The 112,653-nt window shown below is 68.8% G+C and carries 105 protein-coding genes and 1 pseudogene; 58 read left to right on the top strand and 48 right to left on the bottom strand.

The window, feature by feature from the left end:
• The first annotated feature begins 368 nt into the window (after positions 1–368).
• From ACGFNP_RS19555 to ACGFNP_RS19540, 4 genes are all read left to right on the top strand, one after another.
• Positions 369–1,124 (top strand): maleylpyruvate isomerase N-terminal domain-containing protein, encoded by a 756-nt coding sequence (locus tag ACGFNP_RS19555; protein WP_393320261.1) that lies wholly within the window; start codon positions 369–371, stop codon positions 1,122–1,124.
• A gap of 36 nt (positions 1,125–1,160) precedes the next feature.
• Entirely contained in the window at positions 1,161–1,757 is a 597-nt protein-coding gene (locus ACGFNP_RS19550; protein WP_393320258.1) for an ArsR/SmtB family transcription factor, read from the top strand.
• Between the two features lie 251 nt (positions 1,758–2,008).
• Entirely contained in the window at positions 2,009–2,881 is an 873-nt protein-coding gene (gene sigJ / locus ACGFNP_RS19545) for an RNA polymerase sigma factor SigJ (RefSeq protein ID WP_393320255.1), read from the top strand.
• A gap of 66 nt (positions 2,882–2,947) precedes the next feature.
• Positions 2,948–4,111, top strand: coding sequence for an NAD(P)/FAD-dependent oxidoreductase (locus ACGFNP_RS19540; protein WP_393320252.1), 1,164 nt, complete (start codon positions 2,948–2,950; stop codon positions 4,109–4,111).
• 242 nt (positions 4,112–4,353) lie between these two features.
• Here ACGFNP_RS19540 and recQ read toward each other — a convergent pair whose 3' ends face one another.
• Positions 4,354–6,153 carry a DNA helicase RecQ gene (gene recQ, locus ACGFNP_RS19535; RefSeq protein WP_393320249.1) on the bottom strand — a complete coding sequence of 600 codons (1,800 nt, stop codon included), beginning with the start codon at positions 6,151–6,153 and terminating at the stop codon, positions 4,354–4,356.
• Positions 6,154–6,157: 4 nt separating this feature from the next.
• On the bottom strand, positions 6,158–7,351 hold the full coding sequence (locus ACGFNP_RS19530) for an MFS transporter (RefSeq protein ID WP_393320246.1): 1,194 nt from the start codon (positions 7,349–7,351) through the stop codon (positions 6,158–6,160).
• A 42-nt stretch (positions 7,352–7,393) separates the two neighbouring features.
• Between ACGFNP_RS19530 and ACGFNP_RS19525 the strand changes: the two genes are divergently transcribed.
• From ACGFNP_RS19525 to ACGFNP_RS19515, 3 genes are all read left to right on the top strand, one after another.
• On the top strand, positions 7,394–8,155 hold the full coding sequence (locus tag ACGFNP_RS19525) for an SDR family NAD(P)-dependent oxidoreductase (protein ID WP_393320243.1): 762 nt from the start codon (positions 7,394–7,396) through the stop codon (positions 8,153–8,155).
• 28 nt (positions 8,156–8,183) lie between these two features.
• Entirely contained in the window at positions 8,184–8,429 is a 246-nt protein-coding gene (locus tag ACGFNP_RS19520; RefSeq protein ID WP_225290234.1) for a type B 50S ribosomal protein L31, read from the top strand.
• A gap of 85 nt (positions 8,430–8,514) precedes the next feature.
• Positions 8,515–8,748 carry a DUF3040 domain-containing protein gene (locus ACGFNP_RS19515; protein ID WP_393320239.1) on the top strand — a complete coding sequence of 78 codons (234 nt, stop codon included), beginning with the start codon at positions 8,515–8,517 and terminating at the stop codon, positions 8,746–8,748.
• Between the two features lie 38 nt (positions 8,749–8,786).
• On the opposite strand, the gene ACGFNP_RS19510 is transcribed toward ACGFNP_RS19515, so the two are convergent.
• Both ACGFNP_RS19510 and ACGFNP_RS19505 read right to left on the bottom strand, forming a co-directional pair.
• A complete protein-coding gene (locus ACGFNP_RS19510) occupies positions 8,787–9,491 on the bottom strand; it encodes a maleylpyruvate isomerase family mycothiol-dependent enzyme (RefSeq protein ID WP_393320236.1) in 705 nt (234 codons plus the stop codon).
• A gap of 134 nt (positions 9,492–9,625) precedes the next feature.
• A complete protein-coding gene (locus tag ACGFNP_RS19505) occupies positions 9,626–10,363 on the bottom strand; it encodes a hypothetical protein (protein WP_358316794.1) in 738 nt (245 codons plus the stop codon).
• A gap of 192 nt (positions 10,364–10,555) precedes the next feature.
• Between ACGFNP_RS19505 and ACGFNP_RS19500 the strand changes: the two genes are divergently transcribed.
• On the top strand, positions 10,556–11,428 hold the full coding sequence (locus ACGFNP_RS19500) for a sugar kinase (RefSeq protein ID WP_358316797.1): 873 nt from the start codon (positions 10,556–10,558) through the stop codon (positions 11,426–11,428).
• Here ACGFNP_RS19500 and ACGFNP_RS19495 read toward each other — a convergent pair.
• On the bottom strand, positions 11,425–14,688 hold the full coding sequence (locus ACGFNP_RS19495) for a discoidin domain-containing protein (protein WP_393320232.1): 3,264 nt from the start codon (positions 14,686–14,688) through the stop codon (positions 11,425–11,427). The two genes, ACGFNP_RS19500 and ACGFNP_RS19495, sit on opposite strands and share 4 nt — an antisense overlap.
• A gap of 238 nt (positions 14,689–14,926) precedes the next feature.
• On the opposite strand from ACGFNP_RS19495, the gene ACGFNP_RS19490 reads away from it, so the two are divergent.
• The 9 genes from ACGFNP_RS19490 to ACGFNP_RS19450 all read left to right on the top strand — a co-directional run bounded on the left by ACGFNP_RS19490 (position 14,927) and on the right by ACGFNP_RS19450 (position 23,980).
• Entirely contained in the window at positions 14,927–15,913 is a 987-nt protein-coding gene (locus ACGFNP_RS19490) for a LacI family DNA-binding transcriptional regulator (protein WP_358316803.1), read from the top strand.
• A gap of 143 nt (positions 15,914–16,056) precedes the next feature.
• Positions 16,057–17,406: an ABC transporter substrate-binding protein gene (locus ACGFNP_RS19485; protein ID WP_393320229.1), complete on the top strand. Its 1,350-nt coding sequence runs from the start codon at positions 16,057–16,059 to the stop codon at positions 17,404–17,406.
• Positions 17,407–17,411: 5 nt separating this feature from the next.
• Positions 17,412–18,278, top strand: a complete 867-nt coding sequence (locus ACGFNP_RS19480; protein WP_358316809.1) for a sugar ABC transporter permease — start codon at positions 17,412–17,414, stop codon at positions 18,276–18,278.
• Positions 18,275–19,204 (top strand): carbohydrate ABC transporter permease, encoded by a 930-nt coding sequence (locus ACGFNP_RS19475; protein ID WP_393320226.1) that lies wholly within the window; start codon positions 18,275–18,277, stop codon positions 19,202–19,204. Before ACGFNP_RS19480 ends, ACGFNP_RS19475 begins: the two co-directional genes overlap by 4 nt.
• Before the next feature lie 3 nt (positions 19,205–19,207).
• A complete protein-coding gene (locus ACGFNP_RS19470; RefSeq protein ID WP_393320223.1) occupies positions 19,208–20,722 on the top strand; it encodes a glycoside hydrolase family 13 protein in 1,515 nt (504 codons plus the stop codon).
• A complete protein-coding gene (locus ACGFNP_RS19465) occupies positions 20,719–21,246 on the top strand; it encodes a carboxymuconolactone decarboxylase family protein (RefSeq protein ID WP_393320220.1) in 528 nt (175 codons plus the stop codon). Before ACGFNP_RS19470 ends, ACGFNP_RS19465 begins: the two co-directional genes overlap by 4 nt.
• Positions 21,247–21,364: 118 nt before the next feature.
• Positions 21,365–21,709 carry a hypothetical protein gene (locus tag ACGFNP_RS19460; protein ID WP_393320217.1) on the top strand — a complete coding sequence of 115 codons (345 nt, stop codon included), beginning with the start codon at positions 21,365–21,367 and terminating at the stop codon, positions 21,707–21,709.
• 108 nt (positions 21,710–21,817) lie between these two features.
• On the top strand, positions 21,818–22,987 hold the full coding sequence (locus ACGFNP_RS19455) for a right-handed parallel beta-helix repeat-containing protein (RefSeq protein ID WP_393320214.1): 1,170 nt from the start codon (positions 21,818–21,820) through the stop codon (positions 22,985–22,987).
• Positions 22,988–23,203: 216 nt separating this feature from the next.
• On the top strand, positions 23,204–23,980 hold the full coding sequence (locus ACGFNP_RS19450) for a hypothetical protein (protein WP_393320211.1): 777 nt from the start codon (positions 23,204–23,206) through the stop codon (positions 23,978–23,980).
• A 16-nt stretch (positions 23,981–23,996) separates the two neighbouring features.
• Here the strand turns inward: ACGFNP_RS19450 and ACGFNP_RS19445 are convergent, their stop codons facing one another.
• Positions 23,997–24,821 carry an SDR family oxidoreductase gene (locus ACGFNP_RS19445; RefSeq protein ID WP_393320208.1) on the bottom strand — a complete coding sequence of 275 codons (825 nt, stop codon included), beginning with the start codon at positions 24,819–24,821 and terminating at the stop codon, positions 23,997–23,999.
• Positions 24,818–25,711 (bottom strand): RNA polymerase sigma factor SigJ, encoded by an 894-nt coding sequence (sigJ, locus tag ACGFNP_RS19440; RefSeq protein ID WP_358316833.1) that lies wholly within the window; start codon positions 25,709–25,711, stop codon positions 24,818–24,820. Before sigJ (ACGFNP_RS19440) ends, ACGFNP_RS19445 begins: the two co-directional genes overlap by 4 nt.
• Before the next feature lie 175 nt (positions 25,712–25,886).
• Here sigJ (ACGFNP_RS19440) and ACGFNP_RS19435 point away from each other — a divergent pair, with 175 nt between their 5' ends.
• The gene (locus ACGFNP_RS19435; RefSeq protein WP_393320205.1) at positions 25,887–26,486 is read left to right on the top strand and encodes a dihydrofolate reductase family protein; all 600 of its coding nucleotides are present in this window, start codon (positions 25,887–25,889) and stop codon (positions 26,484–26,486) included.
• A gap of 104 nt (positions 26,487–26,590) precedes the next feature.
• Positions 26,591–27,757, top strand: coding sequence for an erythromycin esterase family protein (locus ACGFNP_RS19430; RefSeq protein ID WP_393320202.1), 1,167 nt, complete (start codon positions 26,591–26,593; stop codon positions 27,755–27,757).
• Between the two features lie 181 nt (positions 27,758–27,938).
• Here the strand turns inward: ACGFNP_RS19430 and ACGFNP_RS19425 are convergent, their stop codons facing one another.
• The 7 genes from ACGFNP_RS19425 to ACGFNP_RS19395 all read right to left on the bottom strand — a co-directional run bounded on the left by ACGFNP_RS19425 (position 27,939) and on the right by ACGFNP_RS19395 (position 35,651).
• Positions 27,939–28,580 carry an RloB family protein gene (locus ACGFNP_RS19425; RefSeq protein ID WP_358316841.1) on the bottom strand — a complete coding sequence of 214 codons (642 nt, stop codon included), beginning with the start codon at positions 28,578–28,580 and terminating at the stop codon, positions 27,939–27,941.
• A 41-nt stretch (positions 28,581–28,621) separates the two neighbouring features.
• Positions 28,622–29,860 carry an ATP/GTP-binding protein gene (locus ACGFNP_RS19420; RefSeq protein WP_393320200.1) on the bottom strand — a complete coding sequence of 413 codons (1,239 nt, stop codon included), beginning with the start codon at positions 29,858–29,860 and terminating at the stop codon, positions 28,622–28,624.
• Positions 29,861–30,177: 317 nt separating this feature from the next.
• Positions 30,178–31,173 (bottom strand): LacI family DNA-binding transcriptional regulator, encoded by a 996-nt coding sequence (locus ACGFNP_RS19415; RefSeq protein WP_358316847.1) that lies wholly within the window; start codon positions 31,171–31,173, stop codon positions 30,178–30,180.
• A gap of 65 nt (positions 31,174–31,238) precedes the next feature.
• Entirely contained in the window at positions 31,239–32,609 is a 1,371-nt protein-coding gene (locus ACGFNP_RS19410; RefSeq protein ID WP_393320197.1) for a GH1 family beta-glucosidase, read from the bottom strand.
• The gene (locus ACGFNP_RS19405) at positions 32,606–33,409 is read right to left on the bottom strand and encodes a carbohydrate ABC transporter permease (protein WP_219526893.1); all 804 of its coding nucleotides are present in this window, start codon (positions 33,407–33,409) and stop codon (positions 32,606–32,608) included. The genes ACGFNP_RS19410 and ACGFNP_RS19405 overlap by 4 nt, the downstream gene beginning before the upstream one ends.
• Positions 33,406–34,362 (bottom strand): sugar ABC transporter permease, encoded by a 957-nt coding sequence (locus ACGFNP_RS19400; protein ID WP_358316853.1) that lies wholly within the window; start codon positions 34,360–34,362, stop codon positions 33,406–33,408. Before ACGFNP_RS19400 ends, ACGFNP_RS19405 begins: the two co-directional genes overlap by 4 nt.
• Entirely contained in the window at positions 34,359–35,651 is a 1,293-nt protein-coding gene (locus ACGFNP_RS19395; RefSeq protein ID WP_393320193.1) for an extracellular solute-binding protein, read from the bottom strand. Before ACGFNP_RS19395 ends, ACGFNP_RS19400 begins: the two co-directional genes overlap by 4 nt.
• Before the next feature lie 331 nt (positions 35,652–35,982).
• Between ACGFNP_RS19395 and ACGFNP_RS19390 the strand changes: the two genes are divergently transcribed.
• On the top strand, positions 35,983–37,062 hold the full coding sequence (locus ACGFNP_RS19390; protein ID WP_393320190.1) for a HesA/MoeB/ThiF family protein: 1,080 nt from the start codon (positions 35,983–35,985) through the stop codon (positions 37,060–37,062).
• Positions 37,059–38,246 (top strand): hypothetical protein, encoded by a 1,188-nt coding sequence (locus ACGFNP_RS19385; RefSeq protein WP_358316862.1) that lies wholly within the window; start codon positions 37,059–37,061, stop codon positions 38,244–38,246. Before ACGFNP_RS19390 ends, ACGFNP_RS19385 begins: the two co-directional genes overlap by 4 nt.
• Before the next feature lie 78 nt (positions 38,247–38,324).
• Here the strand turns inward: ACGFNP_RS19385 and ACGFNP_RS19380 are convergent, their stop codons facing one another.
• Both ACGFNP_RS19380 and ACGFNP_RS19375 read right to left on the bottom strand, forming a co-directional pair.
• Positions 38,325–39,215, bottom strand: a complete 891-nt coding sequence (locus tag ACGFNP_RS19380; protein WP_358316865.1) for a serine/threonine-protein kinase — start codon at positions 39,213–39,215, stop codon at positions 38,325–38,327.
• A gap of 42 nt (positions 39,216–39,257) precedes the next feature.
• Positions 39,258–41,006: an N-6 DNA methylase gene (locus tag ACGFNP_RS19375; protein WP_358316867.1), complete on the bottom strand. Its 1,749-nt coding sequence runs from the start codon at positions 41,004–41,006 to the stop codon at positions 39,258–39,260.
• Positions 41,007–41,082: 76 nt separating this feature from the next.
• On the opposite strand from ACGFNP_RS19375, the gene ACGFNP_RS19370 reads away from it, so the two are divergent.
• Positions 41,083–41,853 carry a protein phosphatase 2C domain-containing protein gene (locus tag ACGFNP_RS19370; protein WP_358316870.1) on the top strand — a complete coding sequence of 257 codons (771 nt, stop codon included), beginning with the start codon at positions 41,083–41,085 and terminating at the stop codon, positions 41,851–41,853.
• A gap of 189 nt (positions 41,854–42,042) precedes the next feature.
• Positions 42,043–43,074 (top strand): CHAP domain-containing protein, encoded by a 1,032-nt coding sequence (locus ACGFNP_RS19365; protein WP_358316873.1) that lies wholly within the window; start codon positions 42,043–42,045, stop codon positions 43,072–43,074.
• Positions 43,075–43,134: 60 nt separating this feature from the next.
• Here ACGFNP_RS19365 and ACGFNP_RS19360 read toward each other — a convergent pair whose 3' ends face one another.
• Positions 43,135–44,175, bottom strand: a complete 1,041-nt coding sequence (locus ACGFNP_RS19360) for a glucose 1-dehydrogenase (RefSeq protein WP_358316876.1) — start codon at positions 44,173–44,175, stop codon at positions 43,135–43,137.
• 91 nt (positions 44,176–44,266) lie between these two features.
• On the opposite strand from ACGFNP_RS19360, the gene icmF reads away from it, so the two are divergent.
• Positions 44,267–47,551: a fused isobutyryl-CoA mutase/GTPase IcmF gene (icmF, locus tag ACGFNP_RS19355; RefSeq protein ID WP_393320183.1), complete on the top strand. Its 3,285-nt coding sequence runs from the start codon at positions 44,267–44,269 to the stop codon at positions 47,549–47,551.
• Positions 47,552–47,553: 2 nt separating this feature from the next.
• On the opposite strand, the gene ACGFNP_RS19350 is transcribed toward icmF, so the two are convergent.
• The gene (locus ACGFNP_RS19350; protein ID WP_358316881.1) at positions 47,554–47,865 is read right to left on the bottom strand and encodes a hypothetical protein; all 312 of its coding nucleotides are present in this window, start codon (positions 47,863–47,865) and stop codon (positions 47,554–47,556) included.
• 144 nt (positions 47,866–48,009) lie between these two features.
• Between ACGFNP_RS19350 and tpx the strand changes: the two genes are divergently transcribed.
• Positions 48,010–48,510 carry a thiol peroxidase gene (gene tpx / locus ACGFNP_RS19345; RefSeq protein WP_358316884.1) on the top strand — a complete coding sequence of 167 codons (501 nt, stop codon included), beginning with the start codon at positions 48,010–48,012 and terminating at the stop codon, positions 48,508–48,510.
• A gap of 25 nt (positions 48,511–48,535) precedes the next feature.
• Here tpx and ACGFNP_RS19340 read toward each other — a convergent pair whose 3' ends face one another.
• The gene (locus tag ACGFNP_RS19340; RefSeq protein ID WP_358316887.1) at positions 48,536–49,339 is read right to left on the bottom strand and encodes an SAM-dependent methyltransferase; all 804 of its coding nucleotides are present in this window, start codon (positions 49,337–49,339) and stop codon (positions 48,536–48,538) included.
• A gap of 143 nt (positions 49,340–49,482) precedes the next feature.
• Between ACGFNP_RS19340 and ACGFNP_RS19335 the strand changes: the two genes are divergently transcribed.
• Both ACGFNP_RS19335 and ACGFNP_RS19330 read left to right on the top strand, forming a co-directional pair.
• The gene (locus ACGFNP_RS19335; protein ID WP_393320180.1) at positions 49,483–50,232 is read left to right on the top strand and encodes a helical backbone metal receptor; all 750 of its coding nucleotides are present in this window, start codon (positions 49,483–49,485) and stop codon (positions 50,230–50,232) included.
• 80 nt (positions 50,233–50,312) lie between these two features.
• Complete coding sequence (locus ACGFNP_RS19330; protein ID WP_358316893.1) at positions 50,313–51,278, top strand: NADP-dependent oxidoreductase; 966 nt, start codon at positions 50,313–50,315, stop codon at positions 51,276–51,278.
• Between the two features lie 4 nt (positions 51,279–51,282).
• Here the strand turns inward: ACGFNP_RS19330 and ACGFNP_RS19325 are convergent, their stop codons facing one another.
• From ACGFNP_RS19325 to ACGFNP_RS19310, 4 genes are read right to left on the bottom strand one after another with little or no spacing between them, the layout of a single operon-like run.
• A complete protein-coding gene (locus ACGFNP_RS19325) occupies positions 51,283–52,443 on the bottom strand; it encodes an ROK family transcriptional regulator (RefSeq protein ID WP_358316895.1) in 1,161 nt (386 codons plus the stop codon).
• 2 nt (positions 52,444–52,445) lie between these two features.
• The gene (locus ACGFNP_RS19320; RefSeq protein ID WP_308126769.1) at positions 52,446–53,291 is read right to left on the bottom strand and encodes a carbohydrate ABC transporter permease; all 846 of its coding nucleotides are present in this window, start codon (positions 53,289–53,291) and stop codon (positions 52,446–52,448) included.
• Positions 53,278–54,198, bottom strand: a complete 921-nt coding sequence (locus tag ACGFNP_RS19315; RefSeq protein ID WP_358316899.1) for a sugar ABC transporter permease — start codon at positions 54,196–54,198, stop codon at positions 53,278–53,280. The genes ACGFNP_RS19320 and ACGFNP_RS19315 overlap by 14 nt, the downstream gene beginning before the upstream one ends.
• Positions 54,195–55,568, bottom strand: a complete 1,374-nt coding sequence (locus tag ACGFNP_RS19310; protein ID WP_358316902.1) for an extracellular solute-binding protein — start codon at positions 55,566–55,568, stop codon at positions 54,195–54,197. The genes ACGFNP_RS19315 and ACGFNP_RS19310 overlap by 4 nt, the downstream gene beginning before the upstream one ends.
• 327 nt (positions 55,569–55,895) lie before the next feature.
• Here ACGFNP_RS19310 and ACGFNP_RS19305 point away from each other — a divergent pair, with 327 nt between their 5' ends.
• From ACGFNP_RS19305 to ACGFNP_RS19295, 3 genes and pseudogenes are all read left to right on the top strand, one after another.
• Positions 55,896–56,960 carry a zinc-binding dehydrogenase gene (locus ACGFNP_RS19305; RefSeq protein ID WP_358316905.1) on the top strand — a complete coding sequence of 355 codons (1,065 nt, stop codon included), beginning with the start codon at positions 55,896–55,898 and terminating at the stop codon, positions 56,958–56,960.
• Positions 56,957–57,742: a sugar phosphate isomerase/epimerase family protein gene (locus ACGFNP_RS19300; protein WP_358316908.1), complete on the top strand. Its 786-nt coding sequence runs from the start codon at positions 56,957–56,959 to the stop codon at positions 57,740–57,742. The genes ACGFNP_RS19305 and ACGFNP_RS19300 overlap by 4 nt, the downstream gene beginning before the upstream one ends.
• A pseudogene (locus tag ACGFNP_RS19295) lies at positions 57,673–58,917 on the top strand (hypothetical protein); the annotation flags it as partial. The gene ACGFNP_RS19300 and the pseudogene ACGFNP_RS19295, both read left to right, overlap by 70 nt.
• 9 nt (positions 58,918–58,926) lie before the next feature.
• Here ACGFNP_RS19295 and ACGFNP_RS19290 read toward each other — a convergent pair.
• Both ACGFNP_RS19290 and ACGFNP_RS19285 read right to left on the bottom strand, forming a co-directional pair.
• Positions 58,927–60,030 (bottom strand): zinc-binding alcohol dehydrogenase, encoded by a 1,104-nt coding sequence (locus ACGFNP_RS19290; protein ID WP_393320173.1) that lies wholly within the window; start codon positions 60,028–60,030, stop codon positions 58,927–58,929.
• On the bottom strand, positions 60,023–61,087 hold the full coding sequence (locus ACGFNP_RS19285; RefSeq protein WP_393320170.1) for a Gfo/Idh/MocA family protein: 1,065 nt from the start codon (positions 61,085–61,087) through the stop codon (positions 60,023–60,025). The genes ACGFNP_RS19290 and ACGFNP_RS19285 overlap by 8 nt, the downstream gene beginning before the upstream one ends.
• Between ACGFNP_RS19285 and ACGFNP_RS19280 the strand changes: the two genes are divergently transcribed.
• Positions 61,086–62,057 (top strand): glucosyl-3-phosphoglycerate synthase, encoded by a 972-nt coding sequence (locus ACGFNP_RS19280; protein ID WP_393320168.1) that lies wholly within the window; start codon positions 61,086–61,088, stop codon positions 62,055–62,057. The genes ACGFNP_RS19285 and ACGFNP_RS19280 overlap by 2 nt on opposite strands.
• Entirely contained in the window at positions 62,054–63,184 is a 1,131-nt protein-coding gene (locus ACGFNP_RS19275) for a glycosyltransferase (protein WP_358316920.1), read from the top strand. The genes ACGFNP_RS19280 and ACGFNP_RS19275 overlap by 4 nt, the downstream gene beginning before the upstream one ends.
• Here ACGFNP_RS19275 and ACGFNP_RS19270 read toward each other — a convergent pair.
• Positions 63,156–63,950 (bottom strand): universal stress protein, encoded by a 795-nt coding sequence (locus ACGFNP_RS19270; protein WP_358316923.1) that lies wholly within the window; start codon positions 63,948–63,950, stop codon positions 63,156–63,158. The genes ACGFNP_RS19275 and ACGFNP_RS19270 overlap by 29 nt on opposite strands.
• Before the next feature lie 140 nt (positions 63,951–64,090).
• On the opposite strand from ACGFNP_RS19270, the gene ACGFNP_RS19265 reads away from it, so the two are divergent.
• Complete coding sequence (locus ACGFNP_RS19265; protein ID WP_358316925.1) at positions 64,091–64,651, top strand: phosphatase PAP2 family protein; 561 nt, start codon at positions 64,091–64,093, stop codon at positions 64,649–64,651.
• Here the strand turns inward: ACGFNP_RS19265 and pip are convergent.
• The gene (gene pip / locus ACGFNP_RS19260) at positions 64,596–65,567 is read right to left on the bottom strand and encodes a prolyl aminopeptidase (protein ID WP_358316928.1); all 972 of its coding nucleotides are present in this window, start codon (positions 65,565–65,567) and stop codon (positions 64,596–64,598) included. The genes ACGFNP_RS19265 and pip overlap by 56 nt on opposite strands.
• A 54-nt stretch (positions 65,568–65,621) precedes the next feature.
• Between pip and ACGFNP_RS19255 the strand changes: the two genes are divergently transcribed.
• A complete protein-coding gene (locus tag ACGFNP_RS19255) occupies positions 65,622–66,533 on the top strand; it encodes a threonine/serine dehydratase (protein WP_393320163.1) in 912 nt (303 codons plus the stop codon).
• 4 nt (positions 66,534–66,537) lie between these two features.
• Here ACGFNP_RS19255 and ACGFNP_RS19250 read toward each other — a convergent pair whose 3' ends face one another.
• From ACGFNP_RS19250 to ACGFNP_RS19230, 5 genes are all read right to left on the bottom strand, one after another.
• The gene (locus ACGFNP_RS19250) at positions 66,538–67,113 is read right to left on the bottom strand and encodes a hypothetical protein (protein ID WP_358316934.1); all 576 of its coding nucleotides are present in this window, start codon (positions 67,111–67,113) and stop codon (positions 66,538–66,540) included.
• Between the two features lie 80 nt (positions 67,114–67,193).
• Positions 67,194–67,613: a large conductance mechanosensitive channel protein MscL gene (gene mscL / locus ACGFNP_RS19245; protein ID WP_358316937.1), complete on the bottom strand. Its 420-nt coding sequence runs from the start codon at positions 67,611–67,613 to the stop codon at positions 67,194–67,196.
• Between the two features lie 43 nt (positions 67,614–67,656).
• Complete coding sequence (locus ACGFNP_RS19240; protein ID WP_219526865.1) at positions 67,657–67,854, bottom strand: DUF397 domain-containing protein; 198 nt, start codon at positions 67,852–67,854, stop codon at positions 67,657–67,659.
• 139 nt (positions 67,855–67,993) lie between these two features.
• Positions 67,994–68,182, bottom strand: a complete 189-nt coding sequence (locus ACGFNP_RS19235) for a DUF397 domain-containing protein (protein ID WP_358316943.1) — start codon at positions 68,180–68,182, stop codon at positions 67,994–67,996.
• Positions 68,183–69,062: 880 nt separating this feature from the next.
• On the bottom strand, positions 69,063–69,911 hold the full coding sequence (locus tag ACGFNP_RS19230; RefSeq protein ID WP_358316946.1) for a helix-turn-helix transcriptional regulator: 849 nt from the start codon (positions 69,909–69,911) through the stop codon (positions 69,063–69,065).
• A 449-nt stretch (positions 69,912–70,360) separates the two neighbouring features.
• Here ACGFNP_RS19230 and ACGFNP_RS19225 point away from each other — a divergent pair, with 449 nt between their 5' ends.
• The 5 genes from ACGFNP_RS19225 (at position 70,361) to treZ (ending at position 77,326) form a co-directional block, all read left to right on the top strand.
• Complete coding sequence (locus ACGFNP_RS19225) at positions 70,361–70,639, top strand: hypothetical protein (RefSeq protein WP_393320158.1); 279 nt, start codon at positions 70,361–70,363, stop codon at positions 70,637–70,639.
• The gene (locus tag ACGFNP_RS19220) at positions 70,636–71,187 is read left to right on the top strand and encodes a hypothetical protein (protein WP_358316952.1); all 552 of its coding nucleotides are present in this window, start codon (positions 70,636–70,638) and stop codon (positions 71,185–71,187) included. The genes ACGFNP_RS19225 and ACGFNP_RS19220 overlap by 4 nt, the downstream gene beginning before the upstream one ends.
• A 173-nt stretch (positions 71,188–71,360) precedes the next feature.
• On the top strand, positions 71,361–73,454 hold the full coding sequence (gene glgX / locus ACGFNP_RS19215; RefSeq protein WP_358316955.1) for a glycogen debranching protein GlgX: 2,094 nt from the start codon (positions 71,361–71,363) through the stop codon (positions 73,452–73,454).
• Positions 73,447–75,624, top strand: coding sequence for a malto-oligosyltrehalose synthase (gene treY / locus ACGFNP_RS19210; protein ID WP_393320153.1), 2,178 nt, complete (start codon positions 73,447–73,449; stop codon positions 75,622–75,624). The genes glgX and treY overlap by 8 nt, the downstream gene beginning before the upstream one ends.
• Positions 75,614–77,326, top strand: a complete 1,713-nt coding sequence (gene treZ / locus ACGFNP_RS19205) for a malto-oligosyltrehalose trehalohydrolase (protein ID WP_358316961.1) — start codon at positions 75,614–75,616, stop codon at positions 77,324–77,326. Before treY ends, treZ begins: the two co-directional genes overlap by 11 nt.
• A 353-nt stretch (positions 77,327–77,679) precedes the next feature.
• Here the strand turns inward: treZ and ACGFNP_RS19200 are convergent, their stop codons facing one another.
• A complete protein-coding gene (locus ACGFNP_RS19200) occupies positions 77,680–77,829 on the bottom strand; it encodes a hypothetical protein (protein ID WP_393320150.1) in 150 nt (49 codons plus the stop codon).
• Between the two features lie 394 nt (positions 77,830–78,223).
• Here ACGFNP_RS19200 and ACGFNP_RS19195 point away from each other — a divergent pair, with 394 nt between their 5' ends.
• A complete protein-coding gene (locus ACGFNP_RS19195) occupies positions 78,224–78,838 on the top strand; it encodes a hypothetical protein (RefSeq protein ID WP_393320147.1) in 615 nt (204 codons plus the stop codon).
• 138 nt (positions 78,839–78,976) lie between these two features.
• Here the strand turns inward: ACGFNP_RS19195 and ACGFNP_RS19190 are convergent, their stop codons facing one another.
• The gene (locus ACGFNP_RS19190) at positions 78,977–80,302 is read right to left on the bottom strand and encodes an RNA-guided endonuclease InsQ/TnpB family protein (RefSeq protein ID WP_393320144.1); all 1,326 of its coding nucleotides are present in this window, start codon (positions 80,300–80,302) and stop codon (positions 78,977–78,979) included.
• A 67-nt stretch (positions 80,303–80,369) separates the two neighbouring features.
• Here ACGFNP_RS19190 and tnpA point away from each other — a divergent pair, with 67 nt between their 5' ends.
• Entirely contained in the window at positions 80,370–80,786 is a 417-nt protein-coding gene (gene tnpA / locus ACGFNP_RS19185; protein ID WP_393320141.1) for an IS200/IS605 family transposase, read from the top strand.
• 203 nt (positions 80,787–80,989) lie between these two features.
• Here the strand turns inward: tnpA and ACGFNP_RS19180 are convergent, their stop codons facing one another.
• Positions 80,990–82,126, bottom strand: coding sequence for a winged helix-turn-helix transcriptional regulator (locus tag ACGFNP_RS19180; protein ID WP_393320138.1), 1,137 nt, complete (start codon positions 82,124–82,126; stop codon positions 80,990–80,992).
• A 62-nt stretch (positions 82,127–82,188) separates the two neighbouring features.
• On the opposite strand from ACGFNP_RS19180, the gene ACGFNP_RS19175 reads away from it, so the two are divergent.
• The 4 genes from ACGFNP_RS19175 to ACGFNP_RS19160 are packed head-to-tail and all read left to right on the top strand — an operon-like array spanning position 82,189 to position 85,047.
• Complete coding sequence (locus tag ACGFNP_RS19175; RefSeq protein WP_358316979.1) at positions 82,189–82,986, top strand: ABC transporter permease; 798 nt, start codon at positions 82,189–82,191, stop codon at positions 82,984–82,986.
• Positions 82,986–83,915, top strand: coding sequence for an ABC transporter ATP-binding protein (locus tag ACGFNP_RS19170; RefSeq protein ID WP_393320135.1), 930 nt, complete (start codon positions 82,986–82,988; stop codon positions 83,913–83,915). Before ACGFNP_RS19175 ends, ACGFNP_RS19170 begins: the two co-directional genes overlap by 1 nt.
• Positions 83,912–84,229, top strand: a complete 318-nt coding sequence (locus ACGFNP_RS19165) for a hypothetical protein (protein WP_393320132.1) — start codon at positions 83,912–83,914, stop codon at positions 84,227–84,229. The genes ACGFNP_RS19170 and ACGFNP_RS19165 overlap by 4 nt, the downstream gene beginning before the upstream one ends.
• Complete coding sequence (locus tag ACGFNP_RS19160) at positions 84,226–85,047, top strand: ABC transporter permease (RefSeq protein WP_358316988.1); 822 nt, start codon at positions 84,226–84,228, stop codon at positions 85,045–85,047. The genes ACGFNP_RS19165 and ACGFNP_RS19160 overlap by 4 nt, the downstream gene beginning before the upstream one ends.
• 104 nt (positions 85,048–85,151) lie before the next feature.
• Here the strand turns inward: ACGFNP_RS19160 and ACGFNP_RS19155 are convergent, their stop codons facing one another.
• Complete coding sequence (locus tag ACGFNP_RS19155; RefSeq protein WP_393320129.1) at positions 85,152–86,747, bottom strand: FAD-dependent monooxygenase; 1,596 nt, start codon at positions 86,745–86,747, stop codon at positions 85,152–85,154.
• Between the two features lie 243 nt (positions 86,748–86,990).
• On the opposite strand from ACGFNP_RS19155, the gene ACGFNP_RS19150 reads away from it, so the two are divergent.
• Together ACGFNP_RS19150 and ACGFNP_RS19145 are read left to right on the top strand one after the other, a co-directional pair.
• The gene (locus ACGFNP_RS19150; protein WP_358316994.1) at positions 86,991–87,563 is read left to right on the top strand and encodes an RNA polymerase sigma factor; all 573 of its coding nucleotides are present in this window, start codon (positions 86,991–86,993) and stop codon (positions 87,561–87,563) included.
• Positions 87,556–88,404 (top strand): CU044_5270 family protein, encoded by an 849-nt coding sequence (locus tag ACGFNP_RS19145; protein WP_358316999.1) that lies wholly within the window; start codon positions 87,556–87,558, stop codon positions 88,402–88,404. The genes ACGFNP_RS19150 and ACGFNP_RS19145 overlap by 8 nt, the downstream gene beginning before the upstream one ends.
• 98 nt (positions 88,405–88,502) lie before the next feature.
• Here ACGFNP_RS19145 and ACGFNP_RS19140 read toward each other — a convergent pair whose 3' ends face one another.
• The 8 genes from ACGFNP_RS19140 to ACGFNP_RS19105 all read right to left on the bottom strand — a co-directional run bounded on the left by ACGFNP_RS19140 (position 88,503) and on the right by ACGFNP_RS19105 (position 96,278).
• On the bottom strand, positions 88,503–88,793 hold the full coding sequence (locus tag ACGFNP_RS19140; protein ID WP_358317002.1) for an MTH1187 family thiamine-binding protein: 291 nt from the start codon (positions 88,791–88,793) through the stop codon (positions 88,503–88,505).
• Between the two features lie 89 nt (positions 88,794–88,882).
• Positions 88,883–89,206, bottom strand: a complete 324-nt coding sequence (locus tag ACGFNP_RS19135) for a hypothetical protein (protein ID WP_214639065.1) — start codon at positions 89,204–89,206, stop codon at positions 88,883–88,885.
• Positions 89,207–89,216: 10 nt separating this feature from the next.
• Entirely contained in the window at positions 89,217–89,894 is a 678-nt protein-coding gene (locus ACGFNP_RS19130) for a uracil-DNA glycosylase (RefSeq protein WP_358317004.1), read from the bottom strand.
• Positions 89,895–89,963: 69 nt separating this feature from the next.
• Positions 89,964–91,310, bottom strand: a complete 1,347-nt coding sequence (locus ACGFNP_RS19125) for a M1 family metallopeptidase (protein ID WP_393320124.1) — start codon at positions 91,308–91,310, stop codon at positions 89,964–89,966.
• A 102-nt stretch (positions 91,311–91,412) separates the two neighbouring features.
• Complete coding sequence (locus tag ACGFNP_RS19120; RefSeq protein WP_358317008.1) at positions 91,413–92,312, bottom strand: carbohydrate ABC transporter permease; 900 nt, start codon at positions 92,310–92,312, stop codon at positions 91,413–91,415.
• Positions 92,309–93,688, bottom strand: coding sequence for an ABC transporter permease subunit (locus ACGFNP_RS19115; protein ID WP_358317010.1), 1,380 nt, complete (start codon positions 93,686–93,688; stop codon positions 92,309–92,311). Before ACGFNP_RS19115 ends, ACGFNP_RS19120 begins: the two co-directional genes overlap by 4 nt.
• A 12-nt stretch (positions 93,689–93,700) precedes the next feature.
• Positions 93,701–95,023 carry an ABC transporter substrate-binding protein gene (locus ACGFNP_RS19110; RefSeq protein WP_393320119.1) on the bottom strand — a complete coding sequence of 441 codons (1,323 nt, stop codon included), beginning with the start codon at positions 95,021–95,023 and terminating at the stop codon, positions 93,701–93,703.
• Positions 95,024–95,030: 7 nt separating this feature from the next.
• Positions 95,031–96,278 (bottom strand): ABC transporter substrate-binding protein, encoded by a 1,248-nt coding sequence (locus ACGFNP_RS19105; protein ID WP_358317014.1) that lies wholly within the window; start codon positions 96,276–96,278, stop codon positions 95,031–95,033.
• 128 nt (positions 96,279–96,406) lie between these two features.
• On the opposite strand from ACGFNP_RS19105, the gene ACGFNP_RS19100 reads away from it, so the two are divergent.
• Genes ACGFNP_RS19100 through ACGFNP_RS19090 form a run of 3 tightly spaced genes read left to right on the top strand, consistent with a single transcriptional unit; the run spans position 96,407 to position 99,899 of the window.
• A complete protein-coding gene (locus tag ACGFNP_RS19100) occupies positions 96,407–96,913 on the top strand; it encodes a PadR family transcriptional regulator (RefSeq protein WP_358317016.1) in 507 nt (168 codons plus the stop codon).
• On the top strand, positions 96,910–97,635 hold the full coding sequence (locus tag ACGFNP_RS19095; RefSeq protein ID WP_358317018.1) for an ABC transporter ATP-binding protein: 726 nt from the start codon (positions 96,910–96,912) through the stop codon (positions 97,633–97,635). Before ACGFNP_RS19100 ends, ACGFNP_RS19095 begins: the two co-directional genes overlap by 4 nt.
• On the top strand, positions 97,632–99,899 hold the full coding sequence (locus ACGFNP_RS19090; protein ID WP_393320114.1) for an FtsX-like permease family protein: 2,268 nt from the start codon (positions 97,632–97,634) through the stop codon (positions 99,897–99,899). Before ACGFNP_RS19095 ends, ACGFNP_RS19090 begins: the two co-directional genes overlap by 4 nt.
• Here ACGFNP_RS19090 and treS read toward each other — a convergent pair.
• Both treS and ACGFNP_RS19080 read right to left on the bottom strand, forming a co-directional pair.
• Positions 99,891–101,591, bottom strand: a complete 1,701-nt coding sequence (gene treS / locus ACGFNP_RS19085) for a maltose alpha-D-glucosyltransferase (RefSeq protein WP_358317022.1) — start codon at positions 101,589–101,591, stop codon at positions 99,891–99,893. The genes ACGFNP_RS19090 and treS overlap by 9 nt on opposite strands.
• Positions 101,592–101,851: 260 nt before the next feature.
• Entirely contained in the window at positions 101,852–103,486 is a 1,635-nt protein-coding gene (locus ACGFNP_RS19080; RefSeq protein ID WP_393320111.1) for an asparagine synthetase B family protein, read from the bottom strand.
• A gap of 70 nt (positions 103,487–103,556) precedes the next feature.
• On the opposite strand from ACGFNP_RS19080, the gene ACGFNP_RS19075 reads away from it, so the two are divergent.
• From ACGFNP_RS19075 to ACGFNP_RS19050, 6 genes are all read left to right on the top strand, one after another.
• Positions 103,557–105,404, top strand: a complete 1,848-nt coding sequence (locus tag ACGFNP_RS19075; RefSeq protein WP_358317025.1) for a hypothetical protein — start codon at positions 103,557–103,559, stop codon at positions 105,402–105,404.
• 12 nt (positions 105,405–105,416) lie between these two features.
• Positions 105,417–106,022 (top strand): anticodon-binding protein, encoded by a 606-nt coding sequence (locus tag ACGFNP_RS19070; RefSeq protein ID WP_393320108.1) that lies wholly within the window; start codon positions 105,417–105,419, stop codon positions 106,020–106,022.
• Between the two features lie 121 nt (positions 106,023–106,143).
• Positions 106,144–107,526, top strand: coding sequence for a diaminopimelate decarboxylase (lysA, locus tag ACGFNP_RS19065; RefSeq protein ID WP_393320105.1), 1,383 nt, complete (start codon positions 106,144–106,146; stop codon positions 107,524–107,526).
• Positions 107,523–108,812, top strand: a complete 1,290-nt coding sequence (locus ACGFNP_RS19060) for a homoserine dehydrogenase (RefSeq protein ID WP_358317030.1) — start codon at positions 107,523–107,525, stop codon at positions 108,810–108,812. Before lysA ends, ACGFNP_RS19060 begins: the two co-directional genes overlap by 4 nt.
• Positions 108,813–109,457: 645 nt before the next feature.
• Positions 109,458–109,691 (top strand): ATP synthase F0 subunit C, encoded by a 234-nt coding sequence (gene atpE, locus ACGFNP_RS19055; protein WP_358317033.1) that lies wholly within the window; start codon positions 109,458–109,460, stop codon positions 109,689–109,691.
• A gap of 179 nt (positions 109,692–109,870) precedes the next feature.
• Positions 109,871–110,152: a hypothetical protein gene (locus ACGFNP_RS19050; RefSeq protein WP_393320102.1), complete on the top strand. Its 282-nt coding sequence runs from the start codon at positions 109,871–109,873 to the stop codon at positions 110,150–110,152.
• A 114-nt stretch (positions 110,153–110,266) separates the two neighbouring features.
• Here the strand turns inward: ACGFNP_RS19050 and ACGFNP_RS19045 are convergent, their stop codons facing one another.
• On the bottom strand, positions 110,267–110,665 hold the full coding sequence (locus ACGFNP_RS19045; RefSeq protein WP_393320099.1) for a plastocyanin/azurin family copper-binding protein: 399 nt from the start codon (positions 110,663–110,665) through the stop codon (positions 110,267–110,269).
• Between the two features lie 176 nt (positions 110,666–110,841).
• Here ACGFNP_RS19045 and ACGFNP_RS19040 point away from each other — a divergent pair, with 176 nt between their 5' ends.
• Both ACGFNP_RS19040 and ACGFNP_RS19035 read left to right on the top strand, forming a co-directional pair.
• Entirely contained in the window at positions 110,842–111,705 is an 864-nt protein-coding gene (locus ACGFNP_RS19040; protein WP_393320096.1) for an oxidoreductase, read from the top strand.
• 56 nt (positions 111,706–111,761) lie between these two features.
• Positions 111,762–112,112 (top strand): VOC family protein, encoded by a 351-nt coding sequence (locus tag ACGFNP_RS19035; RefSeq protein ID WP_393320093.1) that lies wholly within the window; start codon positions 111,762–111,764, stop codon positions 112,110–112,112.
• A gap of 8 nt (positions 112,113–112,120) precedes the next feature.
• Here ACGFNP_RS19035 and ACGFNP_RS19030 read toward each other — a convergent pair whose 3' ends face one another.
• Positions 112,121–112,546, bottom strand: coding sequence for an ATP-binding protein (locus ACGFNP_RS19030; RefSeq protein ID WP_393320090.1), 426 nt, complete (start codon positions 112,544–112,546; stop codon positions 112,121–112,123).
• Positions 112,547–112,653: the final 107 nt, after the last annotated feature.

The following is a 112,653-nucleotide window of genomic DNA, read 5'->3' as shown; positions in this document are numbered from 1 at the left end:
CGACCGCCTCTCCGCCACGCCCGGCCTTGTACCTCCCCCGCAACGGCGCACCCACCGCCTGACGCAGGTTCCGGGGGCACTCGACCCTGCCCGAAATCAGGCCGCCACGGCGCGGCAGTAGTCCCATCGAAAGGACAGACACCTTCATGCGTCATGCCATCGAACCGCGAAACGCGCCCACACCGTACGGCAGCACCGCCCCGGCTCCGCCGCTGCTTCCGAGGCGTCCGCATCTGTCGCGTCCGCCACGACGCGCCCGCCGCCTGGGCATCCCCCGCTCCCGCCCACGAGCCCGCGGCGGGTCCGGGTCGCGGTACCGGTGACTTTCCACCCGCCGCCTTGTCTGCACAGCGAGAGAGGGAGGCAAAATGCGAAAGTCCCCACCCACGACCAACGCCGACACCACCGCTGATCCCTGGATGGGCGGGGTCGCTCTGCTGGGGCAGGCCATCGACTACGCGCTGGGCTGCCTGAGCCTGGTCACGCCCGGCGACCTGGACCGTCCCACCCCATGCGACGGCTGGGACCTGCGGGCATTGCTGGCACACGCGAACGACTCGTTCACGGCACTGGCGGAAGCCGCAGCCTTCGGCCACGTCGCCCTCGTCCCGCCGATCAGCGACAGCCACAACAAGCCCAACACCACCAACGCCACCACCCATGGCCCGCCGGTGCCAGGCGGCCCGGCTTCGGGAGGTCCGGCCTCGGGAGGTCCGGCGTTGGGAGGTCCGGCCGCGGTAGGTCCGGTGGTGGTCGGCGGCGAGGTCGATCCTGTGGTCGCGTTGCGGGACCGCGCCACCAGCCTGCTCCACGCCTGGGCGAACGCCCGGGCAGCCATCGTCTCCATCGGCGGCTGCCCGTTGACGGCCGCGACCGTGTGCGGCGTCGGTGCCGTCGAGGTGACCGTGCACGCCTGGGACGTGGCCCGATCCTGCGGTCACCCCAGCCCCATCCCGGCGCCCATGGCGACAGAGCTCCTGCCACTGGCCCGCCTCTTCGCCACCGACGCCGACCGCCCGGCCCGGTTCGCCTTACCGTTGGACGCCGCCCCCCAAGCCCTCGCGCAGGACCGGTTGCTCGCCTACCTGGGCCGCGACCCACACTGGACTGACAACAGCAGATAGCTTGACAGCATTAATTGTCGGTGTCAGCGTGGAGCCATGTACGAAGTCGCGGTGATTGAGGACCCGGCCGCCGCCGAGGTGTCGCTGGATCCGGTACGCGCCCGGCTGCTGGCCGAGCTCGCCGAGCCGGGCTCGGCCACGATGCTGGCCGCCAAGGTCGGTCTGGCCAGGCAGAAGGTCAACTACCACCTCAGAGCCCTGGAACGCCACGGCCTCGTGGAGCTCGTCGAAGAGCGGCGCAAGGGCAACTGCACCGAACGCGTCATGCAGGCATCGGCCGCCTCCTACGTCATCTCGCCGACAGCCCTGTCGGCGGTCGAACCCGACCCGTCCCGAGCCCCCGACCAGCTCTCGGCCCGCTGGCTGCTGGCCGTGGCCGCTCGCCTGGTGCGTGACGTGGGCGCCCTCATCACCGCCGCCGCGAAGGCCAGGAAGCGGGTCGCCACGTTCGCGATCGACGGCGAGGTCCGCTTCGCTTCGGCCGCCGACCGGGCGGCCTTCGCCGAAGAGCTGTCCGGAATGGTGGCTTCGCTGGTCAGCAAGTATCACGACGAGCAGGCCGACGACGGACGACCCCACCGGCTGATCATCGCTATCCACCCTTCCGTGGGGAAACAGCCCACAGATAGGTGATCTGGTGCGCGACAAGCAGCCCAGTATGTCCACCGCTGCCGTCCTGCGATCCAGTGGTTCGGGCTGAGCCGGGAGACTCCTCTGCTGCCCTGGTGCCGGTCGGAGCAGTTCGTAGGCGTCGAGGCGTGGCTACCACCCCGAGGGCGTCTACACCGAAGGGCGATTCTCAAGGCTCCTCGGTCGGTGCGGTCAGAGACCGGTTGCCTGGAATCGGAGGTCGATCACTGACCCGAGAGGGGAGGAGACCGAGGGTGGAGCTGGCCGGCAGGTTGGCGGAGGCCGACTGGGAGTCGCATCGCCCCGCGGTCTTCGGGGCGGCCTACCGGATTCTGGGCACCGTCGCCGAGGCTGAGGACGTGACGCAGGAGGTCTGGTTGCGCGCCGCCGCCGCCGACCTGTCCGAGGTGCGGAATCTGCGGGCCTGGCTGGTGACTCTGGCCGCCCGGACGTCCTACAACGTGCTGAAGTCGGCGCGCGTCCGGCGCGAGTCCTATGTCGGCCCCTGGCTGCCCGAACCGCTGCTGACCGGGCCCGACGCCGCCACCCCGGTGCTCATGGGCGAGTCGGTGAGCACCGCGATGCTGGTGGTCATGGAGCGGCTCACCCCCGCCGAACGCGTCGCGCTGGTGCTGCACGACGTCTTCGACTTCTCGTTCGGCCGGATCGCCGAGGTGCTCGGCGGCACCCCCGCCGCCAGCCGCAAGCTCGCCTCCCGCGCGCGGGCCCGGGTCGCCGAGGTCGAGGAGCGGCCCCGGGCGTCCAGGGCCGAGGCCGAACGCGTGCTCAAGGCATTCAAAGCGGCGGCCGACGCGGGGAACATCGCCGCGCTCGTCGAGTTGCTGCACCCCGAGGCCGTCTACGTCGCCGACGGCGGCGGCAAGGTGACCGCCGCGCGCAGGCCGGTCCAGGGCGCCGAGACGATCGCCCTGCTGGCGGTCAGGCAGATCGAGATCAGGCGCCCCGACGCGTTCCAGATCATCGAGGTGAACGGGCACCCGGCCCTGGCGACCTACCGCGGCGGCGAGCTGGTCTGGCTCGACACCATGGAGATCGCCGACGGGCGGATCACGGCGTTCAGGAGACTGGCCAATCCCGAAAAGCTCACCCACATCGGTCACATCTGAGCCGGCCATCTTGACTCCCTGCCGAACCCCCCGATCCCCCGGGGGCGAGGCTGAGAGGACGACACGATGGCACACGTTGTGATCATCGGAGGCGGTTTCGCGGGTGTGTGGAGCGCGGCGGGAGCGGCGCTGGCACGCGGAGAGGCGGACCTGCGCATCACCCTCATCGCGCCCAACGAGTACCTGGTACTGCGGCCACGCCTGTACGAGCCGGAGCCGGACCTGGCCAAGGTGGAGCTCAGCAGGATCCTTGAGCCGATCGGCGTCGAGCACCTGCGGGCCTGGGTGAGCACGATCGACACCGACCGCCGCGTGGTGGTGGCCGACGGCGAGGAGGTCGGCTATGACCGCCTGGTGCTGGCGGCGGGCAGCAAGCTCGTCCGGCCCCAGGGCCTGCCCGGCGCTGAACGGCTCTTCGACATCGACACCCTGGACGGGGCCCGGCGGCTCACCGATCTTCTGCGCGACCGGGAGGGCTACTCCGCCGTGGTCGTCGGCGCCGGGTTCACCGGCCTGGAGGCCGCGACAGCCCTGGCCGCCCGGGGCCGGGTGCTGCTGGTGGACCGGTCGGAGATGGTCGGACGGCAACTCGGCCCGGGCCCGCGCGAGGAGATCGAGGCGGCGCTGGACGAGCTGGGCGTCGAACGCCGCCTCGGGACAACGGTGACAGAGGTCGGCGACGGATACGCCGTCCTCTCCGACGGCACCAGGGCCGAAGCGGACGCGGTGGTCTGGTCCGTGGGGATCAGGGCCAGCGACCTCACCCGGCAGCTCTCCGACGAGCTCGACCACCTCGGCCGGGTGCCGGTGGACCAGCGGCTGCGCGCCCTTCCCGAGGCGTTCGTCGCTGGGGACACGGCTGCGGCGGCCTTCGACGCCGAGCACACGGTCATGCAGGCCTGCCAGCACGCCACCCCGCTCGGCAAGGTCGCCGGCTACAACGCGGCGGCCGACCTGCTTGACCTGCCGCTGCGCGACTTCACCCCCGGCCCGTACGTCACCTGCCTGGACCTGGGCGGCGCCGGTGGGCTCTTCACCCGAGGCTGGGACCGCAGGGTGATGGCCTCGGGCGCCGACGGCGCGGCCATCAAGAAGCGGATCAACCAGCAGATCCACCCGCCGGTCGACGACGCCGCGAAGATCCTCGCCGCCGCCGACCGCGTCTACATCGACCTCCCCTTCTTCCCCCGCGACGAGGAGACGGCCGCCCCCGCCGCGAGCACCCTATAGCGCTCAAAGTCATAGATCTGGTTGTTAATCGGGGCGCTGGCGACGGGTGATCCGCCCGAGATGCGGGTACGGATAGCGGCGCATGAGTGCGAGGGCGGCCCCGTACCCCGGGCCGTACCAGACGATGCGTGCATGTGCGGCCCTGTCGGCGCGGTGGTGAACCCCAACGCCGAGCCCAGGGCGAGCAACGTGGTGGCGACGGCCGATCTTCGTGCGGCCGTCGCCCCCACTAACACCCCACCTCAGGACGCGAGCGTCTCCAGGACCTGGTCGCCGTACTTGGCCAGTTTGTTCTCGCCCACCCCGCTGACCGTCCCGAGCTCGGCCAGCGTGGACGGCGACAGCGTCGCGATCTCCCGCAGCGTCGCATCGTGGAAGATCACGTAAGCGGGGACCCCCTGCTCCTTGGCCGTAGCCGCCCGCCACGCCCGCAGCCGTTCGAAGACGGGCTCGGCCGCCGTCGGCAGCTCCACCACGGGACGGTCCTTGGCGGCGGTCTTCGCCCGGGCGACCCGCGGGGCGTCGCGGCGCAGGCGTACCTCGCGCTGCCCCCGCAGCACGTCGGCGCTGGCGTCGGTGAGGACCAGCGCGCCGTAGTCGGACTCGACGGCCAGCAGCCCCTGGGCCAGCAACTGGCGCACCACCCCGTGCCATTCGGTGTTGCCGAGGTCGGCGCCCACCCCGAACACGCTCAGCGAGTCGTGGCCGTGCTGCAGCACCTTGGCCGTCTTCTTGCCGAGCAGGATGTCGGCGATCTGCCCGACGCCGAACTTCTGCCCCCGCTCGCGGCGCAGCCGCAGCACCGTGGACAGGACCTTCTGGGCCGGGACCGTGCCGTCCCACGACTCGGGCGGCGCCTGGCAGGTGTCGCAGTTGCCGCACGGCTTGGAGTCCTGCTGCCCGAAGTAGTCGAGCAGCATCACCCGGCGGCACTCGACCGTCTCGCACAGCGCCAGCATCGCGTCGAGGTGGAGCACCTGGCGGCGGCGGTGGGCGTCGTCGCCCTCCATGGCCAGGCGCCGGTGCTGGACCACGTCGTGCAGGCCGTAGGCCATCCAGGCGGTCGCGGGCAGCCCGTCGCGCCCGGCTCGGCCGGTCTCCTGGTAGTAGCCCTCGACGGACTTCGGCAGGTCGAGGTGGGCGACGAAGCGTACGTCGGGTTTGTCGATGCCCATGCCGAACGCGATCGTCGCCACCACGATCAGCCCGTCCTCGCGCAGGAAGCGCGCCTGGTGCGCGGCGCGGGTGCGGTTGTCGAGGCCCGCGTGGTAGGGCACGGCGGCGATGCCGTTGTCGACGAGGAAGGCCGCGATCTTCTCGACCGAGGAGCGCGACAGGCAGTAGACGATGCCCGCCTCGCCCGGGTGCTCCGCGCGCAGGAAGTCGAGGAGCTGGCGCTTCGGCTCGTTCTTGGTGGTGATGCGGTAGTGGATGTTGGGCCGGTCGAAGCTGGCCACGAAGTGCCGGGCCTTCTCCAGCCGCAGCCGGGAGGCGATCTCGGCATGGGTGGCCGGGGTGGCGGTCGCGGTCAGCGCGATGCGCGGCACCTCCGGCCAGCGCTCGTGCAGCTCGGACAGCGCCAGGTAGTCGGGGCGGAAGTCGTGCCCCCACTGCGACACGCAGTGCGCCTCGTCGATGGCGAACAGCGAGATCTCGCCCTTGGCCAGCAGCCGCAGCGTTGTCTCGACCCGCAGCCGCTCCGGCGCGAGGTAGAGCAGGTCGAGCTCGCCCGCCAGGAAGGCGGCCTCGACCCGTTGTCGTTCGTCGAAGTCCTGGGTGGAGTTGAGGAACCCCGCGCGCACGCCGAGCGCGGTCAGCGCGTCGACCTGGTCCTGCATCAGCGCGATCAGCGGCGAGACGACCACCCCGACGCCCGGACGGACCAGCGCGGGGATCTGGTAGCACAGAGACTTGCCGCCGCCGGTCGGCATGAGCACCAGCGCGTCGCCGCCCTCGACGACGTGATCGATGATCTCCTGCTGCCCGGCCCGGAACGAGTCGTAGCCGAACACGCGGTGGAGAGCCTCGGTGGGGGTATCCATGCGGCTACCTTACGTGTTCGCCGGAGGTCGCTCGCTCTGTTCGCCCACGGCGATCGTAGGCCACCAGGGACAGGGCGCCGAGCCCGCAGGCCGCCGCCACCGCGATCATCACCGAGGGGTATCCGGCCAGCTGCGCCACACCGGCCGCGAGCAGGGGCGCGACGGCCTTGGCCACGGTGATCGGCAGGGCCAGTGCCCCGCTCAGCGTCGCGTAGGCGGCGGTGCCGTACCGGTCCGCGAGCAGCGCGGGACGGGCGATGGTGCTCACCCCGAACCCCAGCCCGAACAGCACCACGGCGCAGATCGCGCCCGCCACGCTCCGCCCGGCCACCGGCAGCAGCAGCGCGGCCGCGCCCTGCAGCGCGAACACGGCCGCGGTGATCAGCGCCACCGGCCACCGCCCCTGCAGGCCGGTGGTCACCAGCCGGCCGGTCACCGACAGCACGCCGAGCAGCCCCGCCACGGTCGCCGCGAAGATGGGGGAGTGGCCGAGCGTGATCAGGTACGTCACGAGCAGCACGCCCATGACCGCCACGGCGCCCGTCTGCGTCAGGAACGCCGCCGCCAGCAGCCAGAACGGCCGTTCCCGCAACGCCGCCCCGACGACACTCCGGTCCGTTTCCGCGGAGAAGGGACGGCTCCGCACGGCCAGGAAGTGCAGGGGAACGGCCGTCACGGCGTATCCGGCGGCCAGGATGACCAGCGCCTGCCGCCACCCGTACCGATCGACGAGGAAGCCCGTCAGGGGCAGGAAGATGCTGGAGGCGAAGCCGGCGACGACGGTCACGGCGAGCAGGGCCCGCGCCCGCCGCGCCGCGTCGAACCGGGCGACGATGACCGCGAACGCGGCCTCGTACAGCACCATCGCGGAGGCGACGCCGAGCACCGCGCACACCAGGTAGAGCTGGACCAAAGTGTGCACCTGCGACCAGGCGAGCACGGCCGCCGCGCCGAGCGCCGAGCCCACCGTCATCAGGCCGCGCCCGCCATGCCGGTCGAGCCAGCGGCCGATGGGCGGCGCCACGACCGCCGAGACGAGTACGGCCAGCGTTATCGCACCGGTGAGTTCGGCGACCCCCGCGTGCATATCGCGGGCCATCGGGGTGATGAAGACGGAGAAAGCGTAGTAAAGGATGCCGTATCCGGCGGTCTGCGTGATCGCCAGTGCACCGATCAGGCGAGCAGGCGAGGCGATCACGAATGGTTTCGTTCCCCTTCATCCCACTATGGACACTGTGACATGACTCCCACCTACGTCGTCACCGGTGGAGGCAGGGGTATCGGCCGGGCCGTGGTGGAGCGGCTCCTCAAGGACGGGGGCACCGTCGTCGCCGTCGAACGCGACGCCGCGGCGCTGGACTGGGCGGGCCCCCGGGTCGTCCCGGTCGTCGGCGACGCGGCGGACGAGAGCGTCACCGAGCACGCCGCCGACCTCGCGCAGGCCGAGGGCGGGCTGTCCGGCTGGGTGAACAACGCCGCCGTCTTCAGGGACGCGTCCGTGCACACCGCCACGACCGCCGAGATCCGCGCCCTGATCGCCGCCAACCTGGATCTCGCCGTCGTCGGCTGCGCCACCGCCGTACGGCGTTTCTTCAAGGCCGGTACGCCCGGCGCCATCGTCAACATCACCTCTCACCAGGCGCGCAGGGCGGTGCCCGGCAGCCTGCCGTACTCCACCGCGAAGGCCGCCATCGAGGGCCTGACCAGGGCATTGGCCGTCGAATACGGCAGGCGCGGCATCCGGGTCAACGCGGTCGCCCCTGGCTCGGTGGCGACGGAGCGGTACGCCGAGTTCCTGGCCGCCCAGCCGGCCGAGGTGGCGGCGGGAATCGAGGCGGAGATGGCCAGGTTGCACCCTCTCGGCAGGGTCGCGGGAGCGGACGAGGTGGCCGCCGCGGTGGTCTATCTCCTCTCGGACGGCGCCGCCTTCGTCACGGGCGCGACCGTCCCCGTGGACGGCGGCCGGGCGGCACTCGGACTCGACCCCGAATCCAGGGAATGAAAACCATTGTCGTACGGTTGCAGGGGGCATGAGAAAGAACCTGCACCCCTCGTACCAGCCCGTCGTCTTCCGCGACCCGAGCGTCGGGTTCGCCTTCCTCACCCGCTCGACCCTGACGAGTGACAGGACCGTCGAGTGGGCGGACGGCCACACCTACCCGGTCGTCGACGTCGACGTCTCCTCGGCGAGTCACCCCTTCTACACCGGCCGCGGGCGGGTCCTCGACACCGCCGGTCGCGTGGAGCGCTTCAAGCAGCGCTACGGCAAGGTCTGATCGCCACTTCCGCCCGGTGGAAGCGGTATGTGCCGGTTACTTCCGGGTACATGGCTTTCACCGGCGCGGAGTGATGGTGGTCACAATGAGTCTATCTGGAAGGGAACGCCGCATCCTCGGGGAAATCGAGCAGGCACTTGAGCTGGAGGACCCCGACCTGGCGCGGCGTGTAGCCGCAATCAACAAGATCGAGACAGGATCCGACGCGGGATACTACCGCGAGCGGATGCAGTCGTGGGCCACGGCGCACATCTGGCTGATCGTCCTGCTCGGCGTGGTCGTCGTGCTGTTGCTCCTGCTGGCGGTCATCACCGCCTGAGCTGACCGAGCCGCCTGAGCTGACCGAGCCGCCTGAGCTCAGGCCAGGCACCTCAGAGCCGAGGCGACCCGCGGGTCGACATCGTCGTCGGGCGTCAGACGCCCCACCGTCGCCTCGACGAACACCGGGAACGACAGCGTCGTGGTCAACCCGGCCGTGTTCACCCGGATCTGCTCGGCCGTCTGCTCCACCTGGACCTGGGCCCCCTGCTCCGACAGGGCGAACCGGCCCACCGCCACCCGCCAGAGCGTCCGGGCGTCGGCCTCCTCCTTCGGCACCGGGGCGCCGACGTCGTCGGCGTGCGTGGCGTACTCGGAGTCGTAGTGGAAGGCCTGCATCCCCACCGGGTACGGGCCGGCCATGGTGTCGAGCGACGCGTCCCGCCCGAGCTCCCGCATGCGGCGCCGGGTGTCGGCGTTCTCGGTCCGCCACTCCTGGAGCACCTGCTCCACGGGCATGTTCCGGCGCTGGCGTACACACCACTCGTTGAAGTCGTGGAAGCCCTCGACTCCTTCCCTGGCGAGGCGGGCCAGCAGGTCCTGCACGTTGCCGTCGAGACAGGCGTGGTTGTAGAGCTCCTCGCCCGCCAGATGGCCCAGGACGTCGCGGACCGACCACCCCTCGCAGCGCGACGGCCGCGCCCATCCGGCGTCGTCCAGCCCGGCGAAGAAACGGTCAAGCCGGGCCGCCTCGGCATCGAAGACGTCGAACGGATCGAACTCTTTTAGCAGGTCCTCAGCCATACTTCGACGCTACCCCTCGGCTCGCGTCTTGCGCGGACGGCGCGGCGAAGGGCTGTCGGGCTCAGGACAAAACAGCGGCCCGGCCCCCCGTACGGGGACCGGGCCGCTGCCTCAGATGTGACTAGCGGTTGTGACTAGCGGTACCAGCGCGGGACGACCCGCACGTAGTCGTTGCCGCTCGTCGCGGCCTCGAGCTCGTCGTCACCCGCGTACACGGCCTTGAACAGGCCGCTCTTGTACGCACGGGTGTCGGCCTCGAACCGGCCGTTCCAGCCGGTACGGTCGGAGGCGACCCACTTCCAGCCGCTGGAGCCGTTGGCCTTGTAGAAGATGCTGACCCGCTCGCCGCGGACGCCCTTCCAGCGGTCGTCGTCGTTGACCTGGAGACGACCGGAGAACTCGATGATCCTGCCCTTGCGGACCTTCGACGGGTCGGCGCTGAAGCGCGAGATGCGCGTCTGCGCCTTGCCCTTCTGGATCTCTACGGCGAAGAACGCGGTGTCGGTGTCGACGACCTTGCCGTCCTTGTCGTAGGCCTGGGCGGTGGCCTTCCACTTGCCGTCCTGGTCGTTCTCGTTGAACGGGACGGAGAAGCGCCAGCTCTCGACCTTGTTGACGTCCTTGGCCCGCAGGGTGCGGTAGCGCGGGTCGACCGGCTCCACACTGAGCTGGACCTTCTCGACGTCCGAGCTGGCGTCGACCTTGAAGAAGGCCTCCGTCTCGCTACCGGCCTTGACCACGACCGGGTTCGGTGAGATGTCCCTGATGTCGACGGTCGGAGCCTTCGTCGTGGCCGACGCGGCACCGGCGCCTGAAATCAGGAGCGTCCCGCCCACAAGGGCTGAGACGATTCCTACAGCGATGTTCTTCATGAGGGTGCTGATTCCTCTCATTCCCCGTTTTCGCTGAGGCCGGCTCGGGATCGCCAACCTCCTCTACTACTTTGATGCACAAGATGGGGACAATGTTCGTTAAAGTTACAGAAAATATTTGATCACGGGCCTGACCAGGACCGTTACCGAAAAATCCGATTTGTGATCCCATGACCGGCTACAGTCTGCGGCATGACCGACGTCTACACGCTCGGCGAGGCGCTGGGGGTCGTGTCCAGTGGCCGGGTACGTCATGAGACCGAAGCCCGGTTGGACGTCACCGGCCCGGAGTTCAACCTCGCCATCGCCCTGTCCCGGCTCGGACACCGGGCTGCCTACCTGGGCAAGGTCGGCAACGACGAGCTGGGCGCCAGGGTCCTCACCGTGCTGAAGGGCGAGGGCGTCGACGCGGCCGACGTCCGGGTCATCGAGGGCGCGCACACCGGGCTGCTGCTCAGGGAGTCCCGCGTGGGCCGCGAGCAGCGCCTCACGCACTACCGCAGCGGATCGGCCGGTACGAGCCTGACGCCGGGCAACGTGCCCATCGACCGGATCGGGTCCTCGAAGATGCTGCACGTCACCGGCCTGACGGCGGGGCTCGGCCGGAACGCCCTGGAGGCGGTCCGCACGGCGGTGAGCGCGGCCAAGACCGCCGAGCTGGTCATCTCCTTCGCCGTCGAGTACGTACCCGAGCTCTGGCCGTCGGTGCGCGAGGCCGAGGAGGTGCTGGGCGAGCTGGCCTGCGCCTCCCACCTGCTCTTTCTCAGCCAGGACGAGCTCGACCTGGTCAAGCCCGCGCTCACGCCCGAGCGCGAGGTCGTGGTGAACCGCGGCGTCAAGGGTGCGAGCGTGCGGGCGGACCGCATGCGGTACGACGCGCCCGCCCTGCAGGTGCCGATCGTCGACACCGCAGGGTCGGGCGACGCGTTCGTGGCCGGTTACATCAGCGCCGCCCTGGACGGGCTGACCCCGCCGGAGCGCCTGCACCGCGGGACGCTGTTGAGCGCCGCCGCGGTGACCAGCGCGAGCGACTGGCAGGGCCTGCCCACCAGGGCGGATATCTAGGGATTTACCGTGATCGTAAAGGTCGACGTCGTGTTCTTGATGTTCTGGGCGTTGTTGCTGAACCTCAGGTTGTTGAACGTGACGGAGCCGACGGCCGGGCCCTGATTGTCCTCCGGCAGCTCGTTGGCCCAGAGGCCGAAGCCGGACTTGGCGTCGAGGGCGTCACCGCTCTTCTGGGCGCCGCTGATCGACACGTTCGTGAAGATCGTGTCCTTGATCGGGTTCTGCGGCTGCTGGCCCACGTAGTTCGTCTGGAACATGATGCCGTGGTAGGTCGGATCGACGATGTCCAGGTTGCTGACCCTGATCCCCTGGAACACCTTGGAAGCGGAGAACAACCACATCGCCGGGAAGGTCTGCTGGCCCCAGAAGTGACCGCCGGTCCTGACCAGCGAGATGTTCTCGAAGCTCGTGGGCGGACTGGCCCCGAAGCCGAGCATCGGGATGCCGAAGTCCAGCGAGCTGATCGTGACGCCCGAGTAGACCAGCGTGTCGGCGACGTAGATGTTCCGGAAGGTGTTGGCGTACCCGCCGTAGACCGCGACGCCCGCGGCCCGCCAGGTGAGCAGCGACGTCAGGTTCTCGAAGACGTTGTCCCGCTGCTCGCCGTTGTTGATGTCGATGGCGGAGAACAGGGCGAAGCTGTCGTCGCCGGTCGAGCGGGCCTCGATGTTCGTGACCAGGTTGCCGGTGCTGCCGTTGGTCATGTTGATGCCGTCCGCGAACGTGTCGCGGATGCGCGAGTTCTTGATCGTCATGTTGTCGGTGTTGGAGCCCCAGAGCAGGCACATCTGGTGCTCTACCCAGAGGTTGTCGATCACCATGTTCGCCACGCCGGCCAGGTCGAACACCTTGCCGGGGCCGTCGTTACGCGAGGTGTAGTTGCCGAAGGAGGCGAAGTTCGCGAACGTCGAGCCGTTGGCCGTGGCGTCCGCGCGGAAGCCGGTGTCGGTGTTCTCCTGGCCCGACGGTGAGATGAACCTGGTGAACCATGGCCCTGCCCCGATGACCTTGACCGCCTTGCCGTACACCTGGAACTTACTGGCGGTCTGGTAGTCGCCCGCGGGCAGGTAGACGCCGACGAGCGTGCTGTCCTGGCGCGCCTTGTCGAGCGCGTTCTGCACGTCCTGATGGGTGAAACCGGCTGGTACGGCATAGTGCGCCGGGTCCGGGTTGGGGATCTGCGCCACCTGCTCCAGGTCCACGAAGTCGATCGTGTACGTCGAGCCGTTGGCCGCGTCCTTCTGCAGCTTGATCTTGTGGCCCGCCTGGACCGTGGTGCCGAGCAGCAGGTTGGCCTCGTCGTAGATGTGCCTCGGGGTCCCGGAGCCGGGGGAGTTGCCGGGGCCCGCCTCGGCGCCGTAGAGCCAGGCGTAGCGGGAGGTCAGGTCGATCGCCTTGAGGAAGGTGCCGTCGACGTAGACGTTCAGCGTCGAGCTGTTCCCGCCGCCGCCCGCCGCGTCCGGCATGGAGAACCTGGTGACCAGCGTGTTGGTGGACGCCCTGGTGGTGAACTCGACGTACGAGCCGTTCGTGCCCAGCGTCACCGCCCGGCGTCCGGACGCCTCGCCGGCGAGGTCGCCGACGGTCCGGTTCGGGCCGATCCGGGTGGCGCCGCCGCCGATGGCCGCGTCCTCCGCCTCATAGGTGTCGTACGGCATGTGCGCGCCGCGCCCCACGAACAACTGGTGCGTGCTGGTGTTGTTGGCCCGCTTGACCGGCAGTTCGTTGGCGTCGTCGGCCAGCACCACCTTGACCGTGTACCTGCCGTTGGCGGCGGTCCAGGTGCCGAGCCCGGCCGGTCCGGCGGTGGCGCCGGGGGCGATCGCGCCGCTGGTGGCGCCGGTCAGCGTCTTGACGACCGTGCCGGACTCGTCGGCGATGGTCAGGGTGATGCCGTGGGAGCCGCCGCTGGAGGCGATGGTGCCCTGGTTCTTGATCCCCACCGAGAACGTCACGGTGTCGCCCTGGGCGGGATTGCCCGGCGTCCAGGCCACGGGCGCGGCGATCAGGTCGGCGGTGTCGACGGGCTTCACGGTCAGCGACGCGGTGGCCGTGTTGTTGCCCTCGTTCAGCTCGGTGACCTTGTCGTCCTCGTCGACCTTGGCGCTCACCTGGTAGGTGCCCGCGTCACGCGTGCCTATGCCGCTCGACACGGTGGCCGAGGCCCCGGCGGCCAGCGCGCCCACGTTGGCGCTGCCCGCCTTGACGGTGCCCAGGTAGAAGTTGACGGAGGTCGCGGCGGAGGGCGCGGTGCCGGAGTTCTTCACGGTGGCCGACAGCGTGACCGCGTCGGTCTCGATCGGAGCCGCCGGCGACGCGGTCAGCCCGCTGACCGTGAGGTCGGGATTGGCCGACGGGGTGCCGAAGATCTGGAACTCGGCGACCTGCCCCCCGGGCGCCCCCGAGTTGGCGGTGAACTTGAGCTGCACGTCCGCGACCCTGGCCGTCACCGGGATCGTCACCGAGTTCCCGGTGGCCGGGTTGAAGGTGTAGACGGCCTGCGTCACCAGGTTGGACAGGCCGGTGGCGCTCTGCTCGCGGCCGAGCACCTGGATGGTCTGCGTACGCGTGGCCCAGGCGGGGTCGGGGTTGAGCTTGAGCACGATGGAGGTCAGGTCGGCGTTCGCGCCGAGCTGCACGGTCAGCGTGCCGGGGTAGGCGGCGCCTTCCCAGTACGTCCGGACGTTGCCGTCGTTGGCGTTCGCCGCCACGTAGGTGTGGGTGTGCGATGACTCGGTGATCGGTTTGCCGGTCGCCAGGTTCGTCCCGTCACCTGGATTTCCGGGGTCCGCCTGGCCGTACACCTCGAACTCGGAGAGCTGGCCGGCCGGCCAGGCGCTGTTCGCGGTGATCTGGAGCCGGACATAGCGCGTGCCGGACGCGCTGACGGCGATCGTCGCCGTGGGGTTGAAGGTGTAGGTGGCGGCGTCCTTGATCGTGCTGAAGCTCGTCCCGTTCGCGCTGCCCAGTACGGTCAGCGTCTGCGTACGGCTGGGCCAGCCGCTGGGGAGCTTGAGCGTGAGCTGGTTCACGGTGGCGGTCGAGCCGAGGTCCACCTGTACCCACTGCGGGAAGGCGTTGTTGGCCGACTCCCAGTAGGTCGCCTGGTTGCCGTCGGTGACGTTGGGCGCGGGGTAGACGTCGGTGTAGCTGCTGGCGGTGGCGGTCTTGCCCGCGGCGAGATTGGTGTCGGCCGCCCACGCGGGGGTGGCCAGGAATCCGATGACTAACGCAAGGGCGGCTAGGACAGCTCTCATGGGGGGTGGCCCTTCGAGGAAGACGTTGGGCGAACCATAAGATGCCGAGCAGATGTCAGCAATATTTCGACGAGATTTCGCAAACAATTGACTGACAAGTGACGGCTCACGAGCGTCTCCCTGGCTGGTCAGACGGGTCAAGTGCGCTGAATATCCGCGAGAACCACCCGCAAGGGGGCGACGTCGGATCCCTGTAAGCGGTTGCAAGTATTTGCGCTGTCGGCCTTATAGTTTGCGCATGACACGACGACTCGCAGAGGTGGCCAAGAAGGTCGGAGTGAGCGAGGCGACCGTGAGCCGCGTGCTCAACGGCAAGCCCGGGGTGTCGGAGGCGACCCGCGAGGCCGTGCTCACCGCGCTCGACGTCCTCGGCTACGAGCGCCCCACCCAGCTCCGCGGCGACCGGGCCCGGCTGGTCGGCCTGGTGCTGCCCGAGCTGCAGAACCCGATCTTCCCCGCGTTCGCCGAGGTGGTCGGTGGCGCGCTCGCCCAGCAGGGCTTCACCTCGGTGCTCTGCACCAGGACGGTCGGCGGCGTCTCCGAGGCCGACTACGTCGATCTGCTGCTCCAGCAGCAGGTCAGCGGCGTGGTCTTCGCCGGGGGCCACTACGCGCAGGCCGACGCCTCGCACGCCCACTACGCGCTGCTGCACGAGCGCAAGCTGCCCACGGTCCTGGTCAACGCGGCCGTCGCCCACCTCGACTTCCCGCAGGTGTCGTGCGACGACATCGTGGCCGCCGAGATGGCCCTGGCCCACCTGCGGGCGCTCGGTCACGAGCAGGTGGGCATGGTGCTCGGCCCCAAGGACCACATGCCGTCGCGGCGCAAGCTGGAGTCGTTCCTGGCCGGTGGTGGCGACCCCGGGCTGGTCGAGCACACGATGTTCTCGCTGGAAGGCGGGCACGCGGCCGCCGCGCGGCTGGTCAAGCGGGGGGTGAGCGGCGTCATCTGCGCCAGCGACCTGCTCGCGCTCGGCACGGTCAGGGCGGCCCGGCGCGCGGGGCTGTCCGTGCCGGCCGACGTGTCGGTCATCGGCTTCGACGACTCGGCGCTGATGAACTGCACCGAGCCGCCGCTGACCACGGTCCGCCAGCCGATAGACGCGATGGGCCGGGCGGCCGTGGACCTGCTGGTCGCCCAGATCGACAAGGCCGTGGTCCCCGCCGACGAGCTGCTGTTCGAGCCGGAACTGGTCGTACGCGCTTCTACGGCGAGGAAGACGTAGGCGCAAACTCCGCAGCCTGCAGTGGGTCGCTGAACGCGACCCACTGTGACGTAGTCGTTATCTTGCAATCCGCCGTCGTAATATTGCGGACATCGGTCGGCGAACCTATGGTGTGGGCACCTCGCATTTAGAAGGGTCAGCCCATGCAGAGATCCACAGGACTGTTAGTCGTCACTGTTCTCGGCCTGTCCGCCACGGCCTGTGGTTCGGGCGAGCCCGCCAAGTCCACGGCGGGCGGAGCCGCCCCGGTGTCGATCACGGTGGCCTGCCAGCCGGCGAAGTCCGCGCCCAAGGAGCGGCAGGCTTGGGACGACGACGTGGCCACGTTCATGAAGGCGCACCCCGGCGTGACGGTGAAGAGCACGGACCAGCAGCCGTGCTACGACCCCAAGACGTTCGGCCCCAAGCTGGCGGGTGGCCAGATGGAGACCGTCTTCGTGGTGCCCGTGACCAACTACAACGACGTGATCGGCCAGGGCCAGGCGCTCGACATCACCCCGTACACCAGCGAGATCAAGAACTGGAACGACCTGCGCTCCGACGTCAGGGAGCTGGTCACCAAGGACGGCAAGGTGTACGGCGTGCCCAACGTGCACTACGGCGTGGGCCTGGTCTACAACCGCGCGCTGTTCACCAAGGCCGGGCTCGACCCCAACACCCCGCCCAAGACGTGGGCCGAGGTCCGCGAGGCGGCCAAGAAGATCGCCGGACTCGGCGCCGGCTATGTCGGCTACGGCGAGTACTCCGGCGGCAACACCGGCGGCTGGCACTTCACCCAGGCCATCTACGGCCGCGGCGGCAGCATGGTGACCGACGACGGCAAGAAGGCCGCGTTCAACTCGCCCGAGGGCAAGGCCGTGCTGCAGAACCTGCACGACATGCGCTGGGTCGACAACAGCATGGGCAACAAGCTCCTGGTCGGCTGGGAGTCGCTGATGATGGCGATGGGCAGCGGCAAGGTCGGCATGATGCTCGGCGCTCCCGACGTCGTCACCGACGTCGTCAACAAGTTCAAGGGCAGCGTCGCCGACTACGGCATCACCGGCTTCCCCGAGGCCAAGGCGTCGCTGAGCGGCGGCGAGGCGTTCATGGTCAACCCGAAGGCCACGCCCGCCGAGGCCAAGGCGGCACTGGAGTGGATCGACTTCCGCTTCGACACCGCCGGCAAGGGCCGCTTCGACTTCGCCCGCGGCAAGACGCTCGGCAACCCCGTCGGCGTGCCCGACAACGACGTCTTCGGCGACTCGGCCACCGGCAAGGCGATCCAGCAGGACCGCACGGCGAACGCCACGCTGCCGGTCGCGAACTACCAGCCGTACGTGGACGCCGCGGCCACGGTCCCGCCGAAGGCCGAGCCGGTGCACGCCCAGGAGCTCTACGCCATCCTCGACGTGGCCATGTCGGGTGTGCTGAGCCGCCAGGACGCCAACATCGACAGCCTGCTCTCCGACGCCGAGACCAAGGCCAACTCGATGCTGGCGACCAAGGGCTGACCTGCATGCGTGTCCTCAGGCGCAATCTGACGGCCTACGGGTTCCTGTGCGCGGCGCTTGCGTGCTTCGCGGTGTTCGCGTGGTATCCGATGATCAGGGAGTTCGTCCTCAGCTTCCAGAAGACGACCCTGGTCAACCCGCCCACCTGGGTGGGGCTGGACAACTTCCTGACCGTCGTCCAGAACCCGTCGTTCGGCAAGGCGTGGCTGAACACCGTGGAGTTCACGGCGCTCGCCCTGCTCTGCGGCTACGCCGTGCCGTTCGTCATGGCACTGGTGCTCAACGAGTTGCGCCACGCCCGGGCCTACCTGCGGTTCGTGGTCTACCTGCCGGTCATGCTGCCGCCGATCGTCGCGGTGCTGCTGTTCAGGTGGTTCTTCGATCCCGGGCCCGGGCTGTTCAACCAGTTGCTCGACCTCTTCCACCTGCCCGCGCTGGCCTGGCTGGACTCCTCGTCGACCGCGCTGATCTCCCTGGTCATCGTGGCCACCTGGATGAACATGGGCAGCGCGACGCTGATCTACCTGGCCGCGCTGCAGAACATCCCGCCCGAGCTGTACGAGGCGGCCGAGCTCGACGGGGCCGGCATCTTCAAGCGGATCAGGCACGTCACCATCCCGCAGACCCGGCTGATCCTGCTGCTCATGCTGATGCTGCAGGTCGTGGCCACCATGCAGGTGTTCATCGAGCCGTACATGCTCACCGGCGGCGGCCCGGAGGACGCCACGATGACCGTCGCCTTCCAGATGTACCAGTTCGCGTTCACGCTCCAGGACTACGGCGCGGGCGGCGCGCTCGGCATGATGCTCATGATCGTGCTGCTCGCCTTCGCCGCCGTCCAACTGCGGTTGACCCGGGAGGACAAAGCATGATCTCCGTCGGTGCTCGTGCAGCTACCGGGCGAAGACGGGAGAAGCGGGCGCCCAAGCGGATCGAGGTGCAGTTCCGTACCATCGTCTCGCCGCACCAGCTCAACAGCAGGTGGGGACGGCGCATCTACTGGACCGTGCTGATCGCGGTCGTCACCGGCTCCACCCTGGTCTTCGTCTTCCCGCTCTACTGGATGATCACCGGCGCCATGAAGACGGGCGAGGAGATCGCCCAGATGCCGCCGACCCTCTTCCCGGCCCATCCCACGTTCGACGCCTTCATCGAGGCGTGGGACCTGTTCGACATCGGCGTGCTGCTGAAGAACACCGCGTTCTACGCGCTGGGCGCCTGGGTGTTCTCCATGGCCGTGGACGTCGCGGCGGCGTACGCGCTGTCGAAGCTCCGGCCGATGTTCGGGAACGTGGTGCTCGGCGCGATGCTGGCCACGCTGATGATCCCGCCGATGGTGGTGATCATCCCGCTGTACGTCACGATCGTCGACCTGCACCTGCTGAACAACGCCTGGGGGCTGTGGTTCCCCGCGGCTGCGAACGGCTTCAACATCTTCCTGCTCAAGCGCTTCTTCGACTCCATCCCACGGGAACTGGTCGAGGCGGCCCAGATCGACGGCGCCGGACCGCTGCGGGTGCTGTGGTCGGTGATCCTGCCGGTCTCCAGGCCGATCCTCGGCGTCGTCTCCATCTTCACCATCGTCACGGCCTTCAAGGACTTCCTGCTCCCGCTGCTGGTCATGACCGACAGCGAGAACATGACGGTCAGCGTGGGCCTGTCGCAGACCGCCGGCGCGGTGTCCCAGAACCAGATCATGGGTGGTCTGGTCATCTCCAGCATCCCGATGATCATCGTTTTCTTCATCTTCCAACGGCACATCATGGCGGGCCTCACCGCCGGGAGCATTAAGGGATAGCGCATGTCGCAAACGTGGTGGCGGGGGGCCGCGATCTATCAGGTCTACCTGCGCAGCTTCGCCGACGGCAACGGTGACGGCATCGGCGATCTCGCCGGGCTGCGCTCGCGCCTGCCGTACCTGAAGGATCTCGGCATCGACGCCATCTGGCTGAACCCGTGGTACCCGTCGCCGATGGCCGACGGCGGCTACGACGTGGCCGACTACCGGGGCATCGAGCCGGTGTTCGGCACGCTGGCCGAGGCGGAGCGGTTCATCGAGGAGGCGCACGAGCTCGACATCAAGGTCATCATCGACGTGGTGCCCAACCACAGCTCCACGGAGAACGCCTGGTTCCAGCAGGCGCTGACCGACCGGGGGGCCAGGGACCGGTTCTGGTTCCGCGACGAGCCGAACGACTGGCAGTCGATCTTCGGCGGGCCAGCCTGGACGCAGGTCGCCGACGGGCAGTGGTATCTGCACCTGTTCGCCCCCGAACAGCCGGACTTCAACTGGGACAACCCGGAGGTCCATCGCGAGTTCGAGGACGTGCTGCGCTTCTGGTTCGAGCGGGGCGTCGACGGGTTCCGGATCGACTCGGCGGCGCTGCTGTTCAAGTCGGAGACCTCGTACGAGGATCTCGACGAGGTGCACGGGGTCTACCGGCGCTGGCGCGAGATCGCCGACGAGTACGGCGATCGGGTGCTGATCGGCGAGGTGTGGCTGCCCGACCAGGAACGCTTCACCCGCTACCTGCGCCCCGACGAGCTGCACACCGCCTTCAACTTCGACTTCCTGTCCTGCCCTTGGGAGCCCGCCGAGCTGCGCCGGGTCATCGACCTCACGCTGACCACGCACGCGCCGGTAGGCGCCCCGCCGACCTGGGTCCTGTCCAACCACGACGTCACCCGCCCGGTGACCAGGTACGGCAGGACGGACACGACGTTCGCGCACGGCGGGCGTCTGCACGGCGTGCCCTCCGACCCGGAGCTCGGCCACCGCCGGGCCAGGGCGGCGGCCCTGCTGGCGATGGCGCTGCCCGGCAGCGTCTACGTCTACCAGGGCGAGGAGCTCGGCCTGCCGGAGGTCGAGGACCTGCCCGACGACCAGCGCCAGGACCCCATGTACCGCCGCTCCGGTGGCACCAACCGGGGCAGGGACGGCTGCCGCGTGCCGCTCCCGTGGGCGGGCGACGAGCCGCCGTTCGGCTTCGGCGGGACCCGCACCTGGTTGCCGCAGCCCGAGAGCTGGCGCAAGGTCACGGCCGAGGCCCAGGCGGCCGACCTCGGCTCGATGCTCAACCTCTACCGCACCGCGCTCGCCCATCGCCGCGACCTGCTCGGCGACGGCACGCTCACGTGGCTGGCGATGGGTCCCGACGTCCTGGCCTTCACCCGGGAGTCCGGCCTGACCTGCGTGTCCAACCTCGGCGCCGCTCCCGTACGGCTGCCGGCGGGCCGGGTACTCCTGGCCAGCGGCCCCCTGGAGGACGGCGCCCTGCCGTCCGACACGACCGTCTGGCTAACATCGCTGCAATGAAGCGCCTGCCATCCACGCCACCGGCCGATCTCGACGCCGACGCCCTGGCCCTCTACGAGAAGATCACCGCGGGCCCGCGCGGCACCTCGATGCTCGACGACGAGGGCGGGCTGGTGGGCCCGTTCAACGCCATGCTGCTCAGCCCGCCGGTGGGCGACGCGCTGCAGGAGCTCGGGGCGGCGATCCGATACCGCTCCGGGCTGAGCGCCCGGGCCAGGGAGATCGCGATCCTGGTCGTGGCCGGTCACTGGGACAGCGCCTTCGAGCTGCGGGTGCACGAGGAGATCGGGCGCGGCCTCGGGCTGACCGAGGACGAGCTCGCGGCCCTGCGTACCGGGGCTCCGCTGGAGCTGGCCGATCCGGGGGAGGACGCGGTGCTCCGCGTCACCAGGGCGCTGGTGACGCGGGCCGACCTCGACGACCCGGAGTACGCGGAGCTGGGGGAGAGCGTGGTGTTCGAGCTGACCACGCTGGTCGGCTACTACGCCACGCTCGCGCTCCAGCTACGCGTCTTCCGCGTTTAGCCAGCACTGTCCCTTCTCTTGAAGTGTCGTTCGGGAGCCCTCTCGAACGACACTCCTAGACTTCGTCGCAGGGTCTGGTCGTACGGAGAGAGAACAAGAAAGGGACAAAATGCATCGGATGGCCACAACCTGCCTGGCAGTCGCCTTCGCCGCCGTGTCCGTCGCCGCGGTTCCGGCTTCGGCTTCGGCCTCGAAGGCGCCGGACTTCAAGGCATGCTTCGACGGGACCTGCAAGATCACCATCACTACTCCGGTTAAATTCCGCGTCTCCCGCCAGTTCGGCTTCACCTGGCTGTCGATCACCCGAGTCGATTCCAGCGCGGTGAGGGTGCAGGGGACGGGACTCGGTGCCTCCTCGGCCACGACGCTCGGCGTGGGCGGCACCGGGTCGGTCAACTCCCTGTCCGTGAAGGTGTCCTCGATCACCGAGACGTCGGCGACCATCCACCTCGCACCACTCTGACGCCAGGAGCGGCCGTTCCCGCCTGGAACGCTTCGGGTTGACACCAAGTTTCGGGCAGGGACGGGGAGTCCACCGGACAGGTCGGCATCCTTCCAAGAGGCTCGGCACGTGCCTCAACCATGCCCACGCCAGATCGGGGGCGCCATCGCCCTGACACTGGCCGCCTCCGGCAGCGCGGCAGTGATCATGCCAGTGCTCCCCGCCACGGCCACCCGGGTGGACGCCACCTGCGCCAACGCCGTCGGCGACGCCAGGATCATCCAGGCCGCCATCGACTCCTCCAAGGAGGGCGGTGAGGTCGTCTTCAAAGGCCCGTGCCTGATCAACAAGACCATCACCCTGCGCGGCCGCCGGACGTACCGGGGCGATGCCAAGGCCGGGACGGTGATCAAGCAGGCCGACGGCGCGAACCTGCCCGCCATGCTGGCCTCCGAGTCCTGGGTCACCAACCAGCCGTACAGCTCAGACCCCGTACGCATCGAGCGGCTGACCCTCGACGGCAACCGCGACCACAACACCGGCACCGTGGGCCTGATGCTGCGTTCGTGGGACACCCGCGTCTATGACGTGGACATCCTCGGCGCGCCCGCCGACGGCATCCGCATCAGCAACCCGTCCAAGAACGGCACCACGCTCCGCAACACCATGGTCAACAGCGTGATCAGCGACGTCTACATCGAGCGGTCGGGTGGTTCCGGGCTCAAGGTGGTCGATCCCGGCAACGCCGTGAGCGACTGGACGTTCCAGCGCTCCTGGATCGGCTTCAGCGGTGCGAGCGCCATCGAAACGGACAACGCGGCCGGATGGACGTTCAGCGACCTGCACCTGTACGCGACGCCGAAGAACGCGATCGACGCCCACCGCTGCTTCGGCACCTCCATCCGGAACAACTACATCGAGGACTTCGGTACGAAGGCCACCGCGAAGCAGACCTATTACGGCATCCGCTGCGACCTTCAGGGCGAGGCCGGCACCACGATCTCCAACAACCGGATCCACAAGTTCGGCGCCGACACGCTGACCCAGTCCAAGAAGCCCGGCCAGCAGCCGGACATCCGCTTCGTCTACCTCGCCCTGGACGCGGTGAACTACGGCGCCGGCCACGCCACCGTGACGGGCAACACCATCCTCGGCCACGGCACCAGGCAGGAGACCGGCCTGCTGTTCAGGAGGGGCAAGGGCGACCGGATGTCCATCGTCTCGACCGGCAACCTGGTCGATGACGTCGGCACCCCACGTACGACCGGCCCCGGCGTACGGCTCACCAGCGGCTATTGACGCGTCAACGCCAGGTTGACGTGGCTTCTATCGTCAACCTATGGTTGACGAATGACGACGCGCCCGGCGTTATGCCTCGCCCTCGCAACCCTGATCCTGGTCGCCGTGGTGATCGGAGCACTGTGACCTTTCCAGGCATTTCGAAGTGGGCCTATCGCGCACCACGTCTGGATAGCGTCCTTCTCGCTTGATCATCCATGCCTATGGGGGAGCAAAATGAGAAGGACGTTGGAATATGTCGGTGCGGTGGCGCTGGCGAGCGCGCTGGCCACGGCCTCTGTCTCGTCGGCGGCCTGGGCGGAGGTGAAGCACTCGACGGTGGTGGTGAGCGCAGACCGTACCGTGTGGCTGAACCCGGGTCAGACGCTGAAGGCCGGCGACTCCGTACGCTCGACCAACGGCGCCTATGCCCTGCACCAGCAGGAGGACGGCAACCTGGTGCTGTACCGGGGGAGCACGCCGTTGTGGAGCAGCCAGACCGGCGACAGCCCCGGCGCGTTCGCCGCCATGCAGAGCGACGGCAACCTGGTCGTCTACCGGGGGAGTACGCCTCTGTGGGCCTCCAACACTGGCGACAGCCCAGGCGCCCGCCTCGCGGTGCAGGACGACGGCAACCTGGTGATCTACGACGGCAAGTCGCCGGTGTGGAACCGCCATGCCACGATCAGCGTGCTCGCCCCCGGCTACGCGCTCAAGCCCAACCAGTACGTCCGCTCCCGCAACGGCGACTACCAGCTGGTCCAGCAGGAGGACGGCAACCTGGTGCTCTACCGCGCCCGCCGGGCCCTGTGGAGTTCCAAGACCGGCGGCCACCCCGGCGCCGTCACCCAGATGCAGAAGGACGGCAACCTGGTCGTCTACCTGGGTACGACGCCGCTGTGGAACTCCAAGACCGGCAAGAACCCGGGAGCCCGGCTCGAGATGCAGGACGACGGCAACGTCGTCATCTACGACGGCCGCCGCCCGCTCTGGTCCACGGAGACGGGCTCGTAACCAGGTCCTGGACGGGTCAGTTCCGGAAGGCGTCGGCGTGGTCGGTGACCCACTCGGCGTAGGTGCGCGGGGGGCGGCCGAGGATCCGTTCCACCTCGCCGGTGATCGGGGCGGGCTTCCCGACGCTGTCCGCGAAGTAGCGCAGCATGGAGTCGAACTGCTCGCCGCGCACCCCCGGGTTCTGCGCCATCATCGCCTGCTTCGCCAGGTCCGCGCTGATCTCCTCGTACCGCAGCGACCGGCCCAGCACCGAGCCGATGATCTCCACCTGCTCGGCGAAGGTCAGCCCTTGCGGCCCGGTCAGCGCGGGCGCCTGCCCGAGCAGTTCGTCCCCGAGCAGCGCCCGCACGCCGACGGCGGCGATGTCCGCCTCGTGGATCGGCGACGTGCGGGCCTGGGCGTACGGTCCGCGAACCACGTCTCCGGCCCGGAGCTGGGGGACCCAGCGCAAGGAGTTCGCGGCGAAGGCACCGGGGCGCAGATGCGTCCATTCCGGGACGGCTGCCTCCACCGCCTCCTCCAGCGCCCGGTGGACCGCGGCGTTGCCGCCCTCCTCCGGGTCCGCCTCCTCGGCGACGACCAGGGCCGAGACGGTGACGACCCGCCGCACCCCCGCCGCCCTGGCCGCCTCCAGCAGGGCGACAGAGCCGCCTGTGCTGTTCAGCACAAGGGCGGACACGCCGTCGAAGTCGGGACGGCCGCTGTCACACGCCTCGACCCCCTCGGGGAAACGGGCGTTGTCGGGGGTACGAGTCAGCGCGCGTACCTTCACACCCTTGGCGGCCAGCTCGGCGATGAGCGGCCGGCCGATGTTGCCGGTTGCTCCGGATACCAGAATCATGCGATGCCTCTTTCCAAGTGAGAGAGTTTGTCGGGGTTGGTCACGGCATAGATGCCGCATACCTGATCACCGTCGGGAACGAGATCGAGAACGATGACCGCGAACGGCGTGTCACCGGACAGCAGCAGCGCCGACGGATCGCCGTTGACGGTCCGGAACCGGATGTTGAGATCGGAGACGGGACGCCGGGTCGCGTTGCCGACGATGACACGGGCGATCTTGTCCCGTCCGTGGACCGGCCGCAGACCGGCCGCCCGCGCCTTGCCCCCGCCATCGGCCCACATGATCACGTCCGGCGCCAGCACCCGCATGAGCGCGTCGATGTCCCCACCGGCGACGGCCGCGATGAACCGCTCGGTCACCTCCTGCCGAACCCGCGGATCGGCCTGGTAACGCGGACGCCGGGCGTGCACGTGCTCGCGGGCGCGATGAGCGAGCTGCCGGATCGCCGACGGACTGCGGTCCAGGATGCCGGCGATCTCGGTGTGGGCGTACCCGAAGACCTCGTTCAGTACGAACACCGCCCGCTCCAGCGGCGTGAGCGTCTCCAGCACCACCAGCAGCGCCATCGACAGCGATTCGGTGCGCACCGCGGGATCCACGGCGTCGGGCGGCTCGGTGATGAGCGGCTCGGGCAGCCAGGGACCGACGTAGTCCTCGCGGCGGCGGCTGATGCTCTCCTGCCGGGCCAGCGCCCGGTTGACCGCGATCCGCACCAGGTACGCGCGCGGGTTGGCGATCTCCTCACCCGCCGCGCTCCTGGGCGCCCAGGCCAGCCAGGTCTCCTGCAGGACGTCCTCGGTGTCGGCGACGCTGCCCAGCATGTTGTAGACGATCGAGAACAGCAGCTCCCGATAACCGGTGAAAACGCTCGTCGCCTGCTCGCTCATCGCGTGCCCCTCCTTCCAGGGTCACTATCTGAGAGCGGCACCGCACCCCGGAGTGTGACCTGATCCCGGCAAATGTGACCCGCATCTCACACTCACCGATGTACAGAAGGAGAAGACGGCTCCGACTCTTCCGTGAGCGGCGCGAGACGAGCGCCGGAACGTGGGAGGCAGTGAGATGAGCAAGGTCACCTGTGACATCGCGACGTCCGTCGACGGCTTCGTGGCGGGACCGAACCAGAGCCTGGAGAACCCGATCGGCGAGGGCGCGGAGGAGCGCCTGCACCGCTGGATGTTCGACGAGCCCGAGGCGCATGCGGCGATCATCGAGGACATCACCGCGGCCGGGGCCTTCATCATGGGGCGCAACATGTTCGGCCCCGGCCGGGACGCCTGGGACCTGGACTGGAACGGCTGGTGGGGCGACGAGCCGCCGTACCACGCGCCGGTCTTCGTCCTCACCCACCACCCGCGCGAGCCGCTGCCGATGAAGGGCGGCACGACCTTCACCTTCGTCACCGAGGGGATCGAGGCAGCCCTGGCCCAGGCGCACGAGGCCGCCGGCGGCCGTGACGTCGCCATCGCGGGCGGCGCGCAGACGGTGAACCAGTACCTGGCGGCGGGGCTGATCGACGAGCTGCGCCTGCACGTCGCACCGGTGATCCTGGGCAGGGGCGAGCGGCTGTTCGACGGCGTAGGTGACACCACCCTCGAACCCGTCGGCGACGTGTCAGGCACCGGCCTGGTCACGCACCTGAGGTACCGCGTGATCCGGTAGCGCGGTGACCTCATGAATACCTCGCCGATTGAAGGTCCATCGCGGTAGGAGTCGGGATTCCCGTGAAAAGTTTACACCGAATGTTCAACGATACCGTTGAAGGCATGGACATCAAGGACACGGCCTGGCCGTTCGATGGCGCGGGCATCTCGGCATTCCTCCGGTCGCTTCCCGCCAAGCCCCTCCTGCTCGGCCTGGGCGAAGCCCGGCACTTCGTGGGCGAGCTGGGCGAGTTGCGCAACGAGCTCTTCCGGCATCTGGTCGAGCACGAGGGATACCGGTCGTTCGCCATCGAGAGCGACTGCCTCATGGGCCTCCTGGTCGACGACTACATCGCGACGGGCACGGGCACGCTCGATGACATCATGGAACGCGGCTTCAGCCACAACTTCGGCACGTCACCGGCCAACCGCGAGCTCGTACGCTGGATGCGGGAGTACAACAAGGAGCACAACGAAAAGCTCCGGTTCTTCGGCTTCGACGGCCCCCTGGAGTATTGGGCGGCGAGCCCGCGTCAGGCGCTGACCGCCCTCTACGCTCTCCTCGACGGCCCGCTCCCGTGCACGATGGAGACCCTCGACACGCTGCTGGGCCCCGACGAGCGGTGGTCGAACGAGGCCACGGCCATGGATCCGTCCGTGTCGATCGGCCAGTCCGCCGAAGCGCAGCGGCTGCGAGTGATCGCCGACGACCTGGTGGCCCTGCTCGACACGCAGGCGCCACGGCTGAGCGCGGAGGACAGGGAGCGGGCGCAACTGTACGGGCGCACCGCCGTCGGCCTGCTCCGCTATCACCACTGGATGGCCGACGCGTCCCCAGAACGGTGGGCCCGGCTGTCGGCCCTGCGGGACGCGATGATGGCCGCCAACCTGCGTGCCGTCGCCGAGCGCGGTCCGGCCCTGGTTTTCGCCAGCAACCTTCACCTGCAGCGGAACAAGAGCCTCATGTCGTTCGGCGACCAGACGCTGGAGTGGTGGAGCGCGGGAGCGATCGCCGGGACGCATCTGGGCGACCAGTACGCCTTCCTGGCCTCGGCCCTCGGCACGGCCGGCGACAACACCCCACCCCCGGACACCATCGAGGGCATCCTGTCCACGCTCCCGTGGGACCACTCACTCGTCGACGCCCGCCGCCTGGCCAAGGCCATCACGAAACCCGCCCCGCGCATCTCCCACGATTTCGCCTATTTCCCGCTGGACCCGGCCCAGCTCGACCTGATCGACGGCGTCGTCTTCCTCAAGCAGGTTGTCAGGCTGAAAAAGCTGGGCTGACAGGCGCGTGCGTGTCAGGCTCTGCCTGGCACGCACGCGCATCAAGCACACCATCCGCGCTCGTCCCCTCACCGAAGGCGGCGTCCGGGATCGCCAGTCGATTGCTGTCGTGCGGGTTGGTCACCAGCCCGCACGGCTTCAGGCGGCGCTCGCGGCGCAGCACGGTTTGACATCTACCGGTTCAGCAGGCCACGATGCCGAGCTCGACCAGCAGCCTCCAGACATCCGTCGAAGGAACACGGTCAAGCACCTTGCAGTCGTCCGCATGTCCCTTCTTGGCCGTGCAGGCCAAGCTCGGACAGTTGGTGATCAGATTTTTCGCCCGGCTGACGGCGTCTTTCTCCTTCCCATCCAGTGCCTGCCGACAGGTGGCACTGAGGTGCTTTTCGAAGTCACGAAAGGCGCGGTGAGTAGCTCTCAACTGGTTCTGTACGTTCTTGGACGTATGCGCTCCCGCCGCCCCTGACCCGAAGTGAAGCAGCAACCAGAGTTCGAAGCACGGGTGAGAGAACGCGACCTTCACCCCCATCGCCTCGGCTCGCGCGTGGGACCGCTCGACGTGGCTGTGGTCGTCCCGGTCGAAGAACGCCCACACCTGCTCGCGCCCAGGATCATCCAACTCGCCGAGCTTTTCGAGCGCCCAATCCACTACTTCATGGGGCTTCAACCCCTTGCGTTTCCAGAGGACATGGATCTCGAAGGTCCGTGGATCACCGCAGAACCGCTCCTCCAGATAGCCGAGATAATCCCGCTCGGTGCTTTCCCCTTCCACCACGGCATAGATCACTTCGCGCTTTCGGCCTTCGGTCACCGTGCGCGGCACTCGTGCGGCACCTGTCGGTGGGCCCTTCTTCCTGACTCTGCTCACGTGTCCGCCTCGGCGGCCCACTGCTCGACTTCTACGGCCATGCCACCAAGGCCGATACGTGGCACCCCGCCATATCTGCCGCGCAAGTATCCGCGCTCCAGACTCTCGTCCGCACGCACGCCCACCGAGGTGAGCGGGTAGAGCTCAGACTCGCCGGTCTTTCGCTTCTCCGTGATCCACACCTGCTCCCGGTTCAGCGGACGCTCAACGTGGGCCCTGCTCAGCAACGTGGCATCGTGCCCGGTGAACACGAGTTGCGCGCCCAGAGGGTTGGCGACAGGATCCTCGAACAGCCGGACGACCTCGGCGACCAGCACCGGATGCAAGCTGGAATCGAGCTCGTCAACCAGCAGCACCGCTCCATCGTCGAGTGCTTTGAGCAGCGGTCCCAAGAGGGCGAACCAGGCGAGCGTGCCGAAGGACTCCTGGTGGAGGAAGTCGAACGGCACCGGACCGTCCTTGCCGTGATGGACGAGGGAGACCTCGGGCATTTCCTCGCCCCGGTCTTCGACCTCGACTCCGGTCACTCCCAGGTCCGCGACGGTTATCAGCCCTGTGACACGGTCGCGGAATTCGGGGTTCAGGAGCTTTGAGCGGGTGTAGACGTCGCGCTCATGTGGATCGTCACCCGGGCCGACCAGCCACAGATTGTCCTTGAACCAGTCGTGCAGCGGCATCAGTTGCTTCATCTGAAGCGATCCGGCAGCCGTGAGAAACAGCGCGTTGGGCCGCGTGTACTCGACCACTGGCTTCTTGGCGCCCTTCAGCCGGTCACTGGGAAACCGGTATTCATCCCCGTCCCGGTCGGCGTCCCGGTCGAACCAGACCTGCCGACGGCGGCTGCCTTGCGGGAAGACGTGCAACCATTCCGTTTCGACTCGCTCGTCGGACGCCTCGAATCCGTAGACGTATCTGTCCCCTCCGATGAGCACGTCGACCTCGAACAATGAGGCTTCGTTCATCGCCTCGCGATCCAGGACGAACGGTCGCCGTGGCACGCCTTTGAGACGCGCCCAGTCAGCCACCGAATCGAGAACGGCGTGGCGCATCCACCGCATGGCATCGAGCACATTCGTCTTACCGGAGGCATTGGCGCCGAAGATGGCGGCTACCGGGGAGATTCGGAGGCTGTGGACGGTGCGTGCTACGCGGTCGCCCCCATCTGGAGCCAGTAGTGACAGCTCGAACTCTCCGCGAAACGACAGCACGTTCGCTGCTCGGAACCCTGCCAGCATGCCCGAGTCTCCTAGATCGATGAGGTGTTCATCATCATTCTAAGCCGTTCTGCGTTAGAAACCCACGACAGAGGACTTAGAATCCGGCTCATGTCCTGATCGGAGCCATGAAGCCCATGGGTGATCAAGATTCCCTATGGAAATGGTTCAGGCCGGGGGCACGGGGGCCGGCAGGCCCCCGCCGGATGGCGGAGCCCCAAGGAAGACAGCCCGAGCGAAGAGCGAGGACCATGCTGGTAAATGGGGGCGTCAGCCCCGGGCAACACAGCCCGACCCCCCAAGGCGCGAAGCGCCCGATAGAGGGGAGGTCCTTGCTTTCAAGCGGATTCGCGGATGACCAGCTCGGTGGGCAGGATGATGGGCTCCGCGGAGCCGCCCGTGAAGAGGCCCAGCAGCAGTTGCACCATGGCCGCCGCCTGCTCGGCGACCGGGTGTCGCACGGTGGTCAGCGGTGGTTCGGTGTACTTGGCGGCTTCTATGTCGTCGAAGCCCACCACCGCCACGTCGTCCGGCACCCGCCGTCCGGCCAGGCGGAGTGACTGCAACGCGCCCACTGCCATCAGGTCGTTCGCCACGAAGACGGCGTCCAGCCCGGGGTCGTCGCCCAGGAGTTGGCGCATGGCCACCGCGCCGGACTCGCGGGTGAAGTCGCCTATCGCGACGATGGAGCGGCGGTCGGAGTCGCGCAGGATGTTGCGGTAGCCCGTGAGGCGGTCCTGGCCGCCGATCATGTCCTGGGGGCCGGCGATCGTGGCGATGCGGCGTCTGCCCGACTCGACCAGGTGACGGACCGCTGACTCGGCGCCGCCGACGTTGTCGTTGTCGACGTACGGGATGTCGATGGGTACGGCGGGTCTGCCGTACGAGACGACCGGGACACGCAGGCGGGACAGTGCGGTGGGGAGCGGGTCGGCGCCGTGCATGGAGATGAGCATGACGCCGTCCACGTGGCCGCCCGCGATGTAGCGCTCCACGCGCGCGTGGCTCTTGGCGGAGGAGGCCAGCATGAGGACGACCTGCTTGTCGGCCGCCTCCAGCTCGACGCTCGCCGAGCGGATGGCCGTGGCGAACATCGGGTCCTCGGAGAACACCCTGGTCGGCGGTTCGGAGACGACCAGGGCGATCGAGTCGGTGCGCTGGGTGACCAGGCTGCGCGCCGCCGGGTTGGGCAGGTAGCCCAGCTCGTCGATGGCGCGTAGCACGGCGTCACGGATGTCCGGCGCCACCGTCGGCTGTCCGTTGACGACCCGGGACGCGGTGGCGCGCGAGACCCCCGCGCGGGCGGCGACCGCCTCCAGCGTCGGCCGCCTCATGGCCGCGCCGCTTCAGGGCGGGCGGTCGCATGGTCTTGCGCCATGTGGGAGAGCACGGAAGGAATCTACAGGCCGTTCCTGCCGATCACGTCCCGATACCACAGCGCACTGTCCTTGGGCAGCCGAGCGAGCGTCTCGTAATCCACGTGCACGATCCCGAACCTGCGCCGATACCCCTCCGCCCACTCGAAGTTGTCCAGCAGCGACCACACCAGATAACCCCGCAGATCGGCCCCCGCCGCGATCGCCCGGTGCACCTCGCGCAGGTGTCCCTCCAGGTAGGCGACCCGGTCGGTGTCGTGCACCCGGCCGTCCGCCACGACGTCGTCGAAGGCCGCGCCGTTCTCGGTGACCATCAGGCTGACTCCCGGATAGTCCCCCGAGAGCCGTACCAGCAACCGGGACAGGCCGTCCGGCACGATGGGCCAGCCCATCGCGGTGGTGGGCGCGTCGGCGGTACGGAAGCGCACGTCCTCCGAGCCCGGCCACGCGGGGTCGGCAGGGGTGCCGGGGCCCGCCTCCACGACGCAGGGGTTGTAGTAGTTGATCCCGATCTGGTCGATCGGGGCGTTGATGATCTCCAGGTCGCCGTCGAGGATGTGGCCGGTGCCGCCGTTGCGCGCGGCCGCCTCCAACACCTCGGCCGGGTAGCTGCCGTGGCGGACGGGGTCGAGGAACTGCCTGGTCAGCAACGTGTGGATGCGGTGCACGGCGACCGCGTCGGCCGCGTCGGGGGTCGCCTGCGGGTCGTTGACCTGGGCGGGGGTGAGGACGGGGGCCGAGTTGACGACGAGCATGATGTTCTCGGCGCCCAGCGAGCGCAGCCGCCTGGCCGCCAGGCCGTGGCCCAGGAGCAGGTGGTGCGCCGAGCGCATGGCGTCCGCGGCCCGCCTGCGGCCGGGCGCGTGCACGCCGTTGCCGTAGCCGAGGTAGGCGGCGACCCACGGCTCGTTCAGCGTGGTCCAGTGGGCGACGCGGTCACCCAGCTTCTCGTGTACGGCCTGCGCATATTCGGCGAAATAATACGCCGTATCCCGGTTTGTCCAGCCGCCCTCATCCTCAAGCGCCTGCGGCAAATCCCAGTGATAAAGCGTGACATAAGGCGAAATGTCGGCGGCCAGCAGCGAATCCACCAGCCGGGAGTAGAACCCGAGCCCCTGAGGATTGATCTTCCCGCGACCGTCCGGCTGGATCCGCGGCCACGCGATCGAGAACCGGTAGGCCGCCAGCCCCAGCTCCCTCATCAGTGAGACGTCATCGCGATACCGATGGTAATGGTCACAGGCCACATCCCCGGTGTCGCCGTCCGCCACGTTCCCGGGGCTGTGGGAGAAGGTGTCCCAGATGGACTGGCCGCGCCCGTCCTCCTTGACCGCCCCCTCGATCTGGTAGGAGGCGGTGGCGGCCCCCCAGACGAAGTTCTCCGGGAAAATCATCCCTTAACAGCTCCTTGCATGATTCCGCCGATGATCTGCTTGCCGAACAGGGCGAAGACCAGCACCAGCGGCAGGGTTCCCACCGCCGTGCCGGCCAGCCCCAGGACGTAGTCGTTGACGTATCCGCTGGCCAGTGTCGACAGGGCGACCTGCACCGTCGGGTTGTCCGGGTTCAGGACGACCAGCGGCCAGAAGTAGTCGTTCCAGGCCGACATGAACGTCAGCATGCCGAGCACCGCCGCCGCGGGCCGCGCGACGGGCAGCACGACGTGCCAGAACAGCCCCCACGTCGTGCACCCGTCCACCCGGCCCGCCTCCAGGAGTTCGGTCGGCAGGGCCCTGGACAGGTACTGCGTCATGAAGAACACGCCGAAGGCGTTGACCAGGGCCGGCACGATCAGCGCGTAGTTCGTCCCGGTCCATTCGAGTTTCACCATGAGCAGGTAGAGCGGGATGATGCCGAGCTGCGTCGGCACCATCATGGTCGCGACCGTGACCAGCAGCATGATGTTCTTGCCCCTGAAGCGCAGCTTGGCGAAGGCGAACCCGGCCAGCGTCGAGAAGAACATCACCGCGAGAGAGATCGACCCCGCCACGATGACCGAGTTCGCCAGCGCGAGCCCGAAGGGCACGGTGTCGAAGACCCGGGCCACGTTGGCGAAGAAGTTCCCGCCGGGCAGCAGCGGCGGCGGCACCTCGGCCAGCGCCGAGTTGTGCCGGGAGGCCACGACCACGCTGTAGTAGAGCGGGAACGCGGAGAAGAAGGCCACCCCGGTCAGCGTCAGGTAACGCAGCCTCATACCAGCCCGCCCTTCACTCGCCGGGTCAGCAGGTAGTTCACGCCCGCCACGGCCACCACGGCCAGGAACATCAGCCAGGAGGCCGCCGAGGCGTAACCGAAGTCGAACTTGGTGAACCCCTGCTCGTACACGAACAGCGCCAGCGTCTGGAACTGCCGGTCGGGCCCGCCGCTGACGGCGCCGCCCCCGGCGCCGCTGCTCGCCCCGAACAGAAGCGGCTCGGCGATGATCTGCATCGCGCCGATCGTGGAGACGATGACGACGAAGATGATCGTGGGCCGGATCATCGGGATGGTGATCCGGCGGAGCTGGGTGAAGCTGGACGCCCCGTCGAGGGTGGCGGCCTCGTACAGGTCACGCGGTACGGCCTGCATCGCGGCGAGGAAGATCAGCGCGTTGTAGCCGGTCCAGCGCCACATGATCATCGTGGACAGTGCGACGTGCGAGGTCGCCGTGCCCGCCGCCCAGTCGACGCTGCCGACGCCGAACCAGGACAGCACCCAGTTGATCATCCCGAAGTCCCGGCCGAACAGCTGGCTGAAGATCACCACGACGGCCACCACGCTGGTGACGTTGGGCAGCAGCAACGAGATCCTGAACAGCGTCTGCATCCGCAGCCGCCGGTTCAGCAGGTGCGCCAGCCAGATGGCCAGCAGCAGTTGCGGCACGGTCGACAGCACCCCGATGGACAGCGTGTTGAACGTCGCGTTCCAGAAGTAGCCGTCGCCGAGCAGCGTGCCGAAGTTCTTCAGCCCGACGAACGTGTGCTCCTCGGACAGCAGCGTCCAGTCGTGCAGGCTCACCCAGGCCGTGTAGGCGAGGGGGAACAGCCCGAAAGCGCAGAACAGCAGGAAGAAGGGGGCGACGTAGGCGTACGGCGACACCCTCACGTCGAGGGTGTGCCGCACGCTTCGCCCGCGCCGCCTGGCGACGGTGAGCGGAAGGGAGCTCATTTGATCTTCTTGACGTCCTCGAGTACCTGGGCCCACGCCTGGTCGGGAGTCTGCTTGCCCTGCTCGACCCGGCCGAGCCCGTCCCCGATCACCGTGCGGACGTCGGCCTCCTTCGGGCCGAGATGCTGCGGCTTGAGCGACTTGGCGGCCTCGGAGTAGATCTTGCCGATCGGCGCGTCACCGAAGAACGGCTTGGTGAAGTTCTGGATCGACGGGTCGTCGTACAGCGCTGGGATCGACGGGAACGTGCCCTCCTCCTTGAACACCTTGGCCTGGTTGTCCTTGGAGGTGAGGAAGTCGATCAGCTCGGCCGCCTCCTTGGGGTGCTTGCTCTGCTTGGGGATCATCAGATGTGAGCCGCCGCTGTTGCCCGAACCACCGGGTACGGGAGCGATGTCCCACTTGCCGGACGCGTCCTTGGCCTGTTCCTGGATGAACCCGGTCATCCACGCCGGGCAGATGATCGTGGCGAACGATCCCTTGGCGAAGCCGGTGTTCCACGGCGGCGAGAAGGCCGCGAGCTTGGCGGTGAGCCCGTTCTGAGTGAGCTGGTTGGACAGGTCCCACGCCTTCTTCACGTCGGGGTTCGTGGCCACGATGATCTGGTCCTGGGCGTCATAGAGCCCGATCGGCGCCTGGTTCACCATGGCGCGGAAGATCTCACCGGGGGCGTCCACGAACTTGGTGCCCGACACGCCGGACGCCGCGAACTTCTTACCGGTCTCGATGTACTGCTCCCAGGTCGGCCAGAGCCCGCCCACCTCGGTACGGTCGGTCGGCAGCCCGGCCTTCTTGAACAGGTCCTTGCGGTAGCACATGGCCAGGCCGCCCACGTCGGTGCCGAGGCCCAGCACCTGCTGCCCGTCCTTGCTCAGGCCCTGCTGCCACTTCCAGTCGAGGTAGTCGCCCTGCCGCTTGTCGAGCCCGTACTGCTTGAGGTCGACGAACTTGCCGGGCTGGGCGGTGAACGTGCTGATGTAGCCCACCTCGACGGCCTCGACGTCACCCGCCCCGGCGTTCGTGGCCAGCCGCTTGACCAGGTTGTTGTGGTGATCGTTGAACTGGGTGACGTTCTCGACGATCTCGATGTTCGGGTGGGTCTTCTTGTACTCCTCGTAGAGCGGCTTGAAGCCGAAGTCGCCGAAGAGGCCGACGGTCAGCTTGACCTTCTCTCCGGGTGCGGCCGCCGTGCCGGCGGTGTTGTTCGCGCCGCCGCCGCACGCCGAGGCCAGGGCTAGGAGGGAGGCGGTGAGCAGGGGTACGGCGAGCTGCCGGAAGCGGGGGGTCATGGAGCCCTCCATGGGTTTCGGGGAGACTGAGAGAGCGCTCTCTCAACAGATTTGTGGCGATAACATGGGCCTGTCAACGAGTGTTAGATAACGATCCGAGCTACCGAGAGAGCGCGTTCACAAGAAACTCCGGCATGTGGCGGAAATGTGGCGATTTTGTGGTGGCGTCAAGGAGATTGATCACTAGAACCCCGAGAGGAGGATTCCATGAAGATCGAGGTCCGCAAGGTCGAGCCCATCAAGGCCACCATCAACGGCACTGTCTGACGGCTCTTCCCGGGTGGGGGCGCGCCGCCGCCCTCACCCACCCCCCGAACACGGAGGAGACGCGGTGCGGGTTGCACTGAAGGAATGCGCGTGGGAGCCGCTCGGCGAGGACGTGCTCGTCCTCGTCGACCCGCGCGAGGTGATCACGCTCGGCGATGAGGAAGGCCAGGTGGCGGCGCTCTTCGCGGCGCTCGACCGGGGCCCCTGCACGGTGGCCGAGCTCCGCGGCCGGCTCGCGGACACGGGAGTGGATCTCGGCGAGGCCGACGTGCGCGCCGCGATCGAGGCGCTCGACTCGCTCGGTCTGGTCGAGTGCGAGAGCGACCGCACGCTCGGCGACCCCGACCTGGACGCCAGGCACTTCTCCAACCTCGCCTTCTTCGGCGGGTTCGCCGGGCTCGACAAGCCGAGGGCGGACTTCGTCACCAAGCTCAGGCGCTCGCACGTGCTCGTGCTCGGCGTCGGCGGTGGTGGCTCCTCCCTGGTGCAGTGCCTGGCCGGGCTCGGTGTGGGCAAGCTGACGCTGGTCGACAGAGACGACGTGGAGCTCCGCAACTTCGCCAGGCAGTTCCTCTACCACCACGCCGACATCGGCAGGTCCAAGGTGGAGTGCGCGGCCGAGTGGGTGCGCGCCTACGACCCGAGCATCGAGGTGCGGGCCGTGGACCGCTGGATCTCCGGCCCCGAGGACCTGAAGGACCTGCTCGACGGCGTGGACCTGGTGGCGGGCGGCCTCGACGGCCACCCCGAGGCCCACCTGTGGGTGAACGAGGCCGCGGTACGCGCCGGAGTGCCGCTGGTGATGGGCGGGATGACCCGTTCGCAGGTCACTTACTACTCGGTCGACCCGGGCCGCAGCGCGTGCGCCCAGTGCGACTGGAGCGACCGGCCGGCACCCGACGAGCCGAGCGCGGGCGGCTTCGTGGAGCGCAACAGGGCCAAGCTGATCCAGCAGAACACGCTGATCGCCCCGATCGCCATGCAGATCGGCTCGCTGCTCGCCTACGAGGCCCTGCGCTACCTGACGGGCTTCGAGCAGCCGCAGGCCGCCGGCGCGTTCATCAAGGTAGACCTGCGCAACGGCCTGACCCCGGAACGCCAGCCCTTCACCGCAGACCCCCATTGCCGGGTGTGCGCGCGATGACCACCCAGACGGTACGGCTGCGCCGCCTCAGTCTGGTGGACGAGGGCGAGGAGGTGCTGGTCGGAGACCCGGAGGCGGGCACGTTCATCTCGATCCCCGCCGTCGGCGGCGTGGTGATCGCCGCGCTCATGAACGGCGCGACCGTCGAGGAGACGGCCAGGCGGGCCGAGGAGTACGCGGGCGAGCCCGTGGACGTGCCCGCGTTCGTGGAGACCCTGCGCGAGCTGGGCTTCCTCGACGAGGACGACGACGAGAACGGCTCCGGCGGCGAGCGGACGCCCGTCGCCACCGCGCCCATCCAGGGCCGCCGCTGGCTGGGCGGCCTGCGCCCGGAGCTGGCCAGACCGCTGTTCGGCCGCGTCGCCTGGTTCGGGTACGGCGCCGCCGCCCTGTTCAGCCTGGCCGCGCTGGTGCTCGTGCCCGCGCTCAGACCCGATCCCTCCATTGACGCCTTCGCCGTGTCCGACATCGGGCTCGGCGCGTTGCTGGTCTACCCGATCACGCTGGTGCTGGCCGCGGTGCACGAGGGCTGGCACTGGCTGGCGGCCCGCGCGCTGGACCTCCCGGCGCGGTTCGGCATCGACAGGAGGATGGCCTTCCTGGTCTTCGAGACCGATCTGTCGCTGCTCTGGTCGGTGCCCAGGAAACGACGTTACGGACCATTGCTGGCCGGGCTGGCCATCGACTCCGTGCTGCTGGCCGTGGTGCTCGGCTGGCGGTTGGTCGCGGACAACACCCTGCTGGGTGCCGTGGCGTACATCCTGGTCTTCCAGATGGCCTGGCAGTGCATGGTCTTCCTGCGCACCGACCTGTACGCGGTGCTGATCACCTGGCTGCGCTGCAAGGACCTGTGGCGGGTCAAGACGCTCCTGCTCCGCCGGGCCTTCGGCCGGCTCCGTGAGGGCGAGGCGGCGGAACTGGTCGCCGCCGACCCGCGTGACCTGCGGGCCGGGCGCTGGTTCCGGTGGCTCTGGCTGGCGGGGCTGTTCGTGGTGGCCGCCTGGCTGGCCTTCTTCGCCCTGCCCGTGCTGGTGAGCCTGCTGCGGTGGACGGCCGCCGAGGTGGCGGCCGGGCCCGCCGCCTGGCGGTTCTGGTACGCGCTGGCGTGTACGGCCCTGATGCTCGGGCCGTGGCTCGCCGTGGCCGGGCTGGCGGCCAAGAGCCGCCTCACCCGCGAGCGGTGAATGCGGTCAGGAGCCGACTCACCCGCGAGCGGTGAACGCGGTCATGAGCCACCTCACCCGCGAGCGGTGAGCCTCGGGCTAACCGCTGAGAACGCGGCCGACCATCCGGGCGTACATCCGGCCCGGGCTCGGCGACCTGGTCAGGAAGCCGGGCAGCATCGGCAGGCCGACCGCGAACGGCTCCAGCCGCTCGTACAGCGTGTCGGCGTCGGCGGGTCGGTCGCCCGGCTTCTTCTCCAGCAGCCCGGCCAGGAGCGCGCCCAGCGCCTCCGGCAGGCCCGGGATCGCGGGCGGACGCTCCTTGACCTGCTTCTCGAAGACCACGTAGTCGGTCGGCCCGGTGAACAGCTGACGGCCCGTCAGCATCTCGTGCAGCACGCAGCCCAGCGCGTAGAGATCGCTGCGCGGCTCGGCGATCCCGTGCTGGATCTGCTCGGGGGCCATGTACGCGGGCGTGCCGAGGATCTGGCCGATCCGGGTGAACGTCGTGACATCGGCGTCACGCAGCAGGGCCAGGCCGAAGTCGAGCACCTTCACGCTGCCGTCGGGGCAGAGCATCAGGTTGGTCGGCTTGAGGTCGCGATGGCAGATCGACAGGGCGTGGGCAGCCGACAGGACCGCGCACGCCTGGGCGGCGATCGCGGCGGCCCACGGCACGGGCAGCGGGCCGTGTTCGCTGACCACGTCGGCCACCGTGACGCCCTCGATGAACTGCATCACCTGGTAGAGGCGCTGCTCGTGAGTGCCGAAGTCGTAGAGCACCGGGGCGCCCGGATGCTCCAGCCTGGCCAGGATGCGCGCTTCGCGGATGAAGCGGCGCTCCAGCTCCTCATCGGGGCCGCTCGGCAGGTGGAGCAGCTTCACCGCCACCCGGCGGTCGAGGTGGCGGTCGTGGCCCGCGTAGACGGCCCCCATGCCGCCCTGGCCGAGCGGGAGGTGATCGAGCACATATCGATCACCGATGACCATTTGCCCCTCCCCGCCGCCACATTTCGGGAAAAAACTACACCGTCAAGACTGCGGGTGCAGGTGGCCGTCACTCAGGCCGTCGAGGCCGAGCCGGATGAGCGCCTGGCCGAGCGCCGAGGTCTCGCGCAATGCGTCTTCGAGCACCGCGAGCTGTCTGAAGGCTTCGCCGTAGGACTTCTGGTCCTTGAGCGGGAGGCGGGGCAGGCGGGTGCGGCGCACGTCGAAGCGGCTGGAGCCGGTGGTCGCGCGCCCGCCGGCGGCCCGCAGGTGGCCGGCCAGGAAGTCGGGGTCGAGCCGGCGCGCGTCGACCCGGTAGAGCGTCAGATGCGGGCCGAGCACGCAGCCGCCCTCGGCCATCACCCGCACGCTGGAGTAGGAGGCCACCACGTCGCCCGGCTGGACCAGGACGAGCCCCTGTTGCGCCGGAGCCCGGCCGGAGGCCGCGGCGCCGCTGGTCACGTCGTCGGCGGTGAGCATCGACACGTCGCCGCCGCCGGTCGCCATCTTGGGCGGCGCCTGCAGCGTGGTCAGCAGGCCCTCCTTGATCAGGTCGCCGACCGTGGTGACGGGCTGGTCGAGCGGCTCGTCGAGCACCTTGAGGTCGGGCGGGGTGGCCGCCGCGGCCAGAAACCGGTCGCGTGCCTCGGTGAACGCCCGCCCGAGGTCGTCGCGCCGCTGGTGCCGGGCCGGAGTCATGTCGACCTCGTCGGCCAGCAGGTCGATGATGCGTACGGTCTGGTCGGAGCGGTCGTCGAGATAGGCCCGCCACGCCGGTCCGACGACGGAGTGGTCGGCCGTGGCGTCGACGATCAGCACGTCGGACGGCGGGCGCTCGCCCGCGGCCGGGCGGCGCAGCAGCCACAGGTCGGAGCCCACCAGCGCGACCACGGCACGCAGGGCGCCGGCGCGCAGCAGGTTGGCCCGGATCCGCCGGCCCGCCTTGCGGCTGGCCGCGGCCGGAGGCATCAGCATGGCCACCATGCCGCCCGGCCTGACGTGGGTGAGGCAGTGCTGGACCCAGGCCAGCTCGGGCTCGCCGCGCGGCGGCAGGCCGTACTCCCAGCGGGGGTCGCCGGTCAGCTCCTCGTAGCCCCAGGCCCGCTCGTTGAACGGCGGGTCGCAGACGACCGCGTCGGCCTTCACCCCGGCGAAGCCGTCGTGGCGCATCGAGTCGCCGGGCACCACCTCCGCCTCGGCGCCGCGCAGGCGCAGCCGCGCGGCGGTGATGAGCGCCGAGGTCTCGCTGAGATCCTGGCCGAGCACCTTGGCGGCCCCGGAGTTGAGCAGGAGGGTGCCGACGCCGCAGGCGGGGTCGAGGATCGTCGCGCCGTCGGTGTGGACGAGCCCGACCATCAGCTCGGCCACGTCGTCACGCGTGACGGAGAGCTGCCGGGAGTGTGCCTCCAGGTAGCGCTCGCAGAGGAATTCGTAGGCGGTGAGCGGATCGTGCTGCTCGGCCAGCTCGGACAGCAATCCGGCCAGCTCGGGCTCCAGCTTGCTCTCGCCGGTGGTCAGCAGGAGGCCGGCCTGCGCCACCAACTCGCCCAGCCGCAAATCGCCGGCGGCTTTCAGGCGTTGCCACACACGATCTCCCAGTGAGACCTGGTAGGACTTCCCATAGCGCCGCAACCATGATTCGACTTGGCGCAGCGAGAACAACGGCTGATTGGCGGTGCCGCCGATGGGCAGAGGGAAGTCGTCGTGGCGGCGGCGCCAGTTGCTCACCGCGGCCCGCCCGACACCGGCGAGCCGGGCTATGTCCCCGGCGTTCACGGTCGGGTCGTGGGTCATGGAGCCCACAGTAGTTCACAAGAGTCTTCAGTGCATCTGCTTGTGAAGTCTTTCAACCAATGATTTACTGCTGGGTATGAAGCACAACATCCGCTATGCCGCCGGATCAGACGTGGGCCGCCGCAGGGAGCAGAACGAGGACTCCGGCTATGCGAGTGGCCGCTTGCTCGTGGTGGCCGACGGGATGGGCGGACACGCGGCCGGCGAGCTGGCGAGTTCGGCTGCGATCGCCGTCATGCGCGAGCTGGATGCCACGCTTCCCGAAACGGGCTCGGATCTGGAGGCCGCCCTGGAGGGCGCCGTGCACGAGGCGGCCCGCAGGCTGGTGGAGCTGGCGGACATCGACCCCGCGCGCAGGGGGATGGGGACCACGGTGACCGCCTTGCTGTGGGACGGTTACCGGTTCGCCCTTGCTCATCTCGGTGACTCCCGCGGATACCTGCTGCGCGATGGTGCTCTCTACCAGATGACCAAGGATCACACACTTGTGCAGTCCATGGTGGACGAAGGACGGATAACAGAGGATCAGGCCGCGGTGCACCCGCGCCGCTCGATGGTGCTGCGCGTGCTGGGCAGCGAGGGTCGGGCGGAGCCGGACATGGCGCTGCGCGAGGCCGAGCCGGATGATCGCTATCTCCTCTGTTCTGACGGGCTCACCACCGTGCTCGGGCCCGAGGTCCTGCACGAGGTGCTGACCACGGTGACAGACCCGGCGGCGGCCGTCCAGAGGCTGATCGACCTGGCCAACGAGGGCGGCTCGCCGGACAACGTGACCGTGATCGTCGCCGACGTGGTGGCGCCGGGCGCGGGCGACGAGCAGATCTTCCGGGTGGGTGCGGGGGCCTGAGTACGGTCCTGCGTAGTAGCCAGTCCCACCAGCCTCACCAGTCACATAACCGAAATTTCGCCTCATAGGTTGACACTTTCCTAGTGTTCGGCGCGCGAGCGCGATGTCGCTACTACAGTCCATCGTGATCTGCCGGTTTTTCTGGAGGAGTGGATCCTGGACTCGATCGCGGCAAGTCTGCTGAAAGAGGTGCGTGGGGAAGTCGGCTACCGCGAGAAGGGCGGCCAGCTCACCAAGTTCGGACAGTGGTACGCGGATCGCGTCAAGGACCCGCAATACCGGGACGCGCCATGGTGCGACATGTTCATCGCCTGGGCGGCCGACAAGGCCGGGGTCGGTGACTACGTCGGCCAGTTCGCCTGGACCCCCTCGCACGCGGCCTGGTTCATCAAGCAGGGCGCCTGGTCCCAGCAGCCCGAACCCGGAGCCCTGGTCTTCTACGACTGGGGAGGCGGCAAGAGCTACAAGGGCATCGACCACGTCGGCATCGTCGAACGGGTCGACGGCAAGAAGATCCACACGATCGAGGCCAACGTCGACCGCGTCTGGCTCAAGCGCAAGTCTCGCGACATGCACAAGGACGTCGTCGGATACGGCCTGCCGCGCGTGGTGCAGGCCAACGCCACACTGAACGACATCCGCTCCACCGAGCACCCGCTGGCCCGCCAGCCGCAGCCGGCGCCGCGGGAGTCGCCGTTGGACGTCCTGGGCTCCCCGCTGGCCCTGCTCACCGTGATGGTGCTGACCACCGTCGTGGTCTCCTTACGCCTCGCGGGCCGCCGCCGCGGCACCCACCGCCGCTTCACCTGGCCATGGAATGCCTCCGGCAAGTCCGAGCCCTCGCCCGCGAAGCTCCAACCCGGCAACACCAGGCAGCAACCCGGAAACGCGAAGCCCCAATCCGGCAACGCCAAGCCGCGCCGGGCCACCGAAAGGCTGGGCCCGGCCACCGAAGAGTCGGCGCAGTCCGCCTCTGCCAAGTCCGCCTCCGCCAAGCGGGGCTCGGCCAAGGCCGGGTCGGCGAAGGCGGCGTCGCGTTCCGCCGCCGCCAAGTCGGCGGGGCGGGCCGGTGCGAAGGACACGAGATCCGCCAGCTACGCCGAGGCGCCTCCCGAGCCGGTCCGGGTGGGTGGCCCGCCCACTCCGGCCAGGGCTCTCGTGCCCGCGCAGACCCCCCACCACTCCACCACCCGCCGCAAGCCGTACGAACCGCGTTCCTGACGGGACCACGGGAGCGCACGCGGTCCGGCCGCCACGGGGTGGCTGACCCGGGGGTGGCCGTCACAGGTCGATGACGACCTTGACGTCGCCGGTGCCCGGCTGGAACGCCTCTGACGCCCGCTCCAGCGGCAGCCGCCGGGTGATCAGCCGCTCCAGCCACCTGAGCTCCGCCGCGGCCAGCGCGTCGGCGGCGAGCCGGAAGTGGCGCTGATTGCCGTTGACCGAGCCGAAGACCACGCTGTTGGTGAGCACGAGGTCGCGGTTGATCCCTTCCACGTCCACCGGCAGCGTCGCGCCGGACGGGGAGACGCCGGTGAGGCAGACGATGCCGGCGGCGGCGGTACGGGTCATCGCGTCGATGATCAGCTGCCCGGTGCCCGTGGCCTCGATGATGACGTCGGGCCGGAGGTCGCCGACCGCGTTGAGCGCCGAGCCGCTGTGGTAGGTGCCGCCGAGCGCGGTCACCAGCTCCGGCTTGAGCCCGCCTTCGACCTGGTCGAGCACGTGCACCTCCAGCCCGCGCTGCCTGCCGAGCAGAGCCGCGAGCAGGCCGATCGGCCCGGCGCCCGTGACGAGTACCGAGCGTGGCTCGAACCTGGCGCGCGAGCCGATGCGCTCGATGTGCTCCCAAGCCTTGGCGACCACCGAAGCCGGCTCGATCAGCACGCCGACCGGCTCCAGCGCCGGATCCAGCGCCACCGCGTAGCCGGTCTCGACGGTCCAGCGCTCGCTGCCGTACCCGTCGAGCTCCTTGATGCCGCGCTCGGTGTAACGGCCGTTGCGGCACATGTCGAACTCGTCCCCGGCGCACGCCGGGCACGGCTCGGGATCAGGGCGGCGTACCACGCCGACCACGAGGTCGCCGGGGGAGAAGCCGGAGCCGGCGGGCGCCTCGATCACTCGCCCGAGCGACTCGTGGCCGAGGATCATGCGCCGGTCCGACGGCCAGCCGAAGTCGGCCGCGGCCAGCTCCCTGTCGGTCCCGCAGACACCCAGGGCCAGCCCCCGCACCAGGAGTTCGTCCCGCTTCGGCGCTGGATCGTCAACCTCCTCCACCGCGAGAGATCCCTGTTCACCCGGCTGCCACGTCAGTGCTCGCATGCCCGGATTACTACCCCGCCTGGAAACGTTGGGAATTAGTAGGACGTCCTAGTATCTTGTTGGGAGAGCCCCCACAAAGGAGTGATCTGGCGTGCACGTACCGGTGAACCCTGTCCGTTTCGTGACCGCCGCGGCGCTGTTCGACGGCCACGACGCGGCGATCAACATCATGCGGCGGATCCTCCAGTCGCAGGGGGCGGAGGTCATCCATCTCGGGCACAACCGTTCCGTGGACGAGATCGTCACCGCCGCCGTCCAGGAGGACGTCCAGGGCGTGGCGATCAGCTCCTACCAGGGCGGCCACGTGGAGTTCTTCAGCTACCTGGTGGACCTGCTGCGCGAGCGCGGCGCCGGGCACGTGAAGGTGTACGGCGGTGGCGGCGGCGTCATCGTCCAGGACGAGATCGACCTGCTGCACTCCCGTGGCGTCACTCGCATCTTCTCGCCGGAGGACGGCCAGCGGTACGGCCTGCCCGGCATGATCAACAAACTGATCGAGGAGTGCGACGTCGAGCTGGACGGCGTCCCCTCGGTCGAGGCCGTCGGCTCCGGCGACCAGACGGCCCTGGCCAGGGCGATCACCCTGATCGAGTCAGGCCGCGCCCCTGCCGCACTTCTGGACGGCCTGCGCGCCGCCGGCGACACTCGCGCTCCTGTGCTCGGCATCACCGGCACCGGCGGGTCCGGGAAGTCGTCGCTCACCGACGAGCTCGTCCACCGCCTCCGCGTGGACAACGACGACAAGCTGCGCATCGCCATCATCGCGATCGACCCGACCCGCAGGCGCGGCGGGGGAGCGCTGCTCGGCGACCGCATCCGGATGAACAGCCTCGGCCCGCAGACCTACTTCCGCTCGCTGGCCACCAGGGGCGCCGCCAACGAGGTCCCCGTCTGCCTCGACGACGTGATCACCGCCTGCCGGGCCGCCGGCTACGACCTGGTCATCGTCGAGACCCCGGGCATCGGGCAGGGCGACGCCGGGATCGTGCCGCACGTGGACGTGCCTATCTACGTCATGACCCCGGAGTTCGGCGCGGCGTCCCAGCTGGAGAAGATCGACATGCTCGACTTCGCCGAGGCCGTCGTGATCAACAAGTACGAGCGGCGCGGTGCGGAAGACGCCCTGCGCGACGTCCGCCGTCAGCTGGTCCGTAACCGTGAGGCGTTCGGGGTCGCGCCCGACGACATGCCGGTGTTCGGTACGATCGCCGCCCGCTACAACGACGCCGGAGTCACCGCGCTCTACCACCACCTCAAGGAACTCCTGGTGGACAAGGGCATGCGGACCGAGCCGGGCTTGCTGGCGCCGGTGCGCGGCCGTACGTCCCAGGTCGCTGCCGCGATCGTCCCCCCGGCGCGTGTCCGCTACCTCGCCGAGATCGCCGAGACCGTCCGCGACTACCACGCGGAGACGCTCGCCCAGGCGGAGGTGGCCCGCCGCCGCCAGCAGCTCACGGCCGTCCAGGCCCTGCTGACGGAAGGCGCGGCGGCCACAACAGGCGAGGACGCGGCGGCCGCAACGGGCGAGGGCGGGGCGGCCGGAGCGGGCGGGAGCCGGACTGACGGCAGGCTGGCCGAGCTCGCGGCCGCGGCCGAGGGGGAGCTGAGCGACGAGAGCCGCACGCTCCTGGACGGCTGGCCCGCCCTCAAGGAGCAGTACACCGCCGACGAGCTGGTCGTGAAGGTACGCGATCGGGAGATCCACACCCCCCTCTGGCGCGAGACCCTCTCGGGCAACCGCATCCCCCGCGTGGCCCTGCCCCGCTACACCGACCACGGCGAGCTGCTCAGGTTCCTGCGCAGCGAGAACCTGCCGGGCCGGTTCCCGTTCACCGCCGGGGTGTTCGCGTTCAAGCGGGACGACGAGGACCCCACCAGGATGTTCGCCGGAGAGGGCGACCCGTTCCGCACCAACAGGCGCTTCAAGCTGCTGTCCGGAGGCCAGTCCTCGACGCGGCTGTCCACCGCGTTCGACTCGGTGACGCTGTACGGGCACGACCCCGACCTGCGGCCCGACATCTACGGAAAGGTGGGCACATCCGGCGTGTCCATCGCGACGCTCGACGACATGAAGGTGCTCTACGACGGGTTCGAGCTGACCAGCCCCAGCACCTCGGTGTCGATGACGATCAACGGCCCGGCCCCGACGATCCTCGCCTTCTTCCTCAACGCCGCGATCGACCAGACCCTCGAACGGTTCGAGGCCGAGCACGGGCGCCGGCCGTACGAGGAGGAGGAGCGCGAGTTGCGCGCGCGGACCCTCGCCACGGTCAGGGGGACCGTCCAGGCCGACATCCTCAAGGAGGACCAAGGCCAGAACACCTGCATCTTCTCCACGGAGTTCTCGCTGCGGATGATGGCCGACATCCAGGAGTGGTTCATCCGCAACGGCGTCCGCAACTTCTACTCGGTGTCGATCTCCGGCTACCACATCGCCGAAGCCGGGGCCAATCCGATCAGCCAGCTCGCCTTCACCCTGGCCAACGGCTTCACCTACGTCGAGGCGTACCTGGCGAGGGGGATGCGGATCGACGACTTCGCGCCGAACCTGTCGTTCTTCTTCTCCAACGGCATGGACCCCGAGTACAGCGTGCTCGGGCGGGTGGCCCGCCGCGTCTGGGCGGTCGCGATGCGGGAGAAGTACGGCGCGGCGGAGCGGTCGCAGAAGCTCAAGTACCACGTCCAGACCTCGGGCCGGTCCCTGCACGCCCAGGAGATGGACTTCAACGACATCCGCACCACGCTGCAGGCGCTGATCGCCATCTACGACAACTGCAACAGCCTGCACACCAACGCCTTCGACGAGGCCGTGACCACGCCGTCGGCCGACTCGGTGCGCAGGGCGATGGCGATCCAGCTCATCATCAACCGCGAGTGGGGCCTGGCCCGCAACGAGAACCCGCTCCAGGGCTCGTTCATCATCGACGAGCTCACCGACCTGGTGGAGGAGGCGGTGCTGCGGGAGTTCGAGCGGCTGTCGGAGCGGGGCGGCGTGCTGGGCGCCATGGAGACCGGCTACCAGCGAGGCAGGATCCAGGACGAGTCGATGCTGTACGAGTCGCGCAAGCACGACGGCTCGCTGCCCATCATCGGCGTCAACACCTTCCGCAACCCGCGCGGCGACGAGCCCCACCAGAAGAAGGTGGAGCTCGCCAGGGGGACCGAGGACGAGAAGCGGTCCCAGCTCGACCGCCTGCACGGCTTCCACGACCGCAACCGGGCCGAGGCCCCCGCGGCGCTGGCCCGGTTGCGGGACGTCGCCATGTCGGATGGCAACGCGTTCGAGGTGTTGATGGAGGCGGCCCGCGTCTGCTCGCTCGGCCAGATCACGGAGGCGCTGTTCGAGGCCGGAGGACAGTACCGCCGCAACGTCTGAAGTCAGCAGTACTTCGCGCCGTCGAACGTGCGGACGCCCCTGGGCACCTTGCTCCAGATGGTCCCCTTCGGGGCCACGGACTGGCAGGCGCCATCGGAGCCGTGCGCCCAGACGATCTTCATGTTCATCCAGCGGCCGCACCCGTTGTAGGCGTAGCCGGTCTTGTAGACGGTGCCCTTCTTCTGCCAGAGACTCACGCAGGACGGGACCTTGCCCAGCGTGCTGGCCTGGGCGGGGGCGGCGGCCACCAGGCCGGCGGACGCGGCTCCGGCGATGGCCAGAGCGGCGAACGACTTGCGGAGGGTGATGTTCATTGTCGTGTTCCTCTCGATGTGCTCGATGTGCTCGATGAGAGGAAGGTAGGTCCGCGGGTGTTGAGGATCTGTTGAGGTTCTGTGCGGTCCCATGAGCGTCGATAGGATTGCAGGTCGGGGCACTATCGCTAACTGGAGGTATTCATGTCCGACGTCACGTTCAAGGGCAACCCGATCACCGTGGGCGGCACGTTTCTGAAGCCCGGCGACCAGGCGCCCGCGTTCCAGCTGGTGGGCGGGGACCTGAGCGACACCACGCTGGCCGGTTTCGGCTCCGCGACCAAGGTGCTCAACATCTTCCCGAGCGTCGACACAGGCGTCTGCGCCGCCTCGGTGCGCCGGTTCAACCAGGTGGCCGCCGACCACCCCGGCGTCGCGGTGCTGTGCGTCTCGGCCGACCTGCCCTTCGCGCAGAAGCGGTTCTGCGGCAGCGAGGGCCTCGACAACGTGACCATGCTGTCGCTCATGCGGGGGCGCGAGTTCCTGCGCGACTACGGCGTGGCGCAGGAGACCGGACCGCTGGCCGGCCTGGCCGCGCGCGCGGTGATCGTGCTCGACGGCGACAACCGGGTCATCTACGCCGAGCTGGTGCCCGAGATCACCCAGGAGCCCGATTACGAGAGCGCGCTGGGCGCGCTCAAGTAAGCCGTAGTCCGGACCACCCCGGGTCTCAGCTCTTCCTGCCCACCCCGCAGAGGACGAGCGAGGACTCGGGGTGCTCCGCGAAGTCGATCAGGTCGGCCTGGTCCGGGCGCCACCGCGGCAGCCAGGTCAGGCCCGGCTCGACCAGCTCCCACCCCGCCAGCAGCTCCTCGATCCGGTGGCGGGTACGCAGGGTCAGGGGAGCGCCGGCCCGGCGGTAGACCTCGGTGGCCTTGCTGACGGCGGCTGAGCGGGCGTCGCTGGTGCCGTGGGACATGACGAGATAGCTGCCCGGGGCCAGGGATTCGCGGATGGCGGTCATGATGCGCAGGGGATCGTCGGCCTCGCCGATGAAGTGCATGATCGCGACGAGCAGGACGCCCACCGGCTGATCGAAGTCCAGCGCCCCCACCACATCCGGATTTTTCATGATGTCGTGGGGATCGCGGAGATCGCCCTCCACCACAGTGGTCTGGCCGCTCCCCGCCAGCAGCGCCCGGGCATGGACCAGCACGACCGGGTCGCGGTCGACGTAGACCACCTTCGACTCGGGTGCGACCGCGCCGGCCACCTCGTGCACGCTGTCCCGCGTCGGCAGGCCCGTGCCGATGTCGAGGAACTGGGTGACGCCGCGGCCGGCGAGGAAGCGTACGGCACGACCGAGGAAGGCCCGGTTGGCGCGGGCGGCGGCCCGCACTTCTGGAGCCACCCGCAGAATCCGCTCAGCGGCCCGCCGATCAGCGGGGAAATGGTCTTTCCCGCCGAGAAAGTAGTCGTACAGCCGGGCGACGTTGGGCGTGTTCGGGTCGAAGCCCAGCGATTCTCGCTCCAACCAGCGATCCCCCGATCGATAGTTAACGATCTTTTCTCGGATTCTACGGATTTGTGACCATACTTGGGGCGATATTCCCGCACGCTGGGCGTTACTTGCCTTTAGTCCCTTTTGTCACACGGGTGGCGGTCTAAAGTGCCAGTGTGAGCCTCGACGACACCGGTGCGCCCGTCCATGTGCCCTCGAACGTGCGGCGGATCGTGTCGCTGGTGCCGTCGCTCACCGAGTCCGTGGCCGCGACCGTCCCCGAGGCGTTGGTCGGCGCGACCGACTGGTGCTCGCATCCGGCGGACCTGGACGTGGCCAGGGTGCGGGGGACCAAGAACCCCGACCTCGACGCCATCCGGCGGCTCGCCCCTGACGTGGTCCTCGCCAACGCCGAGGAGAACCGGCAGCCGGACATCGACGCGCTGCGGGACACGGGCATCGCGGTGTGGGTCACCAGGATCGAGACCGTGGACGAGGCGTTCCGATCGCTTGACCGGATGTTCCGGGACGCCTGCCGGACCGCGCGGCCCGAATGGCTCGATCGGGCGGAGTCGGTATGGGCCGAGCCGGTGGCGGTGCGCCGGACCGCGATCATCCCGATCTGGCGGCGGCCGTGGATGGTGGTGGGGCGCGACACGTTCACCGGCGACGTGCTCGGCCGGCTCGGTGTGCGCAACCTCTACGCCGGTCACGCCGAGCGGTATCCCAAGATCGCACTGGCCGAGCTGGTGGAGCGGGGCGCCGACCTGGTGGTCCTGCCCGACGAGCCCTACGCGTTCAGTGCCGGTGACGGGCCGGAGTCGTTTCCCGGCCACAGGTGCGTGCTGGTGAGCGGGCGTGATCTGACCTGGTACGGCCCCTCTCTCGTCCATGCGCGTGACCGCCTTCTCCGGGCTCTGGGTTGACAACCGGAGCACCGCTCCGCATATGCTGCGGAGCAGTGCTCCGGATCGTGCCCGCGATCCACCGGCAGAGGGGACGAATGATGATGAAGGCTGTTCGGCTGCATGAGTTCGGCGGCCCGGAGGTGCTGACGTACGAGGAGGTCCCGCCTCCCGAACCCGGGCCCGGCGAGGTGCTGATCCGCGTGCACGCGGCCGGGCTGAACCCGCCCGACTGGTACGCGCGCATCGGCTTCGCGAACATCCCGGAGGCGATGCGACCGAAGCTGCGCCTGCCGTACATCCCGGGTTCGGACGTCTCGGGCGTCGTCGTCGGCCTCGGCCCGGAGGTCACCGGGCTGGCCGAAGGCGACGCCGTGTTCGGGCTGGTCCGCTTTCCCGACGTCGACAACGGCTGCAGGGGCTACGCGGAGTACGTGACCGCGCCCGTGGCCCACCTGGCCCGCAAGCCCGCCGGGCTCGACCACGTCCACGCCGCCGCCGTGCCCATGGCGGGGCTCACCGCGTACCAGATCCTGTTCGACCACCTGCGGCTCGAACCGGACAAGACCGTGCTGGTCAACGGCGCGGCCGGCGGGGTCGGGCACTTCCTCGTGCAGCTGGCCAAGACCAAAGGCGCGTACGTCATCGGCGTCGCCTCGGGACGCCACGAGGCGTTCCTGCGCGAGCTGGGCGTCGACCGGTTCATCGACTACACCACCACCGCGGCCGAGGAGGTCGTCCGCGACGTGGACCACCTCTTCGACACGGTCGGCGGTCCCCACGGCCACCGGTTCCTCCCGATGCTCAGGCGCGGGGGCACGATCAGCCCGGTCTTTCTCGGCGAATACCACCGCGAGCGCGCCGCCGAGCTGGGCATCACGTTCGCGTCGGGACAGGTCCACTCCGACGGCGGGCAGCTGGCCGAGCTGGCCAGGCTGATCGAGGCCGGTCACGTGCGCGCCGGGATCGACAGCGTCTTCCCGCTCGCCGAGGCCGCCAAGGCCCACGAACGCGCCGAACAGGGCCATATTCAGGGCAAGATCGTCCTACGGGTCGCCGAGGATTAGGGCATCACACCGCTTTCGTGCGCGGCGGGCCCGCGAGGGCGGCGTCGACGGCGGCGGGGGACAGGACGTGCTCGATGACGAGCACGGCCGTCCCCACGATCCCCGCGCGGTCGCCCAGCGAGCTGTTCACGATCTCCAGGTTGCGGGTCGTGTACGGCAGGCTGCGGCGGTACACGCTCTCCCTGATGCCCGTCAGGTAGTGCTCCCCGGTCTCCGCCATGTCGCCCGCCAGCACCAGGACGGCGGGGTTGAGCAGGCTGACCGCGGTGGCGAGGACGACGCCGACCGTGCGGCCCGCCTCCTGGGTGAGGGCGATGGCCGTCGGATCGCCGGCCTGGACCAGGCGGACGACCTCGCGGCTGGACTCCCTGCCGAGGTTGGCGGCGAGGGCCTGGCCGCTGGCCAGCGACGCGACGCAGCCCCGGGAGCCGCAGGTGCAGACACGGTCGTCGCTCTCGTGCAGCCGGACGTGGCCGAGGTTGCCGGCGGCGTCCTCGACGCCTCGGTAGATCCGGCCGTCGAGGACGATGCCGGTGCCGATGCCCGTGGAGACCTTGAGCAGGAGCAGCGACCGGCTCCGCCGCCAGAAGGACCACCACTCGCCGTACGCCATCGCGTTGGCGTCGTTCTCGACCAGGACCGGCACGTTGAACGCCTCCCGCAGCGCCGCGCCGATCGGGTGGTCGTCCCAGCCGGGCATCAGGAAGGACCTGATCACCCGGCCGGAGTTGTGGTCCACCGAGCCCGGCAGGTCCATGCCGATGCCGCAGACCTGGGCGGACGTCCGTCCCGAGCGGTCGAGCAGGCGCTGGAAGGCCTGCCGGATCCAGGAGAGTACGTCCTCGGGGCCGCGGTCGATGCGCAGCTCGGCGTGCTCCTCGGCCATCGGCCGGGCCGCGAGGTCGGTCAGCGCCACGCGCGCGTGGCTGGCGCCCAGGTCGGCCACCAGCACCAGGCGGTTGGTCGGGTCGATGTCCAGCACCGAGGGCGGCCGCCCGCCCCCGGAGGCGCCGACACCGGACTCGTGGATGTATCCGGCCTCGATCAGCCGGTCCACCCGTTCGGTGATCGTCGATCGGGACAGGCCGGTGTACGCGATGAGCTCTTTGCGGGTACGGCAGGTTCCATTGCGGATCAGCTGGAGGATCTGCCCTGCCGTCAGCATGGTTATCCCTTCTCCGCTCCGGCCGTGAGTCCCTCGGTCAGGAGCCGCTCACCGGCGAAGAACACGATCACGATGGGCAGTGTCAGAACCACCGATCCTGCCATGAGAACCGTCGTCGGGATCTCGATACTGCCCGCGAGCTGGGAGAGTCCCAGCGAGACCGTCCAGCTCTCCCGTTTCTCGACGAGGAAGAGCAGGGCGAACAGGAACTCGTTCCAGGCGATCATGAACGCGTAGAGGCCGGTGGCCATGAGCGCGGGCTTGGACAGCGGCAGCACCACTCGCCAGATGGTCGACAGGCGGGTGCAGCCGTCGATCGCAGCCGCCTCCTCCACGCTCTGCGGCACGGTCTCGAAGTAATTGCGGAGCATGTATACCGTGACGGGCACCGTCTGTGCGATATAAACCAGGATCAATCCCAGCAAAGACCCCCGAAGTCCGAGCATCGTGAAGAGCACGAACAGCGGGATGGCCAGCACGATCGCCGGAAACAGGTACACGGCCAGGAACACGAAATGCACCTGCCGCCGCCCGAAGAACCGCAGCCTGGCCACCGCGTACGCGCCCGGGATCGAGATCAGCAGCGTGACCGCCACCGACGAGACGGCCACGATCGCGCTGTTGCGCATGAAGCTCAGGAAGCCCTGCTTGGTCAGCACGTTCGTGTAGGTGTCGATGGTGAAGCTGCGCGGCCAGATCGAACCTGGGTCGAGGATCAGCTCCTGGATGTCGCGGAACGACAGCGTCACCATGTAGAAGAACGGGAAGGCGGTGATCACGAACAGAAAGAGGATCACCAGCGGCTTCAGCACCCGGAACAGCGCGCGCTCGAACCTATCCCTGCTCACGCTCACCCCCTGCGAAGAACCTCAGATACAGGACCAGGAACACGACCAGGACGACCGCCAGCACGATCGCCTGGGCGGCCGACGCGCCGATGTCGTCGCGCGCGGTCAGGAAGTTGTAGACGCGCACGCTCACCACCTCCGTGCCGGCCCCGCCGCCGGTGAGCAGGTAGACGTCGTCGAACTTGGTGAAGGTGAACACGAACCGCAGCACCGACAGCAGCGCGATGATCCTCCAGAGCTGCGGCAGGATCACGTACCGGAAGCGCTGCGTCGGCGTGGCACCGTCGACCACGGCCGCCTCGTCCAGCTCCGCCGGCAGCGCCTGCAGCCGGGCCAGGATGAACAGGAAGGCGAACGGGAAGTACCGCCACGCCTCGAACGCGATCACGGTGAGCAGCGCCACCGGCACCTGGAGGCCGAGGAAGGTGCCCTTGGCCTGGGTGAGGAAGGCGATGGGCTCGCTCAGCCAGGAGTTCACGATGCCGTACTGGGGGTTCAGCATCGTCTCCCACAGGAAGGCCACCGCCACCACCGGCGCCACGTACGGCACCAGGATGGACGCCCTGACCAGCGTGCGGCCCTTGAAGCGGTCGCGCAGCGCCAGCGCGGCCACCAGCCCGATCACGATCGACAGCCCGGTGCCCGCCACGGTGTAGACGAGCGTGTTGACCAGAGCCGTCCAGAACCCCGGCTCGGACACGACGTAGCCGAAGTTCTCCAGCGTGTAGTGCCCGAAAACGCCCACCCGGCGGATGTTGATCAGCCGGGCGTCCTGGAACGCCAGCATGATCGCCCAGAACAGCGGCAGCACCACCACCACGAGGGTGATGACCAGCGTCGGGGAGATCAGCGCCAGTCCCGCCCTGCCCTCCTGCTCCCGAAGTGTCCCGCCACGCCGGTCCGTCACTGCCGGATCCCGCGCTTGATGGTCTCGACGTCCTTCTTGGCCTGCGCCGCCGCGGCCTGCGGGGTGAGCGAGCCGTCCACGATCTGACTCAGCGCCTTGGGCACGGGCAGCTCGCCCATCGTGGCCCCGACCAGCTTGCCCTGCCCCTGGGGGATGCCCCAGCGGGCGAACGTGTCAGGACTCTTGCGCAGCGCGTCGAGCACCTCGGCCGGGTAGACGTCCGCGAGCGGCTTCTTGGTGTCGACTCCGGCGGGCAGCTTGTTCCACTTGTCGGCGAACCCCTTCCGGGTCGGGAACTTGCCCTCCGGTGCCATCCCGATCCACCGCTCGTAGCCCTCGTTCATCATGTACGAGACGAACTGCGCGGCGGGATCCTTGGCGGCGTCGCGGGTGATGGCCCAGGAGACGATCTCCCCGTACTGGGCGGGCGTGCCGTCGGGGCCCTTCAGCGCCGTGACCACCCCGGTGTTCCTGGCCAGCCACTCGGGATCCTGCCGGCACTCGGCGCAACTGGGCAGCGCGTCGTTACGGAGCCCCGCCAGCTCGTCCAGGATGAACGACGACCAGATGGTCATCGCCGCCTTGCCGGCGAAGTAGGTGGCCCTGGTGGAGTCGACGTCCTGCTTGCCCTTGACCGAGTAGTCCTTCGCCAGCTTCGCGTAGTACGCGAAGGCGTTCACGCACTGCGGCGAGTCAAGGGTGACATTTCCGGAATTGTCGACCAGCTGGCAGCCGTTGGCGAGCGCCACGTGCTCGAAGCTCTGCGCCGTGAACGAGTCCTTCGGCGCGATGGCCAGCGTGATGCCCGCGACCCCGCCTGCGTTGGGCCCGGTGTTGAGTTTCGCCGCGGCCCTCTCCAGCGCCTCGTAGGTGTCGGGCCGCTCCAGCCCGGCCTTCTGGAACAGGTCCTTGCGGTAGAGGATCAGTTGCGCCCACGCGTCACTCGGTACGGCCAGCAGCTTCCCGCCCGACGTGTCGAGTTCCAGGGCCCGCGCCGAGAAGCCGCCCTTGCCCAGCTTGTCGACGACCTGGCCCGGTGTCTCCGTGTCGAGCAGGTCGTTGGCCTCCAGCTCCCTGATGGACGCCAGGGGCAGGGCCCCGATGACGTCGGGCAGGTTCCCCGCGGCCGCGGCGGAGGTCACGACCTGGCTGAACTGGTCCTCGGCCACGCCGACCAGCTTGACCTTGATGCCGGTCTTCCGGGTGAAGTCGGCGATGATCTGGTTCTGCACGGTCATGCGGTCCTCAAGGTTCTCCTCGGTCCAGACCGTGATCTCGTTGGCGGCCTTCCCGGCGTCGTCGCCACACGCGGCCAGCGAGGCCGCGGCCAGCAACGCGACGGAGAGGACGGCGGTTACCTTCTTCGGCATGGCACGCTCCTCCGAACGGGGATACGCCAGATACGCCGCACTTACCCTGAACCGACACGACACAACTAGCGGTGCGATACCGAGACCCGTCTGTACCCCGGTCGTGTTCGTTCACGGTCTTTTGTGGCGCGCCGATCAAGGAATGCGACCCCCGGGCGGGTTGTGTCGGTAAGATCGCTTACCGGAAGACACTTGGTAAAAACCCAAATTTCGGTAGTCGGCTCTGGCGGAAGTCGTAGACTTAAGAGTGTTCTGAGCACGACTATGGTGTGCAAACGACTACTAAATCTTAAACTTTTGTCTGATCATAAAGCGTAAGTGTGGGGAATGCGCGTCATCACCTTTGAAGAGCCAGGCCGTGTCCGCGTCGGTCTGGAGTCGCCCGCCGAGCTCGGGCCGGGTTGCGTGCGGGTCCGCACGATCTACTCGGGCGTCTCCGCCGGCACCGAACTCACCGCCTATCGCGGCACCAATCCCTATCTCACCCGGAAGTGGGACGCGGAGCAGCGGCTGTTCCTTGAGGGACAGACGCACGCCTACCCGCTGACCGGCTGGGGCTACCAGGAGGTCGGCGAGGTGGTGGAGGCGGCGCCCGATGTCGCCGACCCACCCGTCGGCCACCTCGTCTGGGGCATCTGGGGCCACCGGGCCGAGGCGGTGGTGCCCGCCGAGAAATTGGTCGGCCACGTGCTACCGCCCGGCGCCGACCCGCTGGGCGGTGTTTTCGCCCGGGTGGGCGCGATCGCGCTCAACGCCGTGCACGCCGCCGACGTGCACCTGGGCGACCAGATCGCGATCTTCGGACAGGGCGTCATCGGCCTGCTGGCCACCCGCCTCGCCGTGCTGAGCGGTGCCCGGGTCGTGGCCGCCGACGCCATTCCGGCCCGCCTCGAGCTCTCCAGGCAGTACGGCGCGGCCGAGACGTTCGACATCTCGTCCGGCTCCGTGGCCGAGTTCATCCGCAAGCGGATCGAGGGCGCCGACACCGCCATCGAGCTGAGCGGCAGCCACCTGGGCCTGCACGAGGCGATCAGGACCGTCCGCAGGGGCGGCAGGGTCGTGGCCGGCGGCTTCTACCAGGGCGACGGCATCGGGCTCCGGCTGGGTGAGGAGTTCCACCACAACCAGGTGCAGCTCGTCTCCTCCCAGATCGGCGGTGTCGCCTCCTGGCTGTCCCAGCGCTGGGACGTCGAGCGGCTGCAGCGCACGTTCATGGAGCTCGTCCACGCGGGTGAGATCGACGTGCTCAGCCTGGTCAGCCACGTCATGCCCGTCGGCGGCGCGTCCAGGGCCTTCGACCTGATCGACAAGCACCCGTCCGAGGTGCTCCAGCTCGTCTTCGAGTTCGAAGATGCACCGATCGAGGATGCACCGAAAGAGGGGTCACTGTGAAGCTCGCCGTACAGGAGCAGCTTCTGCCCGGCCGTTCCCTGCAGGAGAAGTTCGCGTTCGCGACCGACGCCGGGTTCGACGCGATCGAGCTGCGCGGGAAGGGGGACTTCCACTTCGCCAACCGGCTCACCGAGCTCAAGCGGGCACTCGCCGACGGCGTGGTCATGCCGACGGTGTGCGTGGACATGCCGCACTTCATCGGTGACTTCGACCCCGCCAAGCGCATGGACGCGATCCAGCAGCTCAGGTCGCAGCTCACGGTCATCGCCGAGCTCGGCGGCGTCGGGGTGATGACGCCCGCCTCCTGGGGCCAGTTCTCGCGCAGGCTGCCGCCGTTCGAGCCGCCGCGCAGCGCCGCCGAGGACCGTGAGGTGCTCACCGAGGCGCTGGGGATGCTCGGCGAACACGCGCAGCGCAACGGCGTGCTGATCATGCTGGAGCCGCTCAACCGCTACGAGAACCACATGGTCAACACCCTCGCCGAGGCCGTGTCGTACTGCTCGATGGACTCCATCAGGGTCGTCGGTGACACCTATCACATGAACATCGAAGAGGACGATCCCTGCCGCTCGCTGATAGAGGCGGCGCCGTACCTCGCGCACATGCAGATCAGCGAGTCGAACAGGAACGAGCCCGGCACCGGCCACCTCGACTGGGGCGCGCAACTGGCCACGCTCGACGCCCTCGGCTACGAGGGTTATCTCGCGCTCGAATGCCGCCTGCGCGGCGAGGCCGAGATCGTCCTTCCGCAGACGGCGGCCTTCATCAGGAAGTTCCTATGATCCTCCGCGACGCCGTGCGCGTGCTGGTCGCCAACTGGGACGGCAGCTACACGGTGCCCTCCCGCCGCCTCTATCCCCACCAGTGGAGCTGGGACTCCGCCTTCATCGCGATCGGCAACGCCCGCTGGTCCCCGCGCCGGGCCAGGTCGGAGTTGCTCGCCCTGTTCGGCGCCCAGTGGCGCGACGGCAGGGTGCCGCACATCGCGTTCAACCCCAAGGTGCCCGAGGGCGACTACTTCCCCGGCCCCGAGTTCTGGGAGGCACGGGCCCCGTCCGGCTGGAAGACCTCCGGCATCGTGCAGCCGCCCGTGCACGCCCTGGCCGCCTGGCAGGTGCATCTGGCCGAGCCGAACCCGGCCTTCCTGCGCCGGATCTATCCCCGGCTGGTGGCGCAGCAGCAGTACCTGCGCACCGCGCGGCGCTCGCCCGAGGGGCTGATCTCGATCGTCCATCCGTGGGAGTCGGGCATGGACAACAGCCCGGCCTGGGACGTCCCGCTGGCCGCCGTCGAGACCGGGTCCGCCGGCGTCACGCGCAGGGACCTCACCCACGTCAGCGCCGACGAGCGGCCCACCGATCTCGACTACGAGCGCTACACCGCGCTCGCCCGCGCCTACCGCGACACCGGCTACCGCAGGCCCGGCGCGTTCTGCGTCGAGGACCCGCTGTTCAACGCCGCGTACGGCGTGGCGGAGCTGACGCTGGCGAAGATCGCGAAGGTGTGTGGCGGCGACCCTGAGCCGCACCAGCGCGAGGCCGCCGCGGTCACCGCGGCCATGGTCGAGCATCTCTACGACGACGGCCTCTTCCACCCCCGCGACGTGCTCACCGGCTGCCCGATCCGCTCCAACAGCGCCGCCGGGCTGGTGCCGCTCATGCTGCCCGACCTGCCGCGCGACATCGTCAACGCGTTGATCGGCACGGCGCTCGACCGGTTCGGGCTGAAGGACGGCGTGCTGCCCAGCTTCGCGCCCGCCGCGCCGGAGTTCGACCCGGCGCGCTACTGGCGCGGGCCGAGCTGGATCAACCTGACCTGGCTGGTCTGGCAGGGCCTGCGGCACCGCCGCCCCGACCTGGCGGCCCCGCTCGCCGACGGCATGATCAGGGCGGTCACGGAGTCCGGCTTCCGCGAGTACTTCGACCCGTTCAGCCTGCAAGGCCACGGCTGCCACGACTTCAGCTGGTCAGCCGCGCTCATCCTCGACGTGGCCGCGGAGCACGGCCTGGACGGAGTGCCTCCTGCGCGCGGCGAGATCGGCCAGGAACTGGGGGGCCTCGGCGAAGCCGACGACATCGGTGATCACGTGCTCGCGTAGCCCGTCGCCCCGCTGCCTGAGCAGCGCGATCGTCTCGTACGACAGCCGCTCCCGATCCCAGGCGTGGGCCAGCCCGCGCGGCACCCGGCCGATCTGGGCGCAGCGCAGCGAGAGGCCGTTGTGGTGGAACTCCTCGCCCAGCCGCACCTCGTCGGCGCCGTCGGTGTAGAAGGCCAGGTCGATCACCGTGCCCTGCGGTCTGATCAGCCTCAGCGCCACGGCGAGGGCGCGGGGCCTGCCGCGACACTGGAAGACCACGTCGGCGCCGCGGTCGTTGGGCGCGTGCCGCCAGCGTCGCTTCAGTTCGACGGCCGGATCCTCCTCGAAGGTCAGGACCTCGGCACCGAGCGCCTCGGCGATGTCCAGCCTGGCCGGGGTCTCGTCCACGACCACGACCTCCGCCGCGCCGTACGCGAGGGCGAAGGACGCCGTCAGCAGCCCGACCACGCCCGCGCCGACGACGGCCACCCGCCGCCCGCGTACGCCGTCACCGAGCTCCCTGACGTTGGGGCCGTGCAGGTCGGTCGCTGCGTGCAGCAGCCCGTTCGCGCAGATCGGCCCCATGTGGGCGACGAAGACGCCGAGCATCGGGTCGAGGTCGCCGGGCAGCTCCACGAACCGGTCGGTCATCGGATCGGCCACGTAGCCGGTGCGGTGCCCATAGGCCATCGCGACCAGCGCGCCTTCGCGCACGGCCCTTGTACGCGTCTCCACTACCCTGCCCACCTGCATGTATCCGATGCCGCGCACCGGATAACCGATCGACGGGGTGCCCTCGGTGAACAGCCCGAGCGCCGGATCCCAGGTCGCCGACAGATAGGGGTTGCTGCCTTTGACATAGGTCAGCTCGGTGCCCGCCGAGATCCCGCTGTACGCGGTGGCCACCTGGAACCCGCCGTCGGGCACGGCTGGAAGCTTCTCCTCGACCAGCGTGATCACGCCAGGCGCCTCGATGCTCAGCACCTCACACATCGGGTGTGCTCACCGGCCTTCCTTCCGCCGCGGACCGCGCGAGGGCGAGCGCCAGCCGGTGGGTCTTCAGCGCCTCCCGGTACGGCACGCGTACATCGGCCTCCTTGCCCTGTACGGCGTCGATGAAGGTCCGGTCCACCCGCACCTTCGCCGCCCCGCCGTCCTGGACGGTGGTCTCGCCGTCCACCAGCAGCCGGTCCTCGCTCAGGTCGAGCGAGACGCCCTCGGCGTGCACCTCCAGCCCCGCCCGGTGCTTGCGCGCGAGCAGGCTGGTCGCGGCGAGCATGCCGGCGGCGCCGCCCGCGAACCGCAGCACCGCCGCCGTGGCCCGATCGACCTCTCCGTCCGTGGCGTTCTCCGCCGGCACGGCGTGCACCATCGTCACCTCGCCCACCAGAACCCTGGCCAGGTCGAGGACGTGGACGGCCTGCTCGACCAGCTGGCCGCCCGACATTTCAGGCTTCAGCCACCAGCCGACCGGGGGCACCTTGTCCAGCCAGTGGCCCAGTGCCAGTCGTACCGGACGGTTGGCCAGCACCTCGCGGGCCTGGTCGACGATGTCCAGGTAGCGCCAATGGTGGCCGACCGCAGAGGGCAGGCCCCGGCGGTCGATTTCGGTGGCGATCTTTTCCGCAGTGGACAGGTCAAGCGAAAGCGGCTTTTCTACAAAAAACGGGAGATTGCACGATAGAACATCCTGTTCCGGGTTACCGTGCGCGAAAGGAGGCACGCAGATATAGACCGCGTCCAAACCGCCGGCGTCCAGAAGATCGGTATGGCTACCGTAGGCAGGGCAGCCGTGCCGCTCGGCCAGAGCCCCGGATCTTCGGGGATCTGTGTCGGCGATTCCCACGATCGTCACGTCGGAGAAACCGGACAGCACGTCCGCGTGACGAGCAGCAACATTTCCGGCACCGATGATGCCGATCCGAGTAGTAGTGGGGAACACAGTCCGGCTTATCCCACATTTACGTGGAATGAAACAAAACATGTTCGAAGGTGCATTGACGGGGCAGATGTCGGCGACCTGACCAGAAAAGATCGGGGCTAACCGCATGGAGACAGATCTGCGCGCATTGGCCAAGGTCCAGGAGTGGTACGGGCCGCACTCGAGCGTCGCAGCCGAGTGGCCGGTCGACGCCCTCCTCTTGGCCAAGGGACGGGCCACGGTAAGCGTTATCTTGCCTGCCCGTGACGAAGAGCGGACCGTTGGCGACATCGTCGCCGTGATCCGTCGCGATCTCATCGAGCGGGCGCCGCTCGTGGACGAGATCATCGTGGTGGATTCGAACTCCACCGACACGACCGCCGCCCGCGCGGCCGCGGCCGGGGCCCGGGTGGTGGCGCAGGACGCCGTGCTCGCGCATCTGCCGCCGCTGACCGGCAAGGGCGAGGCGCTGTGGAAGGGGCTGGCCGCCTCCGGCGGGGAGCTGATCGTGTTCGTGGACGCGGACCTGCGTAATTTCAGCGCGCACTTCGTCTCCGGGCTGCTCGGACCGCTGCTCGTCGACCAGCGGATCCAGTTCGTCAAGGCCGCCTACGAGCGGCCCTTCACCGGCGCTGACGGGGTGTTGTCGCGCGGCGGGGGCGGACGGGTCACCGAGCTGGTCGCGCGGCCGCTGCTCAACATGTTCTGGCCGGAGCTGGCGGGATTCGTCCAGCCGCTCGGCGGGGAGTATGCCGCCCGCCGCGAAGCGCTGGAAAAGGTGCCGTTCGTCACCGAGTACGGGGTGGAGTTCGGGCTGCTGGTGGACCTGCTGGAGCTGGTCGGGCTGGACGCGATGGCCCAGGTGGACCTGGGCGTCCGGGTGCACGGGCACCAGGCCATGCCCGCGCTGGGCCGGATGGCCGGGCAGATCATGCTCACCGCCTGGTCACGGCTGGAGCGCCAGGGCCGCGTGCTGTCCGCCATTCCCCCCGAACACCGGCTGCTGCAGTTCGGGCTCGACGGGCAGGCCGACCTGGTGGACATGGCCGTGGCGGAGCGCCCGCCACTGGCGTCCCTGGCCATCGAGGACGTGGCATGAACATCCTGGTGAACGCCGGACCGTGGCTGCCGGTGCCGCCTCCGGGCTACGGCGGAATCGAGAACGTGGTGGCCACGCTGGTCCCGGCCCTGCGCGAGCGCGGGGTGCGGGTGGTCCTGGCCTCCGTCGGATCGAGCACGCTCGAGGTGGACGAGCTGATCAGCGTCTTCGACGAAGGCCAGTTCGCCGAGCTGCAGAAGCCGTACAACCAGGTCATGGGCCTCGCCCACGCGCACCAGGCCCGCGTGGCGCTCGAACTCGGCCGCCGCGACGACCTCGACCTCGTCCACGATCACCTGGAGGTCGTCGGCCCGGCCGTGCTGTCGGCGCTCGGCGGGCTGCCCGTCCTGCACACCCTGCACTGGGACCTGCGTAAGCACGCCGCCTTCTACGGAGCGTTCCCGCGGTCGATCGCGGTCAACGGCGTCTCGGACTCCCAGCTCGCCCGCGCACCCGCCGCGCTGCGGGCCGCCTCGCTCGGCGCCATCCACCTGGCCACCCCGCTCGCCGACCGCGACCTGCGTACCGAACGGGGCGAGCACTTCATCGCGATGGGCCGGATCTGCGGGCTCAAGGGCACGCACGTGGCCGCCAGGATCTGCCAGAAGCTCGGGCTCCCGCTGGTCCTCGCGGGCCCGGTGAGCGGCCTGAACACCCCCGCCGAGCTGGAGGCCATCGCCCAGGACCCGGACCATCCGCTGAACGGCCACCCCGACGTCCGCTACCACCTGCACGCGGTCACCCCCTATCTCGACGGCGACCTGGTCAGCTGGGTCGGCTCGGTGGGGGGCGAGACCCGCGACGAGCTCTACGCCTCGGCCCGCGCCGCCCTGTTCCCCATCCAGTGGGACGAGCCCGGCGGCACGGCCGTCGTCGAGGCCCTCGCCCTGGGGGTGCCGCCGATCGGGCTGCGCCGCGGGTGCTTGCCCGAGATCATCGACCACGGCCGGACCGGGTTCCTCGCCGACACCGAGGAGGAACTGGCCGAGTGGATGCTGCGGGTGGACGAGCTCGATCCCGAGGAGTGCCGCCGGGAGGCTCGTCGCCGCTTCTCGCCGGCCGTCATGGCCGACCGCTACCTGGAGTTGTACGGGGAGGTCAGGAGAACCCGCGCGGCAGCACGGTGACGGGACAGGACGAGGCCCGCAGCACCTTCATCGCCAGCTCCCCGAGGAACACCCGGTGCGGCTGCGCGTCCTCACTGGCCGCGCAGATCAGCAACTCGCCGGGCAGCCATTCGAGCGTCTCCAGCGCCGTGGTCACGTCGTGCCCTTCGGCGATCTCCGCCTCCGCCTCGATCCCGGTCGACTCCCAGGCCAGCCGTACGGCCAGCGCCAGGTCGTCCCCGAGCCGGCCCGGATCCTCCGTACGCAGGTCGAGCGTGATCAGCCGGAGCGGCACGCCGAGCCTGAGCGCGGCCTGCGCGACCCGCTCAACGGCCTCGTCGCACTGCGGGCGGTGGACGTAGGCGAGCGTGAGCCGGGAGGGCTCGTCCGGCGGCTGGTAGCCGGCGGGCACCAGCATCACCGCCTCGGTCGACAGGTGGAGCAGGTGGTCGGAGGTCGCCCCGATCGAGATACGGCCGTTCTGGCCGCCGTCCGCCGAGCCGACCACGATCAGATCGGCCCTGATCCGGCTGGCCAGCACCGACAGCCCACGCCCCGGACCCCTGCTCTCGAACGCCATGTACTCGGCCGGCGCCGCGCCCAGCTCCTCCGCCGCGTGCGCCAGGTTGGCCTGCGCCTCGACCGCCTGCCCCGGGCTGCCCGGCGGGTAGATCGCGGCCACCGTGAGCTCGCCGCCGGTGATCCGCGAGATCGCGGCGCCCAGGGCGAGAGCGTCGCGTCCCCCTGACTCGCCGGTGTAGCCGACGATCACGTGCTCTCCGATCACGACTGCCTCCCTACCCGATCTCACCTGGGAATACGCGGAGCCTGCCCGGTCCTCTCCGTGGACCCTTGGACTTTCGGCCGAGGCGCCGGGCGTTGATCGTTCGTAAGGTTGTGTCCATTACCCGTACATGGATTGGACATGTGTTGTACCGCGACATCGTCGACTTCGCTCTCACCACGCCCGCGTGGCTGCACACTCTCGCCGAGGTGGGCACGGACGCCGGGCTGTTCGTCTTCGCTGCGCTGTTCGCGCTGTGCTGGTGGCGGGCGCGCAACGCGCCGGCACGCGACCTGGCGATCTCGATCGCCGGGCCGGCGGGTGTGGTGTGCGCGTACGTTCTCAGCGAGGTCGTGAAGACGTTCGTCCAGGAGGAGCGGCCGTGCCGGGGCGGGATCGCGACGATCGCCGAATGCCCGCCGCCGAGCGACTGGTCGTTCCCGAGCAACCACTCCGTCATCGCCGCCGGCGCCGCCGGGGCGCTCATCCTGGCCTGGCGCGCCCTGGCCTGGGTGGTGCTCCCGCTGGCGGCGGTCATGGCGTTCTCGCGGGTGTTCGTCGGCGTGCACTATCCGCATGACGTCGCCGCGGGCCTCCTGATCGGCCTGGTGCTGGCCCCGCTCTGCACGCTGCTGCTGGTGGGGGCCGTCACACCGATGGTACGGCTGGCGCGAAGCCGTCTGTCGCCGCAACGAGCCGGCTGACGATGCCCGGCTCGGTGGCGGCGTGCCCGGCGTCGTCCACCACCTCGAACCGCGCCTCCGGCCACGCCTTGTGCAGGTCCCAGGCGGTGGACATGGGTGTGCACACGTCGTGGCGGCCCTGCACGATGACGCCCGGGATATGGCGGATCCGGTCCACGTTCTTGATCAGCTGCTCGGGCTCGAACCAGCCCAGGTGCGTGAAGTAGTGGTTCTCGATCCGCGCGAACGCCAGCGCCATCTTCGCCTCGCCGAACTCCTCGACCAGCTCGGGATCGGGCCGCAGCGTGACCGTGCGGCCCTCCCACATCGCCCACGCCCTGGCCGCGGCCAGCCGCGCCTCGGGATCGTCCCCCTCCAGCCGGGCACGGAAGGCGGCGATCAGATCACCGCGCTCCTCGACGGGGATCGGCGCGAGGAACGACTCCCATGCGTCCGGGAAGAGGTGGGAAGTGCCCTCCTGGTAGAACCAGTGGAGTTCGCCGGGGCGGAGGGTGAAGATACCGCGCAGTACCAGTTCGGTGGTCCTGTCCGGATGTGTCTGCGCGTACGCAAGGGCCAGGCTGCTGCCCCACGACCCGCCGAACACCTGCCACCTGTCGATGCCCAGGTGCTCGCGCAGCCGTTCCATGTCGGCGACCAGATGCCAGGTGGTGTTGGCCTCCAGCGAGGTGCCCGGATCGCTGGCATGCGGCAGGCTCCGACCGCAGTTGCGCTGGTCGAACAGGACGATGCGATACAGCTCGGGGTTCCACTGGCGGCGATGCCCCGTGCCGCAGCCACCGCCTGGACCGCCGTGGAGCATGACCGCGGGCTTGCCGTCCGGGTTACCGCAGACCTCCCAGTAGATCTGGTTGCCGTCGCCCACGTCGAGCAGGCCCGAGTCGTAGGGCTCGATGGGCGGGTACAGGTCTCTCATTTGGTGCATCTTTCCCCCCTCTGTCATCGATCATGGAGAACGTATGGTGGGCGTATGGAGCTGGTAACGATCGACGATATCCGTGCGGCGGCCGAGCGCATCAAGCCGGTCGTGGTGCGGACCCCGCTGGTGCCCATGGGAGAGGTCTGGGTCAAGCCGGAGAGCCTGCAACGGGTGGGATCGTTCAAGATCCGCGGCGCCTACAACGCCGTCGCCGAGCTGCGGCCCGACGGGGTCGTCACCCACTCGTCCGGCAATCACGGCCAGGCGCTGGCGTACGCGGCCAAGCAGTTCGGCGTGCCGTGCGTCGTCGTGGTGCCCGAGGGGACGCCCGAGGTCAAGGCGGCGGCGATCAGGGGACACGGCGCCGAGCTGGTCGTCGTACCGCCCGATCAGCGGATCGTCGCGGCCCTGAAGCTGGCCGAGGAGCGGGAGCTGACCATGGTTCCGCCGTACGACCATCCGGCGGTGATCGCCGGTCAGGGCACGATCGGCCTGGAGATCGTGACGGATCTGCCCGACGTCGAGGTAGTGGTGGTACCGGTCAGCGGGGGCGGCCTCGCCTCGGGCATCGCCGCGGCCGTCAAGGCGCTGAAGCCGGACGTCACCGTGCTGGGCGTCGAACCGGAGCTCGCGGCCGACGCGGCCGAGGGCCTGGCGGCGGGCCGGCCGGTCAGCTGGGAGCCGGCCAGGACCTTCCGTACGATCGCCGACGGGTTGCGGGCCGATCTGTCCGAGCTGACGTTCGCGCACCTGCGGGAGCACCTCGACGGCATCGTCACCGTGTCGGAGGACGAGATCCGCCACGCCATGCGCCACCTGGCCCGCTCGGCCCGCCTGGTGGCGGAGCCGAGCGGAGCGGTCACGACGGCGGCCTACCTGTCGGGCCGCGTCCCCGAGGGCCGGACGGTGCTGGTGCTGTCGGGCGGCAACGTCAACCCGGACCTGTTCCGCGAGGTCCTCTGATCGGCTAAGCGGTCCAGTCGTGGCGGGCGAGGAACGACCGGTCGCCGGTGGCGTATTCGTGGAAGGCCCGCTGGACCTCCGCCAGTTCGGCCACCATCGTCCGCGCCAGCGCCTCTTCCTTGTACTCCAGCTCGTAGCCGGGGGAGACCTGGATGAAGTGCCGCCCGAAGTTCACCAGTGTGACGAACGGGTTCTGCGGCGACATGGTGGCCAGCACGTCATGCACCAGCCCGAGGTCCGGATCGTGCACGATCATGCCGTCGCCGGTGTGGAGCTGCATGCCCTCATAGACGCCGAGCGGCGTCACATTGTGCACGAGATCGCGCTGCGGGTCGTAGCAGACGAGCCCGTGAGCCCGCGCGACGGTGAACACCTGGGCCGACATCTCGTCCATCGTGTCGAGGTCCATCGTCACCAGCACATGTCCGGGATAGACCGTGACCAGGCCGGGCAGCTCCTTGGCCACCTCCGGCACGTCGCCCACGACGGGTTCGCTCTTCTTGACCGCGAGGTAGGCGGCCCGCGCCTGATCCCTGCTGATCGGCGCGGACTCGGCCCAGACCATCAACTCAACGCTCACCCGTTCATCTTGTCGGATAGCGCCGCACTTGGTGGCACTCACCCCCGGACAAGCGGGAACGCCCATCTTCATGACCGCGTCTAGCGCGGCTTCTCGGACTCCGGAATGAGTTCCACCGTGCACTGGGCGCATCGGCGCGCCTCGATGGGGACCTCACTCAGACATTCCGGGCACTGCCTGGTCGTCGCGGCCTTGCCCTTTTCGAACAGGCTGATCAGCCGGGTCATCGGCATCACGATCAGCCAGTAGACCACCGCCGCGATGATCACGAAGGTGAGGAGGTGGTTGAGGAAGTCGCCGTACTTGAACTGGCTCCCGTTGACGGTGAACGAGTAGTCGGCGAAGTTCGGCTGCCTCCCGCCGGTGATCGCCCCGATCAGCGGTGTGACCAGGTCGGAGACCAGCGCCTGCACCAGGCCGCTGAAGGTCGCGCCGATGATCACCGCGACCGCCAGCTCGACGATGTTGCCACGTAACAGGAAGTTCTTGAATCCGCCCATGGCATCGGTAAGTAGCCGGGCAAGGAACGGTCAAACCTTGTGGCTAGATGATGTCGAAGGTTCCGGCTTTGATGCCGTCTCGGAAGCCTTCCCAGTCTTGCCGGGTCAACGACAGATGCGCTCCCGCGGAGTCTGTGCCGACTCGGAGGAGAACTCTGTCGGCTTGCTTCGCTACCTCCACGCAATTGCCGTTGTTGCACGAGTGCCAGGTCAGATCGCGCGGAGCCTGGGGGGAACTCATGCGGTACCTCGCAGGGGGTCGGCGGCAGGGCATAGTGCTCCGTCATGGTAACCCGGCATCTCGCCCGTACTGGGAGCGATGGGGCGGATGTCACGCAAGGGGCAGGCGGCCTCCGCCTGCCCCCGCACGTCTTCGAGCGCTACTCCTTGATGCTCCCGATGAAGCTGGCCCACTCTTCAGGAGAGAACTGCAGGATGTCGCCCCCAGCCACCTTGGTGTCGCGGACGGCGATTCGACCGTTCGGAAGCTCCGCCACGGCGACACAACTGCCGTTGTTGCAGCGGGAAGAGACCCGCCACTTAGGCTCCAGCTGAGGATGCGAGGTCATTGTCACTCTCCTGCTTGGGAATGGCGGGTCTCCTAGCCGGAGCGCGCCATGCTGGTTACGACGTGGGCCTTCGCATGCGAAGAGGACAGGGCGCGCGTGAAGCTCAGGCCTAGTCCGATATGCTATGCACTTGCCGCTGGCATTTGCGCGCGCTTAGCTAAATCGTTTTCAACCTTTGTGAGCCGCTGGGGGGCTTCTCCAGGAAGAACTTGCCCGGCAAGCGAGACAAGGTGGACAGCGTCGGCCACGCTGGCATTCGTGCTGAACGAAGGATCATGAACGCGCTGCCGGATCCCCCGTGAGCGCCGATGGTGTAGGGCCGACCTGAACGGTGACGTCTGGCAGTGGCTGCGGATCCGTGTGTTCAGGCTGCTGACCCCTCACACGCGCATTGCCCGCGCTGGACCAGGGCGACACCAACCAGTACCGCCACCATCTGCGTGGTCATCATGGGCAGACCGCTCTACGGATATTCATCTGCCGCGACGAAATCTTCGGCTAGTCTGAGCGCGAATACCGAGAAACGGTGCCCCGATCCTCTTGCAAGGTCGAACCGGGGCTCCGCTCTGCCCAGAGGGCTTAGATAGCGGGCGAAGCTATCTGAGCCCTCTCATCTTGAGGAGACAATCCAAGAGGAGTAACAGGAACTGCAGAAGCAGCACCCTCTCCTCCCTGTCCGGCTCCTCTCCGAGGCTGCTCAATTGAGCTCTCCAACCTTGGACCCGGTTCAGGACACCTTGTGGGGTTGATCCTGGTCCAGTCGATCAACCCCTAGGACGTTGACCGGCGCGTGGTTAGAGCGTTGCGCAACCTCTGCCCCGCACGGTAAACCGCGGCTTGCACTTACCGCTGTAATTTCCGCGCGCTTGATGAGGCGTTTTCAACCCCTCTGAGCCGCGAAGACGTCACGCTGCTCCAATATCCGTTTCCGGGAGTCCCCAGGGTCGAGTGCTGTGGCGCGAAGATGGTTCAGCACCTCCTCGAAGCGATCGAGCTGGCTGGGTTTCTCCAGGAAGATCTGGCCGGCGAGGGTGTCGAAGTAGACGGTGTTGGCCACCCCGGCACTGGGGGCGAACCTCAGCAGCATAAACGCGCTGTCGAATCCCATGTGAGCGCCGATGCTGTAGGGGACGACCTGAACGGTGACATGCGGCAGGTGGCTTAGCTCGGCGAGCTGGGTCAGCTGCGCCGCCATGATCGGTCGGCCGCCGACGTGGCGGTGCAGCGCGGATTCGTCGAGCAGGACCCAGTAGCGCGGGGGCGACGGTTTGTGGAGGGTCTCCTGGCGCTTCATGCGGACCGCCACGCGTTCATCGAGTACGTCGGCCGCGATGCGCGGCAGGAAGCCCTGGATCACAGCCCTGGCGTAGTCTTCGGTCTGGAGCAGCCCCGGAATCGTGGTGGTCTCATACTCGGCGATCTCTACGGCCTCGGTCTCCAACCCGATGAGCGGCCGGAAGCCCACGTCCTCCGAATCCTGCCACCAGCTCAGCTGTTGCGCCTCGCGGGCGAGCGTCATCAGCTCGGTCGGGTCGGCGACCTCGTAGAGTCGGCACAGGTCGCGGACGTCGCGCAGGCTGGCCCGTCGCTGGGCCGTCTCGATGCGGCTGACCTTGGCCGGGGAGCAGAGCAGTTGCTCGGCGACCTCGGCGATGCTCAGGCCGGCCTCAGCGCGCATTTCGCGTAGTCGCTTCGCCAGTTGCCGCTGGCGCAGGGTGGGGTTGGCCATCATCCCTCATCCAACTGGGCGGCGCGGTCGGAGATCGCCACGCGCGGAGATTCGATGATCTCGCGGAAGCGGGGCGATTGCCCACCCTCCAGAGGGAAATGGGCTCTCTGTTATCCGGTATCCGGAAATGTCGGATTCGCTGATCATCGCCGATCACCTCTTCGTGACGCCGTGCCGAGATCCTATGCCCAGGTGATTGCCTGTGGCATGTGAGTAAGGCAAACGTCACTGACACGTTCCTATGGCAATTGCCATAGGCATGCGCATTTCGGGTAAACAACCACCGAGAAGAAGAAGGAGGACGTGATGCCCGTAGGAGGACCCACCCGGTCCCGGAGCTCGGCTTCGACCGGCGCAGGGACCAGGACACGAAGCTGGACCGGTGTAGCCGCACCGGCCCAGCTGAAGAACGACCATCCCCCACTGCCAGAGCAGAAGGACGATCCACCATGGATGTTAGCAACATAACCAGAAAATCGACCGTTCGTAATCCCGTCCGTCGCCTTGTGGCCGGCCTGCTCGAAGTCCTCGACGCCTGGGCTTTCGCCGAGCTGGACGCCAGGGCCAGAGAGCGGGGCTGGCAGGTACGCCGGCCGGCCCCGCTCATGAGGGTCTATCGCGCCCCCGAGTTCGACACCTACGTACGCTGTGCCGCCTGCGAGGGCGAAGGCGTCACCAGGCGGGGTCTGTGCCGCGCCTGCCTGGGGTTGGGCAGAGTGCGGCGATGAACCGCCCGCTCCTGGATGAGCTGAACCGTGCCACCACCCCCATATCACGGCCGAATCCCCTGGTCGTGCTCTGGCGGTGGCGGTATGAGGTCGCGACGGTCGTCTGTCTGCCACTCCTCGCCTACCTGATCGTCAGCTCGTTCGGTCCCATCTCCCTGGCGGCGGTCGCTGTGCCCGCCGTGGTTGTCCTCTGGCCGTCCGCGCGGTCAGGGGCGTGGGGGCGGATCCGGTGCGTGGTCACCGCGCACCGGATCCGTGTCGGCCTCGTCGAGGCGTACGTCGTCAACAGGCGGGGCAAGATCCCGGTCATCGTGTGGTGCGCGCCGGCTCCGTTCGGGGAGCGGGTCTGGGTTTGGTGCCGGGCTGGGACCACGCCTTCGGCCATCGAGCAGGGGCGGGAGGTCATCGCGGCCGCCTGCTGGGCGACCGAGGTGGTCGTCCGGCCGCGCGCGGGCAGTCCGCACTGGGTGCTGCTCGACGTCATCCGGCAGGGGCGTTCCGTACGAACCCTGCCTGAGGAGCCTCGGTCCGCCAGAGGCATGCTGTGAACTCGGGCCGCCTCTGATACCGCGCCGTCAGAGGTGGCCCGTCGGCAAAAAGCGTGCAAAGCCGTCTTATGGGAAGGACCTGTTGATCCGCCGGGCCGGGCGGCTCCTTCGAGGCTGGGCTTGTCCGGCGAAGCGAGGGAACGGAACATGGGAAAGACGGCAAGGGAGCCTCGATGATCGAAATCTGGCCGGGAGACCCCTATCCTCTCGGGGCGACCTATGACGGGGCGGGCACCAACTTCTCCCTCTATACGGAGGCCGCCGACAAGGTTGAGCTCTGCCTGTTCTCCGAGGACAACGCGGAGTCCAGGGTTCCGCTCGCCGAGGTGGACGGGTTCATCTGGCACGGCTACCTGCCGGGCATCGGGCCGGGTCAGCGCTACGGCTACCGCGTCCACGGGCCCTACGAGCCGGCGCAGGGGTTGCGGTGCAATCCGGCCAAGCTGCTGCTCGACCCGTACGCGATGGCGATCGAGGGTGGTGTCACCTGGAACGAGGCGGTGTACGGCTACCCTTTCGGGCAGCCCGACGCGCGTAATGATGCCGACTCGGCGCCCTATATGCCGCGCTCGATCGTGATAAATCCGTTCTTCGGGTGGGGGCACGACAGGCCGCCCGCGACGCCGTACCACGACACGGTGATCTACGAGGCGCACGTGCGCGGCCTGACCATCAGTAACCCGAAGATCCCCGAGCACATACGCGGCACCTACGCGGCACTCGGTCACCCGGAGATCATCGATCACCTCACCAAGCTCGGCGTGACGGCGATCGAACTGATGCCCGTCCACCAGTACGTCACCGACGACATCCTGGAGCAGCGCGGGCTGTCCAACTACTGGGGCTACAACTCGATCGGCTTCTTCGCGCCGCACAACCGCTACTCCAGCCAGGGGCAGCGGGGCGGCCAGGTGCTGGAGTTCAAGGCCATGGTGCGGGCGCTGCACGAGGCGGGGATCGAGGTCATCCTCGACGTCGTCTACAACCACACGGCCGAGGGGAACCATCTCGGCCCGACGCTGTCGTTCCGGGGCATCGACAATCCCGACTACTACCGGCTGGTCGACGGCGACAAGCGTTACTACCTGGACACCACGGGCACCGGCAACAGCCTGCTCATGCGTTCGCCCCACGTACTCCAGATGATCATGGATTCGCTCCGCTACTGGGTCATCGAGATGCACGTCGACGGGTTCCGCTTCGACCTGGCCTCGACCCTGGCCAGGGAACTGCACGAGGTCGACCGGCTGAGCTCCTTCTTCGACCTGGTCCAGCAGGACCCGGTGCTGTCGCAGATCAAGCTCATCGCCGAGCCGTGGGACCTGGGGCCGGGCGGTTACCAGGTCGGCAACTTCCCGTCGCGATGGACGGAGTGGAACGGCCGCTACCGTGACACCATCCGCGACCTGTGGCGGGGGCAGCCCGCGACGCTGCCCGAATTCGGCTCCAGGTTCACCGGCTCCAGCGACCTCTACCTGGACGACAGCCGCCGTCCCGCCGCCTCGATCAACTTCGTCACCTGCCACGACGGCTTCACCCTGCAGGACCTGGTCTCGTACGACGGCAAGCACAACGAGGCCAACAAGGAGGGCAACCGCGACGGCACCGACGACAACCGGTCCTGGAACTGCGGTGCGGAGGGTCCGGCGGGCCCGGCCATCGAGTCGCTGCGCGAGCAGCAGAAGCGCAACTTCCTGACCACGCTCTTCCTGTCGCAGGGCGTGCCGATGCTCTCCCATGGCGACGAACTGGGCCGTACCCAGGATGGCAACAACAACGGCTACTGCCAGGACAACGAGCTGACCTGGGTCGACTGGTCCGACGTCAGGGAGAACTGGCTGCTGCTGGAGTTCACGCAGCGCCTGGCCGCACTGCGTAAGAAGCATCCGGTGTTCCGGCGCAGACGCTTCTTCTACGGCAAGCCGGTGCGCGGCCTGAGCGACATCGCGTGGCTCACACCGACGGGGGAGGAAATGACGGACGACGACTGGAATGTCGGATACGCCAAGTCGCTGGCCGTCTTCCTCAACGGCGAGGCGATCACCGAGCCCGACAGGCGCGGCCGGCCGATCAGGGATGACTCGTTCCTGCTGCTGTTCAACGCCCACAACGAGACGATCCAGTTCACGATCCCGAAGGACTATGGCGAGATGTGGCAGACCGAGATCGACACCGCCATGCCGATCTTCCTGGAAGTCCGGATGTGCCGAGCGGGGGAAGGGATCGCGGTGCCTGGTCGCAGCGTACGGGTGCTCCGGCGTGTCTAGGCCGGTGTCGACCTATCGGGTCCAGCTGACGCCCGACTTCGGGTTCGCCCAGGTGGGGGAGATCGCCGGTTATCTGCGGGATCTGGGCGTCAGCCACGTCTACCTGTCGCCGATCCTCCAGGCGACGCCCGGCTCGCTGCATGGCTACGACGTCACGGACCACTCCCGGATCCGGGAGGAGTTCGGCGGCGCCAAGGGGTTCCGCGAGATGGCCGAGCTGCTGGCCGCGCAGGATCTCGGCATCGTCCTCGACATCGTGCCCAACCACATGAACACCACGAACGCCCAGTTCTGGTCCGTGCTGGCCGAAGGCCCGGACTCGCCGTACGCCCGCTGGTTCGACATCGACTGGGACGGCGGGAAGGTGGCGCTGCCGGTGCTCGGCGATGACGTCGAGCCGGTGGTCGACGGCGACGTGCTGCGCTACCACGAGCACGTGTTCCCCCACCCCGGGCACTACCGGCTGGTCGACTGGCGTCAGGGGCCGGGCTACCGGCGCTTCTTCGACGTCTCGTCGCTCATCGGGCTGCGCGTCGAGGACCCGGAGGTGCTCTTCGCCACCCATGAGGTGATCTTCTGGCTGCTCGACGAGGGCCTGGTCGACGGGCTGCGCGTCGACCATCCGGACGGGCTGGCCGATCCGCGCGGCTACCTCGAACGGCTGCGTGCCAGGTCCGGCGGCGCCTGGACGGTCGTGGAGAAGATCCTCATCGGCGAGGAACGGCTGCCCGAGGACTGGGCCTGCGAGGGCACCACCGGCTACGAGGTCCTGAACCGGATCAACGGCCTGTTCGTCGATCCGGCCGGCGAGGCGCCGCTGGTCGAGCTGTTCACCCGGCTGACCGGTCAGCCGGCCGACTTCCGGCCGGTGGTGGCCGAGGCCAAGCGCGAGGTGATCGAGCTGTTCTTCGGCGCCGAGATCCGCCGCCTGGCCCGCGCCGCCGGCTGCGAACCCGCCGCGGTCGCCGAGCTGCTCGCCGCGATGCCGGTGTACCGGGCGTACATGACGCCGGGCGAGCCGCCCCCGCCCGAATCGGTGGAGATCGTCGAACGGGCCGCCGCCGAATGCTCGCCCGCCGTGCAGCCGTTCGTTCAGCAGGTCCTGTATGGCCCGGCCGACGTGATCACCCGGTTCCAGCAGACCTGCGGCCCGGTCATGGCCAAGGGGGTCGAGGACACCGCGCTGTACCGGTGGTTCCCCCTGTCGTGCCTGAACGAGGTCGGCGGCGATCCGGACCTGTTCGGCGTCCCGGTGGCGGAGTTCCACGCGTTCTGCCGTGAGCTGCGGCCGCACACGATGACCACGCTGTCCACCCACGACACCAAGCGGTCGGAGGACGTACGCGCCCGGCTGTCCGTGCTGTCGGAGCTGCCCGGCGAGTGGGCCCAGGCGGTGTCCGAATGGTCGGCGGCCGTGAGCTTCGACCCGCGGCTCGACTACCTGGCCTGGCAGAACCTCATGGCGGCCTGGCCGATCTCCGCCGAGCGGTTCGCGGAATACCTGCTCAAGGCGGCTCGGGAGGCGAAGACCGCCATCTCCTGGGTCAAGCCGGATCAGGGGTACGAGCAGCGGCTGCGCGACTTCGCGGCCGCGGCGGTGAAGCTGCCGGTGGGCGAGTTCACCGAGCGCGTCGACGCCTTCGCCATGGCCAACTCGCTCGGGGCCAAGCTCGTCCAGTTGATGATGCCGGGGGTGCCGGACGTCTACCAGGGCAATGAGCTGACCGATTTCTCCCTGGTCGATCCGGACAACCGGCGCCCCGTGACGTTCGGGCGGTCGCCGATGTCCCGCTGGGACGCGGCCAAGCTCGCCGTGACGACCCAGGCGCTGCGGCTGCGCCGCCGGCTCGACCCCGCCGCACCGTACACGCCGATCCTGGCCGACGGAGAGGCGGCGGAGCACGCGATCGCCTTCGCCCGCGGCGACGACCCGCCGCAGGCGGTCGCGGTCGCCACGCGGCTCCCCGTCCGGCTGGCCCGCCGAGCGCAAGCCGAGGATGTACGCGTCGGAGAGCGGGAGATGTGCCTCGGCTGGGGCGGCACCACGCTGACCCTGCCCGCCGGCACCTGGCGCGAACTGCTCACCGGCGGCCTCTACACGGGCCGCATCCCCCTTGCTCACCTGCTCGCCCGATACCCTGTCGCGCTGCTGGAGAGACATGATCTTTGAGGTGTGGGCACCGAACGCCGCGACCGTGGAGGTCGACGTCTTCGACGGCCGCCGGGCGATGAGCGCCGGCGAGGGCGGCTGGTGGTCGGCCGACGTGCCCGAGGCCGGGCACGGGACCCTTTACCGGTACGTACTCGACGGCGAAGGCCCCTACCCCGACCCCCGCTCCCGACGCCAGCCCGACGGCGTCTTCGGGCCCAGCGCCGTCTACGACCACGCGCACTACACGTGGGCCGACCACGAGTGGACCGGCCGTGACCTGCGCGGCGCGGTGGTCTACGAGCTGCACATCGGCACGTTCACCCAGACCGGCACCTTCGAGGCGGCCATCGAGAAGCTGCCGCACCTCGTCGAGCTGTCCGTCGACTTCGTGGAGGTCATGCCGGTGGCCCCGGTGCCCGGCGGGCGCAACTGGGGCTACGACGGGGTGGATCTGTACGCGGTCAACGAGACGTACGGCGGCCCTGACGGGCTCAAGTCGTTCGTCGACGCCTGCCACCGCGCCGGCATCGGCGTCATCCTCGACGTCGTCTACAACCACCTGGGACCATCCGGGAACTTCCTGCACCCGTTCGGACCCTATTTCGCCGGATTCGAGGGCAGCTACTGGGGCGAGGCGGTGAATCTCGACGGGCCGGGGTCCGATGAGGTGCGCCGCTACTTCATCGAGAACGCGGTGCAGTGGCTGCGTGACTACCACATCGACGGGCTGCGGCTCGACGCCGTGCACGCGCTGCACGACAGGCGGGCCACGCACCTGCTGGCCGAGCTGTCCGACCAGGTGGACGCGCTGTCCTGCGCGGTGGGCAGGCCGCTGTCGCTCATCGCCGAGTCCGACCTGAACGACCCCCGCATGGTCCGCTCCCGCGACGCGGGCGGGCTGGGCATGACCGCGCAGTGGAACGACGACGTCCACCACGCCTTGCACTGCGCGGTGAGTGGCGAGAGCCACGGCTACTACGCCGACTTCACCAACCTGTCCACCCTGGCCAAGGCGCTGACCTGCGGTGTCGTGCACGACGGCGGCTGGTCGAGCTTCCGCGGCCGCACGCACGGCGCGTCGTTCGCTGGCGTGCCCGGTCACCGGCTGGTCGCCTGCCTGCAGAACCACGACCAGATCGGCAACCGGCCGCTGGGCGACAGGCTGCCGGTCTCCGCGCTCAAACTCGGCGCCGGGCTGCTGCTGACCTCGCCGTTCACTCCGATGCTGTTCATGGGGGAGGAGTGGGGGGCCGGTACGCCGTTCCTGTTCTTCTCCGACCACGTCGATGCGCAGCTGCGGGAGAGTGAGGGCGGGCGTCGGGAGCGGGAGTTCGACGGGTTCGGGTACGCGTGGGACGCGCCTGATCCGTCGCGGGTGGAGACGTTCGTGCGGTCCAAGCTTGATTGGGATGAGGTGAAGCAGGAGGTTCACTGGTCGTTGCTCTGCTGGTATCGGGACCTGATCGCGCTGCGTAAGGCGCTGCCTGAGCTGTCTGATCCGCGGTTCGATGGGGTTCGGGTGGAGTTCGATCCGGTGGGGAAGTGGCTGGTCATGTGGCGGGGGTCGCTGTGCGTCACCGTCAATTTCGGGGAGGACTCTGTGACTTTGCCGGTTTCTGTGGGGGCTGTTCTGTTGGCCTCTGATGAGCCGGTCGCTGCTGGTGAGGATGGTGTCTGGCTGCCGGGGCAGACGTTGGCGATCTTCAGATCGGCGCCCTGACCGGTACCTTTGTCCCCGGTACCTTTGTCCACAGCCCTGAGCCGGCGGCCGAGGGTTATCCCCAGAATGTCGTTCGCCTCCGCGTACCTGCCTTCCGGTCGCCGATCCTGAGTGCCTCACCGCACTCTGGAGGCCTTCGTGAAGATCACTCTCCCCTTGTTTGACCGGCTGACGTCCCACTTCATCGTCCCTGTCGAGCGGGTCCCCTTCGACATCGAGTCGTTCGTGCCATGGCGGGTCGGCAGGCCGTACAGACGGGCGGTGAGCGCGGCCCTGGGCAGTCCGCTCCTCACTGTCACCCATCACCGGACCCCTTGGCGACCGGCCGGCGTGACGCTGGCGGTCGAGGAGCGTCACCTGCTCCGCCGGGCCCAGCAGCACGTCATGATCTCCTCCACAGCGCCCCCGCACGCACTGCCCACCAGCACCCAGGTGGCCCGCGCCGCGGCCCGCGCGGTCGCCCAGGAGTGCGGCGGCCTGGTCATCGACCCACTGACCGGCATCACCCTCCTCACCTGCGAGCGAGACACCGATGACCCCACCGCTTCTTCACGGCCACACAGCTCGGGCGGCTTCCATTCGGCCGCCTCGGGATCGCCTTCCGGGCCGGTTGGTCGTCGTCGGCGACGAGAAGCCCCGACCCCATTCGGGGGGTCTGGTGCAGCCAGTTTTCGTGCAGTTGGCGAGCCCGCCGGTTTGCGGACCGCTGACGAGCCAGCCGGCTTCGGGACAGCTGATGAGTCGACTGGCTTGCGGACTGCTGGTGAGCCGCCCGCTGTCCGGACGGCGGGCGAACCGTCCGGATTCCGGACCGCAGGCGGGCCATATGGCTTCCGGACTGGGGGCGAGCCATCCGGCTTCCGGCTGGCCGATGATTGGCTGGGCTGGGACGTGCAAGTGCACGGGGACGCCACCTGCCCGCCGTGGGACCCGGCCGACACCGGCGCCTGCGACTGCCTCCGCGTCACGTCCAGGGGGCTGAGTCGCTTCGGCCTGCCCGAGATCACACTCGACGGCGCGGCTTGCGCCCACAGTCTGTGCGCCACGCGCGTGCTCCGCAGAGTGGCCGACCACCTCGTCACCGATCACCTGGCCTTCGTCGCGACCCACCCGGATGCCACCGAGCGCGTGATCGACGACCACCAGCGAATAGAAGCCGCAGCGGGCCATGGCGGCTCACCGTTCGCCGTCCACCTCACCCCCTGCGACGCCGACCCGTCCGGCCACGGCCGCATCGGCCGCATCGGCCGGCTCAAGGTCGGTCCGTCTCCCGGCGCCGGCCAGCTCGCCTACCTCAAAGCCGGTCCACCCCCCGCCATGGACCAGGCCGCCTCTCCCAAAGCCGGTCCACCCCCTGGCACAGCTCCTGTCACTCACCTCAAGGTGGGCCCGCCATCGGATTTCACCGGCTCGCTCAACGACTGGCTGTGCGCCACCCAGCGCACCACCCACGACATGCCGATGGTCGTCGGCTGTAACTTGACGGACCCGTCGCCAGCCCTCGTGGCATAACCGGCCACAGCCTTCCAAGGAGGAACCCACATGCTCACCGTTCGTAGAACCATGTGGACGCTACGCTTTCGAAGACGTTGACCTTGACCTGCTCTCTGCCCTGAAGGACGGAGATTCCCGTGCCGCTTTCGCGGCAGCTCATGCCGCTTGTGCGGCGCGTGCTGTGGGACGGGGTGCTTGACGCTTCACCGACCCGGATGGGTCTCCACGCCCTGGGACGACCAGCCCGGCCGCCCGATATCTGGCCAACGTGTTCTTCGCCCCGACGATGTCGGCGTGCTCGGCGTGCCCGCAGGCGGTGCAGGAGAAGACCGCTTGGCTCTCGCGGCTCTTGTCATCCACCTTCCCGCAGGCAGGTGCCGGGCACGTTTGCGACGTGTACGGGGCCGGGACCTTCGCGACGACGGTCCCGGTGTAGCGGGCCTTGCTCCGCAGGGCGGTCTCCAGGCCGTACCAGCCCTTGTCCAGGATCGCCTTGTTCAAGGCGGATTTGGCCGCCGCCCCATTGCGCAGGTATCGGCCCACCTGGTCGGGGTCGGGCCTGGGCCGCACGGCGATGGTCATAGCGCCGATGTCGAGGTTCTCCAGGACCACGACGCCGTAGCGGCGGGTGAGCCGGTGCGCGGTCTGCGCGTGGAAATCCGCGCGACGCCACCGGACGCGGCGCATGATGGCGCCCATCGCCGCGACGACCTGTCGACGCCGCCGGGAGCCCTTCTTCGAGCGGGCAAGCCGCCGCTGGAGCCGCAGATAGCGTTCCGCCTCGCCCGGAGCGAGGAACCCGGGATCGGCCTGCCTGTCCTGTTTGCGCTCAGGAGGCGGCACCAGGCTGGACACGCTGCCGGTCCCGGCGTGGCGGCGGTCGAAGAACTCCCCGTCGGAGGTGACCACGGCCGTGACCACACCCCGGTCCACCCCGGCGTGCGCGCCGGGATGGATGTGATGTTCCACCTGAGCCAGGCCGTCCTCCACCAGGAACGAGATGAACCAATGCCGGCCGTCACGGGAGACGGTCGCGGACTTCACCACCCCACCCAGCGGGCGCGACATCCGGAACCTCACCCACCCGAATTTCGGCAGGAACACCCGGCTCCACCCGCGGTTGATCCGCTCGACGGGGGTGTGGTTCGCGGTGGGGAACCGAAACGACGGCTTCCACTTCGTCCGCGACTTCCAACCGACCTTCCACGTGCCGTGCTTGCGGCACGCCTGGTCCAGGTCCTTCAACGTCTGCTGGATGACCTGAGCGGGGGCGTCGGCGAGCCAGTCGCAGTACGGATCCTTCTTCGCCTCGGCGAGCTGCGCGCACTGCTCCTCGTAGCTGAGGTACACGCCTCGCCGCCGGTATTCGCGGCGCTGTTCGAGGCCGGTGTTCCACACGCTGCGGCAGATCCCGCCCAGCCGCTCGGCGAACACCCGCTGCCCGAAGTCGAACTCCAGCCGGTACTTGCGGCCCGCCAACACGAGGGAACACCCCCTTCTCCGTGCGGCACTCACCTCTCCTCGACTCGAACACATTATCATCTGGTCTATGAGCCGCGAAGTGGAATACCGGCGAGGCAGACATGTGGTTTCCGCGATGCATGTCCATCTGGTCTTTGTCACCAAATATCGCCGAAACGTGTTCGACGACGCGATGCTGCGACGCTGTGAGGACATCATGGTCGAGGTGTGCGACAGCTTCGAGGCCGAACTCCGCGAGTTCAACGGCGAACACGACCACGTCCACCTCCTCGTCCACTACCCCCCGAAGATGGCGGTCTCCAAACTCGTCAACTCGCTGAAGGGCGTCTCATCCTTCTACCTGCGCAAGGAGTTCACCGGCCGGGTTGACCAGGCCATCATGCACGGCCACTTCTGGTCACCCTCCTACTTCGCCGCCTCCTGCGGCGGAGCCCCACTCACCATCATCAACGCATACATCGAACAACAGCGCCGCCCCACCTGACCGGTTCTGGATCCGCGCAACGCGCCCCAGGCTGTCCCGCCTCCGGCGGCCCATCCCCGACAGGCCGCATTCACGCCCGGCCTGAACTGAACGCCGAGGCTTTCTGCGGACCTTCGGTAATGCCTTCGACCAGCGGTCGACCGGCGAATCGTTCTGTTAGTAGCTCGCAGGGGGCCGACGGTTCGCCCGGGGCGTGTGCGGGATCAGGTAATGGTCTCAGCGACTGTCAGTGCCTCGGTGATGGCGGCCGGGATGTCGAGTACGGGGAAGATGACGTGGCGGATCACGCGGAGGCGGTCCACGACCAGGATCAGGCGCTTGAGCCGCAGGGCTTGGCCGGCGCGGAACGTGGGGAGGCGGAGGGCCGCCGCGAGCCGCAGGTCCATGTCCGAGAGCAGGGGGAACGGGATGCCTTCCGCGGTGGCGAAGGCGGCTTGCTCATCAGGTCGTTGGGTGCTCACTCCGTGGATGGCGATGTCACGGGCGGCGAACTCGGCGTGCCTGTCGCGGAAGATGCGGTTCTCGAGCGTGCAGCCCACTGCCCCCGGGACCTGATTCCAGCCGGGCGGTAGCGGGGCGGGCATGCCCGTCGCCGGATAGCCGAACAGGACCGTCGCCCGCGCCTCCGCCACGACATCGACCAGCGGCGTTCGCTCACCCACCCCCGTTGGTCGGCCGACAGCGATCGGTGGACGGCTGGCGATCTGGCCGGAGGTGGGCGATGCGTGGTTGGTGGTGCGGGTTTGGTCGGTGGTGAGTGGTGGATGGGTGACCGCATCTCGGGGCTCGGCGGCGACGGTGTCGGTCTGGCCGGAGGTGGTCGGTGGGTGGTCGGCGGTGCTGGTCTGGTCGGTGATGGCGGGTAGCTGGTGGGCGGTGCCAGGCCGGTCAGTGGTGGCTCGCGGGCGGCTGATGGTGCCGGGCAGCGACAGAGGGTCTGGGATGCGGGTGCCGACCAGGGCGTGGACGCGGGCGGCTTCCGCGCTTCGTGGTGCCGCCACCCCTGTGAGGGTGCCGTCGCCGAGGAGCCAGCGATCCGCCCAGTCCTGCATGGTGATCAGCATGGGCGCCAGCGCCCACCCCGCGTCCGTGAGCACGTACTCGTAGCGCACCGGCCCGCTCTGATACGGCTCCCGTACCAGCACCCCGTGCTCCACCAGGTGCTTGAGCCGTTCCGTTAGGACCTTGCGGGAAATGCCTAGTTCGCCCAGCAGGTCGTCGAACCGGCGGTGGCCGCGCGTCACCTCGCGGACGATGAGCAGGCTCCACCAGTCGCCCACCACGGCGGCCGCCTGCGCGATCGAGCACTCGGTGTCCTGCGAGCGCAGCTCTCTAGCCATACCGCGACTTTACCGCCAAGTGAGTCTCTGATAGAAACTCAGTCAGTTCCCAAAGGAGACTCATGAGCGTGGCATGGGCGACCCTGAGACGGTCGTGGTTGGTGACCAGGCGGGCCTACCCCTGGTCGTACTTCATCGGCAACCTGTTGCTGGGTGTCTTCACCATCGGGCTGGCCTATCTGGGGCTGCGGGCCGTGGCGGGTGGTGAGATCTCCGCGGAGTTCCGCGGGAAGGCGGGCACCGGCGACTATCTCGGATACATCGCTGTGGGCGCCGCCGCGTACATGTTCGTCGTGCACGGCATTCTCTGGACCGGCAAGGCGATGATCCAGGAGCAGCGCGAGGGCACGATGGGCGCGCTGATCGTGGCTCCGGCGCGGCGCCTGCCCTACCTGCTGGGGTTCTCCGCGTTCGCCTTCACCGCGGTGGCGGTCGAGGTGGCGGTGTTGTTCGGGTGCGCGGCATTGTTCGGGGTACGGCCGGCGCCGACGGGAGCGGTGGACGCGGTGCTGGCCGTGGCGGGGCTGGCGCTGGCGGTGTTCGGGATGTCGGCCGTGCTGAGCAACGTGATGATCGTCGCCGGTGAGGCGCACATCACCCAGAACAGTGTGTTCCACGCGATTGCCTTGCTGTCCGGGTTCGCCTTTCCGAGGGAGTACCTCCCTGAGGCGGTCCGATGGCTCGGCGAGGCGGTGCCGGTGACGGCCGCCATGGACGTGATCCGCGGCGTCTTCACCGGCGGCACCGGGCTGGATCCAGGCCGCCTCGCCGTAGCCGTCGCGCTCGGCCTCGCCTACACCGCCGCCGGATTCCTCGCGATGCCCTGGGCGGAGCGCAGGGCCATGGAACGGAGTTATTGATGATCGAGACCGTGAACCTGCGCAAGGAGTTCGGGGCGAAGGTGGCCGTCGACGGCCTGAACCTGTCGATCCCCGGCGGCCGCGTCACCGGGCTGCTCGGGCTGAACGGCGCCGGCAAGACCACCACCATCAAAATCCTGGCCACGCTGCTCCGGCAGACGTCCGGCACCGTCAGCGTGGGCGGCCTCGACCCGGTCAGGCAGCCACATGCCGTACGCAAGAGGATCAACCTGATCGCCGGCGGCGAGCGCATGGTCTACGCGCGCATGACCGGCCGGGAGAATCTCTGGTACTTCGGCCAGCTCTACGACATCCCCACCAAGGTGCTCAAGCCGCGCATCGGCCAATTGCTCGAACTCGTCGGGCTGACACATGCCGCCGGCACGCGGGTCGAACAGTACTCACGCGGCATGACCCAGCGGCTGTCCATCGCCCGCGGCCTGATCAACGACCCCGACTACCTGCTGCTCGACGAGCCCACGCTGGGGCTCGACGCGCCGATCGCCCGTGACCTGCGCAAGGTCGTGGCCGGGCTGGCCGAGCAGGGCAAGGGCGTGCTCCTCACCAGCCACTACCTGGCGGAGGTCGAGCAGCTCTGCGAGCACGTGTACGTGATCGGCGACGGCCGCCACCTCGCGGCGGGCTCGCCGGCCGAGCTGATGGCCCAGACCGGCTGTCATCGCACGGTCCGGATCACGGTCACGAACCTGTCGCCCCAGATCGAGGCCGCCGCGCTGGCCTTCGACAGCAGCGTACGCCTCGCACCGGGCGGGGTGGTCGAGCTGAACCATCCGGACGACCTGACCGGGGCGCTGACCACGACGATCATCGAGTCGGGCGGGACACTCGGCGGGCTGGAGATCGTGGAGCCGTCCCTTGAGGACGCGATCCTCGCGCTGAGCGATCGTTCGCTGGAGGTGGTCGCGTGATCGGGCGGCACGAGGGGACGGGTACGACCTGGTCGCCGTGCCGTACGGGGATGGGCGTGACGTCGACGTGGTGCCGCCTGCGGCTGGGCGTCACCCCGTTGTGGGCCCGGTCGGAGCTGGGTGCCACTTCGTCGTGGGCCCGCGCGGAGGTGGGTGCCACTTCGTCGTGGGCCCGCGCGGAGGTGGGTGCCACTTCGTCGTGGGCCCACGCGGAAGTGGGCGCTACGCCGTCGTGGTGCCGCACGGAGACCGGCACCGGCTGTACGGCCCGCGCGCTCGGCAACCGCACCAGCCGGTGGCAGGTGATGACGTGAGGCACGCGTTGAAGGTCATGCGGGCCGAGGCGCTCAAGCAGCACCGCCAGATCTTCGGCAGCAAGCTGGTCCTGTTCTCGATGCTGGTCTGGCCGTTGCTGAAGCTCGCCGAGACCTACTACACGCTCCGGCCGCTGGCCGCGACGCCGGGCATCGCCGAGCGCTGGCCGCTCGCCGCCGACCCGGAACGGCTGCTGGCCTTCCTGGCCACGGGGGCGCTCGGGTTCACGTTCTTCTTCTCGCTGGTGCAGTCGGCCTGGCACTTCTCCATGGAGCGCCAGACCGGCACGCTGGAACTCCTCTTCCTGTCACCCGCGAACCGGCTGGCCGTGGTCGTCGCCAACGGGTTCGCCGCGCTGGTGCAGAACGCCTGGCTGTTCGCCTGTTTCGCGGTGGCGATGTTCACGCTGCTGGACGTGGTGAACGTGGCGCATCCGGCTATGTACGCGGTGGTCTTCCTGGCCATGCTGGTGCCCGCGGTGGCGTGGGGGGCGTTCCTGAACAGTGTGCTGATCTTCTCCAGGGACGCCGCCTTCCTCTACACGCTGCTGGACGATCCGATGTGGTTCGCCAGCGGGGTGCGGCTGCCGGTGTTCGCGCTGCCCGGCTGGATCCGGGCCGTCGGCTCGGTGCTTCCGCTCACCGGCAGCCTGGCGGTCGTGCGCGGCGCGCTGCTCGACGGGCAGGGCATCGGCGACCTGGCCGGGGAGTTGGCCGGGCTGACCGTACTGTCCGGGGTCTTACTGCTCGCGGCGGTCGGGGCGCTCCGGCTGGGAGAGGCCCGAGCTCAGCGAACCGGGCAGTTGCGCCTGTTCTGAGGCGGGTTGCCGGTGCCACTTCGCTAGCGGCTCGCCTCTTCCGGGTGCCGTCAGCGTGCGGAGGCGGGGGTGCGCACGGGTGGCCGCGGCCCTCCTAGCCCCCGTCAGCGGCTGAGCACCTGCCTGAGGACGCGTTCGAGGGTGGTCGCGGGGTCCGGGTCGGTGCTCGGTGAGCGCCAGGCGACGTAGCCGTCGGGGCGGACCAGCACGGCGCCGCCCCTGCCCACGCCGTACCTCTCCGCCCAGCGGCCCTCGACGTCCATCAGCTCTTCGTCCACCAGCACCCGGGTGAGCTGGATGCGCAGCCGCTCCTTGACCAGCCGCCCGGCGTCCATCCAGGACCGCCCATCGGGCCCGGCGATCAGTACGAACCCGAACCCGAACAGATCGATGGTCGAGATCAGCTGGCCGTCCCAGTCGAGCGCCACGTGCGGGGCACGGCTGCCCGGACGCCCAGTCGGTACGCGCGGATCCTCCAGGAGACCCCCGTCGTCACCGGGCTCCTCCAGGATCGCCGCCGAGCGGTAGCGATATCCGATGATGACGCCCATGGGGTCTTCGAGCGGTTCCGGGTAGTCGGTACGCATCGCGGGGGGCATCCGGACGCCGAGGTTCGCGAGCTGGGCGTCGGCCGTCAGCGTGCCGATGGGACGCCGTTCGGCATCGTAGCTGTCGAGGAAGTCCGGTCCGGCCTGCCCGGTCGCCACCAGCCAGAGCCGCCACGCGATGTCGCAGCCGTCCTGCAGCGCGGTGCTCCCGCCCTGCCCGCCGGTGGGCGGCATCGTGTGCGCCGCGTCGCCGGCCAGGAACACCCGCCTGTCGCGGTAACGGTCGGCCAGAGTGTGCGCCATGGCGAAGGTGGTCTTGTCGAGCACCCGAACGTCGAGGTCGGGCACGCCGGTCGCCACCCGTACCAGCTCGACGCAGCGTTCCTCGGTGAAGTCGGCCTCGCTCTCACCCTTGGCGGGGTCGTAGTTGACGCCCACCACATGCGAGCCCACGCCCGTGCCGGTCACGATGACGCCGGTGAAGACCTCGTTCTGCAGGTACCAGAGCGTGACCTCGCGCTCGCGTACCAGCCCCGTCAGATCGGCGTCGAACATGATCGAGCACATCAACCCCAGCTCACCCTTGCCTGAAGTGGGGAACCCCAGCCGGGTGCGCAACGGGCTGCGGAAGCCGTCGGCGGCCACGACGTAGTCGGCTCGTACGACGCTGTCGACGCCGTCCGCGCGGATGACCGCGGTGACACCCTCGGCGTCCTGCTCCAGAGAGACCAGCTCGGTGGAGAAACGCAGATCCGCCCCCAGTTCCTCGGCCTTGGCCCGCAGCACCCGCTCCACCTCCGCCTGCGGGGCGCCCACCTGCGTGACGGGTGTGACGTCGGCGAGAAAGGCGAACTCCTCCGCCTCGTTTGTCACGATCATGTGCGGGTTCGGGTCGGCCAGGTTGGGCGCGATCGCGATGCGCATGCCGTCACCGATGCCCTGCGAGATTTCCCGCAGCGACTGCTCGACTCCGGGCACCGGCCGTAGTAACTCGAGGGCTCTGGGTCCCACCCCGAAAGCCTTGGGCTGGATCGACGTACTGGGATGCCGTTCGACCAGCATGACGGGCACTTCGCGCCACGCCAGCAGCGCCGCCGCACTCAACCCGGCGTAACCGCCGCCGACGACAAGAACGGGTACTCGCTCGTGCACTGAACCCACCTCCGGGAACGCGTAATATCGCGTCATTGGTCGGAGCACACGATATGTCGCGTTCAACAGACGGGTCAAGACATATCTCGAAATCGGGTTGAGGTGGAGGATCAATCCACGGGGTGTGCGTGGCGCCGATCCCCGACCCGAGGCACGAGCGCGGAAGAAGATCCTGGCTTGCGGCGAAGGATGGGGGAAAGTGACCACAACCCCGGAAGGCGGGCTTATGCCGGAGATAAGAACTTGATCGCCGACGTGGGCGAACAACTGACCGACGCTGAACTGGTCGTCCGGTTCCGGGGAAACCCTGACCTGTTCACCGCCGTGCACGACCGCTATTACCGCGACATTTACCTATATGTGGCCGGTCGGCTGGACACGCAGATCGCCGAGGACATCACGGCCGAGACGTTCCTGCTGGCCTTCGACCGGCGCGACCGGTTCGACCCGGAACGCGGGAGCCTGCGCCCCTGGCTGTTCGGCTTCGCCACCAACCTGATCGCCAGGCACCGGCGCAAGGAGACCCGCCACTATCGGGCGCTGGCCCGGCTGGGTCCGGACCCTGTCATGGAAGGCCACGAGAACCGGGTCGTCTCCTCTGTCGCCGCTCAGCGCATGCAGCCGTACCTGGCCAAGGCGCTCGCCGTGCTGTCCAGCGGCGAGCGCGACGTCCTGCTGCTGGTGGCCCTGGGCGAGCTCAGTTACGACGAAGTGGCCCAGGCGCTCGGCATCTCCACCGGCACCGTGGGCTCCAGGCTCAGCCGGGCCCGCACGAAGATCCACGCTCTCATCGACAAGGAGACCGTCCATGGATGATCTGGACAACACGCTCGCCACCCTGCTGGCCAAGCCGGAGCCGCCCACAGAGGCGATCAATGACAGCAGGGACCGGCTCCAGGACAGGATGCGGGGCCGGCGCGCGCGGCGGCGGATCGGGTGGCTGATGCCGGGACTCGCTCTGGCCACCGCCGCCGCGGCGGCCGTGACCGTGATCGCCACGAGCGTGACCGCGCCCGCCGGCGCACCGGTCTCGGGCAGGGAGGTCCTGCTCATGGCCGCTGTCAGTGCGGAACGTACGCCCGAAGGTTCCGGCGACTACTGGCACGTCACACGTAAGTGGAGCGACCCGGAAATGCCGCAGGAAGAGAGCTGGACCAGCCGAGACGGCAGACGCTGGTCCAAGGGCGAGCCGGGCGACCCTCCCGACGCCGTCGTCACGGATCCGGCCCCCCTCGCGCTCAAGGGCGTCAAGGTGGCCTTCGAGGACCTCGACCGGCTGCCGACGGATCCGGAGGCGTTGAAAGCGCGGATCGACGAGCTTCCGGTGGATGACAGCGGCCTGGCCGCATCCAAAGAGCGGAATCTCGCGCTGATCGCGCTGATCACGGAGCTGCCGGCGCCGTCGGAGGTCCGTTCCGCGGCGTTCCGAGCCCTGGCCGCGATGCCGGAGGTCAAGAGGACGGGCACGGTCGACGACGGGGAGGAGCTGCTGATCGCTGACCCTGACGGCGAGTCGGAGATCAAACTGGTCGTCGATCCCGACACCGCTCGGGTGACGCGCACCAACTATCTCCTCGGCGACGACGGCAGCATCGCGGGGGACCCTTTCGGATTCATCTCGGTGACCACCGACTGGACGGACCAGCCTCCCCAGTAGACGCCGCCGCTCCCAACCAGCGAATGATCTCGCAGGCCATGGCCTGGTCGGCCACAGGGGCGCCCGCCAGGTCCGGCCGGTGAGAGGACCCGTGACGGTCAGGAGAGGAGTCGTTCGACGGCGGCGACCTTGCTGGTCATGCCGTCCGTGACGCCGGGTCGCAGGTCGGCCTTCAGCACCAGGCTGACCCGGGGCGCCACCTCGGCCACCGCGTCCACAGCCCGCTTGACCACGGACATGACCTCGTCCCACTCACCCTCAATGGTGGTGAACATGGAGTCCGTCTGGTTGGGCAGCCCGCTCTCCCGCACCACCTTGACGGCGCGCGCGACTGGCTCGGCGACCCCCTCGCCGACGCCCAGCGGCGTGATCGAGAATGCGACGATCAAGTGAGTGCCCCCTCAGAACTCTTGGAACGCTCAGAACTCACAGCGCGGGCCACGGTGCCGGACAAGAAGCGCCGCGGCCCGCACTGGACTCAAGCGTGCTCGTGGTCGTCCTCTTCCTCTTCCTCGCTGGGGCCGTCGGACGGCTCGACGCCCAGGACGGCCTCGCGGGGCTCGATCTCGTCGATGTGGTCGACGAGCTGCAGGACGTGGTCGGGCTCGATCAGCCACTGCAGGGCCGAGGCGCCGGTGTCGTCCGACTTGACGAGCTCGGCCTGCTCGACGCGCTCGTCGTCGGTGAGCTCGGCGTCGGGGTGCCGGATCTCGGCCAGCGCGGCGGCCTGTAGCGCATCCACGTCGAGCACCTCGACGGTCAGCTCGACCGTCAGGCGCAGGAATTTCTCGTTATCACTCATGGCGAAGATGCTAGGGCAGCTTCCACTCGACCGGACCGGCGCCTTGCTGGACGAGGAGCTCGTTGGCGCGGCTGAAGGGCCTGGAGCCGAAGAATCCGTTGCGTGCCGACAGCGGCGACGGGTGCGCGGACTCGATGCGCGGGACGCTGCCGAGCATCGGTGCCAGGTTGCGCGCGTCACGGCCCCACAGGATCGCGACCATCGGCTTGTCGCGGGCCACCAGCGCGCGGATGGCCTGCTCGGTGACCTCTTCCCAGCCCTTGCCCCGGTGGGAGGCGGGCTTGCCGGGCATCACGGTGAGGACCCTGTTGAGCAGCAGCACGCCCTGGTCGGCCCAGGGAGTCAGGTCGCCGTTGGCCGGGCGCGGCAGTCCGAGGTCGGTCTCCATCTCCTTGTAGATGTTGAGCAGGCTGCCGGGCAGCGGCCGCACATCGGGGGCGACGGAGAACGACAGCCCGATGGGGTGACCCGGTGTGGGGTAGGGGTCCTGGCCCACGATCAGCACCTTGACGTCGTCGAAGGGCTGGTTGAAGGCGCGCAGTACGTTGGCGCCCGCGGGGAGATACTGCCGGCCTTCGGCGATCTCGTTGCGGAGGAACTCACCCATCTGGGAGACACGCTCGGCGACCGGTTCGAGCGCACTGGCCCATCCGGCTTCGACGACTTCGTTCAAGGGACGACTGGCCATGGCCGTTGAGCTTAGTCAGGTCTGGTACGGCTTGCGGCCCGAATCCGGACGACCGCCGTACCAGAATGATCACAGCGTGGGCTTGCCCCGCTGGAACAGCCAGAGGTCGAAGAGCGTGCCGAGATCCTTGCCCGAGACGCGCTGAGCCAGGGAGATGAAGCCGGCCGTGTCGGCGTTGCCGTACTTGTGGTCGTTCACCCAGGTCCTGAGGATGGTGAAGAACGCCGCGTCGCCGACCGTGCTCCGCAGGACGTGCAGTGTCATCGCGCCGCGGTCGTAGACGGGGTCGTCGAAGAGCTTGGCCGGGCCGCCCGGGTCCGCGGTGGGCGTCTGCCAGAACTCGTCTTCCGGGGTACGGCTGTAGGCCTCGTCGAAGGAGTCCTGGAGCTTCTTGGTGCCCAGCTTGTCCTGCCAGAGCCATTCGGCGTAGGTGGCGAAGCCTTCGTTGAGCCAGATGTCCTTCCACCGCGTCGGCGTCACGGCGTCGCCGAACCACTGGTGGGCGAGCTCGTGGGAGAGCAGCGACTCGCTCGGCACTTTGGGGTAGATCGGGCGGGTCTGCGTCTCCAGGGAGTAGCCGACGTCCGGCGCGTGGTCGATGATGCCGCCGGTCGAGGAGAACGGGTAGGGGCCGAAGAGCGAGCCGAAGTAGTCAAGGATGGGTTTGTGGCGCTTGGCGAAGTCTCCGGCTTTCGCAGCGTCCCGTGGGTCCACAGCAGTGATTACACGGAAATTTCCGATCTTGGTGTCGGAAAGCTGGAATTTTCCGATGGTGACGGTGGCGAGGTAGCTGGCCATCGGCTCCCTGGAGTTCCACACGTACGTCGTACGACCGCCTTGGGACGTCCTCGACACCAGGTCGCCGTTGGCCACCGCCACCCGCGTGCTCGGCACGGTCACCGTGAAGCGGTAGGTGGCTTTATCCGTCATGTGGTGGTTGCCGGGGTACCAGGACATCGCGCCCTGCGGCTCGTTGGCGTTGAACACGCCGTCGTCCGTACGGATCCAGCCGTCGCGCGAGCCGTCCGGGTCGACGACGGATGCCGGCTTGCCGTCGTAGCGGACCACGACGGAGAAGGGGCGCCCCGAGGCCAGCGTGCCGGGCGGGGTGACGACGAGTTCGGGGCCGCTGCGCTTGAACGCGGCCGCCGCGCCGTTCACCATGACGGACCGCACGGCCAGGGTGTCGACCAGGTCCAGGTCGAAGCGGCTCAGCTCCTGCGTGGCCCGGGCGGTGATCGTCGCCACGCCGCTCAGCCGGTTGGGGCCCGGGTCGTAGCCCAGCGCGAGGTCGTAGTGCCCGGCGTCATAGCCGCCGTTGCCCTGCTGCGGGAAGTACGGATCCCCCGCTCCCGGCGCGCCGGGAGCGGCGCCGAAGGCGAGGGAAGTGGCGACTGCCAGCGCGAGGAGCTTCATGGCTGATTTTCGCATCCGTGAAAGGGAGCGTTACGGGCGCCCGCCTGCCTCCCTCGGCAGGCGGACGCCCCTGCCCCCGCGTCCGGTGGGCTTCCGCGTCGTCTATTTCACCGAACCGGCCATCATGCCCTGCACGAAGTAGCGCTGGAAGGCGAAGAAGAGGACCAATGGGATGATCAGCGACAGGAAGGCACCCGAGGAGAGGATGTCCACGTTCGACCCGAACTGCCGCATCTGAGACTGGAGTGCCTTGGTCATCGGCTGGTTCTCCGGGTTGGCGAAGACCAGCGCGATGAGCATGTCATTCCATACCCAGAGGAACTGGAAAATACCGAGCGACGCGATCGCCGGCTTGCCCAGCGGGAACACCACCCGAATGAAGATCGTCACCTCCGACGCCCCGTCCATCCGAGCCGCCTCCAGCAGAGACGACGGGATGCCGACGAAGAAGTTCCGGAGCAGGAAGATCGCGAACGGCAGTCCGAACGCCACGTGGAAAAGCACCACGCCGGGGATCGTGCCGAAGATGCCGATGCCGCCGTAGAAGCTGGCGACCGGGATCAGCGCGATCTGGATCGGCACGATGAGCAGCCCGACCACGATCAGGAACCCCAGGTCGCGGCCCGGGAAGTCCATCCACGCGAACGCGTAGGCGGCCATCGCGGCGATCCCGATCACCAGGATCGTGGTGGGCACCGTGATGAACACGGTGTTCCAGAACGACGCGGTGAAGCCGCTCGCCAGCAGGTTGCTGTAGTTCTGGATGGTCAGCTCGGCGGGCTTGGTGAAGATGGTCCACCAGCCCTCGGCGCTGTTGACCTTCACCGAGCGCAGCGAGACGACCATCAGGCCGAGCGTCGGGACCAGCCAGAACAGGCCGAGCAGCACCATCACGACCTGGACGGCGCCGCCGCCGAGACGGTCGACGATCCGCGTGATCACGGTTCTGCGGGGAGCGCCCGCATGCACCTCTGCGGGTGCCGCGGCGGTTGCCGTCGTCACGTGTCTTCCCTCCTGAACCGGCGGATATTCATGATCATGAAGGGAAGGACCAGGATGAGCAGGAAGATCGCGAGCGCGCTGCCCAGTCCCTGGTTGTTCCCGCCGCCGAACGAGACCCGCCACATCTCCAGCGCGACCACGTTCGACTGTGGCTGGACCGATGGTGGCGCGATGATGAAGACCAGGTCGAACACCTTCAGCGTGTTGATGATCATCGTCACGAAGACGACGAGCAGCACCGGCGACAGCAGCGGCACGGTGATCCGGCGGAACACCTGCCACTCCGTGGCGCCGTCGATGCGGGCCGCCTCCAGCGAGTCACGCGGGATGGCCGCCAGCCCGGCGGCGATCAGCACCATGGCGAACCCGGCCCACACCCAGATGAAGGCGCCGATGATCGCGGGTGTGATGAGCGTCGGGCCGAGCCAGGTCAGGCCGTGGTAGGCGGCCTGGAAGTTCGACTGCGGCAGCCGTACGACATAGGAGCCCGCGGGCAGCCCGTCGAAGCGGAAGGTGCCGTCGTCGGCCGTCGTGGCGGTGCCGGCCACCTTGCCGTCCTTGACCGCTTCCACGGTCATGCCGGGCAGGCCCTTCTCGGTGGCGTCGACCGCGCCGTTCTTGCCGCCGCCGCCCGCCGTGAAGTCGAACCACACGGTCCCGGACAGGTCGGTGCCCGGTGGCGCGGCCTTGGCGGGCTGCGCGTCGCTCGGGATCATCTGCGGCTTGATGCCGACGATCGGGATCAGCACCGGCTGGCCCGCCTGGGCGGGCTGCTTGGTGACGACCGCGCCCTTGTCCGCCGCGACCGCCGACTGGTCGCCTTCGCGCGGGCGCGCCTCGGGGTAGCCCTGCGAGGAGGAGAAGGTGTCGTGAATCGTGGTGAGTACGGCGTTGGCCACGCCCTTGTCCGGGTCCTCGTCGTACACGAGCCGGAAGATCACGCCCGCGGCCATGAGCGAGACCGCCATGGGCATGAACACGATCAGCTTGAACGCGGTCGCCCACTTGATGCGCTCGGTGAGCACCGCGAAGATCAGGCCCAGCGTGGTCACGATGATCGGGGCGACGACCACCCAGATCAGGTTGTTCCTGATCGTGGTGAGCATGCCCGGATCGGTGAAGATCGTCGTGTAGTTGCCCAGGCCGACGAACCCGCTGCCGGTGGCGTCGAAGAGACTGCGGAAGATCGAGTAGACGATCGGGTAGACCACCCAGATCCCCAGCAGCACGGCCGCCGGGAGGAGGAAGGCGAGAGCGACCGTCGGCGAGGGGCCGATGAGGCGTTGCTTTCGGGGGGTTTCATCAGGTCCGGAGGCGGACCCGCCCGAGGTTTCATCCTCGAGCGGGGCCTGCGGGCCGTCCAACCGTTCGGTCACGGCCTTACCTCTTTACTTCCAGGCCTTTTTGGCCTCGTCCTCGAGCTTGGTCTGGGCGCCCTTGATGTCGGTCGGCGTACGCAGGAAGTCCTGCAGCACCTTCCATTCGCCCTTGCCGTCGGTCCCGCCGAAGGCGCTGGGCGACAGGTCGGACATGTCATAGCGGACCGCGTCGCCGGCCGAGATGATCGTCTGCCCGAGCGCCTTGGTCAGCGGGTCCGGGTAGTTGTCGGGGGAGACGTTCTTGTTGGGCGAGAGGTAGCCGGGCAGCTTGGCCCAGATCTCGCCACCCTCCTTGGAGGCCAGGAACTGCAGCAGCGCCATGGCGCCGGGGGAGTCCTTCATCGCGACCGCGACGTCGCCGCCGAGCACGACCGGAGCGGTGTCACCGGCCTTGGGGAACGGGAAGTACTTCGCCTCCTCGCCCACCTTGGCACCGTCCGCCGTGGCCTGGGTGGCCACGAAGTCGGCCTCGATGACCATGGCCGCCTTCTTCTGGCCGAACACCTTGGTCACACAGGTCGGGAAGTCGGTCTGCAGCGCGCCGGAGTTGCCGTCGAGGACGAACTCCTTCTTGCCCACGATCTGCGCGATCTTCTCCAGGGCGGTGGCCACGCTGGGGTCCGTCCACGGGATCTCGTGCTTGGCCAGCTTGTCGTAGTTCTCCGGGCCCGCGCTGGACAGGTAGACGTTCTCGAACAGGTCGGTCAGCGTCCAGCCGGAGGCGCCGCAGAAGGAGAACGGGGCGGTGCCGGAGTCGGCGATCGTCTGAGAGGACTTGACCAGCTCGTCCCAGTTCGTCGGCACCTGCACGCCCGCGTCGTCGAAGGCCTGCGAGCGGTACCAGATCAGCGACTTGTGCGCGGCCTTGATCAGCACACCGTACGTCTTGCCGTCGGCGGAGCCCAGCTCCTTCCAGTACGGCGTGTAGTTGGTGTCGATCTCCTTGGTCACCTCGGGGGTGAGCGGCTTCAGCGCGTTCTGCTTGGCGTACTGCTGCACCAGGCCCGGCTGCGGCAGGATCGCCACGTCGGGCGGGCTGCCGCCCTGGATGCGCGGGCCGAGGTAGGCGCCCGTGTCTTCACCGGTGGAGGCGTAGGTCACCGTGGCGCCGGTCTTGTCCGAGAAGGCCTTGAGCACCTTCTGGAAGTTCTTCTGCTCGTCGCCGGTCCACTTGGCGGCGACCTCGAGCTTGACGCCCTGGAGCGTCTTGCCCGCCTCGGTTGCCGACGCCGAACTCGACGCCGTGGGCTGCGTGGTCGTCGGTGCGTTTCCGCACGCGGCGACCGCTACCGCGAGCCCCGCCAGAATCGCTGCTGCTCTGGCTTTTTGCATGGCTGCCTCACTGTGTTCTGATGATCTCTTGCAGTTCGGACTTCATTGAGGCCGCGACGTCGTCGGCGGACTCGTTGTATGGCGGGCTGAGCGCCTTGGCGACCGTGCTCGCGATCACCAGGCTGATCTGGTTGTAGTTCGCGCTCACCGGCCGCGGTTTGGCGGCGAGGATGCTCTCCTTGAGCACGGGCAGGTAGGGGAACCGCTTGATCAGGTCCGGGTCGTCGTAGAGCTCGGTCCACACCGGCGGGAACGAACCGTCGGTGAGCACCCGCCGCTCGTTCTCCAGACCGGTGAAGTAGCGGATGAACTCCTGTGCCGTGCGCTGGTGCTCGGAGTAGGCGCTGACGGCGAGATTGACGCCGCCGAGCGTGCTCGATCCCGGGCCGTCCAGGCCGGGCAGCCTGGTCACCGCGAACTTCTTGCCGAGCTTGGCCGTCGCCGGCCCGTACGCGTGGGGCCAGTTGCGGGCGAAGGCGAGGCGCCCCTCCTGGAAGGCCAGGCGGGACTCCTCCTCCTTGTAACTCAGCGACTCCTTGGGGATCCAGCCCTCGCGCAGGCCCTGGAGAAGGAAGTCCAGCGCGATCGTGGCTTTGGCCGGGTCGAGGGTCACCTCCGTGCCGTCGGGGCTGAGTATCTGCCCGCCTGCCGACTGCACGGCCTCGGAGAAGTTCACGGTCAGCCCCTCGTACGCGAGGAACTGCCCGGCATAACCCCCAATATCGTGTTTTTTCGTTACTTCTAGGGCTTGCTGGCGAAGGTCCGCCCAGGTGCGGGGCGGTTTCTTGATCAGGTCTGTTCGGTAGTAGAGCAGGCCGGCATTACTCGTGTACGGCACCGCCCACAGCTTGTTCTTGTAGACCGCCGTGTCCACTACGGGCGGCAGGAGCCTGTCGAGCGGGAAGAACCCGCGCTCCAGGGGGATGATCCAGCCGTTCTCCGCGAACTCGGCAGTCCACACCACATCCAGCCCGAGCACGTCGTAGCGGTTGCTCCGGGCTTGGAGGTTGGCCGCCATCTGAGCGCGTTGCTCGTCGGCGGCCTCGGGTAGTTCGAGGAGCGTCACCTTCTCGGCCGGGTGGGCCTGGTTCCAGCGATCCAGCAGGGGTTGCAGGTACGCCGTGGTGTCGCGTCCGGTGGCGAAGGTGATCGGGCCTGTTCCGCCCGTACCGGTGTCGCCGCCGCCCTCATCGCCCGTCGCCGCGCAGGCGGCCGCCAGAAAGACGGTCAGCACGATCGGCAACGAGCGAAGCACCCTGTTACCTCCCTGTTCAGAATGATTACATTCGTGTTAGGTAGATGCATTCATGTTATGCACACATGTAATGTGGCGGTCAACGGATAGCCGCGTAACGCATACGTAACGCAAGGGGGAGGTGGGGTGTGCGGCCACACCTGCTGGCGCTCCTAGCCAAGGAGCCTGCCCATGGTTACGAGCTCAAACAGGCTCTCGAGCAGACCTTCGGCAGCGCCTATCCCTCGCCCAACATCGGCCAGATCTATGTGACGCTCGGCAGGCTGGAGAAGGACGGCCTGGTCAGGGCCGTGGATGTGGAGCAGTCTAACCGTCCGAACAAGAAGGTTTACTACCTGACCGCCAAGGGTCGCGAGGTGCTCACCACCTGGGTGGACGAGCCGACCGAGGGCCCGCGGGTGCGTGACGAGTTCTTCATGAAGCTCGTCCTGGCGCCGCTCACCGGCATCGCCGACCGGATGGCGCTCATCAACCGGCAGCGGCGGCACTATCTTTCGCTCATGAGCGATCTCAACGACCTCCTCGCCCGCACGCCGGCGGCCGACCGCGTGGCGCTCTTGCTCATCGAGGGCGCCATGCTGCATCTGCAGGCCGACCTCGAGTGGCTGGAACGCTGTCAGGAGGACCTGGCATGAGCGTGATCAAGGCCGTCAACCTGGTGAAGATCTACTCCGGCGGTGCGGTGCCCGTACCTGCCGTGCGCGGTGTGGATCTGCAGGTGGAGCCGGGCGAGTTCGTCGCGATCATGGGGCCGTCGGGGTCGGGCAAGTCGACGCTGGTGCACATGCTCGGCGGGCTCGACTCCCGCACCAGCGGCGAGATCTGGCTCGACGAGAAGCGGGTCGACACGCTGTCGGAGAGCGCGTGGGCGCTGCTGCGGCGCAAGAAGGTCGGCTTCGTCTTCCAGTTCTTCAACCTGGTCGCCAACATGACCGTGTCCGACAACGTGGAGCTGCCCGCGCTGCTCGCCGGAGCCTCGCCCCGCGAGGCCCGCGAACGCCGGCAGCACCTGCTCGGCGCCCTCAACCTCACCGAACGCGCCGACGCCGCGCCCGGCCAGCTGTCCGGCGGTGAGCAGCAGCGGGTCGCGCTGGCCCGCGCGCTGGCCAACCAGCCGAGCGTGCTGCTGGCCGACGAGCCGACCGGCAACCTCGACAGCCGCAACACGCGCGACGTGCTCCGCCTGCTCACCGAGGTGCACAAGGACGGCCAGACCATCATCATGGTCACCCACGACGCCCGCGTGGCCGCGCTCGCGGACCGCCTGGTGTCCCTGTTCGACGGCGCGATCGTCGACGACGGCCGGATCGCCCGCAGGCGTACGGGGACGGCGGGCGAGGTGATCGACCTCAGATGAGCACGGCCAGAGCGGGCGGCCGGTGGGTCAAGGCCGACCTGCGAGCAAGGCGGGGCCAGGCGCTGCTCACCGTCCTGGCCGTGGCCGGGATCGTGGCCGCGCTGATCACCGCCGTCACCCTGCTCGAAGACAGCACCAACCCGTGGCGCAGCCTGTTCGCCCAGACCGACGGTGCCCACGTGTGGTTCTACACCAAGGACAGCCCCCAGGTGGCGCTGGGCGGCATCGACGGCGTCACCCAGATCGCCGGGCCCTACCGGTCCGCGCCCGTCACCGTGGTGCAGAACGGCAAGAAGGAGCCCGCGTCGCTGCACGCGATGCCCGCCACGCCGCCGCGAGTCGCACATCCGGTCGTGGCCGAGGGCCGCTGGCTGGACCCCGCCCAGTCCGACGGCGTGGTGGTCGAGCACTCCTTCGCCAAGGCACTGCGGTTGAAGCTCGGCGACGCCTTCTCGATCATCGCGCTGAGCGGCGAGCGCCACACCCTGTACGTACGCGGCATCGCCGACTCCGCCGAGCAGGGCTTCTACCCCGAGTGGACGCCCGGCCTGGCCTGGGTGCTGCCGGAGACGCTCGACCGGATCGAGCCCATGCTCGGCCGCAGCGAGTGGGTGACCGGGCTGCGCCTGGCCGACCCCGACGCCACCCAGGTCGTCTCCCAGCGCGTCGTCGTCATGCTGGAGGGCCAGCTGCAGCGCGTCTACAACTGGCGCGAGGTGCGGGCCGCGATGGAGCTCGACAACCGGCTGCTCGGCACGCTGCTGGCGCTGTTCGGCGTGGTCGGGCTGGTGGCTGCCGCCCTGGCGCTGGCCAACGCGGCCGGCGGCCGGGTGCTCGGTCAGCTGCGCGACCTGGCCACGCTCAAGTCGATGGGCTTCACCCGAGGCCAGGTCGCCCTGCTGCTTCTGGTCGAGCACGGCGCGCTCGGCCTGCTGGGCGTCTGCGTCGGCACGCTCGCCGGGTGGGCGGTGACGGTGGCGGTGCTCGGCACCACCTCCGTGGCGCCCGTACCCGTGCTGGCCATCGTGGGCGGCACCGCGCTGACCGTGCTGGCCGCGGTCGGAGTGCCCGCCTGGCGCGGCGGGCGCACGCCGCCCATCCCCGGTGCCCCCGCGGCGCCGCCGCGCGGCCACCTGTCGCGTCTGGCCCGGCTGGCCCTGCTCGTACGGCTGCCACCCGCGCTGATCCTCGGCACCCGGGACGCCTTCACCAGGCGGCTGCCCGCGTTCCTGACCGCGTTCGGCCTGGCCGTGCCGATGATGATGATCACGATCGGGCTCGGCGTCTGGTCCACGCTGGACAACTTCCTCAGCCACCCCGAGCAGGTCGGCCAGCACGCCAGCCTGTACGTCAGGCCGGGCAAGCTCGAAGCGGCCGAGGCCCAGCGCATCGCGGAGTCCGACAAGGACGTCCAGACCGTTTACCCGGGCACCGACGTCAACGCCTTGGCGCCCGGAGAGGCCCGCTCGGTCAGGGTGCGGGCCCTCGGCAGTTCAGCCGACCCGTACCCGTTCCCGGTCGTGGAAGGCCGTATGTACGGCCAGCCCGGCGAGGCCGTCGCCGGGCAGGGGCTGCTCGATCTGCTGGGCGCCAGGATCGGCGACCGGATCCGGCTGACCGTCGGCGGCTCGCCGCTGATCGTGCGGATCGTCGGCCGCACCGTGGAGCCGGATCTCGACGGCGAGGTGCTCTCCGTGGGGCTCGACAGCCTGGCGGCCAAGGACTCCGTGCCGCCCGAGTTCTACGCCCTCGCGCTGCGTCAGGGCACGGACCCGGGAGAGGTGCGCGGCAGGCTGCTGGCGGCGTCGGCGGAGGGCCTGGACGTGCAGCGGGTGGTCAACCCGGCCGACCGGCTGTCCGTCATCCGGGTGGTGATCGTGTGGCTGATCGCGGTGCTGGCGCTGATCGGCCTGGCGAACCTGCTCACGGCCAGTGCCCTCGGGCTACGCGACCACGCGTTCGACCTGGCCGTGCTCAAGGCGATGGGCCTGACACCGCGGCAGGTGATGGCCACGCTGGTGACGGGCACCGGGCTGCTGGTCGTGCTCGGCATCGTGGCCGGCACGGCGGCCGGGGCCTCGGTCGTGACCGGGCTGATCGACCTTCAGGGCTACACCAGCGGAGTCGGGGCGGGCATCGGCCGCCCGCCCTCGCCCCTCACTCTTGTCATCGCCGTGCTGGTCGCCGTGGGCGCGGCGCTCGCGGTCGCGCTCATTCCGGCCCGCCGCGCGGCCCGCGCCCAGGTGCCCGTCACCTCACGCTGACGGGATGTTCTTGAGCGCGAACCAGTAGAACCCGTGGCTGGGCAGCGTGAGCAGGTAAGGCAGGTCACCGATCAGCGGGAAGTGCACCCCGCCCCGTGCCTCCACCGGCGTCATGCCCGTGAAGCGCCGCAGGTCGAGCTCCACCGGCTGCGGGTACTTCGACAGGTTGTTCACGCACAGCATGATGTCGTCGCCGTCCTCGCGGACGTAGGTGAGCACGCTGATGTTGGACGACCACATCTCGGTGTAGGCGCCGGTGCCGAAGACCGGGTGCTTGCGGCGGATCTCCAGCATCCGGCGGGTGAAGTGCAGCAGCGAACCCTCGTGGCGCTGTTGCGCCTCGACGTTGACCGCCTGGAACCCGTAGATCGGGTCCATGACCGCGGGCAGGTAGAGACGCCCTGGGTCGGCGGAGGAGAATCCGGCGTTGCGGTCGGGGCTCCACTGCATCGGCGTGCGCACCGCGTCGCGGTCCTCCAGCCAGATGTTGTCGCCCATGCCGATCTCGTCGCCGTAGTACATGACCGGCGAGCCCGGCAGGCTCAGCAGCAGGGCCGTGAACAGCTCGATCCGGTCCCTGTCGTTGTCCAGCAGCGGCGCGAGCCGGCGGCGGATGCCCAGGTAGGCCCGCATACGCGGGTCCTTGGCGTACTCGTTGTGCATGTAGTCGCGCTCTTCCTCGGTCACCGTCTCGAGCGTGAGCTCGTCGTGGTTGCGGAGGAAGATGCCCCACTGGGCGGTGTCGGGCAGCTTGGGGGTGCGCGACATGATCTCCGAGATCGGCTCGCGCGTCTCCTTCTTGACCGCCATGTAGATGCGCGGCATGAGGGGGAAGTGGAAGGCCATGTGGCACTCGTCGCCGCCCACGGTGGGGTCGCCGAAGTACTCGACGACGTCCTCGGGCCAGCCGTTGGCCTCGGCCAGCAGCACCCGGTCAGGGTAGAGCCGGTCGACCTCGGCGCGGACCTTCTTCAGGTACGCGTGCGTCTCGGGCAGCCCCGAGCACGACGTGCCCTCCCGCTCGAACAGGTAGGGCACCGCGTCCAGCCGGAAGCCGTCGATGCCCAGGTCCAGCCAGAACCGCAGCACCTCCAGCATGGCCTCCTGCACGGCCGGGTTGTCATAGTTCAGGTCCGGCTGGTGGTGGAAGAAGCGGTGCCAGTAGTACTGCTTGCGCACCGGGTCGTAGGTCCAGTTGGACTCCTCGGCACCGATGAAGATGATCGGGGCGTCGGGAAAGCCGGTCGGCTCGTCGGACCACACGTAGAAGTCGCCGTACGGCCCTTCCGGGTCGTGCCGCGACGCCTGGAACCAGGGATGACGGTCACTCGTGTGGTTCATCACCAGGTCGGTGATGATCCGCAGGCCGCGCTCGTGCGCCGACTCGATCAGATGTACAAAATCCCCGAGGTCCCCGAAGTCCGGAAGGATCTTCATGTAGTCGGAAATGTCATACCCGCCATCGCGCAGCGGCGACTCGTACAACGGGAGCAGCCAGAGGCAGTCGACGCCCAGCCATTCCAGATAGTCGAGCTTCTCCGTGAGACCACGCAGGTCTCCCGTGCCGTCGCCGTTGGAGTCCTTGAACCCTCGGACAAGAACTTCGTAGAACACCGCCCGCTTGTACCAAGAGGGATCCTCCGAGATGAAAGCCTCGGATATCGGCTCCGGTGTTGGGGATGCGTTGATCATATGTCGCTCACAGAAGGAGATGTGGGCAGGACGGAGTCACCGGTTTCCCCGGCGTTACTAGCTGGTGACCGCGCCGCCTGAGGTCGTCATCCCTGCGAACCTCATGCCCTGAACGGACCGGATTTGTGACCCGGTGCCCGCTTGTGCGGCGCTTACGGGCCGAACACTACCAGCCCGTTGGCTTTCCGGAACCCGCTTGTGCTGTGCTCGTCGTAATACCCGCGAGATCGCTACGTAACCGTGATGTTACCGAGAGTTCATCAGAAAGGGGATGACACATCACTTAGGTCGTTCTCGAAGTCGCTCAGCCAGAGTCCGAAAAGCACCAGCCCGCGGATCCAGAACCGGTCGTTCCACCCGCTGAACCGGGTCAGCGCGTCGGGGCCGCCCGCGATCACCATGTGCAGCTCGTCCGACAGCAGGCCGGGCACCCGCGCGGCCACCGTCTCCAGCATGCGGTGCGCGTACGCCCGCGCGGGCGCGGCCGTGGACCGCAGCGGAACCCGCAGCAGGGGCTGCTTGACCACGTTCGTGGACGGCAGCGCCGCCACCCGCGGGTTGGCGGCGTGCAGCACCTCGCGATAGAAGCGGCCCTTGTCCTTGCGCGCCACTCCCACCGACAGCGCCGCGTCGAAAAAGTCGGGGTGGATGAACGGCGCCGCGAACGACGCCTCGGGCCCGACCAGGTTGACCGCCGAGCGGGCGATGCCCCGCACGGTGCGGGTGTGCAGCACCGACAGCGGCAGCTCGGCCCGGTGCCCGTGCAGCATGGAGGTCGCGGCGGCGAACTGCTCGCGCACGGCCTCGTCCATCCAGGCACCGGCCGCCTCCGACAGGAACGGCTGCGACGGGGCGCCGAGGCTGAGCGACTTCAGCACCGCGGCCGACCGCTCGGCCTGTGAGGTGGCCTCCAGAGCCGCCCCGCTCACCATGAAGTTCTTCAGCAGCGGCCCGCCGGCCAGGCCGTCGACCAGCACCCGGCCCGACCGGTGCACCTCCTTGGCGAAAGGCGCGTACCAGGCGTGATGCGGCGTCAGGTATTCGAGCCGGCGGGCCACCTCAGCCGCGTCGCCCGGGTAGTCGTCGGCGGACTGGGTGATCACCCGGTGGGAGATGCCCAGCTCGCGGGTGATCGAGCGGGCGAAGGCGATGTCGGTGTCGGTGCCGTCGTCGGGGCTGGTCGTCCAGGACTCCACGTCGAAGCCCCGCGCCCGCGCCACGCTGGCCAGCAGCCGCGAGTCGTAGCCGCCGCTGACCGGTACGAGCAGCTTGCGCCCGTCATAGTCCTTGTAGACCTCGTGCAGGAGCTCCACGATCTCGTGGGCGCTCGTCCACGTCTCGTACGGCTCACTGCGCAGCCAGCGCGGCAGCCCCCGCTCCGTGGCCAGCCGCTCGCCGTCGAACACCAGCGCGCTCGACCCCGGCAGCCGCTTGACCCGCTGGTAGGGCGTGGCCTCACCGAGCGGGAACGTCACCTGGAGGATCGAGGCCCAGGCCGACCAGTCGAGCTCGATCGGGACCAGCGACAGCAACGGCTGGATCAGGGACGAGAAGTAGATCGCATCGCCGTGCCGTACGTAATAGACGTCGACCAGCCCGAGCGCCCCCGCGTGCAGCGTGACCCGCGAGCCGTCGCCGATCAGCCCCGGCGTCTCGTACGTCTCGGCGACCGTCATCCAGCCGTCGAGAGCAGAAGGCCGGCGCTCGCCCCAGGAGAACGCGAACGAGCCCCCGGCGCGGTGATAGGGCGGCAGAGGCGCCGAGCTGAACAGCGCCGCCTCGGCCGTCTGGAGCGCGGGCCTGACCCGCGGCCCCGCGGCGGCGAGCTTGCCGAGCACGACGGTGTCGATCCGGCCGAGGCCGCCGCAGACATAGGGCCGCACGTTGAACTGCACCGGATCTCATCCCTTCAAGCCGCTTCCCGCAAAAGAGTATCCTTTGCCGGGCTAGGAATCGGAGGTCTCGGTGAGCACTGAGCTGGAGAGCACTAGGCGAGCGCTACGTGATGCGATCGCCCAGGCCGAGCACGCGGCCGAGCTGGCCAGGCTGCTGGACGCGGCCCAGGCGCGGCTCGTGGAGGCCGAGCACCACGCCGCTGAGGCCAAGGCGCTCACCGAGCGGCTCACGGACGCGGAGGAGCGGCTGGAGAGCGAGCGCGCCGCCGCGGAAAAGCTCCGCAAGGAGCTCGCCGAGCAGCGTTTCCAGGCCGAGGTGGCCAACTGGAAACTCTCCTCGATCAAGGTGGCCCGCTGGAACAGGCTGGGCGACGCGATCAGGACCGGCAAGAGCAACCCGGTCCGCCTGGCCAGAGGTCTCAAGGGCGCCGCCAAGCCGGTCAAACGGCCCGTCGCCCCCAAGCGCAAGCCCGTCGCCGTCACGGGCAAGGACAAGGACGAGCGGCCCGGCGCGGCCTATCAGGCCACCACCTCCGTCCGCACACTCAACGGCGCCTCCTTCAGGCTCAAGCCGTTCCGCGTGCCCACCGGCCCCAACACCCGCCCGCACCTCACCGCCGCGGTGATCGCCGACCCGCACACCGAGGCGCTGCTGCGCTACGAGTGGCGGCAGACGACCGGCTTCACGCCGCGCGACTTCGCCAGGGTGCTGCCGCAGGAGGTGCCGCACCTGCTCGTGGTCGAGTCGGTCACGCGGGGGCCGTGGGCCGAGGAGATCACCGGCGAGCCGGGCGAGGGGCTCAAGGCCCTGCTGGCCTGGTGCGCCGAGCGGGGGATCCGCACGGTGTTCTGGCACACGCAGGGCGACGCCGCCCCCTACGCGGCCGCCGCGGAGCTGTTCGAGCACCGTTTCACCAACGATCTCACCGTGGGCTGGCCGCGCCTGCACTTCGGGGTGCAGCCGCGGGTGCACAACCCGATCCCGCTCGCGGGCGGCCGGATCGACCGGGTGCTCACGCTCGACCAGCTCCTGCCCGAGCACCTGACCTACCCCGACGTGCTGACCTCCTACCGCTGGCCCGCCGCCGTCACCTGCCCGCCCGGCGCGCCGCAGTGGGTGCTGGCCGAGCTCGCGGCGTGCAACACCTCGATCGGCACCGAGCCCGACGATCGCCGGGCCCACGTCGCGCTGCGCCGCGCGCACGCCACCGGCACGATGTCCGAGCGGACCGACGAGCTGCTGGAGGCCATCGGCCTGCCCGCCGTACGCGCGACCCTCAACACCTCGGTGCTGCTGCCCGTGCCCGACTCGGCGCTGCTGGAGCACGCGCTGGCCCAGGTGGCCCGGCAGTCGGGGGTCACCCAGGTGGTGGTGTTCGCCTGGCGCGGCGCCGAGCAGCGCGTCCGCGAGGTCCTGACCGGCGTCGACGTGGTCTTCCGCGACCTCGACCCGGCCGCGAGCACGGGCGCCATGCTCGACCACGGCCTCGACCTGTGCGAGGGCGACCTGGTCGCGGTGATGGACCCGCGCGACATCTACGGCGCCCACTACCTGGCCGACCTGCGCAGGGCGTTCCTGTTCAGCACGGCCGACATCGTCGGCAAGGCCGCCTTCTACGCCCACCTCCGCAAGCCGCAGGCGACGCTGCTCAAGCAGCCGGACGCCGAATACTCCTACCTGCCGGAGATCGCCGGGGCCACGCTGCTGGCGCGCCGCAACACGCTGCGGGAGCTCGGATTCGCCGACCTCACCGACGGGTGGGACGAGGTGCTGATGCGGCAGTGCCGGGCCGACGGGATCAAGGTCTTCTCGGCCGACCGGTTCGGCTACGTGCGGGTGCGCGAGGAGGACCGGTGGCTGCTGGGGGCCGCGCAACTGGTCGAGTACGGCTCGGCCGAGCCGCACGCGCTCATCTAGCTGTTCTGTTCCATGACGCCGGAGCAGCTCGCTGAGGTGCTGGGGGAGCCGCCGGTGCCGGAGGGCACCTGGGAGCGGGAGGCGGTCTACGTCTCGGCCGCCGCGCTCCGTCGCGGCCTCCCGCCCGCCTCGCTGGCGGCGCGGCTGCGTGGTGCCGCGCAGGTGCTGGACAACGGGTTTCTGCGGATCGTCGTGGAGGTGCCGGGGGTGCTGGTGGATTCGGTGGAGCCGGTCGACGTTCCGGACCTCTGGCCGGATTTCCCTCGTACGTGGGCGAACCCGGGCTTCGTCGTCCGCTACGGGCACGCGCGTGCGGCGGCCGTCCAGCGGTGGGCCCATGACCTGGGCGTCCCCGCCGGGCCCTTCCAGCCGGAGCTGCTCGCCGATCCACGCGACCGCGCCGTGCTGCGGGTGCTGGCCGAGCTGCCGGGGCGGCGCCTGAGCAGGGCTCCGGGGTGGGAGACCTATCTGGTACGGCTGGCGACGGCCTACCACGACGCCCATGAGCTGGCGCCCGCCGTACCCGTGGGAGACGATCCGCCCGCACCGCTGCACACGGCGCGCGTGCGGCTGGCGGCGGCAGTGCTCAAGGTGCTGCCGGGACCGGACCGGCTGTGATTGGCAAAATATCCGGCTAAAGGGCGAAAAATCGTAAAAATATCCCTTCTGGAGCTTGATCGCGTCTCGATACGTGGGCAGCGGGTCCGGGGGGTTCGACGGGTCCGATAGCCTCGATCGGGTGAGTCGATTCGTCCATCCCGCCGGGGACCGGCACGCTGAGATGCTGCCCCATGAGCGCCCTCCGCTGGCGCCTGCCGACCTCAACCGGATCAACCCCTCGATCTGGCCGCGAACGTCGAGCCGGACCGATGGCGCGCTCACGATCGGCGGCGTGGACGTCCGCGATCTGGCCGGCGACCACGGCACGCCCCTCTACGTGCTCGACGAGGACGACGTGCGCTCGCGCATGCGCGACTACGCCACGGCCTTCGCGGGCTCCGAGGTCCACTACGCCGGCAAGGCGTTCCTGTGCAAGGAGATCGTCCGCTGGCTCCAGGACGAGGACCTCGGTCTTGACGTGGCCAGCGGCGGCGAGCTGGCGGTCGCGCTCAGCGTCGGCTTCCCGGCCTCGCGCATCACGCTGCACGGCAACAACAAGTCGGCCGCCGAGCTGTCCAGGGCGCTGGAGGCGGGCGTCGGGCACATCGTCGTCGACTCCTATGAGGAGATCGCCCGGCTCGGGTTCCTCGCCGAGAAGTACGGTGTGCGGCCCAAGGTCATGATCCGGGTGACGACCGGGGTCGAGGCGCACACGCACGAGTTCATCGCCACCGCGCACGACGACCAGAAGTTCGGGCTGTCGCTCAACAGCGGGGCCGCCGCCGAGGCCGTCCGCCGCATCCTCGCGCTGCCCGCGCTGGAGCTCGTCGGGCTCCACTCGCACATCGGCTCGCAGATCGTCGACACGGCCGGGTTCGAGGTGGCGGCGCGCCGCCTGGCCACGCTGCTCGTGCAGATCAAGGACGAGCACGACGTGGTGCTGCCCGAGCTCGACCTGGGCGGCGGCTACGGCATCGCCTATGTCGAGGGCGACGAGGCCCCCGACATCAAGGAGATCGCCGACGGCCTGCGCGGGATCGTCACCAAGGTCTGCACCGACGCCGGGCTGCCGGTGCCGAAGCTGACCGTGGAGCCCGGCCGCACGATCGTCGGGCCCGGCGGGATCACGCTCTACGAGGTCGGGACCGTCAAGGACGTCGAGGGGCTGCGTACGTACGTCAGCGTCGACGGCGGCATGAGCGACAACGTCCGCACCGCGCTCTACGGCGCCGAATACACCGCCGTGCTGGCCAGCCGCGAGAGCCTCGCCGAGCCCATGCTCAGCCGCATCGTCGGCAAGCACTGCGAGAGCGGCGACATCATCGTGCGCGACTGCTTCCTGCCCGCCGACCTCGCGCCGGGCGACCTGATCGCCGTCGCGGCCACCGGGGCCTACTGCCGGTCGCTGGCCAGCAACTACAACTACCTGCCCAAGCCCGCCGTGGTGTCCGTCACCAACGGCGAGGCGCGCGTCATCGTGCGGGGCGAGACCGAGGACGACCTGTTGAGGGGGCAGCTGTGAAACCGCTGAAAGTGGCCCTGCTGGGCTGCGGGGTGGTGGGCTCGCAGGTCATCCGGCTGATGCACGAGCAGGGCGACGACCTGGCCGCCCGCATCGGGGCACCGCTGGAGCTGGCCGGTGTGGCCGTACGCCGGATGGGCCGCAAACGCGACGTCGACGTGGCTCCCGAGCTGCTGACCACCGACGCCGAGTCACTGGTCACCCGCGACGACGTCGACATCGTGATCGAGGTCATCGGCGGCATCGAGCCCGCCCGATCGCTGATCGTCGCCGCCCTGTCCGGCGGCAAGTCGGTGGTCACCGCCAACAAGGCCCTGCTCGCCGAGGACGGCGCGACCCTGCACGAGGCCGCCCGCACGGGCGGCGCCGACCTCTACTTCGAGGCCAGCGTGGCCGGCGCCATCCCGCTGCTGCGCCCGCTGCGCGAGTCACTCGCCGGCGACCACGTCAAACAGGTCCTCGGCATCGTGAACGGCACCACCAACTACATCCTCGACAAGATGGACTCCACGGGCGCCTCCTTCACCGACGCTCTTGAGGAGGCCCAGACGCTCGGCTACGCCGAGGCCGACCCCACCGCCGACATCGAGGGCTTCGACGCCGCCGCCAAGGCCGCGATCCTGGCCGGCCTGGCCTTCCACAGCCGGGTGACGGCGGCGGAGGTGCACCGCGAGGGCATCACCGAGATCACCGCCACCGACGTCGCCTCGGCCAAGGCCATGGGCTACGTCATCAAACTGCTGGCCATCTGCGCCCGCTCCGACGACGGCCGCTCGATCGGGGTCCGGGTGTACCCGGCGATGATCCCCCGGACACACCCGCTGGCCGGGGTACGCGAGGCGTACAACGCGGTCTTCGTGGAGGCGGCGTCGGCCGGGCAGCTCATGTTCTACGGCAAGGGCGCCGGCGGCGCCCCCACGGCCTCGGCGGTGCTCGGCGACCTGGTGGCCGTGGCCCGCAACCGCCTGGCGGGCACCCGCGCCCCGGCGGAGTCGACGTACGCCGACCTGCCCGTGCATCCCATGGGGGAGACCGTGACGCGGTGCCATGTGGCGCTGGACGTGGCGGACAAGCCGGGCGTGCTGGCCCGGGTGGCCGACCTGTTCGCCAAGCATGACGTGTCGATCCAGACGGTGCGGCAGGAGGGGCACGGTGACGACGCCCAACTCGTCATCGTGACGCACCGGGCCACCGACGCGGCACTTTCGGCGACCATGGAGGAACTCCGGGACCTCGACATCGTACGAGCCGTGGCCAGCGTGATGCGGGTCGAAGGCGACCTCTGACAAGCAAGGTCCTTCGCCGGTTTTGGCGCTTCGCGCTTTGAGGGCTCGGGCAGTGTTTTGTGGGGGGCTCGGCGCCCCCCACACCCCCACAAGGGCATGGTCCTCGCTACGCTCGGGCGTCCTTCCACAGGAGGGCTCCGCCCTCCTGAACGCAGGCGGACCCTTGGCCTGACCGCGTCCACTGGCAGGCCGGGGCAGCGATGGCCGGAAGGATCGTAATCCTCGGGCATCGGAATTCATGCCGAAGTAGCTTGTGCTCACAGGCTCCCGGCAACACGCGTCGCTGTTTCGACGCGCTGTAAATCGCGTGATGCGGGTTGAAGGCGACTCTGACACGCTCTTACATGCATGGGCCTTGCCGTGCTCGGGCGTTCTTCCGCAGGGGGACTTCGCCCTCCTGAACGCAGGCGGACCCTTGACCTGAGTGGGCGATGGATCCTTGACCCGAGCACGTCCAGACCTGGCCGGGGTCCTTCCGGCCTGGTCTGGACGTAAAACGCTCAAACCGGTTTGTCCAGCGCGTTTATTGACGAGTGATTCCGTACAACTTGGTGTGACTGAATATTCTTTTCGCCGCTGTCCACGTGAACTAATGGTGGTAACCGTGATACTGCGCTTCACCGGACGCTCGGAAAGGGAATCGCAATGGATGTTCTCGCTCAGGTCTCTGGCAACGTCACCGCGATCGGTTACGGTCTCGCCGCCATCGGCCCTGGCGTCGGCGTCGGCATCATCTTCGGTCAGGGCGTGCAGGCCATCGCGCGCCAGCCGGAAGCGTACGGCCTGATCCGCCAGAACATGCTCCTCGGCTTCGTCCTCACCGAGGCCCTCGCTCTGCTCGGCCTGGTCGCGCCGTTCATCTTTAAGGTCATCCAGTAAATCGCGCGGTTCTGTGATGAGCGATGAGAATGTCTTTCTATGGCATCGGATCATCGCTGAATGGCGAGCGACCGCAGTGCGAGGTCGGCTCCGACAGGCTGACGACACCGTGACGACAGCGTGTTATGTCACGCTCCTAGAGAAATCGATCCTCGGTGACATCCTCTCTAGGAGGAACTATGCGCATGCAGTCGAAACTCGCGGCCAAAATCGTCCTCTCCGCGCTGCTCACAGCTCCTTTGACCGTCGGCATGGGCGCGGTGGCCGCGAGCGCGTCGGTGAAGGCGGACACCGTAAAACTTCCGAGCAATGGCGCGATCGCCGGCGGGGATACATACCGTTGCGGATTTTACAAGCAGGATTGCATCGACGTACGGAACGCCATGGCTGACAGCGGATACACGGTCGGTCCCATCATCTACTCTCCCGTCAGCGGCTACTCCTTCGACTATTGGTGGTAACCACCGCACGGCACCCCGGAGAGTGCTCTGGGCGCGGCCCGGCGGAACATCGGCGCACTCCCCTTCACAGGCCTGGAAGAGGCGTGGGTGGCGAGAAAGCGCACCGCTGGGTCGCTATTTCACGCTGATCGTCGTCATCATCCCCATCGAGCGGTGATTATCCACCGGGCACCACAGCTCGTACGTTCCCTTCTTCAGCGCGACAGTGAGCTTCGTCGTCTTTCCGCCTGCAATGATGCTGGAGGTGGAGTTGACGCCGGGCCCCTTGATCGACAGGCCATGCGAGGCGGTCCCCGCATTGTTGATCGTGAATATGTAGGTCCCTGGGCTGAAGGTCTTCGTCGAGAGCGTGAGAGAGAACTCCCGCTCGGTCACCGTGACAGGCGTATCGGTTGCCCAGGCCCGGGGCATTGCCGCGGCAGTCGTGCCCCCGCCGACCGCCAGTGTCAGCGCGGCGGCGATGAGCCCTATCGCCAGACGGGGCGTGCCTATGAAACGAATCGCAGCGGACATGATCGCCATCCCTTCATCGCGGCATCGATGTCAGCCATGGCAGATGCCCTCTCCGTATTCCCGGGCGCGTGTAACGCTAGACCCGCGAGATCTTCAGCACCGTGCCGACTGTTCGCCACAACGGCTTTACGGTTGCGTGGACCTAGGCTGCTTTGGGACGTCTAGGGTGAGTGACCGTGACGACGGAACGATGGGCATTGGGTGGCGACCTGAGCGTCGCGCGGGTCGGGTACGGCGCGATGAAGCTGACCGGTTGGCCGAGAGGCGACGAGCCGCCCAGCCGGGAGACGGCCCTGGCCATCCTGCGCCGGGCCGTGGAGCTCGGCGTGAACCACATCGACACCTCGCACTACTACTCGCGTGACGGGGTGGCGGCCAACGAGCTGATCCGGGAGGCGCTGCATCCCTACCCGGACGACCTGGTGATCGTGACCAAGGTGGGGGCGCTGGTCGAGGGCTCCGACATCGCCCTACCAGCAGCAAAGATGTACGGCCTCACGCCCGATGGCCTGCGCCGTGGCGTCGAGGCGAACCTGCGCTCTCTCGGCGTGGACCGCCTGGATGTGGTGAACCTGCGGATGGGCGACCGCGACCGCAGCCAGACACCACTGACCGCACCCTTGGAGACCTTGCTCGCGCTGCGCGAGGAGGGCCTGATCCGCCACATAGGCATCTCCAACGTCACTGCCGAGGAGTTCGCCGAGGCCTGCAAGGTCGCGCCGATCGCCTGCGTCCAGAACCTCTACAACCTGTCCCGGCGCGATGACGACCCACTTGTCGACGCCTGCGCCGAGGCCGGCATCGCCTACGTCCCCTTCTTCCCGGTCGGCGGTTTCCAGCCGCTCACCGCCGAGCGCCTGGACGCCGTCGCCGCCCGCCACCACGCGACCGTGCCGCAGGTGGCCCTGGCCTGGCTGCTGGCCCGATCGCCGAACATCCTGCCCATCCCCGGCACCGGCTCACTGGCTCACCTGGAAGAGAACATCGCTGCCGGCGCGCTGAGGTTGAGCACGGAAGACGTCGCCGAGCTCGCTGGGTAAGCCGGGGGATGGTGCCGGGTCAGCCCGCTCGATCGCAGTCCTGGCAAGATAGCCGCATGGAACGAGTGCTTGGAATCGGTGGATACTTCATGCGCGCCGCCGACCCGGCGGCCCTGAGTGCGTGGTATCGCGATTGCCTAGGCCTGGACGCCGATGAGCACGGCCTGTGGAGTCAGGAAGCCGGGCCGACGGTGTTCGCGGCGTTCGAGTCCGAGGCCGACTACTTCTCCCGCGCCCAGCAGACCATGCTCAACTTCCGGGTCCGCGACCTGGATGCGATGGTCGCGCAACTGCGCGCCAAGGGCGCGGACGTGGCCGAAGAAACGCACGACATGGAGGGTGTCGGTCGATTCGGCTGGGTCACCGATCCTGAAGGCAATCGGATCGAGCTCTGGCAGCCCGTCTGACCGCGTCTTCATGGGCTCGGAATTTTCAGATCGGCCCATACGACGCGATGGCCCGATGATTTGATGAACGTTCCCCAGTTGTTCTCGGACAGCGCCATGACAATCCGAATGCCTCGCCCCGATTCAACTTCCAGTGGCGGATAATCGGGAATGTGAGGTTCGGAGGCGAAAGCTCCGGGATCGGTGACTTCAATGCGAATGAAGTCGGGGCCGAGGCTGAGGCTTACCGCGACCCACTCGCGATCCACGCCGCCCTCCACGCGCGTGCAGGCGTTCGTGACCAGCTCGCTGACGACCTGTTGCGCGTCCGGCAGCACGGGAGGACCGGTCGCGAGCCACCACGCGACGGCTGCTCGCGCCTGCTTCGGTGCTTTGTCGCTGCGGCGCAGTCTGGTCGCTCCGATGAGCGTTACATCCTCTGTTCGCATGAGCATGGGGAATCACCGACTTTGTCCGGTCGCTTTGCTTGTCGCCTGCACACAAGATTGTGTGTCCGGTGTAAGAACTGACCTCTCACGCAGATGTCTCTCGGAAGTCACCT

Origin of the sequence: Nonomuraea sp. NPDC049269, assembly GCF_043197155.1 — a bacterium.
Taxonomy (GTDB): Bacteria; Actinomycetota; Actinomycetes; order Streptosporangiales; family Streptosporangiaceae; genus Nonomuraea.
The sequence above is the reverse complement of the archived record's forward strand: the minus strand, read 5'-3'. Positions and strand labels throughout refer to the sequence as shown.

Excerpts from the sequence above, each read along its gene's own strand:
- ACGFNP_RS19555 (WP_393320261.1), top strand. The coding sequence starts at position 369 with ATGCGAAAGTCCCCACCCACGACCAACGCCGACACCACCGCTGATCCC.
- ACGFNP_RS19550 (WP_393320258.1), top strand. The coding sequence starts at position 1,161 with ATGTACGAAGTCGCGGTGATTGAGGACCCGGCCGCCGCCGAGGTGTCG.
- ACGFNP_RS19540 (WP_393320252.1), top strand. The coding sequence starts at position 2,948 with ATGGCACACGTTGTGATCATCGGAGGCGGTTTCGCGGGTGTGTGGAGC.
- recQ (WP_393320249.1), bottom strand. The coding sequence starts at position 6,153 with ATGGATACCCCCACCGAGGCTCTCCACCGCGTGTTCGGCTACGACTCG.
- ACGFNP_RS19525 (WP_393320243.1), top strand. The coding sequence starts at position 7,394 with ATGACTCCCACCTACGTCGTCACCGGTGGAGGCAGGGGTATCGGCCGG.
- ACGFNP_RS19520 (WP_225290234.1), top strand. The coding sequence starts at position 8,184 with ATGAGAAAGAACCTGCACCCCTCGTACCAGCCCGTCGTCTTCCGCGAC.
- ACGFNP_RS19515 (WP_393320239.1), top strand. The coding sequence starts at position 8,515 with ATGAGTCTATCTGGAAGGGAACGCCGCATCCTCGGGGAAATCGAGCAG.
- ACGFNP_RS19510 (WP_393320236.1), bottom strand. The coding sequence starts at position 9,491 with ATGGCTGAGGACCTGCTAAAAGAGTTCGATCCGTTCGACGTCTTCGAT.
- ACGFNP_RS19505 (WP_358316794.1), bottom strand. The coding sequence starts at position 10,363 with ATGAAGAACATCGCTGTAGGAATCGTCTCAGCCCTTGTGGGCGGGACG.
- ACGFNP_RS19500 (WP_358316797.1), top strand. The coding sequence starts at position 10,556 with ATGACCGACGTCTACACGCTCGGCGAGGCGCTGGGGGTCGTGTCCAGT.
- ACGFNP_RS19495 (WP_393320232.1), bottom strand. The coding sequence starts at position 14,688 with ATGAGAGCTGTCCTAGCCGCCCTTGCGTTAGTCATCGGATTCCTGGCC.
- ACGFNP_RS19490 (WP_358316803.1), top strand. The coding sequence starts at position 14,927 with ATGACACGACGACTCGCAGAGGTGGCCAAGAAGGTCGGAGTGAGCGAG.
- ACGFNP_RS19485 (WP_393320229.1), top strand. The coding sequence starts at position 16,057 with ATGCAGAGATCCACAGGACTGTTAGTCGTCACTGTTCTCGGCCTGTCC.
- ACGFNP_RS19480 (WP_358316809.1), top strand. The coding sequence starts at position 17,412 with ATGCGTGTCCTCAGGCGCAATCTGACGGCCTACGGGTTCCTGTGCGCG.
- ACGFNP_RS19475 (WP_393320226.1), top strand. The coding sequence starts at position 18,275 with ATGATCTCCGTCGGTGCTCGTGCAGCTACCGGGCGAAGACGGGAGAAG.
- ACGFNP_RS19470 (WP_393320223.1), top strand. The coding sequence starts at position 19,208 with ATGTCGCAAACGTGGTGGCGGGGGGCCGCGATCTATCAGGTCTACCTG.
- ACGFNP_RS19465 (WP_393320220.1), top strand. The coding sequence starts at position 20,719 with ATGAAGCGCCTGCCATCCACGCCACCGGCCGATCTCGACGCCGACGCC.
- ACGFNP_RS19460 (WP_393320217.1), top strand. The coding sequence starts at position 21,365 with ATGGCCACAACCTGCCTGGCAGTCGCCTTCGCCGCCGTGTCCGTCGCC.
- ACGFNP_RS19450 (WP_393320211.1), top strand. The coding sequence starts at position 23,204 with ATGAGAAGGACGTTGGAATATGTCGGTGCGGTGGCGCTGGCGAGCGCG.
- ACGFNP_RS19445 (WP_393320208.1), bottom strand. The coding sequence starts at position 24,821 with ATGATTCTGGTATCCGGAGCAACCGGCAACATCGGCCGGCCGCTCATC.
- sigJ (WP_358316833.1), bottom strand. The coding sequence starts at position 25,711 with ATGAGCGAGCAGGCGACGAGCGTTTTCACCGGTTATCGGGAGCTGCTG.
- ACGFNP_RS19435 (WP_393320205.1), top strand. The coding sequence starts at position 25,887 with ATGAGCAAGGTCACCTGTGACATCGCGACGTCCGTCGACGGCTTCGTG.
- ACGFNP_RS19430 (WP_393320202.1), top strand. The coding sequence starts at position 26,591 with ATGGACATCAAGGACACGGCCTGGCCGTTCGATGGCGCGGGCATCTCG.
- ACGFNP_RS19420 (WP_393320200.1), bottom strand. The coding sequence starts at position 29,860 with ATGCTGGCAGGGTTCCGAGCAGCGAACGTGCTGTCGTTTCGCGGAGAG.
- ACGFNP_RS19415 (WP_358316847.1), bottom strand. The coding sequence starts at position 31,173 with ATGAGGCGGCCGACGCTGGAGGCGGTCGCCGCCCGCGCGGGGGTCTCG.
- ACGFNP_RS19410 (WP_393320197.1), bottom strand. The coding sequence starts at position 32,609 with ATGATTTTCCCGGAGAACTTCGTCTGGGGGGCCGCCACCGCCTCCTAC.
- ACGFNP_RS19405 (WP_219526893.1), bottom strand. The coding sequence starts at position 33,409 with ATGAGGCTGCGTTACCTGACGCTGACCGGGGTGGCCTTCTTCTCCGCG.
- ACGFNP_RS19400 (WP_358316853.1), bottom strand. The coding sequence starts at position 34,362 with ATGAGCTCCCTTCCGCTCACCGTCGCCAGGCGGCGCGGGCGAAGCGTG.
- ACGFNP_RS19395 (WP_393320193.1), bottom strand. The coding sequence starts at position 35,651 with ATGACCCCCCGCTTCCGGCAGCTCGCCGTACCCCTGCTCACCGCCTCC.
- ACGFNP_RS19385 (WP_358316862.1), top strand. The coding sequence starts at position 37,059 with ATGACCACCCAGACGGTACGGCTGCGCCGCCTCAGTCTGGTGGACGAG.
- ACGFNP_RS19380 (WP_358316865.1), bottom strand. The coding sequence starts at position 39,215 with ATGGTCATCGGTGATCGATATGTGCTCGATCACCTCCCGCTCGGCCAG.
- ACGFNP_RS19375 (WP_358316867.1), bottom strand. The coding sequence starts at position 41,006 with ATGACCCACGACCCGACCGTGAACGCCGGGGACATAGCCCGGCTCGCC.
- ACGFNP_RS19370 (WP_358316870.1), top strand. The coding sequence starts at position 41,083 with ATGAAGCACAACATCCGCTATGCCGCCGGATCAGACGTGGGCCGCCGC.
- ACGFNP_RS19360 (WP_358316876.1), bottom strand. The coding sequence starts at position 44,175 with ATGCGAGCACTGACGTGGCAGCCGGGTGAACAGGGATCTCTCGCGGTG.
- ACGFNP_RS19350 (WP_358316881.1), bottom strand. The coding sequence starts at position 47,865 with ATGAACATCACCCTCCGCAAGTCGTTCGCCGCTCTGGCCATCGCCGGA.
- tpx (WP_358316884.1), top strand. The coding sequence starts at position 48,010 with ATGTCCGACGTCACGTTCAAGGGCAACCCGATCACCGTGGGCGGCACG.
- ACGFNP_RS19330 (WP_358316893.1), top strand. The coding sequence starts at position 50,313 with ATGATGAAGGCTGTTCGGCTGCATGAGTTCGGCGGCCCGGAGGTGCTG.
- ACGFNP_RS19325 (WP_358316895.1), bottom strand. The coding sequence starts at position 52,443 with ATGCTGACGGCAGGGCAGATCCTCCAGCTGATCCGCAATGGAACCTGC.
- ACGFNP_RS19310 (WP_358316902.1), bottom strand. The coding sequence starts at position 55,568 with ATGCCGAAGAAGGTAACCGCCGTCCTCTCCGTCGCGTTGCTGGCCGCG.
- ACGFNP_RS19305 (WP_358316905.1), top strand. The coding sequence starts at position 55,896 with ATGCGCGTCATCACCTTTGAAGAGCCAGGCCGTGTCCGCGTCGGTCTG.
- ACGFNP_RS19290 (WP_393320173.1), bottom strand. The coding sequence starts at position 60,030 with ATGTGTGAGGTGCTGAGCATCGAGGCGCCTGGCGTGATCACGCTGGTC.
- ACGFNP_RS19280 (WP_393320168.1), top strand. The coding sequence starts at position 61,086 with ATGGAGACAGATCTGCGCGCATTGGCCAAGGTCCAGGAGTGGTACGGG.
- ACGFNP_RS19285 (WP_393320170.1), bottom strand. The coding sequence starts at position 61,087 with ATGCGGTTAGCCCCGATCTTTTCTGGTCAGGTCGCCGACATCTGCCCC.
- ACGFNP_RS19275 (WP_358316920.1), top strand. The coding sequence starts at position 62,054 with ATGAACATCCTGGTGAACGCCGGACCGTGGCTGCCGGTGCCGCCTCCG.
- pip (WP_358316928.1), bottom strand. The coding sequence starts at position 65,567 with ATGAGAGACCTGTACCCGCCCATCGAGCCCTACGACTCGGGCCTGCTC.
- ACGFNP_RS19255 (WP_393320163.1), top strand. The coding sequence starts at position 65,622 with ATGGAGCTGGTAACGATCGACGATATCCGTGCGGCGGCCGAGCGCATC.
- mscL (WP_358316937.1), bottom strand. The coding sequence starts at position 67,613 with ATGGGCGGATTCAAGAACTTCCTGTTACGTGGCAACATCGTCGAGCTG.
- ACGFNP_RS19240 (WP_219526865.1), bottom strand. The coding sequence starts at position 67,854 with ATGAGTTCCCCCCAGGCTCCGCGCGATCTGACCTGGCACTCGTGCAAC.
- ACGFNP_RS19235 (WP_358316943.1), bottom strand. The coding sequence starts at position 68,182 with ATGACCTCGCATCCTCAGCTGGAGCCTAAGTGGCGGGTCTCTTCCCGC.
- ACGFNP_RS19230 (WP_358316946.1), bottom strand. The coding sequence starts at position 69,911 with ATGGCCAACCCCACCCTGCGCCAGCGGCAACTGGCGAAGCGACTACGC.
- ACGFNP_RS19225 (WP_393320158.1), top strand. The coding sequence starts at position 70,361 with ATGGATGTTAGCAACATAACCAGAAAATCGACCGTTCGTAATCCCGTC.
- ACGFNP_RS19220 (WP_358316952.1), top strand. The coding sequence starts at position 70,636 with ATGAACCGCCCGCTCCTGGATGAGCTGAACCGTGCCACCACCCCCATA.
- glgX (WP_358316955.1), top strand. The coding sequence starts at position 71,361 with ATGATCGAAATCTGGCCGGGAGACCCCTATCCTCTCGGGGCGACCTAT.
- treZ (WP_358316961.1), top strand. The coding sequence starts at position 75,614 with ATGATCTTTGAGGTGTGGGCACCGAACGCCGCGACCGTGGAGGTCGAC.
- ACGFNP_RS19200 (WP_393320150.1), bottom strand. The coding sequence starts at position 77,829 with ATGCCGGTCAGTGGGTCGATGACCAGGCCGCCGCACTCCTGGGCGACC.
- tnpA (WP_393320141.1), top strand. The coding sequence starts at position 80,370 with ATGAGCCGCGAAGTGGAATACCGGCGAGGCAGACATGTGGTTTCCGCG.
- ACGFNP_RS19180 (WP_393320138.1), bottom strand. The coding sequence starts at position 82,126 with ATGGCTAGAGAGCTGCGCTCGCAGGACACCGAGTGCTCGATCGCGCAG.
- ACGFNP_RS19175 (WP_358316979.1), top strand. The coding sequence starts at position 82,189 with ATGAGCGTGGCATGGGCGACCCTGAGACGGTCGTGGTTGGTGACCAGG.
- ACGFNP_RS19170 (WP_393320135.1), top strand. The coding sequence starts at position 82,986 with ATGATCGAGACCGTGAACCTGCGCAAGGAGTTCGGGGCGAAGGTGGCC.
- ACGFNP_RS19145 (WP_358316999.1), top strand. The coding sequence starts at position 87,556 with ATGGATGATCTGGACAACACGCTCGCCACCCTGCTGGCCAAGCCGGAG.
- ACGFNP_RS19135 (WP_214639065.1), bottom strand. The coding sequence starts at position 89,206 with ATGAGTGATAACGAGAAATTCCTGCGCCTGACGGTCGAGCTGACCGTC.
- ACGFNP_RS19130 (WP_358317004.1), bottom strand. The coding sequence starts at position 89,894 with ATGGCCAGTCGTCCCTTGAACGAAGTCGTCGAAGCCGGATGGGCCAGT.
- ACGFNP_RS19125 (WP_393320124.1), bottom strand. The coding sequence starts at position 91,310 with ATGAAGCTCCTCGCGCTGGCAGTCGCCACTTCCCTCGCCTTCGGCGCC.
- ACGFNP_RS19110 (WP_393320119.1), bottom strand. The coding sequence starts at position 95,023 with ATGCAAAAAGCCAGAGCAGCAGCGATTCTGGCGGGGCTCGCGGTAGCG.
- ACGFNP_RS19095 (WP_358317018.1), top strand. The coding sequence starts at position 96,910 with ATGAGCGTGATCAAGGCCGTCAACCTGGTGAAGATCTACTCCGGCGGT.
- ACGFNP_RS19090 (WP_393320114.1), top strand. The coding sequence starts at position 97,632 with ATGAGCACGGCCAGAGCGGGCGGCCGGTGGGTCAAGGCCGACCTGCGA.
- treS (WP_358317022.1), bottom strand. The coding sequence starts at position 101,591 with ATGATCAACGCATCCCCAACACCGGAGCCGATATCCGAGGCTTTCATC.
- ACGFNP_RS19070 (WP_393320108.1), top strand. The coding sequence starts at position 105,417 with ATGACGCCGGAGCAGCTCGCTGAGGTGCTGGGGGAGCCGCCGGTGCCG.
- atpE (WP_358317033.1), top strand. The coding sequence starts at position 109,458 with ATGGATGTTCTCGCTCAGGTCTCTGGCAACGTCACCGCGATCGGTTAC.
- ACGFNP_RS19050 (WP_393320102.1), top strand. The coding sequence starts at position 109,871 with ATGCGCATGCAGTCGAAACTCGCGGCCAAAATCGTCCTCTCCGCGCTG.
- ACGFNP_RS19045 (WP_393320099.1), bottom strand. The coding sequence starts at position 110,665 with ATGTCCGCTGCGATTCGTTTCATAGGCACGCCCCGTCTGGCGATAGGG.
- ACGFNP_RS19035 (WP_393320093.1), top strand. The coding sequence starts at position 111,762 with ATGGAACGAGTGCTTGGAATCGGTGGATACTTCATGCGCGCCGCCGAC.
- ACGFNP_RS19030 (WP_393320090.1), bottom strand. The coding sequence starts at position 112,546 with ATGCTCATGCGAACAGAGGATGTAACGCTCATCGGAGCGACCAGACTG.